87 protein-coding genes, 3 tRNA genes, 1 other RNA gene and 2 pseudogenes are annotated in these 107,490 nt (G+C 58.6%); 63 read left to right on the forward strand and 30 right to left on the reverse strand.

Translation table 11 applies throughout. The annotated features are described in order from the left end of the window. Positions 1–106, reverse strand: a pseudogene (locus D8U60_RS02180) (cupin); the annotation flags it as partial. A 41-nt stretch (positions 107–147) separates the two neighbouring features. Then, complete coding sequence (locus D8U60_RS02185) at positions 148–1,083, reverse strand: LysR family transcriptional regulator (protein ID WP_130899381.1); 936 nt, start codon at positions 1,081–1,083, stop codon at positions 148–150. Positions 1,084–1,299: 216 nt separating this feature from the next. Here D8U60_RS02185 and D8U60_RS02190 point away from each other — a divergent pair, with 216 nt between their 5' ends. Beyond that, the gene (locus tag D8U60_RS02190; protein WP_130899382.1) at positions 1,300–2,064 is read left to right on the forward strand and encodes a sulfite exporter TauE/SafE family protein; all 765 of its coding nucleotides are present in this window, start codon (positions 1,300–1,302) and stop codon (positions 2,062–2,064) included. Here the strand turns inward: D8U60_RS02190 and D8U60_RS02195 are convergent. Further along, positions 2,054–2,368 carry a putative quinol monooxygenase gene (locus tag D8U60_RS02195; protein WP_130899383.1) on the reverse strand — a complete coding sequence of 105 codons (315 nt, stop codon included), beginning with the start codon at positions 2,366–2,368 and terminating at the stop codon, positions 2,054–2,056. The two genes, D8U60_RS02190 and D8U60_RS02195, sit on opposite strands and share 11 nt — an antisense overlap. A 182-nt stretch (positions 2,369–2,550) precedes the next feature. On the opposite strand from D8U60_RS02195, the gene D8U60_RS02200 reads away from it, so the two are divergent. The 7 genes from D8U60_RS02200 to D8U60_RS02235 all read left to right on the forward strand — a co-directional run bounded on the left by D8U60_RS02200 (position 2,551) and on the right by D8U60_RS02235 (position 9,713). After that, on the forward strand, positions 2,551–3,141 hold the full coding sequence (locus tag D8U60_RS02200; protein ID WP_042608814.1) for an NAD(P)H-dependent oxidoreductase: 591 nt from the start codon (positions 2,551–2,553) through the stop codon (positions 3,139–3,141). 125 nt (positions 3,142–3,266) lie between these two features. Further along, positions 3,267–4,178, forward strand: coding sequence for a LysR family transcriptional regulator (locus D8U60_RS02205; protein WP_122610788.1), 912 nt, complete (start codon positions 3,267–3,269; stop codon positions 4,176–4,178). 103 nt (positions 4,179–4,281) lie between these two features. Further along, positions 4,282–5,175: an NAD-dependent epimerase/dehydratase family protein gene (locus tag D8U60_RS02210; RefSeq protein WP_130899384.1), complete on the forward strand. Its 894-nt coding sequence runs from the start codon at positions 4,282–4,284 to the stop codon at positions 5,173–5,175. A 365-nt stretch (positions 5,176–5,540) separates the two neighbouring features. Next, on the forward strand, positions 5,541–6,890 hold the full coding sequence (locus tag D8U60_RS02220) for a GntP family permease (protein ID WP_038860056.1): 1,350 nt from the start codon (positions 5,541–5,543) through the stop codon (positions 6,888–6,890). A gap of 16 nt (positions 6,891–6,906) precedes the next feature. Continuing rightward, a complete protein-coding gene (locus D8U60_RS02225) occupies positions 6,907–7,767 on the forward strand; it encodes a MurR/RpiR family transcriptional regulator (RefSeq protein ID WP_122508182.1) in 861 nt (286 codons plus the stop codon). A gap of 1 nt (position 7,768) precedes the next feature. Further along, the gene (locus D8U60_RS02230; RefSeq protein ID WP_130899385.1) at positions 7,769–9,226 is read left to right on the forward strand and encodes a D-aminoacylase; all 1,458 of its coding nucleotides are present in this window, start codon (positions 7,769–7,771) and stop codon (positions 9,224–9,226) included. 118 nt (positions 9,227–9,344) lie between these two features. Next, a complete protein-coding gene (locus tag D8U60_RS02235; RefSeq protein WP_016771789.1) occupies positions 9,345–9,713 on the forward strand; it encodes a glyoxalase superfamily protein in 369 nt (122 codons plus the stop codon). A gap of 250 nt (positions 9,714–9,963) precedes the next feature. Here D8U60_RS02235 and D8U60_RS02240 read toward each other — a convergent pair whose 3' ends face one another. Next, positions 9,964–10,329, reverse strand: a complete 366-nt coding sequence (locus D8U60_RS02240; protein ID WP_095180333.1) for a DUF6124 family protein — start codon at positions 10,327–10,329, stop codon at positions 9,964–9,966. A 479-nt stretch (positions 10,330–10,808) separates the two neighbouring features. Next, the gene (locus tag D8U60_RS02245) at positions 10,809–11,825 is read right to left on the reverse strand and encodes an AraC family transcriptional regulator (RefSeq protein ID WP_130899386.1); all 1,017 of its coding nucleotides are present in this window, start codon (positions 11,823–11,825) and stop codon (positions 10,809–10,811) included. A 188-nt stretch (positions 11,826–12,013) separates the two neighbouring features. Here D8U60_RS02245 and D8U60_RS02250 point away from each other — a divergent pair, with 188 nt between their 5' ends. From D8U60_RS02250 to D8U60_RS02260, 3 genes are read left to right on the forward strand one after another with little or no spacing between them, the layout of a single operon-like run. Next, the gene (locus D8U60_RS02250) at positions 12,014–13,618 is read left to right on the forward strand and encodes an FAD-binding oxidoreductase (protein ID WP_130899387.1); all 1,605 of its coding nucleotides are present in this window, start codon (positions 12,014–12,016) and stop codon (positions 13,616–13,618) included. Further along, positions 13,615–15,210 carry a glycerol-3-phosphate dehydrogenase/oxidase gene (locus tag D8U60_RS02255; RefSeq protein WP_130899388.1) on the forward strand — a complete coding sequence of 532 codons (1,596 nt, stop codon included), beginning with the start codon at positions 13,615–13,617 and terminating at the stop codon, positions 15,208–15,210. Before D8U60_RS02250 ends, D8U60_RS02255 begins: the two co-directional genes overlap by 4 nt. Further along, the gene (locus tag D8U60_RS02260) at positions 15,207–16,757 is read left to right on the forward strand and encodes an FGGY-family carbohydrate kinase (protein ID WP_130899389.1); all 1,551 of its coding nucleotides are present in this window, start codon (positions 15,207–15,209) and stop codon (positions 16,755–16,757) included. Before D8U60_RS02255 ends, D8U60_RS02260 begins: the two co-directional genes overlap by 4 nt. 614 nt (positions 16,758–17,371) lie before the next feature. Here the strand turns inward: D8U60_RS02260 and D8U60_RS02265 are convergent. The 4 genes from D8U60_RS02265 to D8U60_RS02280 all read right to left on the reverse strand — a co-directional run bounded on the left by D8U60_RS02265 (position 17,372) and on the right by D8U60_RS02280 (position 22,032). Beyond that, complete coding sequence (locus D8U60_RS02265; RefSeq protein ID WP_122880523.1) at positions 17,372–19,291, reverse strand: methyl-accepting chemotaxis protein; 1,920 nt, start codon at positions 19,289–19,291, stop codon at positions 17,372–17,374. Between the two features lie 146 nt (positions 19,292–19,437). Next, entirely contained in the window at positions 19,438–20,025 is a 588-nt protein-coding gene (locus D8U60_RS02270; protein ID WP_041477898.1) for a GNAT family N-acetyltransferase, read from the reverse strand. A gap of 238 nt (positions 20,026–20,263) precedes the next feature. Further along, entirely contained in the window at positions 20,264–21,112 is an 849-nt protein-coding gene (locus D8U60_RS02275; protein ID WP_130899390.1) for a hypothetical protein, read from the reverse strand. A 470-nt stretch (positions 21,113–21,582) separates the two neighbouring features. Continuing rightward, positions 21,583–22,032 carry a hypothetical protein gene (locus D8U60_RS02280; protein ID WP_130899391.1) on the reverse strand — a complete coding sequence of 150 codons (450 nt, stop codon included), beginning with the start codon at positions 22,030–22,032 and terminating at the stop codon, positions 21,583–21,585. A gap of 574 nt (positions 22,033–22,606) precedes the next feature. On the opposite strand from D8U60_RS02280, the gene D8U60_RS02285 reads away from it, so the two are divergent. From D8U60_RS02285 to brxL, 10 genes are all read left to right on the forward strand, one after another. Continuing rightward, positions 22,607–22,834, forward strand: a complete 228-nt coding sequence (locus D8U60_RS02285; protein WP_130899392.1) for an AlpA family transcriptional regulator — start codon at positions 22,607–22,609, stop codon at positions 22,832–22,834. Positions 22,835–23,264: 430 nt separating this feature from the next. Continuing rightward, on the forward strand, positions 23,265–23,933 hold the full coding sequence (locus tag D8U60_RS02290) for an inovirus Gp2 family protein (RefSeq protein ID WP_130899393.1): 669 nt from the start codon (positions 23,265–23,267) through the stop codon (positions 23,931–23,933). Between the two features lie 130 nt (positions 23,934–24,063). Beyond that, a complete protein-coding gene (locus tag D8U60_RS02295; RefSeq protein WP_122521116.1) occupies positions 24,064–24,957 on the forward strand; it encodes a WYL domain-containing protein in 894 nt (297 codons plus the stop codon). Next, a complete protein-coding gene (locus tag D8U60_RS02300) occupies positions 24,957–25,736 on the forward strand; it encodes a hypothetical protein (RefSeq protein ID WP_130899394.1) in 780 nt (259 codons plus the stop codon). Before D8U60_RS02295 ends, D8U60_RS02300 begins: the two co-directional genes overlap by 1 nt. Next, positions 25,729–26,274 carry a BREX protein BrxB domain-containing protein gene (locus D8U60_RS02305; protein WP_095018751.1) on the forward strand — a complete coding sequence of 182 codons (546 nt, stop codon included), beginning with the start codon at positions 25,729–25,731 and terminating at the stop codon, positions 26,272–26,274. The genes D8U60_RS02300 and D8U60_RS02305 overlap by 8 nt, the downstream gene beginning before the upstream one ends. 65 nt (positions 26,275–26,339) lie before the next feature. Beyond that, the gene (gene brxC / locus D8U60_RS02310; RefSeq protein WP_130899395.1) at positions 26,340–29,804 is read left to right on the forward strand and encodes a BREX system P-loop protein BrxC; all 3,465 of its coding nucleotides are present in this window, start codon (positions 26,340–26,342) and stop codon (positions 29,802–29,804) included. Further along, the gene (locus tag D8U60_RS02315; RefSeq protein ID WP_130899396.1) at positions 29,804–33,286 is read left to right on the forward strand and encodes a DNA methyltransferase; all 3,483 of its coding nucleotides are present in this window, start codon (positions 29,804–29,806) and stop codon (positions 33,284–33,286) included. Before brxC ends, D8U60_RS02315 begins: the two co-directional genes overlap by 1 nt. Positions 33,287–33,289: 3 nt before the next feature. Further along, complete coding sequence (locus tag D8U60_RS02320; RefSeq protein ID WP_130899397.1) at positions 33,290–35,083, forward strand: DUF262 domain-containing protein; 1,794 nt, start codon at positions 33,290–33,292, stop codon at positions 35,081–35,083. Positions 35,084–35,114: 31 nt separating this feature from the next. Continuing rightward, positions 35,115–37,433 carry a BREX-1 system phosphatase PglZ type B gene (gene pglZ, locus D8U60_RS02325; protein WP_163000446.1) on the forward strand — a complete coding sequence of 773 codons (2,319 nt, stop codon included), beginning with the start codon at positions 35,115–35,117 and terminating at the stop codon, positions 37,431–37,433. Between the two features lie 6 nt (positions 37,434–37,439). After that, a complete protein-coding gene (gene brxL, locus D8U60_RS02330; protein WP_205870385.1) occupies positions 37,440–39,482 on the forward strand; it encodes a BREX system Lon protease-like protein BrxL in 2,043 nt (680 codons plus the stop codon). Between the two features lie 358 nt (positions 39,483–39,840). Here brxL and radC read toward each other — a convergent pair whose 3' ends face one another. Both radC and D8U60_RS02345 read right to left on the reverse strand, forming a co-directional pair. Further along, on the reverse strand, positions 39,841–40,338 hold the full coding sequence (radC, locus tag D8U60_RS02340; RefSeq protein ID WP_130899399.1) for a DNA repair protein RadC: 498 nt from the start codon (positions 40,336–40,338) through the stop codon (positions 39,841–39,843). A 79-nt stretch (positions 40,339–40,417) separates the two neighbouring features. Then, the gene (locus D8U60_RS02345; protein ID WP_177435433.1) at positions 40,418–40,690 is read right to left on the reverse strand and encodes a hypothetical protein; all 273 of its coding nucleotides are present in this window, start codon (positions 40,688–40,690) and stop codon (positions 40,418–40,420) included. Between the two features lie 626 nt (positions 40,691–41,316). Between D8U60_RS02345 and D8U60_RS02350 the strand changes: the two genes are divergently transcribed. The 3 genes from D8U60_RS02350 (at position 41,317) to D8U60_RS02360 (ending at position 44,124) form a co-directional block, all read left to right on the forward strand. Continuing rightward, positions 41,317–42,765, forward strand: a complete 1,449-nt coding sequence (locus tag D8U60_RS02350; RefSeq protein WP_130899400.1) for a DUF2235 domain-containing protein — start codon at positions 41,317–41,319, stop codon at positions 42,763–42,765. Positions 42,766–43,009: 244 nt separating this feature from the next. Beyond that, the gene (locus tag D8U60_RS02355) at positions 43,010–43,558 is read left to right on the forward strand and encodes a hypothetical protein (protein ID WP_130899401.1); all 549 of its coding nucleotides are present in this window, start codon (positions 43,010–43,012) and stop codon (positions 43,556–43,558) included. A gap of 50 nt (positions 43,559–43,608) precedes the next feature. Next, positions 43,609–44,124: a hypothetical protein gene (locus D8U60_RS02360; protein ID WP_130899402.1), complete on the forward strand. Its 516-nt coding sequence runs from the start codon at positions 43,609–43,611 to the stop codon at positions 44,122–44,124. A 332-nt stretch (positions 44,125–44,456) separates the two neighbouring features. Here D8U60_RS02360 and D8U60_RS02365 read toward each other — a convergent pair whose 3' ends face one another. The 9 genes from D8U60_RS02365 to D8U60_RS02405 form a co-directional block, all read right to left on the reverse strand. Further along, entirely contained in the window at positions 44,457–45,713 is a 1,257-nt protein-coding gene (locus D8U60_RS02365; RefSeq protein WP_130899403.1) for an integrase domain-containing protein, read from the reverse strand. A gap of 184 nt (positions 45,714–45,897) precedes the next feature. Next, positions 45,898–46,286: a transfer-messenger RNA gene (ssrA, locus tag D8U60_RS02370) on the reverse strand. A 95-nt stretch (positions 46,287–46,381) separates the two neighbouring features. Continuing rightward, a complete protein-coding gene (locus D8U60_RS02375; protein ID WP_016771781.1) occupies positions 46,382–46,657 on the reverse strand; it encodes a hypothetical protein in 276 nt (91 codons plus the stop codon). Positions 46,658–46,863: 206 nt separating this feature from the next. Beyond that, the gene (locus tag D8U60_RS02380) at positions 46,864–47,145 is read right to left on the reverse strand and encodes a hypothetical protein (protein ID WP_016771780.1); all 282 of its coding nucleotides are present in this window, start codon (positions 47,143–47,145) and stop codon (positions 46,864–46,866) included. 112 nt (positions 47,146–47,257) lie between these two features. Then, the gene (locus D8U60_RS02385; protein WP_130899404.1) at positions 47,258–50,068 is read right to left on the reverse strand and encodes an FAD-binding and (Fe-S)-binding domain-containing protein; all 2,811 of its coding nucleotides are present in this window, start codon (positions 50,066–50,068) and stop codon (positions 47,258–47,260) included. Then, positions 50,065–50,736 (reverse strand): lactate utilization protein, encoded by a 672-nt coding sequence (locus D8U60_RS02390; protein ID WP_130899405.1) that lies wholly within the window; start codon positions 50,734–50,736, stop codon positions 50,065–50,067. The genes D8U60_RS02385 and D8U60_RS02390 overlap by 4 nt, the downstream gene beginning before the upstream one ends. Next, positions 50,733–52,190, reverse strand: coding sequence for a LutB/LldF family L-lactate oxidation iron-sulfur protein (locus D8U60_RS02395; protein WP_041477924.1), 1,458 nt, complete (start codon positions 52,188–52,190; stop codon positions 50,733–50,735). Before D8U60_RS02395 ends, D8U60_RS02390 begins: the two co-directional genes overlap by 4 nt. After that, entirely contained in the window at positions 52,187–53,011 is an 825-nt protein-coding gene (locus D8U60_RS02400; RefSeq protein WP_130899406.1) for a (Fe-S)-binding protein, read from the reverse strand. Before D8U60_RS02400 ends, D8U60_RS02395 begins: the two co-directional genes overlap by 4 nt. A 149-nt stretch (positions 53,012–53,160) precedes the next feature. Beyond that, positions 53,161–54,855: a lactate permease LctP family transporter gene (locus D8U60_RS02405; protein ID WP_122601818.1), complete on the reverse strand. Its 1,695-nt coding sequence runs from the start codon at positions 54,853–54,855 to the stop codon at positions 53,161–53,163. 263 nt (positions 54,856–55,118) lie between these two features. On the opposite strand from D8U60_RS02405, the gene D8U60_RS02410 reads away from it, so the two are divergent. After that, positions 55,119–55,886 (forward strand): FCD domain-containing protein, encoded by a 768-nt coding sequence (locus D8U60_RS02410; RefSeq protein WP_016771775.1) that lies wholly within the window; start codon positions 55,119–55,121, stop codon positions 55,884–55,886. Positions 55,887–56,021: 135 nt separating this feature from the next. Here D8U60_RS02410 and smpB read toward each other — a convergent pair whose 3' ends face one another. Then, entirely contained in the window at positions 56,022–56,504 is a 483-nt protein-coding gene (smpB, locus tag D8U60_RS02415; RefSeq protein ID WP_007953781.1) for an SsrA-binding protein SmpB, read from the reverse strand. 119 nt (positions 56,505–56,623) lie between these two features. Between smpB and D8U60_RS02420 the strand changes: the two genes are divergently transcribed. The 3 genes from D8U60_RS02420 to D8U60_RS02430 are packed head-to-tail and all read left to right on the forward strand — an operon-like array spanning position 56,624 to position 58,776. Then, the gene (locus D8U60_RS02420; protein WP_016771774.1) at positions 56,624–58,027 is read left to right on the forward strand and encodes a sodium-dependent transporter; all 1,404 of its coding nucleotides are present in this window, start codon (positions 56,624–56,626) and stop codon (positions 58,025–58,027) included. 7 nt (positions 58,028–58,034) lie between these two features. After that, positions 58,035–58,469, forward strand: coding sequence for a type II toxin-antitoxin system RatA family toxin (locus tag D8U60_RS02425; RefSeq protein ID WP_056782859.1), 435 nt, complete (start codon positions 58,035–58,037; stop codon positions 58,467–58,469). Beyond that, complete coding sequence (locus D8U60_RS02430; RefSeq protein WP_016771772.1) at positions 58,462–58,776, forward strand: RnfH family protein; 315 nt, start codon at positions 58,462–58,464, stop codon at positions 58,774–58,776. The genes D8U60_RS02425 and D8U60_RS02430 overlap by 8 nt, the downstream gene beginning before the upstream one ends. Positions 58,777–58,837: 61 nt before the next feature. Here the strand turns inward: D8U60_RS02430 and D8U60_RS02435 are convergent, their stop codons facing one another. Next, positions 58,838–59,365 (reverse strand): outer membrane protein assembly factor BamE, encoded by a 528-nt coding sequence (locus D8U60_RS02435; RefSeq protein WP_016771771.1) that lies wholly within the window; start codon positions 59,363–59,365, stop codon positions 58,838–58,840. A gap of 97 nt (positions 59,366–59,462) precedes the next feature. On the opposite strand from D8U60_RS02435, the gene fur reads away from it, so the two are divergent. After that, positions 59,463–59,867, forward strand: coding sequence for a ferric iron uptake transcriptional regulator (gene fur, locus D8U60_RS02440; RefSeq protein WP_016771770.1), 405 nt, complete (start codon positions 59,463–59,465; stop codon positions 59,865–59,867). Between the two features lie 76 nt (positions 59,868–59,943). On the opposite strand, the gene recN is transcribed toward fur, so the two are convergent. Next, a complete protein-coding gene (gene recN, locus D8U60_RS02445; protein WP_016771769.1) occupies positions 59,944–61,617 on the reverse strand; it encodes a DNA repair protein RecN in 1,674 nt (557 codons plus the stop codon). Between the two features lie 240 nt (positions 61,618–61,857). Here recN and grpE point away from each other — a divergent pair, with 240 nt between their 5' ends. From grpE to D8U60_RS02485, 8 genes are all read left to right on the forward strand, one after another. Continuing rightward, positions 61,858–62,424 carry a nucleotide exchange factor GrpE gene (gene grpE, locus D8U60_RS02450; RefSeq protein WP_016771768.1) on the forward strand — a complete coding sequence of 189 codons (567 nt, stop codon included), beginning with the start codon at positions 61,858–61,860 and terminating at the stop codon, positions 62,422–62,424. Positions 62,425–62,526: 102 nt separating this feature from the next. Further along, a complete protein-coding gene (gene dnaK / locus D8U60_RS02455; protein WP_024011565.1) occupies positions 62,527–64,443 on the forward strand; it encodes a molecular chaperone DnaK in 1,917 nt (638 codons plus the stop codon). A gap of 297 nt (positions 64,444–64,740) precedes the next feature. Continuing rightward, on the forward strand, positions 64,741–65,865 hold the full coding sequence (dnaJ, locus tag D8U60_RS02460) for a molecular chaperone DnaJ (protein ID WP_016771767.1): 1,125 nt from the start codon (positions 64,741–64,743) through the stop codon (positions 65,863–65,865). Between the two features lie 9 nt (positions 65,866–65,874). Then, complete coding sequence (gene dapB, locus D8U60_RS02465) at positions 65,875–66,678, forward strand: 4-hydroxy-tetrahydrodipicolinate reductase (RefSeq protein WP_016771766.1); 804 nt, start codon at positions 65,875–65,877, stop codon at positions 66,676–66,678. Positions 66,679–66,936: 258 nt separating this feature from the next. Further along, on the forward strand, positions 66,937–68,073 hold the full coding sequence (gene carA, locus D8U60_RS02470) for a glutamine-hydrolyzing carbamoyl-phosphate synthase small subunit (RefSeq protein WP_016771765.1): 1,137 nt from the start codon (positions 66,937–66,939) through the stop codon (positions 68,071–68,073). Between the two features lie 124 nt (positions 68,074–68,197). Further along, positions 68,198–71,419, forward strand: coding sequence for a carbamoyl-phosphate synthase large subunit (carB, locus tag D8U60_RS02475; RefSeq protein WP_016771764.1), 3,222 nt, complete (start codon positions 68,198–68,200; stop codon positions 71,417–71,419). A gap of 2 nt (positions 71,420–71,421) precedes the next feature. Then, positions 71,422–71,898, forward strand: a complete 477-nt coding sequence (gene greA, locus D8U60_RS02480; protein WP_038861135.1) for a transcription elongation factor GreA — start codon at positions 71,422–71,424, stop codon at positions 71,896–71,898. 28 nt (positions 71,899–71,926) lie between these two features. Further along, entirely contained in the window at positions 71,927–72,331 is a 405-nt protein-coding gene (locus D8U60_RS02485) for an MFS transporter (RefSeq protein WP_110603494.1), read from the forward strand. Between the two features lie 9 nt (positions 72,332–72,340). Here D8U60_RS02485 and D8U60_RS02490 read toward each other — a convergent pair whose 3' ends face one another. Beyond that, positions 72,341–72,649 (reverse strand): YhbY family RNA-binding protein, encoded by a 309-nt coding sequence (locus tag D8U60_RS02490; RefSeq protein ID WP_016771761.1) that lies wholly within the window; start codon positions 72,647–72,649, stop codon positions 72,341–72,343. Positions 72,650–72,750: 101 nt separating this feature from the next. Here D8U60_RS02490 and rlmE point away from each other — a divergent pair, with 101 nt between their 5' ends. The 16 genes from rlmE to D8U60_RS02575 all read left to right on the forward strand — a co-directional run bounded on the left by rlmE (position 72,751) and on the right by D8U60_RS02575 (position 88,311). Beyond that, positions 72,751–73,380: a 23S rRNA (uridine(2552)-2'-O)-methyltransferase RlmE gene (rlmE, locus tag D8U60_RS02495; RefSeq protein WP_016771760.1), complete on the forward strand. Its 630-nt coding sequence runs from the start codon at positions 72,751–72,753 to the stop codon at positions 73,378–73,380. A gap of 202 nt (positions 73,381–73,582) precedes the next feature. Continuing rightward, the gene (gene ftsH, locus D8U60_RS02500; protein WP_016771759.1) at positions 73,583–75,490 is read left to right on the forward strand and encodes an ATP-dependent zinc metalloprotease FtsH; all 1,908 of its coding nucleotides are present in this window, start codon (positions 73,583–73,585) and stop codon (positions 75,488–75,490) included. A gap of 8 nt (positions 75,491–75,498) precedes the next feature. After that, positions 75,499–76,350 carry a dihydropteroate synthase gene (folP, locus tag D8U60_RS02505; RefSeq protein ID WP_110603492.1) on the forward strand — a complete coding sequence of 284 codons (852 nt, stop codon included), beginning with the start codon at positions 75,499–75,501 and terminating at the stop codon, positions 76,348–76,350. Between the two features lie 16 nt (positions 76,351–76,366). Beyond that, entirely contained in the window at positions 76,367–77,704 is a 1,338-nt protein-coding gene (gene glmM, locus D8U60_RS02510; protein WP_073473855.1) for a phosphoglucosamine mutase, read from the forward strand. A 65-nt stretch (positions 77,705–77,769) separates the two neighbouring features. After that, positions 77,770–78,525, forward strand: coding sequence for a triose-phosphate isomerase (gene tpiA, locus D8U60_RS02515; protein WP_007915248.1), 756 nt, complete (start codon positions 77,770–77,772; stop codon positions 78,523–78,525). 4 nt (positions 78,526–78,529) lie between these two features. Beyond that, positions 78,530–78,913, forward strand: a complete 384-nt coding sequence (gene secG / locus D8U60_RS02520) for a preprotein translocase subunit SecG (protein WP_016771756.1) — start codon at positions 78,530–78,532, stop codon at positions 78,911–78,913. A 22-nt stretch (positions 78,914–78,935) separates the two neighbouring features. Continuing rightward, positions 78,936–79,021, forward strand: a tRNA-Leu gene (locus D8U60_RS02525). 97 nt (positions 79,022–79,118) lie between these two features. Next, positions 79,119–79,195 (forward strand) — tRNA-Met (locus tag D8U60_RS02530). A gap of 139 nt (positions 79,196–79,334) precedes the next feature. Next, a complete protein-coding gene (gene rimP / locus D8U60_RS02535; RefSeq protein WP_125927170.1) occupies positions 79,335–79,793 on the forward strand; it encodes a ribosome maturation factor RimP in 459 nt (152 codons plus the stop codon). Positions 79,794–79,840: 47 nt separating this feature from the next. Beyond that, positions 79,841–81,322 (forward strand): transcription termination factor NusA, encoded by a 1,482-nt coding sequence (gene nusA, locus D8U60_RS02540; protein ID WP_024011569.1) that lies wholly within the window; start codon positions 79,841–79,843, stop codon positions 81,320–81,322. Between the two features lie 27 nt (positions 81,323–81,349). Next, positions 81,350–83,875 carry a translation initiation factor IF-2 gene (infB, locus tag D8U60_RS02545; RefSeq protein ID WP_041477933.1) on the forward strand — a complete coding sequence of 842 codons (2,526 nt, stop codon included), beginning with the start codon at positions 81,350–81,352 and terminating at the stop codon, positions 83,873–83,875. 159 nt (positions 83,876–84,034) lie between these two features. After that, a complete protein-coding gene (gene rbfA / locus D8U60_RS02550) occupies positions 84,035–84,436 on the forward strand; it encodes a 30S ribosome-binding factor RbfA (RefSeq protein ID WP_016771753.1) in 402 nt (133 codons plus the stop codon). Between the two features lie 4 nt (positions 84,437–84,440). Next, positions 84,441–85,358, forward strand: a complete 918-nt coding sequence (gene truB, locus D8U60_RS02555) for a tRNA pseudouridine(55) synthase TruB (protein ID WP_024011571.1) — start codon at positions 84,441–84,443, stop codon at positions 85,356–85,358. Positions 85,359–85,501: 143 nt separating this feature from the next. Then, entirely contained in the window at positions 85,502–85,771 is a 270-nt protein-coding gene (gene rpsO / locus D8U60_RS02560) for a 30S ribosomal protein S15 (RefSeq protein ID WP_016771751.1), read from the forward strand. 204 nt (positions 85,772–85,975) lie between these two features. Next, positions 85,976–88,081 (forward strand): polyribonucleotide nucleotidyltransferase, encoded by a 2,106-nt coding sequence (pnp, locus tag D8U60_RS02570; RefSeq protein ID WP_024011572.1) that lies wholly within the window; start codon positions 85,976–85,978, stop codon positions 88,079–88,081. A 157-nt stretch (positions 88,082–88,238) separates the two neighbouring features. Continuing rightward, positions 88,239–88,311, forward strand: a tRNA-Thr gene (locus D8U60_RS02575). Positions 88,312–88,330: 19 nt separating this feature from the next. Here D8U60_RS02575 and D8U60_RS02580 read toward each other — a convergent pair. Together D8U60_RS02580 and D8U60_RS02585 are read right to left on the reverse strand one after the other, a co-directional pair. Further along, positions 88,331–88,672, reverse strand: coding sequence for a type II toxin-antitoxin system HicB family antitoxin (locus tag D8U60_RS02580; RefSeq protein WP_016771749.1), 342 nt, complete (start codon positions 88,670–88,672; stop codon positions 88,331–88,333). Next, a complete protein-coding gene (locus tag D8U60_RS02585) occupies positions 88,669–88,920 on the reverse strand; it encodes a type II toxin-antitoxin system HicA family toxin (protein ID WP_073473851.1) in 252 nt (83 codons plus the stop codon). Before D8U60_RS02585 ends, D8U60_RS02580 begins: the two co-directional genes overlap by 4 nt. A 355-nt stretch (positions 88,921–89,275) precedes the next feature. On the opposite strand from D8U60_RS02585, the gene D8U60_RS02590 reads away from it, so the two are divergent. Then, positions 89,276–89,575, forward strand: a complete 300-nt coding sequence (locus tag D8U60_RS02590) for a DUF6388 family protein (RefSeq protein ID WP_042608866.1) — start codon at positions 89,276–89,278, stop codon at positions 89,573–89,575. A gap of 87 nt (positions 89,576–89,662) precedes the next feature. On the opposite strand, the gene nadC is transcribed toward D8U60_RS02590, so the two are convergent. Next, positions 89,663–90,511 carry a carboxylating nicotinate-nucleotide diphosphorylase gene (gene nadC / locus D8U60_RS02595; protein ID WP_016771747.1) on the reverse strand — a complete coding sequence of 283 codons (849 nt, stop codon included), beginning with the start codon at positions 90,509–90,511 and terminating at the stop codon, positions 89,663–89,665. 267 nt (positions 90,512–90,778) lie between these two features. Between nadC and D8U60_RS02600 the strand changes: the two genes are divergently transcribed. From D8U60_RS02600 to D8U60_RS02615, 4 genes are all read left to right on the forward strand, one after another. Beyond that, positions 90,779–92,956: a DUF1631 domain-containing protein gene (locus tag D8U60_RS02600; protein WP_123443370.1), complete on the forward strand. Its 2,178-nt coding sequence runs from the start codon at positions 90,779–90,781 to the stop codon at positions 92,954–92,956. A 64-nt stretch (positions 92,957–93,020) separates the two neighbouring features. Further along, positions 93,021–93,581 (forward strand): 1,6-anhydro-N-acetylmuramyl-L-alanine amidase AmpD, encoded by a 561-nt coding sequence (gene ampD, locus D8U60_RS02605; RefSeq protein ID WP_122880542.1) that lies wholly within the window; start codon positions 93,021–93,023, stop codon positions 93,579–93,581. Further along, positions 93,578–94,417 (forward strand): regulatory signaling modulator protein AmpE, encoded by an 840-nt coding sequence (gene ampE / locus D8U60_RS02610; protein WP_016771744.1) that lies wholly within the window; start codon positions 93,578–93,580, stop codon positions 94,415–94,417. Before ampD ends, ampE begins: the two co-directional genes overlap by 4 nt. 256 nt (positions 94,418–94,673) lie before the next feature. Next, entirely contained in the window at positions 94,674–96,704 is a 2,031-nt protein-coding gene (locus D8U60_RS02615; RefSeq protein WP_130899407.1) for a methyl-accepting chemotaxis protein, read from the forward strand. 122 nt (positions 96,705–96,826) lie between these two features. Here D8U60_RS02615 and D8U60_RS02620 read toward each other — a convergent pair. Next, a pseudogene (locus D8U60_RS02620) lies at positions 96,827–97,012 on the reverse strand (TatD family hydrolase); the annotation flags it as partial. Positions 97,013–97,294: 282 nt separating this feature from the next. On the opposite strand from D8U60_RS02620, the gene D8U60_RS02625 reads away from it, so the two are divergent. Then, a complete protein-coding gene (locus D8U60_RS02625; RefSeq protein WP_122699438.1) occupies positions 97,295–97,768 on the forward strand; it encodes a hypothetical protein in 474 nt (157 codons plus the stop codon). A 273-nt stretch (positions 97,769–98,041) separates the two neighbouring features. Here D8U60_RS02625 and D8U60_RS02630 read toward each other — a convergent pair whose 3' ends face one another. Both D8U60_RS02630 and cra read right to left on the reverse strand, forming a co-directional pair. Then, the gene (locus tag D8U60_RS02630; RefSeq protein ID WP_130899408.1) at positions 98,042–98,818 is read right to left on the reverse strand and encodes a TatD family hydrolase; all 777 of its coding nucleotides are present in this window, start codon (positions 98,816–98,818) and stop codon (positions 98,042–98,044) included. 3 nt (positions 98,819–98,821) lie between these two features. Beyond that, positions 98,822–99,817 (reverse strand): catabolite repressor/activator, encoded by a 996-nt coding sequence (gene cra / locus D8U60_RS02635; RefSeq protein ID WP_122699955.1) that lies wholly within the window; start codon positions 99,815–99,817, stop codon positions 98,822–98,824. Positions 99,818–100,122: 305 nt separating this feature from the next. Between cra and ptsP the strand changes: the two genes are divergently transcribed. The 4 genes from ptsP (at position 100,123) to D8U60_RS02655 (ending at position 107,387) form a co-directional block, all read left to right on the forward strand. Next, entirely contained in the window at positions 100,123–102,984 is a 2,862-nt protein-coding gene (ptsP, locus tag D8U60_RS02640; RefSeq protein ID WP_130899409.1) for a phosphoenolpyruvate--protein phosphotransferase, read from the forward strand. Next, complete coding sequence (gene pfkB / locus D8U60_RS02645) at positions 102,984–103,925, forward strand: 1-phosphofructokinase (protein ID WP_130899410.1); 942 nt, start codon at positions 102,984–102,986, stop codon at positions 103,923–103,925. Before ptsP ends, pfkB begins: the two co-directional genes overlap by 1 nt. 11 nt (positions 103,926–103,936) lie before the next feature. Next, positions 103,937–105,670 carry a PTS fructose-like transporter subunit IIB gene (locus D8U60_RS02650; RefSeq protein WP_130899411.1) on the forward strand — a complete coding sequence of 578 codons (1,734 nt, stop codon included), beginning with the start codon at positions 103,937–103,939 and terminating at the stop codon, positions 105,668–105,670. 175 nt (positions 105,671–105,845) lie between these two features. Continuing rightward, positions 105,846–107,387: an alkaline phosphatase D family protein gene (locus D8U60_RS02655; RefSeq protein ID WP_130899412.1), complete on the forward strand. Its 1,542-nt coding sequence runs from the start codon at positions 105,846–105,848 to the stop codon at positions 107,385–107,387. Positions 107,388–107,490 lie beyond the last annotated feature (103 nt).

A 107,490-nucleotide genomic window follows, 5' to 3' on the forward strand; every position in this document is an offset into this window, starting at 1 on the left:
GGTTGACGGTGTGCGGGTCGCCTTCGAGTTTTTCCCATTTGCAGGCGTCGAGTACCGGCAGCGGGTGGGTGTCGCGCAGAACGGTGATAGGGGCGGTCGCGGTCATGGGGACTCCGGGCAGATGGACTTGAGAATTGAAGTCGCACCCTATAGCGGCCGGTCGTCGCTCAGTTGTCTGGGGTCGACATCGGAGTGCTCAGAAACGCGCGCAGCAATGAGTGCTTGTAACAGCGCTTGGGCATAACCCGGCAGCGCGGCGAAGTCTCTCGCGCAGAGCATCAACGTGCGACGCGCCCATGGCTCATTCAGAATCACGCAATTGAACTGCTCGAGCATCGCGCGTTGGGCAGCGGCCAACGGCACGATGGCCAGGCCGGCGCCATGGGCGACCATGCGCATCGCTCCATCAAAGCCATCGGCGCGAATGCGCACCTGCATTCGTGCGCCGCTGTGCAGCGCCTGTTCTTCCAGATAGATCGCCAATGCGCTGTCGGCGCTCAATCCGACAAAGTCGTGCTGCAACGCGTCGCTGAAACTGACCTCGGCGGCGTCAGACAACGGGTGATCGAGCGGCAGAATCAGCACCAGCGGATCATCACGAAACGCTTGAGTCTGTAGGCCGTTGGTGTCGACCGCGTCGGACACAATCCCCAGATCCGCCGCTCCTTCGCGCAAGGCATGGGTGATCCGCGCGCTGGGCAGTTCCTGTAGATCGATGTCGAGATTGGGATGGCTGCGCAGGAAATCCGCGAGCACTTCCGGCAGGTACTCGGTGATCGCCGTGGTGTTGCACAACAGCCGCACCTCGCCTTTGACGCCTTGCGCATAATCGGCCAGATCCTGCTGCATGCGTTCGGCCTGTTGCAAAAGAATGCGCGCATGGCGGGCGAGGGCTTTGCCGGCAGGCGTCGGGGTGACGCCACGCCGACCACGTTCGAGGAATTCAGCGCCCAGCGAGGCTTCCATCGCGCGGATTCGAGCACTGGCGGCGAGGGACAAGTGGCTGCGGGCAGCGCCGGCAGTGATGTTGCCGGTGTCGAGAATGTGCAAGTAGAGGCGCAGGTCGGTGAGGTCGAAGTGCATGGGGTTTGCCTGTGGTTTCGCGGTGGCTGGGCTGGCCCTTTCGCGAGCAGGCTCGCTCCCACAGGGACTCATGTAAAGCGCAGATCCCGTGTGGGAGCGAGCCTGCTCGCGAAGAGGCCAGATGCCTCAACGCCGATGTCAGCCTCTTGCACAGGAAGAGGCTGCCTCAGTATATGGCAGATTTTCCCCCAGTCCGGATCAGTGCACATTACCCCAATGCACACACTGACCGACTTCTACCAAACCCTCGGCCTGACCCTGTCCGTTCTGGTCATCGCCACCTTCCTCCTCGCCGGTACGGTCAAAGGCGTGATCGGCCTCGGCCTGCCCACCGTCGCGATGGGCCTGCTCGGTCTGGCTATGGTGCCGGCGCAGGCAGCCGCGCTGTTGATCATTCCGGCGACCCTGACCAACCTCTGGCAACTGGCCTTCGGTGGCCACCTGAAAAGCTTGATCAAACGTCTCTGGCCCATGCTGCTGCTGATCTTCCTCGGCACCGGCATCGGCACCCTGTGGATCGGCATGGCCGGCGGCCATTGGGTGGTGCGCGGACTTGGCGCGGCGCTGCTGCTGTATGCATTGAGCGGACTGTTTCTGCCGACTTTGCACGTCAAACCGCGTCATGAGCGCTGGCTCGGCCCGCTGTGTGGGCTGATCACCGGCGTCATCACCTCAGCCACCGGCGTCTTCGTGATTCCGGCGGTGCCGTACTTGCAAGCGTTGGGGCTGAGCCGCGATGAACTGGTGCAGGCGCTCGGCCTGTCCTTCACCGTCTCGACCCTGGCGCTGGCCGCTGGGCTGCTCTGGCACGGCGCACTCGGCGGTGGCGAATTGAGCGCCTCGCTGCTGGCGCTGATCCCGGCCATGTTTGGCATGTGGCTCGGTCAGTGGCTGCGTCAGCGCATCAGTGCGGTGCTGTTCAAGCGCGTGTTCTTTATCGGACTGGGCGCGCTCGGCGCCCATTTGCTGATCAGCGGCTAGCCGACGATTCGCTGAGCATGTCGATCGGGCGGATATCGAAATCGCGCTCCAGATAGTCCATGCGCCTAGCGAAAAACGCTTTCATGTGCGGCAATGCCGAGTGCTCATCCAGATGCGCCTGGCTGGCCCAGATCTCGTAGAAGATAAACAACGTCGGATCCTGCTGGTCGCGCAGCATGTGGTACTCGATGCAGCCCGGTTCGGCGCGGCTCGGCTCGACATAGGCGCGGAACAGCGCTTCGAACTCGCCGGCTTTTTCCGGGCGGGTCTTGGCGTGCAGGATGAAACCCTGGCGTTCACTCATCACAACTTCCTCGAATGCAGAAAGCGCTGAATGCTACGGCAACAATTGGCGATCGATTCGTGCGTTTTGATCAAATGTATTTTGCGTCGATGTGGCTGTTTCCGCGCGAGATCGATGGTTAATCTGCCGCCATTCCAATTCCTGTTTCAATCCAGCCTTGAAGGCTGCGCCGAGGTTTTCCGATGAAGAAAGTGCTGTTGCTCAATGGCGGTAAAAAATTCGCCCACTCCGATGGCCGCTACAACACCACCCTGCACGAGACCGCGCTGAGCGTGCTGGATCGCGGCGGTGTCGACGTCAAGACCACGTTTATCGACGAGGGCTATGACGTTGCCGAAGAAGTGGCGAAATTCCTCTGGGCCGACGTGATCATTTATCAGATGCCGGGCTGGTGGATGGGCGCGCCGTGGACGGTGAAAAAGTACATCGACGAAGTCTTCACCGAAGGCCATGGCAGCCTCTACGCCAGCGACGGCCGAACCCGTTCCGATGCTTCGCAGAAGTACGGCAGTGGCGGTTTGATTCAGGGCAAGCAATACATGCTGTCGCTGACCTGGAACGCGCCGCAGCAAGCCTTCGATGACCCGACGGATTTCTTCGAAGCCAAAGGTGTGGACGCCGTGTACTTCCCGTTCCACAAGGCCAACGAGTTTCTGGGCATGACCGCACTGCCGACCTTTCTCTGCGTCGACGTGATGAAGCGTCCGAATATCGAGAATGATGTGGTGCGCTATGAGCAGCATCTGACTGAGGTGTTTGGCCTCAAGGCTTGAGGGTTTCGGGCTACTATCCGGGTACAGCAAAAGATCGCAGCCTTCGGCAGCTCCTACAGGGGGAATGCATTCCAATGTAGGAGCTGCCGCAGGCTGCGATCTTGGCGATTTCAAAGAGGACACCCGTGAAAGCCAGATCCGATGAGTTGCAGATTTTCGTCTGCGTGATCGAGTGCGGTTCGATTTCCGCCGCCGCCGAGCAGGTCGGCCAGACGCCGTCGGCCGTCAGTCGCACGCTGTCGAAGCTCGAAGCCAAGCTCGACACCACGCTGATCAACCGCACCACGCGGCGCATGGACCTGACCGAGGAGGGCAAGTATTTCTTCGAACAGGCCAAGCTGATTCTCGATCAGATGGATCAACTCGAAGAGCGTCTGTCTTCGCGCCAGCAAACCCCGTCCGGACGCCTGCGCATCAATGCCGCCTCGCCGTTCATGCTCCACGCCATCGTCCCCTACATCGACGAATTCCGGCAGCTGTACCCGGACATCCAACTCGAACTCAACAGCAATGACTTGATCATTGACCTGCTGGAACAAAGCACCGACGTCGCCATCCGCATCGGCACCCTCGCCGATTCGACGCTGCATGCGCGTTCGCTCGGTTGCAGTCCGTTGATGATCGTCGCCAGCCCCGCCTATTTGAAAAAACACGGCGCGCCACGCCAAGTGGCGGATTTGAGCGAACACACGCTGCTCGGCTTCACCCAGAACGAAGGCCTCAATCAATGGCCGCTGCGCTATGTGCATGGCGACCGCTGGCCGATCAGCCCGGCGATCAGCGCTTCCAGTGGTGAGACCGTGCGCCATTTGGCGCTGGAGGGGCAGGGCATCGCCTGCCTGTCGCACTTCATGACCATCGACGACATCCGCGCCGGACGCCTGAAAGTCCTGCTCGGCGAATTCAACAGCGGCTACCGCCAGCCGATCAACGCCGTGTACTACCGCAACTCGCAACTGGCGTTGCGCATTCAGTGTTTCCTCGACTTTATCCAGGGCAAACTCGCCGCCTACGCCAGCGCCGAATTCAAGGGCTGATTCGTGATCCCTGCGCAAGAGTGAATTGGCCGAGGGCGGGTTTTTCGCCTGGGTTCATCGGTCGATACTCGCTGCATCACTTATTCACGCAGGGAGTTCCTCCATGAACGTATTCGTTACCGGCGCGGCCGGTTTTATCGGCGGTTCCATCGCCACCGGCCTGGTGCAGGCCGGGCACAACGTCACCGGCCTGGTGCGCAGCGCCGAGCAGGCTGATGAGCTGAAAGCATTGGGCATGAACGCGGTAATCGGCACCCTCGATGACAGCCAATTGCTGGCGCAACAGGCCCGTGCTGCCGATGCCGTCATCAACGCTGCCAGCAGCGACCATCGCGGTGCGGTGGAAGCGTTACTCGGCGCTTTGCGCGGCTCGAACAAGGTCTTTCTGCACACCAGCGGTTCGAGCATCGTCGGCGACGCTTCCGGCGGCAAATCCAGCGATGACATTTACTACGAGGACAACCTGCCGGAGCCGACTGTCGACAAAGCTGCGCGCGTGGCCATCGACAACCTGGTACTCGCGGCGGCGCAGGATGGCGTGAACTCGGCGGTGATCTGCAACACGCTGATCTACGGCCACAGCCTGGGCGTCAACCGCGACAGCGTGCAATTGCCGCGACTGCTCAAGCAGGCGCGCAAAAGCGGCGTCGTTCGCCACGTTGGAACAGGTCAGAACATCTGGTCCAACGTGCACATCGAAGACGTCGTCGCCCTGTATCAGCTGGCGCTGACCAAAAACGTGCCCGGCACTTTCTACTTCGTCGAGAGCGGTGAAGCCTCGTTCATCGACATGACCACCGCCATGGCCGAAGCCCTCAATCTGGGCGAACCGCAAGACTGGCCATTGCAAGACGCCGAAGCCGAATGGGGCTACGAAATGGCCAACTACGGCCTCGGTTCCAACAGCCGCGTACGCGGCAAACACGCCCGCGATCTGCTGGGCTGGACACCGAAGCGCACCTCGGTGGTGGAATGGATTCGTAACGAAATGGTGTGAGTTCAGCGCGCACCGAGTGAAGCCATTCGCGAGCAAGCTCGCTCCCACAGGTGACCGCGTTCTGCCTGGAAAAATGTAATTCCTGTGGGAGCTGGCTTGCCAGCGATAGCAGTGGATCAGTCGCCACCCATGTTGAACGTGGCGCCATCATCGCTGGCAAGCCAGCTCCCACAGGGACTTTGTGGTGGCCAGGCAGCCATGAAAATCTCACACTCCGATTTTCATTAATCACGACACGCCATACCTATCAGCGACACCTCTTGTCTCTCCACGAAAATTACTTTCATGCGGTTTGAAATCTCGATCTCGAAATGATTTATGAGTTTCACAACCCATTCGAACGTGACCCTTTCGAGGAGTACCGCATGACGCCTTCCCTCGGCTATTGGCTGCTGGTCTACGCCGCTGTGGCCATCATCGCGCTGATCGTGTTGATCGCCCGTTACCGGCTCAATCCTTTCATTGTCATCACCCTGATTTCCCTGGGCCTGGCGCTGGTGGCCGGGATGCCGCCGTCGGCGGTGGTCGGTGCGTATGAGGCGGGTGTCGGCAAGACGTTGGGGCATATTGCGCTGGTGGTGGCGTTGGGGACGATGCTCGGCAAGATGATGGCCGAGTCCGGTGGGGCCGAGCAGATGGCGCGCACGCTGATCGAGCGATTCGGCGAAAAGAACGCGCACTGGGCGATGGTCTGCATCGCATTTCTGGTCGGCTTGCCGCTGTTCTTTGAAGTCGGTTTCGTCTTGCTGGTGCCAATCGCTTTCACCGTGGCGCGCCGGGTTGGCGTGTCGATTCTGATGGTCGGGCTGCCGATGGTCGCCGGCCTCTCGGTGGTGCATGCGCTGGTGCCGCCGCACCCGGCGGCGATGCTCGCGGTGCAGGCCTATCAGGCGTCGGTCGGGCAGACCTTGTTGTACGCGATCGCGATCGGCATTCCGACCGCAATCATCGCCGGCCCGCTGTACGCGAAATTCATCGTGCCGCGCATTCAATTGCCGACGGACAATCCGCTGGAAAAGCAATTTCTCGACCGCGAACCGCGCGACAAACTGCCGGGTTTCGGCATTACCATGGCGACCATTCTGCTGCCGGTGGTGCTGATGTTGATCGGCGGCTGGGCCAACCTGATTTCCACCCCCGGCAGCGCGTTCAACCAGTTTCTGCTGTTCATCGGCAATTCGGTGATCGCGCTGTTGCTGGCGACTTTGCTGAGCTTCTGGACGCTAGGGATTGCCCAAGGTTTCAACCGCGAATCGATCCTCAAGTTCACCAACGAATGCCTCGCGCCCACCGCCAGCATCACCTTGCTGGTCGGTGCTGGTGGCGGCTTGAACCGGATTCTGGTGGATGCCGGCGTTACCGATCAGATCGTCGGCCTCGCTCACGAATTCCACCTGTCGCCGCTGATCATGGGCTGGCTGTTCGCCGCGCTGATGCGTGTCGCCACCGGTTCTGCAACCGTAGCCATGACCACTGCATCAGGCGTGGTCGCGCCGGTGGCCATCGGTCTGGGTTATCCACATCCTGAGCTTTTGGTGCTGGCGACCGGCGCGGGCTCGGTTATCTTTTCCCACGTCAACGACGGCGGCTTCTGGTTGATCAAGGAATACTTCAACATGACGGTCGCGCAGACGTTCAAGACCTGGACCGTGCTCGAGACGCTGATTTCGCTGGTCGCTTTCGCGCTGACCGTCGGCCTTTCCTACCTGCTGTAACCGGAGCCCGCCGCCCATGGACATCCTCTACCAGATCCGCGCCCGCCAGGATTCCTTCAGCGCCGGCGAGGGACGCATTGCGCGGTTGATGCTCGACGATGTCGGGTTTGCCGCCAGCGCCAGCCTCGAAGACCTCGCACAACGCGCCGAGGTCAGCACCGCCACGCTGTCGCGCTTTGCCCGCACGGTCGGCTGCCGTGACCTGCGTGATCTGCGCCTGCAACTGGCCCAGGCCAGCGGCGTTGGCAGCCGTTTTCTCGACCCGGCGGGCACGCCCGAGCAGTCGGCGTTTTACGGGCAGATCGTCGGCGACATCGAAACCACGCTGCGCCAGCATCTGGCCGGTTTCGACGAATCGCGCTTCGCCGACGCAGTGAAATTACTCGGTCAGGCGCGGATGATTCACGCGTTCGGCATGGGCGGTTGCTCAACCCTGTGCAGCGATGAATTGCAGGTGCGTCTGGTGCGCCTCGGTTATCCGATTGCGGTGTGTCATGACGCGGTGATGATGCGCGTGACCGCCGCCAGTTTGAACGCCGAGCAAGTGCTGATCGCCTGCTCGCTGACCGGCATCACCCCGGAGCTTTTGGAAACCGTGGAGCTGGCGCGCAACTACGGCGCGCGCATTCTCGCCATCACTCGCGGCGATTCACCACTGGCGGAACTGGCCGACGTCGTGCTGCCGCTGCAAGGCGCGGAAACCTCGTTCATCTACAAACCGACGGCGGCGCGCTACGGCATGCTGCTGGCCATCGACGTGCTCGCCACCGAGCTGGCGCTGGCCAGCCCTGAAGACAATCAAGAACGTCTGCGGCGAATCAAACTCGCCCTCGACGAATACCGTGGCGGCGACGATCACCTGCCGCTGGGAGACTGACATGCAGTACGACACCCTGATCCGCAACGCGCTGGTTATCGACGGCAGCAACACGCCCGGCTATAAGGCAGACGTGGCAATTCTCAATGGCCGCATCGAGCGCATCGGCGATCTGCCTGATGCCCGCGCCAGCGAAGAAATCGACGCCGCCGGCCGGGTGCTGGCGCCGGGTTTCATCGACGTGCACACCCACGACGACACCGTGGTCATCCGCCAACCCGAGATGTTGCCCAAGCTCAGCCAGGGCGTGACCACGGTGATTGTCGGCAATTGCGGCATCAGCGCATCGCCAGTGAGTTTGAAGGGCAATCCGCCGGACCCGATGAACCTGCTCGGCAGCGCAGCGGCGTTCGTCTATCCGCGCTTCAGCGACTACCGCGCCGCCGTCGAAGCGGCCAATACCAGGTTGAACGTCGCCGCACTGGTCGGCCACACCGCGCTGCGCAGCAATCACCTCGACGATTTGTTTCGCACCGCGACCCCCGACGAAATCACCGCCATGCGCGAGCAGTTGCGCGACAGCCTCGAGGCCGGCGCGTTGGGTTTATCCACAGGCCTGGCCTACGCCAGCGCCTTCAACGCCTCGACCGATGAAGTCATGCAACTGACCGAAGAACTGACGGCGTTCGGCGCCGTGTACACCACCCATCTGCGCAGCGAATTCGCCCCGGTGCTGGAGGCGATGGACGAAGCGTTTCAGATCGGCCGCCACGCGCAATCACCGGTGATCATTTCCCACCTCAAATGCGCCGGCGTCGGTAACTGGGGACGCAGTCCGCAATTGCTCGCAGCGCTGGAAGAGGCAGCGAAAACCCATCCGGTCGGCTGCGATTGCTACCCGTACGCGGCGAGTTCCTCGACCCTGGATTTGAAGCAAGTCACCGACGCCCACCGCATCACCATTACCTGGTCGACGCCGCATCCGGAAGTCAGCGGGCGCGACCTGATCGACATTGCTGGCGAATGGAACCTGTCGCTTGAAGAAACTGCGAAACGTCTACAGCCGGCCGGGGCGGTGTACTACGGCATGGACGAGGCCGATGTCAGAAGAATCCTCGCCCATCCGCTTTCGATGGTCGGTTCTGACGGACTGCCCGAAGACCCGTTCCCGCATCCGCGCCTGTGGGGCGCTTTCCCACGGGTGCTGGGCCATTTCAGTCGCGACGTCGGGTTGTTTCCGCTGCACACCGCCGTGCACAAGATGACCGGCCTGTCGGCGGCGCGTTTTGGCTTGCAGGAAAGGGGCGAGATTCGTGAAGGACATTGGGCGGATCTGGTGTTGTTTGATCCGGCGACCGTGCGTGACGTGGCCGATTTCAACGATCCGCAACGGGCGGCGCAGGGGATCGACGGGGTTTGGGTCAACGGCGTGTTGAGTTATCGCGATGGACAGGCGAATGGGGCGAGGGCAGGGCGGTTTCTTGCGCGACAGGGCGACCTGCGCGACCACTTTCGTTAAGGATTCGTGGTGTGCGTCACAGTGATGGCACATTGCAATTAAAGAAAGCCATCCACAAGCCGATTTGCTGACATCCTCCCCGTCTACATTGTGGGGCCATTCAGTCAGGGAGCACCCCATGAGCTTCGGCAAAACCACCCCGATCCTGCGGATCTTCGATGAGGCCAAGGCTGTCGAGTTCTACGTCGATTTTCTTGGTTTCAAGATCGACTGGCAGCATCGCTTCGAAGCGAATTTTCCGCTGTATCTGCAGGTGTCACGGGGCGAGTGTGTGCTGCATCTGTCCGAGCATCACGGCGATGCCTGCCCTGGTTCGGCGCTGCGTATCGAGACCGATGAGCTGGAGGCGTTTCAGCAGCAACTGATGGCCAAGGATTACAAGTTCTCGCACCCGCAGATTCAGGCGATGCCGTGGGGGAGTCAGGACATGACGATCGCCGATCCGTTTGGCAATCGGTTGGTGTTTACCAATGCGATCAGTCTTTGAGCTTGGCGCCCAAGATCAAAAGCCCCTCACCCTAACCCTCTCCCGGGGGGAGAGGGGACCGATTGCGGGATGCTCGGGAGTTACACCGACCTGAATGTGCTGTGCTGAATCCATAATCGACTCGGTCTTTCAGGTCGACGGACAGCGCAAGACAACCGGGTCGGCTCCCTCTCCCTTGGGAGAGGGCTGGGGTGAGGGCAACCCCTGACACCCCACAAAAACCAGCCGACACCAAATTCCTCAAAAACCCTCAATCAGTCGGCACCAACCGATCCAGCACCCGATTCACTGCCATCTCCGCGACCATCACAATCTGCGCAATGCCCTGCAACGTCTTGCGCTGCGAGCCGTTCACCAGCCCCGCCTGATCGTTGAGCATCACCGTCGCCGACCCTAGTGTTTCGCAGGCGTCGGCCAACAGCGATTCGTTGTCGGCCTCGGGATTGGCCATGTACAGGGTGTTGGACTTGTAGGGCGGGGCCATGAATTCGGCGCTGGATGGGCCGAGGTAATGGTCGAGGGCGCGGTCGGCGGCTTCGTGGAATTTCTTTGAGTCGGCGGATTCGTAGGGGGATGCCGAGTCGGTGGGTGGCGGGTTTGGGGTTACTTTGAACATGAATGCTTGCCTCTTATGAAGCTGCATCCGTTTCGCCGCTAAGCAAAGGGAGGCAGCTGTGCGCAAGTTAGCGGACCGGTAAGCATTCAACCCGGTGCATCCGAAGATGCCATGCGCACAGCCACCATCGAGTGCAGGCGTGAGCCTGACTGGATTGGACTTGTACAACCGGAATGCTGTCCGAGCCGCTAAGCTCGATCACTGAGAAATCAGTGACCGAATCAAGTTACCGGCAGGCCCCAAGGCGCACAAGCCGGCGGATTCTGGCGCAGGCGTAGGCAGCGGCGCAAGGAATTGTGGGTGGTTTCGCTGAATGCCGTGTCGCTTTAAACAGTTGTGCCAAGGCGTGTTTAATCGGTGTGGCGAATGACGCCTTCGCGAGCAGGCTCGCTCCCACAGGGGATCTGCGGTGAACTCGGAAATGCAGACAACCGAGAACTACTGTGGGAGCGAGCTTGCTCGCGAAGAGCCCATCAGCATCACCGCCGATTCCGCAACCGAAACTCCCCCGGCGGCATCCCGCGCCAGCTCTTGAACGTGCGATGAAACGAGCGCGGTTCGGTGAAGCCCAGATACTGCGCAATGTCCTGAATCGGCAACGTGCTGTTGAGCAAATAATGCTCGGCCAGTTCCTGACGCAGCTCATCGAGAATCTGCTGATACGACGTCCCCGCCTGCTGCAACTGCCGCTGCAACGTGCGCACCGAAACGCCGAGATGCTCCGCCACTTGCTCCTTGCGCGGCAGGCCCTCCTTGAGCAAACCGCGCAGGATGTTTTTCACCTGCTGCGCCAGCGACGCATCTTCCAGCGTCGCCAGCAAACCCATCGCATGTTCTTCCAGGGTTCGCAGCAATTGCGCATCGGCCTGGCGCAGCGGCAACTGCAAATACGCCAGCGGCACCACCAGCGCCGAATACGCCTGATCGAACCGCACCGGGCAACCGAAAAACGCCTCGTACTCGGCCTGCGTCACCGCATCCGGCCGCGCATGCTCCAGCCATACGCAGGCCGGCGACAGCTGCGTGTCGGCGATCCAGCGCGCATAGTGCAGCCACGAACCGAGCACGTTTTCCACCAGATGCCGCCGAATCCGTGGCCGCTGGTAACGGCAGGTCCAGATCAGATGCACGTGCTCGCCCTGCACCTCGGCGCGGCTGACGCCCATGTCGCCGACGAGTTTTTCGAACGGCATGATCCGGCTCATCGCATCGCCCAACGTCGCGCAATTCATGGTGATGTAACCGAGCACGCTCCAAGAATTGGGCAGGACGAAATTCGCCGCATGCAGCCCGAACAACCCATCGCCCGAGTGCTCGCAGAAATAATCCAGCAAGCGCTCGTGAACCTCACCCGGCAGGCGCAAGGTGTTGTCGCTCAACTGCTGCGCCTGCAACCCGGCCGCCGCCAACGCAGGCTCGATGGCCATGCCCAACTGTTCGGCGTGACGCAGGTATTTGAGCAGCGGCGGAACGGAAGTGAAGCCGAGCGATGGCATGGTCGCGGTCCTTTGATCGACGGCGCGTGAGCGAATGAATGCCGCAAGGTAAGTGGATTGCCCGGCGAAAGTAAATGCCCGGACGTTTGGCGCCATTCGCTACAGGTTATGGCCGGATGCGACCGTGACAGATCTCCAGCGCTGACTAGTATGCAAGCTTGATCCAACGGCAGAAAAAGGACACACGCATGCGACGCTGGAACGGCTGGGGAGAGGCAGGCACGGTGGTCGAACTGCCGGCCCAGGGCGCGACATTTCTCCACGAACGCCTGGGCGCTGGCCGGGCATTGCCCGATGCGACATTGGAAGCGGCGTTGGCGCAAGTGCCGACCTCGCGCCTGGTGCCGCACCGCTTGTACAGCGTCGATACTCACGATCGCCTGCTGCACGCGCGCGGCCAGAGCCTGCCGGATTGGTTGGCGTTGCGCGAAGGCGCACTGGGCACGTATCCCGATGCCGTGGCGTTTCCTGAAACGGCCGAACAGATCCGCCAATTGCTGGCGCTCGCCCATGATCAGGATCTGTGTCTGATTCCCTACGGCGGCGGCACGTCGGTGGCCGGACACATCAATCCGCCAAACTCCACGCGGCCGGTGCTGACGGTGTCGCTGGCGCGGATGAATCGCCTGACCGACCTCGACGAACACAGCCTGCTGGCGACATTCGGCCCCGGCGCCAGCGGGCCGCAAGTGGAAAGCCAGTTGCGTGCGCGCGGCTACACGCTGGGGCATTTTCCGCAGTCGTGGGAGCTGTCGACCCTGGGCGGTTGGGTCGCCAGCCGTTCCAGTGGCCAGCAGTCGTTGCGCTACGGGCGGATCGAGCAATTGTTCGCCGGCGGCACCCTGGAAACGTTCGCCGGGCCTCTGCAGATTCCAACCTTTCCCGCGTCGGCGGCAGGTCCCGATCTGCGTGAAATGGTGCTCGGTTGCGAGGGCCGTTTCGGGATCATTTCCGAGGTCAAAGTGCGAGTCAGCGCGTTGCCGGCGGACGAACGTTTCTACGGTGTGTTCCTGCCCGACTGGCCGCAGGCGTTGCGAGCGATCCGGCAACTGGCGCAGGCGCGCGTGCCGCTGTCGATGCTGCGCCTGTCCAACGCGGTGGAAACCGAAACGCAACTGGCGCTGGCCGGCCATCCGCAACAGATCGCCTGGCTGGAGAAGTACCTCAAGCTGCGCGGCGCCGGCGACGGCAAATGCCTGCTGACCTTCGGTGTCACCGGCAATCGCCAGCAAAACGCACTGTCGCTGAAACACGCGCGCCAGCATCTGAAAGCCTTCGGCGGCGTGTTCACCGGCACCCTGCTGGGCAAGAAGTGGGCGCAGAACCGCTTCCGCTTTCCCTACTTGCGCGAGAACCTGTGGAACGCCGGTTACGTGGTCGACACCCTCGAAACCGCCACCGACTGGAGCAACGTCGACCACTTGCTCAGCCTCATCGAAAACAGCCTGCGTGACGCCTTGGCCGCCGAGGGCGAGCGCGTGCATGTCTTCACTCATCTCTCGCACGTTTACGGCGAAGGCTCGAGCATTTACACCACTTACGTGTTTCGCCCGGCATCGGACTATGCGGCGACGCTGGCGCGCTGGCGGGTGCTCAAACACGCGGCCAGCCAGACCATCGTCGACAACCACGGCACCATCAGCCATCAGCACGGTGTCGGCAAGGATCACGCGCCGTACCTATTGCGGGAAAAAGGCCCGCTGGCGATGCAGACGTTGCAGGCGCTGAGCGAACATTTCGACCCGGAGGGGCGCCTCAACCCGGGCACGCTGTTGCCAGAGTCGCGGCCATGACGGCGAACTGGAACGCGCAGTGGCGCGAACAGATCCTGCCGACGCTGGCGGATCAAACCTGGGACCTGATCGTCATCGGCGGCGGCATCAGCGGCGCCGGAATCGTCCGCGAAGCCGCGCGCCGGGGCTGGCGCTGTCTGCTGCTGGAGCAGCGCGATTTTGCCTGGGGCACCTCCAGCCGATCATCGAAAATGGTCCACGGCGGTTTGCGGTACATCGCCAAGGGCCAGTGGCGCCTGACCCGCGATTCGGTGCGCGAGCGTCAGCGCCTGCTCGACGAGGCGCCGGGGCTGGTCGAGCCGATGAGTTTCATGATGCCGCACTATCGCGGCGGCTTTCCCGGGCCGCGCGTCATGGGCGGCTTGCTCTCGGTGTACGACGCGCTGGCGGGGCGGCGCAACCATGCTTTTCATGACGCCCAGCAACTGCGTTTTCTCGCCCCAGGGGTTAAGGAAAACGGCCTGCTCGGCGGCAGCTGTTTTGTCGATGCACTGACCGATGATGCGCGGCTGGTGATGCGCGTACTGCGCGAGGCCCGGGCTGACGGCGCGGTGTTGCTCAATGGTGTGCGGGTCACGCAACTGCTGCGTGAAGGCGGGCGGGTGTGCGGGGTTCAGATCGAAGATGGCGAGGGCGGCGCCACGCTGCAATTGCGCTCCGCTGTGCTGGCCGTGGCCACAGGCGCGTGGGCTGAGCGCCTGCGTCCCGCTGACGCTGCGAAGCAATTGCGACCGTTGCGCGGCAGTCATTTGTTGCTGCCGGGCTGGCGTTTGCCAGTGGCGCAGGCGTTCACTTTTCTGCATCAGCGCGACCGGCGCCCGGTGTTCGTGTTTCCGTGGGAAGGCGCGACGGTGGTCGGCACCACGGACCTCGATCACCGCGAAGACCTCGACCACAGCGCACGCATTTCCAGCGAAGAGCTCGACTATCTGCTCGCCGCGTGCCAGCAGCAATTTCCCGGCGCCGAAATTGGTGTCGACGACGTGCTGTCGACCTGGTCAGGCGTGCGTCCGGTGGTCGGCAGCGCGACGGGTGCGCAGCAGGGCAAACCGTCCAACGAGACCCGCGAACATGTGTTGTGGCAGGAGCCCGGTTGCGTGACGTTGGCCGGCGGCAAACTGACTACATTTCGCCCGCAAGCGATCGAAGTGCTCAAGGCGTGTGCGGGGATGCTCGGGCGTTCTTTTGTCGATGACGGCGCGCCCGTGTTCGCCGCTGTGCCGCCGCTGACAATTGCGGGACTGAGCGGCAATCAATGGCGACGCTTGGCCGGACGTCACGGTCGAGACCTGCCGAGGCTGGCGCAATTGCTCGGCGAACTCGGTTCGGAAACGGTTGGCGCCAGCGATACGTTGTGGGCAGAACTGGCGTTCGCCTGCGAGGCGGAAATGATTCTGCACCTGGATGATTTGCTGCTGCGTCGCACCCGTTTGGGCCTGTTGCTGCCGCGCGGTGGTGAAGATTATCTGCCTGCAATTCGCACGCTCTGCCAGTCGCGATTGGCCTGGGACGATGAGCGGTGGCATGCTGAAACTCAGCGTTATCGGTCGTTGTGGCTGCGCGACCACGGCTTGCCGGAGATCACGCCATGAAATACCTGTTAGCGATCGACAACGGCACCCAGAGCGTGCGCGCGTTGCTCTTCGATCTGCAGGGCAATCTGCTCGGCAAGGGCAAAGTCGACTTGCAGGCGTACTACTCGACGCAACCCGGTTGGGCCGAGCAGGATCCGGAATATTACTGGGCGAAACTCGGCGAGGCCTGCCAGCAACTCTGGCAGCAGACCGGCATCGACCGTACGCAGATTGCCGGCGTGTCCCTGACCACTCAGCGCGGCACCGTGATCAATGTCGACGCCGAGGGCAAACCGCTGCGCCCGGCGATTGTCTGGCTCGATCAACGTCAGGCCGAGGTCGAGGGCGGCATCAAAGGGCCGTGGGGCTGGCTGTTCAAACTGGTCGGCGCCCAAGCGACGGTGAATTATTTCCGCGCCCAGGCCGAAGCCAACTGGATCGCCCGGCATCAGCCCGAGGTGTGGGCGGCGACTGACAAGTTTTTGCTGCTCTCGGGTTTTCTCACTCATCGCCTGTGCGGGCGCTTCGTCGATTCGGTCGGCTGCTGCGTCGGCTATCTGCCCTTCGACTTCAAACGGCTGAAATGGGCGGCGCTGCACGACTGGAAATGGCAAGCACTGGCGGTGCGCCCGGAGCAGTTGCCGACCCTGCACAAACCCGGCGAAACCCTCGGCTACATCAGCGCCGAAGCCGCTCGGCACACCGGCATCCCCGAGGGCCTGCCGTTGATTGCCGCAGGCGCAGACAAGGCCTGCGAAGTGATCGGCTCCGGCGTGGTCGATGCGCGCACCGTGTGCCTGTCTTACGGCACCACCGCGACCATCACCAGCACCCGCTCGCGCTATTTGGAAATCGTCCCGCTGATCCCGCCGTACCCCTCGGCCGTGCCCGATCAGTACAACTGCGAAGTGATGATCTATCGCGGCTACTGGATGGTCAGCTGGTTCAAGAACGAATTCGGCCTGCGCGAGATGCAGCAGGCGAAAGAGCAGGGCATCGAACCGGAGCAACTGTTCGATGCACTGGTCAACGAAGTGCCCCCGGGTTCGATGGGTTTGATGCTGCAACCCTACTGGTCACCGGGCATCCGCGAACCGGGCGTGGAAGCCAAGGGCGCGATGATCGGCTTCGGCGACGTACACACCCGCGCGCACATCTACCGGGCGATTCTCGAAGGCCTGGCCTACGCGCTGCGCCAAGGCATGGAGAACATCGAGCGACGCTCAAAGGTCTCGATCCAGCGCCTGCGCGTCGCCGGCGGCGGCTCACAAAGCGACGCCGCCATGCAACTGACCGCCAACATCTTCGGCCTGCCGGCAGAACGCCCGCATGTGTATGAAGCGTCCGGGTTGGGGGCGGCGATTTGCTGTGCGGTGGGGTTGGGATTGCATCGGGATTTCCCATCGGCCATTGCGGCGATGACTCGCGTGGGAGCGGTCTTTAACCCACAACCCGAGGCGCAGGAGATTTACCAGCAACTGTACAAAGACGTCTATCTGCGCATGTATCGGCAGCTCAAACCGCTATACCAAAGCATCCGCAAAATCACCGGGTATCCCGAATAGTCCTGACACCCTAGCCCCCTGTGGGAGCGAGCCTGCTCGCGAAGGCGCAGCGTCAAGCAATGTTGATTTGATTGACCCACCGCCATCGCGGGCAAGCCCGCTCCCACAGGGGTATTGCGGTGTGCTCAAAATCCAGCGACCCACACAAATCCAATGTGGGAGCGAGCCTGCTCGCGAAGACGGAGTGTCAGGCACTGTTAATTTGGCTGAACCACCGCCTTCGCGAGCAAGCTCGCTCCCACAGGGGTATTGCGGTGTGCTCAAAATCCAGCGTGGCACACAAATCCAATGTGGGAGCGAGCCTGCTCGCGAAGGCGCAGTGTCAGGCAACTTTGATTTGATTGACCCACCGCCATCGCGGGCAAGCCCGCTCCCACAGGGGTATTGCGGTGTGCTCAAAATCCAGCGAGCCACACAAATCCAATGTGGGAGCGAGCCTGCTCGCGAAGGCGCAGTGTCAGGCGACGTTGGTTAGACTGACCTGACCCACCGCCATCGCGGGCAAGCCCGCTCCCACAGTTATCGAGGTGAACACATCAACAGTGCTCTACCACAAAAACCTGTGGGAGCGGGCTTGCCCGCGATTCGATTTCAGCCTCAGCGCAAACCCAACGTCAAACGCGGAAGTGGCTGACCATCTGCTGCAACTGACCACCCAACCGCGCCAGTTCAACACTCGACGCTGCCGTCTCATCACTCGCCGCTGCGGTCTGCTCGGACACGTCGCGCACGTTGATGATGCTGCGGCTGATCTCTTCGGCCACGGCGCTTTGCTGTTCGGCAGCGGCGGCGATCTGCTGGTTCATCGACTGGATGTTCGACACCGTGCGGGTGATGTTTTCCAGCGAGGCGCCGGCCTTGCGCGTAAGGGCGACGCTGCTGTCGGTCAGCGCGCGGCTGTTGTTCATCACCGCCGAAACCTGCTGGGTGCCGTTCTGCAGACCGGCGACCAGACCTTCGATTTCCTCAGTCGACTTCTGCGTACGCTGAGCCAGACCGCGCACCTCATCGGCGACCACGGCAAAACCACGCCCGGCTTCACCGGCACGCGCGGCTTCGATCGCGGCGTTGAGGGCGAGCAGGTTGGTCTGTTCGGCAACAGCCTTGATCACGTCCATGACGCTACCAATCTTGTCGCTTTCCTGTTGCAGCACGCTCATCGCTTCGGTCGAGCGCACCACTTCGCTGGCCAGACGCTCGATCTGCGCAATCGCTTCATTCACAACCTTGTCGCCTTCACGGGCTTCGCCGTCCGCAGCGGCAGCGGCTTGCGACGCTTCCTCGGCATTGCGCGCAACTTCCTGCACCGTGGCAGTCATTTCGTGCATGGCGGTGGCGACCTGATCGGTCTCGACTTTCTGGCTGTTCACACCGGCGCTGGTCTGCTCGGTTACGGCCGACAACTCTTCAGCGGCGCTGGCGATCTGCGTGACGCCGTCGCGGATGCCACTGATCAAATCACGCAGGGTCACGCCCATGCGCGCAATGCCTTGCTGCAACACGCCGAGTTCGTCGCGACGGGTGACGGTGACGTTCTGGGTCAGGTCGCCGCTGGCGATGCGCTCGACCACGGCCAGGGTTTCCTGCAACGGACGGGTGATCTGACGGGTGATGATCACCGCCGCAATCACGCCAACCAGCAGCGCCAGCAACGTACTGATCAACTGGAAGGTGCGCGCCTGGGCACTTTCGGCGTCACGGCGATCGAGCTGAATCTGGTACAGCTGCTCGCTCAGGGCGACGATGGTGGTGCCCTGATCGGTCATTTCCTTACGCGCCTGCACGGCTTCGGTGTTGGCGTTCTTGTACGCCATCAACGCGCCGCGATAGCTGGTCAGCGCGGTTTCCAATTGGCGCAAGGCATCCTGCTGAGTCGCGGCAAATTGCGCATTCAGTGGCTTGAGGCTGGCGATGGCCGCGTCGATCTGGCCGACGGCTTTCTGCTCGGTCTCGGCGTTGCTGGTCGCGGTGTAACCACGTACTTCATAGCGCGCGAGGATGAACGCTTCCTTCGCCGCAGTAACCGCCTGGAACTGCTCGAAACGCTGATCGCTCATCTCCATCTGCTGCACGCGCTGGCTGATCGAATCGATCAGATTGGACGCGGCCTGGGCATTTGCGCTCATGGTGTCGCGGGCAGAGTTGCCGGTGCGATAGGCGTTGCGCATTTTGTTCAGCGAGGTCTGGTATTCAGCGATGGTCGCGGCCTGCTGCTTGAGCAGTTTGACGTTCTCCGGACTCTTGAATTTGCTGATCAACGCCTGTTGCTGTGCGGCGAAGCTTTCCAGGGTGGTCTGCACATTCTGCGCGGCGGTTTCGTCGCCGTTGGTCAGCATGTATTGCAGGCGCACCACGCGCAATTTGGTCAGGCCAGCGTTGAGCTGGGTGATGTCGCTCATCCAGTTGCTGCGGTCGATCAGGCCGCCGAGACTGGTCCAGCCGGTCAGCGCCAGAACGCAGGTCAGGGCCAGCACCAGGCCGAAGCCTAGGCCGAGTTTCATGTTCACGCTGATGTTACCGAACCAGCTATTCATGCAAATCCTCCAGAAACGTTGGGTTTCTTGGTCGTCAGTTAAGCTGGAAGATTGTTGTTCTTTTGAGCCAGCAGGGGTGTTAGCAGGTCTGTATCGGCCGCAAACCCGAGAGCTGAAAGGATTTTTGTCTGACGGATTTCGTGCACTCAACCCAGGCGCCGCGACCAGCGCTGATCCGGCGCCTCGAACCCCGGATTCACCAGCGCCGTCAGCACATGATCCTGCCAACGCCCGGCGATATTCAGATACGCCTTCGCATACCCCTCGCGCTCAAAACCCAAGCGCTCAAGCAACCGCGCACTGCGCTCATTGCCCGGAATGTAATTGGCCATGATCCGATGCAGATTCTGCACATCGAACATATAACCAATCCCCGCTTCCAGCCCCTCCTGCATCAAACCCTGGCCCTGATGCGCCTCATCGATGTGATAACCCAGATAACACGCCTGAAACGCCCCACGAATAATCCCGCTGAAATTGCACGCCCCGATCATCTGCTGACCGTCCGGCGACAGCAGCGCGAAATGCATGGCTAACCCGGCTTCGAAAGCACTGGCCTGGATCTCCAAGCGACGACGGATGTTGGCGGTGGAGAAGTAGTCGGTGGTGCGGATGGGTGACCAGCGGGCGAGGTGACGCTGGTTGCGTAGGTAGAAAGCGCTTTCGAGCTCGGCCTGATCGGGGGAGAGGATCGCCAATGTCAGGCGCGGGCAGGGCAGGGATAACAGCGGCATCGAGCGCTCCTTGGCGAGGGATCTGCGGGCAGAGTCGCGCATATGGTGGGGAGCGGCAAGATATGGAGAAGCCGAGGCGAAAAAAAGCCCGCTAGGAGCGCGGGCGAACCGTAGTTTCTTGAATGAGCGAGTGGACTTTACAGGCTGTCCCGGTTGGGCGCAGTGAAGAAAAATTCATGTCGCTTCTGCCAACCGGGTTGGTGTCCCGCCAGTCGATCTTCAGTGCACGATGAAAATATCAGCGCCCATAAAGCACCGTATTCATCAACGCATTGACCTGATTTGGCATGGTGTGGATGAACCAGTCGAAAGCAAGACCCGAGGTAAGCAGGTACGCTAGAACCAGCAGGATGGGCATGAAGATGATGTTTTTGCGCAGATTGGCGTACTTGCGGGTTTTTCTGGAAAGCCATGGTTCGTGAGTACCGTTGTTATTGGCATGTGCGCCCGCAACGATGAAGTAGGTTGAAAAAAGCATCATCCGAAGGCTGGTATAGATAAACAGCAGTACGCCTATCAGGTGTAGCAAGAACCAGTACATGTCCAGCAAGACGAAATATTTTTTTATTCCCGTCAGGCCCTGCTCATTGATGATCTGCTGGCTGTACTGAAAGTTTTGCGGCGCCAGGGTGGGCATAAAAGCTTCATCAGTGAGGTAGGTGGCTGCCACGCAGAAGGCCATGGAAAAAATCAGCGAAATCACCCACTTGCTGCCCGCGAAGAAGCCCCGGTAAAGGCTATGCAAGGTTCCGCCGGCCCACAGCGAAATGGTGAACAGCGTGATCCAGGAAAGCAGGTTGAGTATCTCAGCCCGGAAAAACACATAAATCAGCCCGGCAATCACCATCATCATGCAGATGACTGGAGTCATATCCTGGCTTGTGCTGGCCGCGTTTACGCCCGGCGGTGGATTGACCACCGTATTGAAGGTCAGGTTTACCGAATGGCCCGGCTGATTGGCGGATTGTGGAGAATCGCCTTTGAGTACCCGATCCAGAATGGCTCCCAGAATCAGGCCGAGGATGGTGAAGAACGCCGATATGTAGATATCGACTTCCTTGGATTGGATCGTTTCGATGAAGCTCATGTTTTATTGCCTTCCTTGTGCAGGTTGAGTGTTTCCGCGTGCGAACCGGGTTTCTCTGCGAGGCGTCCAGCCAGCTGCGGAATGGTAAGGGGATGGGTGTGGTTTTGCTATCACGCAAGCGCACTCGTCTTACAGCCAAACTGGTTTCGTTAAATTGGAGATGAGCCAAAGCGGTGCCGCAGCCCCCAGCGTCCTCTTAGTACGCTTCGAACATTCACAGCCACCGGCAGGCTTGAGAATGTGAAGGAAATGGGCGGCCATTCGACTAACCCCAGATGCGACAAAGCCCGCACTGGGCGGGCTTTGTCGTTGAGAGTTGGTGGGCCGGGGTAATCTGAACTGGTTATGTATCTTTTTGAAAAATAAAGAAAAATATCAGTTAATAATATTCTTGGAATACTGTTTGGAATACCTAGAAGCTGAATCTCCACTCAGAAGGCCGAGCAGCCCGTGAGCATTGCTTCTATGTGCTACCAGTCGCGCACGGGATTTTCGAGTCGGTCCTTCGCATCAGCTTTTTCAGACTTCAGCCCAGCCTTTTTGATCAAGCCTTCCAAGGTTTCTGAAATGGTTTTCCCTTGTTTGCGAGCGAGGTGGTCGAGCTGCCGCTTCACCCGCACATCAAGTGTAAAGCTGTACGCCTTTCTCTCGGCTAAGCCATCTCTGTACTGCTTCTGCCGCCACGCTGCTTTCATATTTCTGATAAGCAACACCATGGAGGGGGTATTTGGTCGTCCTTGGCACCACTCGAGTATGACCCCCCGTGGGGAGGCGAGACGGAGCTGGTGATCGATATACCCCTTCGTCTTCAGGTAATCGAGTGCCCATGCAGCTTTTTTTTCATCTAGAAGACTAAGCCAGGACCGGAGAATTTCCTCCAGTTCGATTCTTCCATTATTACTGGCCCGATCATCGCGCATACAACATCCGTCTTTTTAAAGGTTAACGGTGCTAGGTTACTGTGTTGCGCTACATCGTTACAACACTTGTTGCATGATTTGGTGACGTTACGCCGTAACGATGCTGGTGATTCTTATTTTTAATGCTGTTATGTTACTGCGTAACGACACGCGTTGTTGTAACGCGTTTGTTGTTGAATTTTATTTTTTAATTTTTTGTTTATAAACGATTTTATTCTATTTGTGAGTGATTCATGGTGCAGCTTTATCGATTGGGGATTGTCAGCAATTCTTGTTTTTACTCAATTTATAAACAAGTCATGCTCTGGAGTTTTGGCATCATTTTATCAGCAGTAATGGATCGAAAATGGTGACATATCACCCAGTTCCATGCCTTATTAGCGTCACATTTCACTATCAAGCAGCTAAGGCTGACAGCTGGATTCGAAGACAGACCTGGGAATCGTCCCAATTGGGTCTGGGGTCAATTCAAGCGATTGGGTGGTTTCGTTACGTTCAGCAGGTTGTGACGTAAGCACATCGTTTTTTTTTTACCGTTTCCGCAGATCTTCTGAGCCAATACAGGAGACTGCTCATGAGGATCATCCGCCTGAAAGAGGTCATCGACTCGACCGGCTTGGCCCGGTCGACCATCTACAAATACATTGGGGAAAGCAGTTTTCCGAAACCAGTCTCACTGGGTGACCGGTGTGTTGGGTGGGTAGAAAGCGAAGTACATGATTGGATCCTGGCAAGGATTGAGGAGCGCGATTCGGCTGAAGACTCTCCAGTCCGACTTGGCCGCCTGGGCGTGGTCAGCTAGTAGCTAACGTTATAGGCCATGACCGGTTGTCGTCGGTCATGGTCTATATGCCGTTTGAGCCTCGCCGACCACGTGGCGCTGTCTTCAGTAAGTCCGGGTGATGTTGGTCCCCATCTCTCGGATTACGGAGATAAAGGGCCAGTGCCGGAGCTGCTGGAATAGCCGGACGATGATTTATTTCCGGAGTGAAGCATCTGGTGAAAATGATGGTGTGTCTGGTGTAGTCGGGTTCATTTTCCCGAGCTCATCGAGGAAGGTATTTTCGGTGTGGGTATTATGCTTTTACTGCTACTTAACACCTGTAAGGTTAATGGGCTGGATACCTCACCTGTGGGCTACTCAGTAGAGGTTTATCAACCCTGGAAAAGTAACAGTTAAAAATTACACAGTAGGCACTGGTTATGTAACTCACTAACTGAGAGTCATAACCATGCTTCGACATCCCCATAACACCAATCTCCGTCTGCACCGCGAAGACACCTTCGAAGGCTTGCCAGTCATGATTGAGAAAGGCCCCTTCGTTCGGCAATACCTGTCCCGTTTGAAACGCACTATAGATCTGGCCCTTACCCAATACTCCAGAGTACTGGCCTTTAGAGTGGATCTCCGTCTGCCGCTCAAAGTCGATCTACCTGAATATGCTTACACGAATGAGGTCATAAGTAGGTTCGTAGCTTCCTTCAGCGCGAAGATCGAGCATAACCGTGACAAGGCCCGTGAGCGGAGCCTGTACGCTCATGACTGCAAGGTCCGCTACGTCTGGGCCAGAGAAGTGGGGCAGGGCAACAGGCCTCATTACCACCTGGTAATAATGCTCAATCGAGATGCGTACCGAGCGGTAGGTAGGCTTGTATCCAAACGACCAAGGATCTTTAGTCGCATGGAGGAGGCATGGGCCAGTGCTTTGGGCCTGCCTGACGATCAAGTTGACGGGCTGGTCGAGATCCCTCGCAATGCAGAGTACCGATTAAACCGGTATCTGCGTGCTGGCGATGAGGACGTGCTGCCGGATCTGTTCCACCGCGCCAGCTACCTGTGCAAGTCAGCCACGAAGCTGTATGGGGACAACCATCATGCCTTTGGATGCAGCAGGAGCTAAACCACGCCTCGGGTCTTGACTCGAGCAGAGGTGCCAACGTTATCGAAATCCCTGGTTCGTCGCTCAGATGCCCTGTTATCATCATTTTTAGCATGACTAATGATGGCAGTGTGGACTAGGATCAATTTAAATGCCGAATCTGGCACCGGGTGGAGCCTCACCTAATCAACGCGAACGCCTTTGGCAGATCGATTTCCTAGCGCGTTTTCGTGGTCAGGTGTCCCGGCAGGATCTGGTTCGCCGCTTTGGCATTGCACTGTCAAACGCCACTCGGGACTTCACTCTCTACCGTCAGTTGGCACCTGATAACCTGGATTATGATCACAGTGACAAGGTGTATCGCCGGGCTAGATGCTTCCAGCCGCTGTTCATCTATGATTGTGAACATACCCTGCAAACCCTGACCTGGGGCCAAGGGGTGGGGTTGGAAGCCTGCGACCAGCCGATTCTTGTTGACTCTGCGCCGACACTAAATCAGCCCGATCTAGATATTCTGGCAGCGGTATCTCGTGCCATATATGCAGCCAAAGCGCTGACTATCCGGTACGTGTCTGTTAGTAGCGGTGAATCTACACGTGAAATTGTGCCGCACAGCTTGGTCAATACTGGCCAGCGCTGGCATGCGCGCGCCTATTGTAGAGCGCATTCCGAGTTCAGGGATTTTGTGCTGACCCGCATCACCGTCGCAGACGAAGTGGACGGTTTGATCGATGCAACGGTTGAGTCTTTGGCTCATGATCAGGAGTGGAATCGTGAAGTGGAGCTGGAACTGATCCCGCACCCCCGCGCAACCTATTCCCGTCCCATCGAGTTGGATTACGGTCTCGACCCCGGGCAATCCATCAAACTGTCAGTCCGGGCAGTAATGGCCGGCTATCTGCTGCGGCGTTGGGGTGTCGACTGCAGTCCCAAGGCATCATTGCGCCCTGATGAGTATCAACTGGCGTTGCGTGACCCCGAGTGGGTCGCAAACCAGGTCAACCTGTCCATTGCCCCTGGCTTTAATGATGAGAACGGCCACTGATGAGCACGACCGAATCCCAACAAAAATTTGGCTTCAAGTTCGGCCGCAACGGTGCCCACTCCGCCCGCACCATGATGCTGGCAGAGATTACCGAGCTGTTTCATGGTCGTGGAATTGAGGCGAGCCTCGCCCAATACCAGGAAGACATAGAACTATTCAACGTGTTGCATAAGCCAACTGAGAAGGCTAGAAAGCTGACTTGGCGTCACCTGATCGACCTTTATGGCATGGATATCACTCTCCCGCTGTTCCGGACCTTTCGCCGTTTATGGGAGAGCGACGACTCCGCAAGACCCATGCTTGCTTGCCAAATGGCGCTGGCTCGGGACCCGCTGCTGCAACTGTCCCAAGACAAGATCCTTTCGCTGGCGTTAGGTCAATGGCTGCCCCGTGAGGAAATGGAGCAGGCGCTGGACGAGCAATGCCCTGATCGCTACAGCAAAGCGATGCTTAAATCTCTGGCGCAGAACGTCAACGGCACCTGGACGCATGCAGGCTTTCTGAAAGGGCGAACTAAAAAGCACCGTGCTGAGCCAGTGGTGCGCCCGGTCAACGTGGTGTTTGCCTTGTTTCTCGCTTATTTGCAAGGCGCCACCGGCAACCGGTTGTTTACCAGTAAATGGACCCTTCTGCTTAGCAGCCGCCAGGAGCGATTGCTGGAGTTGGCCCGTCAGGCCAGCTACAGCGGGATGATTAATTTCAAACACTCCAGTGAGGTGGTGGAAGTAACCTTCCCCGACTACCTGAGCAAGGAAGAGGAGTCCTGGTTGCATGAGTAACCGACTGAACCGCCTTATCAAGAGCTACGCCAACCATATCAGCCTGCCTTGGATGAAGGGCTTGGCCAATGAACAGCGGGTGTTGTTTGCCGTTTACCATAAAGAGGACGAACTCAAACTGCGAGCCAGGGTTGAAGAGTTTCGACTTGCCACTGAAAGCGCCGGCCACCCGTGGCTGGAGCTGGATGTTACCCGTCTGTTCTCTGACTGGATGGCCAAGCAGAAGTACCGCGAAGACTACTTTGAAGATCCGGATACCCTGGCTCCAAAGTACAAGACCTTTGTCCGCCAGTCTGTCGAAGAACTAGCTGCGCGGATTAACAGCCAAGCCGATGAAAAGACCGTCGTCGCGCTCATGGGCTGCGGCACTCTGTTTGGTTTTGCCTCCGTCTCGGACTTTGTTAAGCAGCTTGCGGAGCATGTTCCTGGGCGCCTGTTGGTGCTCTTCCCTGGCGAGTACATCAATAACGGCTACCGCCTGCTCGATGCCCGCGACGGCTGGGGTTACCAGGCTACGGCGATCACCGCTGATAATTGAATTCAGTCGTATAAAGACACTAACGCATAGATTGGCGCAGTAGGCGCAAAGGGAGCATGCCCAGGATGTTGAACCGCGAGATTTACCAGCTCGACCCGCAGCAGAATCGTCTGGAAAACAATGGTGTCGCCGAAGTTAAGGACGACCAGTCAGCTCAGGCACTCAAGACTCTTCGCTACGAGCTGCAAACTTTCGTCTGCGACGGTGAATACCAAGCCGGCCTCGATAAGATTCTATCTGCGTACCTGCGCAATTTGGGCAGCCAGCACGAACAACCCGGCGTGTGGATCTCTGGCTTCTTCGGTTCCGGTAAATCGCACCTGGCCAAAATGTTACGCGCACTGTGGACTAACCAGCCGTTCAACGATGGAGTTTCTGCTCGCGATATTGCCGATTTGCCGCAGGAGGTCAAAGACCACTTTAAGGAGCTGAGCAACGCCGCAAAACGCCACGGCGGTCTGCATGCCGCCTCTGGTACTTTGGGCTCCGGTGCTAACAACAACGTGCGTCTGGCGCTGCTCAACATTGTGTTCAAGTCCGCCGGTCTTCCCGAGCAGTACCATCAGGCTCGCTTTGTGCTGTGGCTGAAAAAGCAGGGTATTTTTGATCAGATCAAAGACAAGGTCAAAACTGCGGGCGACAGCTGGGATGACGAGCTAGAAGACCTCTACGTCTCCCGAAGCATTGCCGGGGCACTGCTTGAGGTAGACCGCACCTTGGGCGATGACGTCAAAGGTGTGCGCCAGCTACTGCGCGAGCAGTACCCAAACGTTCAGGATGTCACCAACCAGCAGATGGTTGATGCTATTTACGACGCCCTATCCAAAGAAGGTCAGTTCCCGCTCACCCTAGTGGTGCTCGATGAGGTGCAACAGTACGTCGGCTCCGATACCGACAAAGCGCACCAAGTCCAAGAAGTAGTAGAAACCTGCTGCAAGCATTCCATTTTCCAGAACAAGCTCCTGTTCGTTGCTACCGGCCAGAGCGCCTTGTCGGGCATGCCTAATTTGCAGCGTCTGCTTGGTCGCTTCCAGATTCCAATTCAGCTATCCGATACCGATGTCGAATCGGTGATCCGTAAGGTCATCCTGCAGAAAAAAGCCTCGGCCAAGCCGCAGCTGGAGCAGATGCTGCAATTGCATCTGGGCGAGATATCGCGCCAGCTGCGTGGTACCAAAATCGAGCATCACCAGGATGACGAAAAAGTCATGCTGGCCGATTACCCGCTGCTGCCTGTGCGCCGCCGCTTCTGGGAGCGGGTGCTGCGTATTGTCGACACCACCGGTACTGTTTCGCAACTGCGTAACCAGCTCAAGGTCATCCACGAAGCCGCCCAGGCCACCGCCGATCTGCCGCTGGGCCATGTGGTGCCGGCGGACTTCATCTACAACCAGATCGCAGTCAACCTACTGCAGACCGGCGTAATCTCCAAAGAAATCGCCGAAACCATTGGTCGCCTGTCCGCCGGCGATGCTGACGACAAGCTCAAGTCGCGCATTCTCGGGCTGGTGCTGCTGATCGGTAAACTGCCTTCAGATCCCACCGCCGACTGCGGAGTGCGGGCCACCGCCGACATGCTGGCTGACCTGCTGATTGATGACCTCAATAGTGGCAAAGATTCTATTCGTACTAGCGTGCCTAAACTGCTGCAGGTATTGGCCGACGAAGGTCTGGTGATGTCTATGCAAACCAGCACCGGAACCGAGTTCCGTTTGCAAACTCAGGAGAGTGCGCAGTGGTACGACACTCTTCGCCAGGAAGAAGCCGACCTGCGCGGCAATATGCAGCGTATCGAAAATATCCGCGTAGACCTGTTGCACAAAGAACTACGCCGCCAGGTAGCCCAGGTGCGTCTCACCCAGGGCAAGTGCAACGAGCCACGCCAAGTTATCCCTTGCTTTGACCCCGAGTTGCCCAAAGACGCCAAAGAAAAAGTCTATGCCTGGATACAGGACGGCTGGAGTATCGATGAGAAGAGCTTCCTCGCCGATGCCCGCAGCCGCCAGCCGGGCGAACCAACTATTTTCGTCTTTGTACCCGCGCGCAACCGCTCCGAGCTGACCAGCGCCATCATTGCTGAGAACGCCGCTCACGCCACTCTGGAAAAGCGCGGCATCCCCAATACTGATGCCGGCAAAGATGCCCGCAGCGCGATGGAAACCCGCTACCGCGATGCGCAAAAGCAGGTACAAGCACTGCTGCGCGAAATTTTCGACGGTGTGCAAGTGCTTCAGGCCGGTGGCAACGAAGTCGACGGCAACACGATTGCCGACCGGATAGAAACGGCTGCTAAAGCCTCGCTGATTCGTCTCTATCGCGACTTTGATGCCGCTGACCATACCGGCTGGGGCAAGGTCTACGACCGTGCCAGCAAAGAGGGTGGGCAAAATGCCCTGGAAGCACTGAACTACAGCGGTGATGCCGAGCAGCATCCCGTGTGTGCTGCCATTAAGCGTTATATCGGTGTGTCGAAAAAAGGTAACGAGATTCGTGAGCACTTTCTGGCGGCCCCATACGGCTGGCCGCAGGACGCCATCGACGGAGGCCTCGCCATTCTGATGGCCACCGGCATTCTCATCGCTTACGACAACCGCAATAACCCGGTTACCGCCACAACGCTGGATCGCAAGCAGATCACTCAAACCAGCTTTAAGCCGGAAAGCATCACCATCCGCCCGGTAGACCTGATCAAAATACGCGGTGTACTCAGCAGCAGCGGCATTGATTGCCAGCCTGGTGAAGAGGCTAGCAAGCTGCCACTTCTAGCTGAAAAAGGCCGTGAGCTGGCCAGGCGCGCCGGGGGGGAAGCCCCTCTGCCGAAAATCCCCGACAGCCGTATCTTCGACGAGCTTGCCCGCCATTCTGGTAACGCACAGCTCAAGCATGTGCTGGATGAGCAAGACGCCATCAAGCAGGCGATCAAAGACTGGACCGACACTGCCCAACGTATCGAAGACCGGCGCGGTGACTGGGCACAGCTGAAAAACCTGCTCGACCTCAGTCGCGGTTTGACTTTCCATGGCGCTATCCAGACTGAGGTGGATGCCATAGTCAGCCACCGGTCTTTGCTGGATGATCCCAATCCGGTATCCGGCCTGGTCCAGCAACTCGTCAATAAGCTGCGCGATGCCATCCTGTTCCATGTGCAGGTCTATCAGGATCGGTATGCCGAGAGCCTGACCCAATTGCAAGCCGACAGCCACTGGCAGCAACTCAGCGAGCAGCAACAGAGCGACATCCTCGGCAAACGTAAACTGCTTAATTTGGCGCAACCGGCACTGAACGACGCCGAGGCCATTATCGACAGTCTTAATGACGTCAGCCTGGAGCAGTGGACCGACCGCACCGATTCGTTGGCCAGTAAGTTCGATAGCGCTCGCATGGAAGCCGTGCTGCTGCTGCAACCCAAACTGCAGCGCATCAGCCTGCCGCGTAAAACCTTTGAGACCGAGGCCGATGTCGACACATGGTTGGCAGAGGTGAAGCAACAGGTTCTCGACAAACTCAACGATGGACCGGTGACTTTCTGATGAATCGACAGCCCCTTGATAAAGCCCTGCGCCGTGCGCTGGAAGCGACCGTCATCAAAGCCCGCGACATCGCCGAGCAAGCAGCTACCCAGGCCGTCAAACGACTGGGAGTAGGCGATGTTAAGCCGGCCGACTACCTGAGTGATGAACAGCGCAAGCTGCGCACCCGTTTGCGTGCCCATGGCCGCCAGTTGGGTGACAGCAAAGACGGCAATGGCCAACAGTCAATCCACAAGCTGGTCACCGAAGTCGCCTACGAACAGTGGCACCGCATGTTGTTTGCGCGCTTTCTGGAGCAGAACAGTCTGCTCATGTATGACGATCATACCCAGCTGACTCTGGCTGAATGCAACGAGCTGGTGCAAGACCCGGATGTGGCCCGTGACGATCTTGAACGCCGCTGCCAAAGCGGTTGGGAGCTGGCCGGAGTACTGGCCTCGAAGATGCTGCCGCAGATCTTCCGCATCGACTCGCCGGTGTTCGAGCTGGAGCTTGCGCCAGAGCATCAGCGTAGCCTGGAGCAACTGGTGACTGGCTTGGCCTTGGAAACCTTTCAGGCCCAGGACAGCCTCGGCTGGGTTTATCAGTTCTGGCAGAGCAAGCGAAAAAAAGAAGTCAATGATTCTGAGGTTAAGATCGGTGCCGACGAACTTTCGCCAGTTACCCAGCTGTTTACTGAACCCTATATGGTCAGCTTTCTGCTCGATAACAGTCTGGGGGCTTGGTGGGCCGGCCAGCGTCTGAGCGACAGCGACTGGAAAAATGCGGGTAGCGAGCAGGAACTGCGCGAGAAAGCTGCCTTCCCAGGTGTGCCGTTGAGCTATTTGCGTTTTGTTAAAGATGAGACGACCCAGCAATGGCAACCCGCTTCCGGAACCTTCGATGCCTGGCCCAAACAGTTGAGCGAAATCAAAGCGCTCGACCCCTGCTGCGGCTCCGGCCATTTTCTGGTGGCCGCCTTCTTGATGCTGGTGCCAATGCGCATGCAGGCTGAAAATTTCACGGCGCAACAGGCCATTGACCGGGTGCTGAGTGAAAACTTGCATGGTCTGGAGTTGGATCAGCGTTGCGTGGAGTTGGCTGCCTTTGCCGTGGCGCTGGAAGCCTGGCGTTACCCGCAGGCTGATGGCTACCGCAGCCTGCCCGAGTTGCATCTGGCCTGCAGTGGCCTGTCCATCGCCGCCGCTCGCGACGAGTGGAAAGAACTTAGTCGTAAAGCCGGCAAGCAGAACCTGACCATCGCGTTGGACTGGATGTACCAGACCTTCCACGATGCGCCGGTACTCGGCAGTTTGATCAATCCGCGGCGTAGCAAGGCCGCGCAAATTGCCCAGTGGAGCGAATTGCAGCAATTGCTGGGCGAGGCGCTGTCACAAGAACAAAGCAAGCTGCAGGGTGAGGCCGGCGTTGAGGCATCTGCCCACACTAACCGCCTAGAAGCCGGCATCGTCGCTCAGGGGCTGGTCAAAGCCGCCGAGCTGTTATCTGGCCAGTACACCTGGGTCATCACCAATGTGCCTTACCTGTCACGGGGCAAGCAGAACGATACTCTCAAAGAGTATTGCGAATCCTATTACCCCGCAGGCAAGAACGATCTAGCTACGGTCTTTCTCGACCGCTGCCTTGAATTTTGTGTGCCGGGGGGCACTGCTAGTGTTGTTATTCTACAAAATTGGCTCTTCCTTGCCACTTATGAAGAGTACCGTGAGAAATTACTGCAACTCGAAACGTGGCATTTAATTGCCAGGCTTGGGTCTAAAGCATTTCAAACCCCTATGTGGGATTTTAATGTCCAGTTAATTACCTTGAGTCGAGGTAATACTAAATTTGATTCGGCGGATTTATTTAACGTAGGTGGGCACGGCAACCTTATTCGAGGAGTTGACGTTTCCGAGCCGCGCACTGTTATCGAGAAAGCTGCCGGGCTGTTGGCGGATGATCTAAGAACTGTGGACCAGAGTAAGCAACTGAATAATCCTGGGGCGGCTGTTGTCTTGGATGATTTGGCCGGAGCTGCATTACTGTCTACCGTGGCTGCATCTTTTCAAGGACTTAAATCGGGGGATGATGGAAGGTTTCGCAGAAGTTATTGGGAAATCATTAATATTTCGCCCCGCTGGCGTTTTTTGCAAAGCACAGTGAGCGAACATGCATTCTATGGTGGACTGGAGTGCGTTATCGACTGGGCAGAAGATGGGTACGCGTTAGCCCGTAGACAAGGCCTTGGTGCTTGGAGTACTAAAGGAGTTGCAATTTCCCAAATGAGTTCGTTGCCAAGTGCCTTGTATATTGGGGAGGCTTTTGATAGCAATACCTGTCCAATAATTACTAAGAACTCTAAAGATCTCCCGGCGTTGTGGTCTTTTGTTACGTCAGGTGTCTTTCAAACTGAAGTTAGAAAGATCGATCAGAAGGTTGCTGTTGCTAATGCCACTCTGGTTAAGGCCCCCTTTGATTCCGCTGGTTGGTCCAAAGTCGCCGAAGAACAATATCCCAACGGCCTACCACAGCCCTACACAAATGACCCCACCCAATGGATCTTCCATGGACATCCCTGTGGTTCGGTGATCTGGGACGAAGAGATCAAATGGACCGCCCACGGTGAACTGCGGGTTGAAGATAGCGTGCTGCAAGTGGCCGTCGCCCGCCTGCTGGGCTACCGTTGGCCAGCGGAGGTGGACCCGGAGATGGAGCTGGCCGCAGAGCAACGTGAATGGGTAAAGCGTTGTCAGCAGTTGAATACCTATGTGGATGACGACGGCATTGTCTGCCTGCCCGCGCTGCGCGGCGAAAAAGCCGCAGACCAGCGGTTAGAGGCGCTGCTGCAAGCCGCCTACGGCGAAGCTTGGACCACACCGCTGAAAAACCGCCTGTTGGACGCCGTCGGCAGCAAGTCCCTTAGCCTCTGGCTGCGCGACAAGTTCTTCGAGCAGCACTGCAAACTGTTCCAGCACCGGCCGTTTATTTGGCATATCTGGGATGGCCTCAACGACGGCTTCAGCGCCCTGGTCAACTACCACAAACTAGATAAAGCCGGGCTCGAACGTCTGATTTACACCTACCTGGGCGACTGGATCCGCACCCAGCAAGCCGGCATGGCCAACGGTGAAGACGGTGCCCAAGAGCGCCTGCTCGCCGCCGAAGCCCTCAAGCGCGAGCTCGAAGCCATCCTCGAGGGTGAAACACCCTACGATATCTTCGTCCGCTGGAAGCCCCTGGCCGAACAACCCATCGGCTGGACCCCTGACCTAAACGACGGCGTGCGCCTCAATATCCGCCCCTTCCTTTATGCCCGCGACGTCGGCAAAAAAGGTTCCGGCATCCTGCGTTGGACACCCAACATCAAATGGGCCAAAGATCGCGGCAAAGACGTCGAGTCAGCCCCCTGGTACACCCTCGGCCTGCAATACGACGAAGGCGAAGGTGCGCGGATCAACGATCACCATTTGACGTTGGCGGAGAAGCAGGCGGTAAGGAGCTAGCCCATGATCAAGTCCGTTTACAACTACCCGGTTTCCACTCTGCTCGATATTGAGAGCGGGGTGGTGTATGCCATTCCGCGCTACCAGCGTGAATACACCTGGAGCCGGGCGCAGTGGGATGCGCTGTTCGAAGATCTGTTGGACAACGAGCTGCACTATTTCCTCGGCTCGATCATCTGCATTAACCAGTCGCATGATGCCCTGACTGTACAAAGCCTGGAACTGGTAGACGGGCAGCAACGCATGACCACGCTGTCTTTGCTGCTGGCGGCTGTCTATCAGAGCTACCGCACCCTGCCGAATCTGGGCATGGAGCAACAGATTGAGCTGTACAACCTCAAGCACAAATTGGTGCTGAAGAAAAAGTCGGATCAGCCACGCCTGATCCCCCAGGTGCAGAACAACAACCAACAGGACTACTTCGCGGTGCTCGGCCAGACCGGCATTTTGGACGATGTGGAGACTGTGCCGAATGCCGGAAATCGGCGAGTGATGAAGGCCTTCCGGCATTTTATCAGCCGCATCGAACTGTACCTGGAGCACAGCGCTGACCCCATCACCAGCCTGCAAGCTCTGCTGGAGAAGGTAAACACCGCCACCCTGGTCAAGATTGAGGTCGCAGGGCATTCCGATGCCTACACCCTGTTCGAGTCGCTGAACAATCGCGGTGTGCCGCTGACGGCCATTGACCTGATTAAGAACAAGTTGCTGGCGGTGCTGGAGTCCAAAGATCCTGGCAGCATTGACAAGCAGTACAACCGATGGAAAAAGGTGATTGATGCCCTGGGTGATGACTACGCCGTGCAGGAGCGTTTCTTTCGCCAGTATTACAACGCGTTCAAACCCGATCTGAAGGATGTCGTTTCAGTACCGGTGGCCACCAAATCAAACCTGATGCAGGTGTATGAAAAGCTGATCGCCCATGATGCCGAGGGCTTTTTGCACGCCATGATTTGTCTGTCCAGCCGCTACGCTCAAATTGTCGGCTACCGTGCTGTGCCTGAGCAGCCCAAACTCTCCAGCTTGCTGCTCTCGCTGGACCGCATCCAGGGGGCTGCCGCTTATTTGCTTCTCATGGTGCTGATGGAGTGCCAAACCGAGCTGGAACTGAATCATGAGCACCTTGAACAGGTAGTGATCTTTCTTATTGCCTTCTTTGTTCGCCGCAACACGACCGACCTACCGCCTACCCGTGATTTGACCCGTATCTTCATGGATGTGGCCGAGACCATCCGTGGGCTACGTGCTGGTGATGTGGTCAATCATATTCAGCGCACGCTTCAAGCCGAAAGCGCTAGTGATGAGCAGTTCGAGAAAAGCCTCAGAGGTCCGATATACGAAGACAATAAAGCGGTTTGCCGCTTTGTGCTCTGCGCACTTGAGGAAGGCCGCATGACTCGCGAAACCAAGGTCGATCTCTGGGCGCTGAAAGGCAAACAGTATGTATGGACCATCGAGCATATCTTCCCCCAGGGTGAAAACATCCCTGACAGTTGGGTGCAAATGATTGCCGATGGAGATGTGAATCTGGCCGAGCAACACCGTCAGACCTACGCCCACTGCCTGGGTAACCTAACTATCTCTGGCTACAACAGCGCTCTGGGCAACAAGAGCTTTGCTGAGAAGCAAAGCCGCACCGACAGCCAGGGGCGGGAGGTTGGGTACAACAACGGTCTCTATCTGAACCATGCACTGGCCTCGGAGGACCGCTGGACCGTGGAAAAACTGGAGGCGAGAACGATGCAATTGGTGCAAGAGGTACAGGCGAAGTATCCATTGGTTATTACGGTCACATGATCAAGCCTGCTTAATGAATCCAAGGATTGATATGAAACTGATTGATTTGCTGGCCACCGAAATCCGGAACAGCGCTGCCTACAACTCCAATGTGCAAGTCGCTCCCAGCGTAATTCTGTGGACGGACACCCTGCGCCAATGGGAGTCAGCATTGCCATTGCTGCAAGCTGCAATGCCGGAGCTGATCGTGTTGGGTGACTACGCCCCCGACAAGAAAGTAGGTCCAGCCATTTGGATCAAATGTGTTGTGGATAATGCGCTGCCCAGCATTGAGCTCCCAGTCGATCGAACGCCGATCCTGTATTTACCGGGCGTGGAACGCCGCGACCTGCGTGCAATCGGTGCTTGCCCGGACGAACTCAAACCGCTGGCTGAGCTGCAGTACAGAGGGTGTTGGTGGATCTACAACAACTCTGGCCGTGATTGGACGGTGAACGCCTTTCTGATCTCCAGTAACGGCGGAGCAGGGCTGGATGTCGCCAAGGATGAGAAATCCCAACAAGCCATGCTGCGTGTTTTACCTGAGATTCTGGAAAGCGAGCGTGATGAGCTGTGCAACCGCCGGCTCGAGGCTGCAGATTTCAATAAGCTAGTTAGCAGCGACCCGGTGCGTGATTTACTCAGTTGGATGAATGACAGCAAAAGCTGCCGTGAGCGCTGGGATGGGTCACGCTGGCAAGCACTGGTCGGCATCTGCGAAACCGAATACCACTTCAATCCTGAACAGGATGGAGAGTTGACGGCCGCCGAATTGCTGTGCCAACGCCAGGGTATCTGGGACGGTGTTTGGCAACGCTATGCTGAGTCTTGCCGCCACTACCCGTTCTTGCCGCAGTTAATGCTCAAGGTCCAGCCTGATTTGGCTTCCAGCGGTGAAAGCTATCCGGCTATCAATTTGAGTGAAGAGGGATACCTGGAGCAGACGCTACAGCAGCTGCTTGAGCAAGGTGCTACTCAGGTTCGCCAAACCCTGCAGACCCTTGAGCAACGGCATGCACAACGGCGTACTTGGATTTGGTTTGAGCTTGATCTGGCTCCGTTGGCAGGCGTGCTTGGTCACCTGAGCCAAGTGGCTCAGAAGACCACAAAGGTCTTCTCCGGCGTTGATGCAGAGGAAATGGCGGCGCAGTATCGGGAGCACTATTGGCAGGCTGATGATCAGATGCTCAAGGCATTGGCTTCCCCCTTGTCCGCAAGCCAACAAGTTCTTGTGCAGCAGATCCTCACGCTGATCTACACGCCTTGGTTGGATGAGGTGACGCGCAATTTCCAAGGTGTGGTCAAATCTAAGGGCTATCCGGGTAGCAACCAGGTGAATGAAGCCACGGCTGAGTATGCCGCGAGTGGTGAAGTGGTATTTTTCGTAGACGGCCTGCGTTACGACATTGCCCAGCGTCTGAGTCGGGCTCTGCAAGGATTGGGAGCAATAACGCTTTCGGCAAACTGGGCAGCTTTGCCTTCAGTGACGTCTACCGCGAAAGCAGCCGTGACACCGGTGCATAACCGGTTGACTGGCAGAACTACCGACCGGGATTTTGAGCCCAGCTTGTTGGACGAAGATAAGGACTTTTCGGCTTATTACCTGAAGAAGTTTCTGCAGGAAAAAGGTTGGCAATATTTGGACGAGGGCGATTCAGGCGACCCAGCATCCAATGCCTGGGTTCAAAGCGGCGATATTGACAAAGAAGGTCACGTGAAGGGGCTCAAGCTGGCGGCGCGAATTGATACCTTACTGGCTGAAGTCGTTGAGCGGGTTGAAGAACTCCTGGCTGCAGGCTGGCGCAAAATTCGTATCGTTACTGACCACGGCTGGATGCTGACGCCCGCACCTATGGTTAAAGTCGAATTGGCCAAGCATTTGACTGAAACGCGTTGGGGGCGCTGCGCGGTCATCAAGGACTCTGTGGACAGCGGTTATCAGCAGGTAGGTTGGTACTGGAACGGAGCTGTCAGCATTGCCATGGCTCCAGGTGCCTGTAGTTTCAAGGCAGGACAGCACTATGATCACGGAGGCCTAAGCCTGCAGGAGTGTTTGACGCCGGTGCTAGAGGTACGCAGCACACAAGCCCCAGTCACGACCTCAGCGATCTCTGCAACACTTTCGGATCTGCGCTGGGTGGGATTGACCTGTAAAGTCCAGGCGCAAACCAGTGCTGAAGGAGTACTGGCGGTACTCAGAACGCACCCGGCTGACCCGGATTCAGAGATCACCAAGCGCAAGCCGCTAAAAGAAGGCAAGTGCACTCTTTTGGTAGATGACCAGTATGAGGGCACTACTGCTGTATTGGTGCTGCTGGATGACAAGGGCAACGTGCTGGCGAAAAAACCAACTCTGGTAGGAGACGAGTAAGTGGAAATGGATACGCTGGACCGTAAGTCCGCGGAGGTCTTTGAGGGGTACTTAGTTCGCAAAGACCTGGTGCGCACTTTCGCGCGTCAATTTCCGGTTCCGACCTATGTCGTCGAGTTTATGCTGGGCAGATATTGCGCCTCAACCGATCCCATCGAAATCGAAGAGGGTTTGGAAATCGTTCAGCGACAGCTGTCCGATCGTACCGTGCGTGCTGGCGAAGAAGAGCTGTTCAAGGCACGTGCCTATAAAACCGGCTCTGCCAAACTGATCGATATTGTCAGCGTGCGGTTTGTAGAAAAGGAAGGTGGCTACCTGGCGTCGTTGCCCAGCTTGAATCTCAATCGTGTGCGTATCCCAGACAAAATTGTTGATGACAACGAACGTCTGCTGACCGGTGGTTTTTATGCTGAGGTGACGCTGGAGTACGACAGCATCATTGCTGAGGAAAAGGGGCACGCCTTTGGCATTGCAGAGTTGCGCCCCATCCAAATGTCCAAGCGCAATGTGTTGGATATCATGGCAGAGGCGCGTACACGATTCAGCAGCGAAGAGTGGCGAGATTTCCTCACACGCTCCATCGGCCTGGAGCCAAGCGCGCTGTCACCGCGAGCTATAGACGCCATCATGCTCCGCATGGTGCCGTTCGTTGAGCGCAACTACAACATGGTCGAGCTGGGGCCGCGGGGCACAGGCAAGAGCCACCTATTTCAGCAAATATCGCCCTACGCGCATTTGATTTCAGGCGGCAAGGCGACCATCGCCAAAATGTTCGTCAACAACGCCAGCGGGCAGCGCGGCTTGGTTTGCCAGTACGATGTGGTTTGCTTTGATGAGGTCAGCGGGATCTCCTTCGATACCAAGGAAGGTATCAACATCATGAAGGGTTACATGGAGTCCGGCGAGTTCAGTCGTGGGAAGGAAAGCATTCGAGCCGATGGCTCCATGGTGTTTGTCGGTAACTTTGATGTCGATGTCGAACACCAGCAGCGAGTAGGTCATCTGTTTGGCCCACTCCCAGCAGAGATGCGCGATGACACTGCCTGGATGGACCGTATCCATTGCTATCTACCTGGCTGGGATGTGCCTAAAATGAACAAGGCTCTGACCACCGACCACTTTGGCCTGGTCAGTGACTTCTTCTCCGAATGTATGAGTCGCCTGCGTTTCCAGAGCCGCGTATCTGCCATGCAGAATCGCGTTCACCTGGGCGGAGCACTAAGTGGCCGCGATACCAATGCAGTCAACAAAACCGTCTCCGGCTTGCTCAAATTGATGTATCCAGGGCAGGACATGGTTGTGTCCGACGAAGATTTGGAATGGGCTACTCGTTTAGGGCTTGAGGTACGGCGCCGGGTTAAGGAACAGCAAAAGCGAGTCGGAGCCGCCGAGTTTCGTAACACCCATTTTAGTTACTTCATTGGTGATGATGGGGTCGAGAAGTTCGTGGCTACGCCGGAGCTTCGCGCCGACAACGAAATCGGTGATGACCCACTGGAGCCGGGCCAGATCTGGACCGTCAGCGAAGGTGGGGCGGACATCGATGATAACGCTGGCCTGTATCGCATCGAGGTGAATGAAGGACCTGGCTCTGGAGTACGCATTCTAAATAATCCGGCGCCCGCAGCCTTCAAGGAGTCGCTGCGCTATGCCGAGCAGAATTTGTATTCCAGAGCAACTCAACTCATCGGGGACCGCGACCCACGCGCCCATGAGTTCTCTGTTCAGCTCAGAGCCTACGACGCCGCCAAACGCGGTTCCAAACTGGGCATGGCGGCGCTGATTGCGATGTGTAGCAGCTTGCTGAAAAAATCGGTGAAGGGCGGAGTGATCGTCGTCGGCGAGATAAACCTTGGCGGCTCGATTGAGCCGATTAGCAGCGCAGTGAATATTGCCGAGCTAGCGGTAGAGAAGGGCGCCAGCGTGCTGCTCATGCCTGTCACAGCCAGGCGCCAGCTGTATGACCTATCTGATGACATGGCAACAAAGATCGACATCCAGTTCTACCAGGATGCACGAGATGCGTTGTTGAAAGCGATTGTGGAGTAGGAGGGATGCCATAGTTTCAGCGATCTTTGACGACGGTCCCAGAGCTGCCTTGTACATAGCGCAACCCTGCTGTCTGTAACTGCAACAGATTGGGTGAAAAAAAGAGAACTGTACATTAACCAACGTCCGTCGCCTGCCAGCGACGGACGTTGGTTAAGCTCACAATTATCCAGATGTGTTATTTGCAGTGCTCCGAAACCAACTGAAAATCAGGCAGGTCAGTACTACTGCAATTAGAAGCGGCGGAAACCGCACCATGAGAATCAACAAAAGTATTGCTGTCATGCAGCCGGCAAGAGTGCCGACGAATATGAACAGGGCTGCGAAGATTCGTACAAGTTGCTTCATGCCTACTTCCTCACAGGTAGCCCTGTTCTGCCAGCGATGTACAGCCGTCACTGCCAACGATGATGTGGTCCAGCGTTCTTACCCCAATCAGATTCAGCGCCTCTCTGAGCGTGATCGTCAGCGAGCGGTCAGCCTGACTGGGCTCGGGATCACCGGATGGGTGGTTGTGCACCAAGATCACGGCGGCGGCATTGTGCTCTAGAGCGATCTTGACCACTTCCCGCGGGTAAACGCTCGCACCGTCCAGCGTGCCTCTAAATAGCTCCCGAAAGCTGATTACCTTGTGTTTAGTATCGAGCAATAGCAAAGCGAAGACTTCATGCTCGTGGTACTGCAGTAGTGTTTGGAGATGGCTGAATACCTGCTTCGGATCAGTCAGTGCCCTGCCTTTAGACAGGCGACTCATCGCTAGTTGTTGAGCCATCTGCAGGATGTCGGCCTCTGTGACCGGCGAATCCATGACATAGGTGCCGGTGGTCTCACCGGCTTTGAGCTTGTGATATTTCATGCGAAGAATCCTTTAGAACACAGTGCGGCATAAGCGCTGCGCAACGCGCAGCACTGTCCGGGAAAAGGAGGGTTGTGGATCAGGCAGGCAAGTTGAAGCGATGACCGCAGATGAGGCAGAGATTGTTCGCCAGGACGTGACGATCCAGTTTTTCGCCAAGCTGAGCGCCAAGCGCGCACCCTCCCACACCACCAGCGAGTCCGCCGAGCACTGCTCCGGAGATCGCGCCCATGGTGATACCTAGCGGTCCGGCAATAGCACCGACAGCAGCGCCGAACCGGCTGCCTGCTAGTGCAGAGCTTGCGCCCTGCGCCGCGCCGCCAACGGTGCCAATGGCTGCGGCAATTTTCATAGCGTTTCTGAGTGAGGCAATTTTGGAGGAGTTACAGAGGGGACACTGCGATGACATAGGATGTCTCCATGGAGGGATTGTCATGGCAGTAATGTAGGGCTGTGATTTTTTTGAATCGTAGAAACTCTTTTAATAAGCGATCTGATTGTTACAGCAGGAACGACTCAGCACGACCTTGGCGAGCTGCCGAAGTCAGCAGGCGTGGGAATGGCAAAGCGGCATGCGACTTTAAGAGACCAAAGGTGAATGACGCGAAAGAAATGTACAGGTGTATTTTTTCTGAGATGTCGGCTATTAGCGACAGAAAACGCTCCTGAGACTGAGTCGGCGTTGATCAATGACTCAGGGGGGCAGTCAGCCTGCGCTCAATGGACACAGCATGCCTCCCGATGATCGTAGCGGGTGAATTGTTCGCGGTCATAAGCATCCTGCAACTGGGGCCTGTATCCCGTATCCCGGAACGACTCCCCCGATCGGGTCTTCGGTTGGGCGCCGGCGCGACATCGCTACATATCAGGGCGGTATCTCTAGGCTGGCAATCAATCAAGGAGCAACTGGTGCTGCCGATATAGAGCTATCAAGACTTCGGCGAAGATGATCGATGTCCGCTAGCGGGAAACGTTTGAGTGAGTAAGCTACCAAGAAATTACGCGGTTCTTCTGTTTTGTCTGGTGCTATCAGGTTGCTCCAGTTTATTTTCCGGCAGTCGTGAAGTGCCGATTTCCGAAGAGCAGAAAAGCAGGCTTCATGACTTGGGGAGAATGTCCTCTTTCATATTGCCGAGGGTCAACAATGGCGAGTCGGGTGTATATACGCTGGTCGTGGCGTTTGATGGCACCAACAACGACCTCTTCAATACTCCTGAGTCGGAAAACGCCACGGTGGTTGGCAGGCTTTATCAGGATGTTGTCGATGAAATTCGCAAGGGGAGTGAAAAGGCGTCTATCCCTGTGGATGCTTTGTCTGCGATTTACTATCGGGGTCCGGGTTGTCCTTCCTGGGTGGCATGCCCCTTTGATTCGGCGATTGGCTGGAGTACCTGGCTGTCGGCCCGTCGCGCCGTGGCCGATGTAGAGTCCAAAATTGCGAATCTGGATTCCGGGGTCAGCGAGATTCGTGTCGTTGTCATCGGCTTCAGTCGAGGTGCGGCGACGTCTCGATATTTCCTTAATCTGTTGGCCAGTAAGCCGCTGGTTAACGTGTGGGGTGAAGCGCTCACAGTGCGGTCCTACGCGTTGTTGTTTGATACGGTAGCGACCGGGATGGCGAACTATCTGGATCTGGCGTTACCAGCGAATCTGGAGTTCGCATACCACTTTGTGGCCCAGAACGAAACTCGCAAGTTTTTCGGTCTGGTGGTCGATGCCGATGAGGGGTACGAAAATAATCCTCTGGCGAAACTGTTTTACTTTCCGCAGCGGATTGTGACGATTGAAGTGCCGGGAGCGCACTCGGACTTGGGCGACTCGTACAAAAAAGGTGCCGGCATGGCGGTCACGCAGTACGCCCGAATGACGATGGCAAGGATGGGACTGAGACCAAACTTGAAAAACTACAATTGCGCCTTGCCTGAAAACAGTGAGCAGCCAGGCTGTCGCGTGCTGGATGAAGGGCTCCATGACTCACGGGGTACGATTGATCGCCTCCTGAGAGTGCCATCGCCTTATGGTTGTTTCAATTACCGTGAGAAAACCGTGAGGCCTAGTCAGATGAATCTTGACGATGCGATGAATCTGACGTTGCGGCGTTATGACGGCATTGGGAATTTCCCGTTGGATAATGGAAACCTCTTACGTTTTCAATGGCTGGAAAACTATCGCTTCATCAGTCTGGGTGGCTCACATCCAGTTCTATATCCACGAATCAGTGACATCGGCTTTAATGCTGTGGTCGTGCCGGTGGGTGAGCGATTGAAAGTGGTGCTCAGAGGCGCGAATAACGATCAGGTGTACACCGTGCCCGAGCGAGTTTTGCAGCGGGTGCGTGAAACATCGGGGCGTTCCGAAATTGAACTGAATCTGATCAAGGGGGAGCCGCGCTGGATCGTCAATGGCTGCATGCCGGACGAGGATTGAGTGGCTGGCCGACATCATGCGTCGCAGCATGGGCAGGGTGATGGTCATCACTAATGATCACCAGAAGGTCTTTGGTCGTGGTGGTTGTACCGATGCGGTCACTGTGAAGCCTGGTTTTACACAGTATCTTCGAGGCATCTATCAATAGCTGCATGACTCTGTCCAATTGCTAAACCGGGTGCCTCTACTTCTTTGAAGCGCATCGATCATTGTAAACTTATCAACCTAACCAGATCAGAAATTTATGACTAACGATTATCAGCAGTTCCCGATCAGCGACTATCTATCTTGCAACTTGCTAAAAGACGCTGACATTCAAAACCTAAAAAGTGATTCAAAAATACTTTCCATTGGCGTCGGTATCGGACTTTACGAAGAGTATCTAATAAACAAACTTAATGTGCCGCCGTCATCACTTTATTGTGCGGATCTCGATTTACATAAAAAATGGATAGGTCAACGTGGCTTCCAGTTCGACATCAGAGGTTTGTGGCCAAATCTAAATATAAAATTTGATTATATTTTATTTGGTCAAGTGATCGGAATTTCGGCAAATAACGGTCGACCGGTGCCGTTTGAAGTCATGACAAATCATGTTGTGCATATAGTCCATCAGGCAAAAATTAACTTGAAGGAAAATGGCAAGATACTTATTTATGACACTACTCTTCCAACAGCAATAAGCGATCAAGGTGCTGACGCGAGGCCAGTTTTCTTAGTTGTCGCCGAGGAGCTTGGCGGAAATATTGTTCGGGCTGATGGTTTCGGAAGCCAAGTCGAGATTTCTTTTTGATCTCTGTAATATCCAGAGCGATCCTCTAACAAAATATTAGGTGGCAAGGTATGTCGGGCAGTGATACAGACATCGAAGTAATAAAAGATGAAATTTTATGGCTTCTCATTGCGTGCTATGTAATCAAGAGCATGGATACTGATCCCGGGGTTAAATTCGAAACTCGATGGGGGATTGGTAATTGGCTCTTTTCCAGAACAACAGTTTTCGAAAGTATTATCATGCGAGCATGTCGTCTAGATGATGATAGTCCTAGTAACTGGTCATTCAGAACTGCGCAAAAAAGGCTAAATTCAGAAATCAAAGATCAAAAACGAATTAGCAATATTATTCGCCTAACAAAACAATATCGCCAAGAAATCAACCAAATTAAGGTGTATATTAGAAACAATGGACTTGCGCACATCCCCATCAATGAGAAACCCGAAATTACCGAGTTCAATCCTGTGCCATTCCTTAAAATCGCTTGCGAGATTTTGGACGACCTAATAGGTGAAAAGGTCAATTTTACCTACAGTTGCGGGTCGTACGAAAAAATTGACTTGCGCGAACATTATGGCATTTGAAAGCGCCCTAACAATGTGCTCAAGTTGTTCGCTTCGGCCATAGGGGCATTCCTGAACCGCCCCGACTTGGCAGACACCAAATACGCGCTTCTGGCCTGTTTTAGGCTTGTGGTGAGCGGCAGCTTTTAGCCGACCCTGCCCCAGTCGACCGGTAGCTATGAGTCGTTCTCTGCCGGTCATGTCCACGAATCGTGCTGGTCAAATCCGACACAAATGACAGGTCAGGTCGAACGCAAATAGGTGGGAAAGTCCGTGCAATTACCCAAATATCTAGCCCGAAAGGTCAGGGGTAGATTTAATTTTCCTTTTCGCTTTTTTGGGGAGCCCATCAATCAGCGTATCGAAACGACTTTTTTATCTCGATTTTCTCTGATAGCTGACATAGACAGGTTGCCGGTAGCAGCTTCCTGGATATGGTTGCTCCACCAGGCCATCATCGGGCGTCTGCGTTCAATGTAATCCGCTCGGTTATAAGCACTGCGTACCTCATCTTTATCGACGTGGGCAAGTGCTACCTCAATCAACTCAGGATCCCAGCCCTGCTCGTTGAGGATGGTACTCGCCATTGAGCGCATGCCATGACTTACTAAGCGCCCCTCGAAACCCATACGCTTCAGTGCCATGTTGGCGGTCTGGCTGTTGCAGTGCGTGCGAGGGGCTCGGTCTGCAGGGAAAACGTACTCCCGATGTCCACTGTAGGGCTTGATCGCTTCCAAGAGCGCCAAAGCTTGTTCAGTGAGCGGAATGATGTGTATCCGACGTTTCTTCATGCGCTCCGCCGGTATCGTCCAGATCTTCTTTTCGAAGTCGATATCAGCCCAGCGGGATGTGGCAGCCTCGGCTGGCCGGGTCATAGTGTGAAGTTGCCACTCAATTAGGCAGCGCGTAGTTCTTTTTATACTGGCATTGGCAATTGCCACCATGAGCTCTTTCAGCTCATCGGGCGCAAGGGCCGCCATATTTTTCTTTTTGGGTTTTTTGAAGACGGAGCGGATTCCACTGAGCGGATTCGCGTGAATCAATCCCGAATTGACGCCATAGGTCATGATTTCATTGAGGCGTTGGGTTAGACGTTTAACGGTTTCGAGGCTGCCCTTCGTCTCGAGGGGTCGAAGCAAATTTATGACTTTAGGGGCAGTGATAGCAGAGATTGGGGTGGTGGCCAGATCAGGGAAAACATGTAGCGTGAGAGAGCGCCAAATATCCTCGGCGTAAGCTGGGGTGACTGAATCCTTTTTGAGCTCGAACCACGCTGCCGAGATATTTTCGAAAGTGTGTTCCGTGGCTGCTTTTTTCGCGTGCCGCTCGGCGTCGCGTTTCTCTTTGGGGTCCAGCCCCTGCGCAACGAGCTCTCTTGCTTCGACGGTTCTCTTGCGGGCTTGCGCCAGGCTTACCTCAGGAAAGGTGCCCAACCCCATGTTGACCCGTTTTTTCGTCACGGGTTGGATGTAGTTGAAATTCCACAGCTTGGAGCCATTGATTCTCACTCGCATCTGTAGGCCGTTGCCATCCGTGAGGATATAGTCCTTTTCCTTGGCTTTTGCGGCTTTCACTTTTACGTCTGAAAGGCGCGTGGCTTGGGCCCCCATGGTGTATTCCAGTGCTATTTATGTATTCCAAAAAATAGCAGGAGAGAGCCTGGAATACCACTTGGAATACACGAAATCGTAGATGGTCTCGGACGTTGACGGATGCTCTAGGACCCTAAACCCTTGTATTTACTGGATTTCAGGCACAAAAAAAGACGTCCGTGGACGTCTTTAGATGATGAAGTGGTGGAGCCGGGGGGATTTGAACCCCCGTCCGCCAGTACTCCGCTGTCGGTACTACATGCGTAGCCGTGTCTATTAAGTTAACCCTCAGCGACCCGACGGGCAGGGTGCTTTGGGCGAGTTGTGTAAGTTTTAGCCGCTTCGTCCACAACGTACTGCACGGCGATTCTGTTCTATATGACAATCATTTCGGGTTTACAGACATCCCCTGATGATTGCTGGACCCGAAGGTACCAGGAGCATTGTCAGCTGCAATTAAGCAGCGAGAGCAACACCGTATTGGTCGTCATTGGCAACTATAAGTAGTTGCAACAGTGGATTTACGACTTCTGTTACCAAGTCGGCATGCACCTAGAGTTTCGCAACCGGCGTCGAATCCTAAACGGCCCCGAACTCATTGCCCGGTGAATCTGTTCGGGCAACAGGCGTGCACAGTGTACGTCAAAACGCTTGGCAGGCCAACCCGAAGGTTGGCCTGCGCGACATCAGTTACGCGTCGGGTTACGGATCTGCATCTTGCTGATGATGCCGTTGGTAACCTCGATGCATTCCTTGTCGTTGCCGGACGCCTGGGCCGCAGTGGCTTTTTCCTGTGCTTCCTTGATGTTATTCATGGAGCTTTCAGGAAGGGACGGCTGGCTGGTGACGAAGTCTTTGATGCTTTGAAGATTCCCGGCACAAAGGTCTTTGTCGGCCGCGAACACCGGCGAGGCCAGAAGTGCACCAGTGATAAACAATCCAGCAATTGCAGAATGCTTCATGGGTATCTCCTTGAACGATGGGGGCTCGGTGCTGCCGGACGGTCTGGCCGCGATGCCGAGGTCAAGACAAGCGAGGTCAGTATAGGACCTGTCTGGTTGACCGCTTCGCTGCGCAGGAATTCGGTTTTATTTGCAACGAATGTCAAAAGGCCAGATCGGTCGACCAGGTGCCGATGCAGCCGACCTGTAAAAGGTCGGCGCATGAATCATTTTTTGGTGTCACCGGTAGCGTTTTGAATGTCCAGCAGGGTTTGCTGTGTTTCAGCGAGGCAGTCGTCAATCTTGCCTTGTGCTTTCAGGGCGCGGGCTTTGCTGACACTGGCCGAGACGCGCGCATTCAGATCCGGTGACGTCTGGTATTGAGTCTTGGCGCTATCGATTCTCTGCAGATTGGCATCGCACAAATCGGCGGGTTTTTCAGCGGCGAACGAAGTGGACGCCATCATCGAGGCAGTGACAAACAGACCTAACATTACAGAGCGGTTCATGTGTATCTCCTTGAACTGAGGGTTCAGACTTCGCTGACCGTTGAACAGGCCCCGAATGGTCCGGGGCATGTGCAGTGGACTACCGCCTCGCTCAAGGGTTCTGATTTTTTCTTCAGCGGACTTTGGCCTGTGTCACCCGATCCACCAGATAAACCAGCCCGTGGTAGTCGATGCCACCGTGCTGGGTCAGGCCGATTTCGCAGGTGCGGCTGGTGGAAATGCCCTCGCTGCAGTGCTGCACGGCGTCCTTGAGCGTACGCAGCGAATGGCTGTTCAGCTCCGGTGTGGTGAAGCCTTTGTCGCCGGCAAATCCGCAGCAATGTATGCCTTCAGGAATCACCACGGTGTTGCTGCATTTGCGCGCCAGATCGATCAGCGCCTGGCTTTCGCCCAAGTGCTGAGTGCTGCAGGTCACGTGGACGGCAATCGGCGCTTCCTGGGGTGTGAAGTCCAGGCGATCCAGCAGATGCGTACGGATGAAGCGCACCGGATCGTACAGATCCAGTCGTGTTTCGCCGATGTCTTGGACCAGCCGCAACGTACATGGGCTGGTGTCGCAATAGATCGGGTCGAGGCCGCCGCGACTGGCGTGGAGCAGGGCGCTGATCAGCTCCTGGCGTTTGTGTTCGGCCTGCTCGGCGTAGCCTTTGGAGGCGAACGGCTGACCGCAGCAGAGGTTGTCCTGATTGTCGGGAAAGACTACCTGGTAGCCGGCCTTTTCCAGCAGGCCACGGGTTTTGTCGTACAGCGACATCTGTTCTTTGTCGCCCGCCGCCGGGCCCATGACCCGCGAGACGCAAGCCGCCAGATAGACCACGCGCGGGCGCTCGTCCGCCACGCTCGGGCTGAAGCGAATGGCTTTTTCCGGTTGGGGCATGGCGTTGGTCCACAACGGCACTTGGCCTTTGGACAAGCGCGTCAGCGTCGCCGACAACTTCGCCAGACGCGGTGCGCCGAGCATCATTCGCGCGCCGTTGGCGACGTGCAGCGTGAAGCGTGCGCCTTGCAGGGTTTTGGCGAAATTTCCTTCGATCCAGTCAGCGGTTTTCTGATGCGTGGCGTGTCGGCCACGGAGTTTTTTCACCAGTTCGCCGGTGTTGATGCCTACAGGGCAGCGTTGCGCGCACAGGCCGGTCGCGGCGCAGGTGTCGATGCCTTGGTACTCGTAGGCTTTTTCCAGTTCGGTGGTGTCGACGCCGGCACGTTTTTTCGCCTGGATATCGCGCCAGATCACGATGCGCTGGCGTGGGCTCAAGGTCAGGCCTTTCGATGGGCAGACCGGTTCGCAAAACCCGCACTCGATGCACTTATCCACAATCTCGTCAGCGGCCGGCAGCGGTTTCAGGTGCTTGAGGTGGATCTGCGGATCTTCGCTGAGCACCACGTCCGGATTGAGAATTCCGTTGGGGTCGAGCAGGCGTTTGAGCTGCCACATCAGTTGATAGGCGTCGCTGCCCCATTCCAGTTCCACGAACGGCGCCATGTTGCGGCCGGTGCCGTGTTCGGCCTTCAGCGAGCCGCCGAACTCCACGGCGACCAGTTGCGCGACGTCGTCCATGAACGCTTGGTAGCGTGCGATTTCTTCCGGGCTGTTGAAGCCTTGGGTGAAGACGAAGTGCAGATTGCCTTCCAGTGCGTGTCCGAAAAGGATCGCTTCGTCGTAGGCATGTTTGTCGAACAGCTCGATCAGGCGATTGACGCCGATGGCCAGTTGTTCGACCGGGAAGGTCACGTCTTCGATGATTACTGTGGTGCCGGTTTTGCGCACGGCGCCGACGGCGGGGAAGGTGTCTTTGCGGATGGCCCAGAGGCGGGCGTTTTCCACCGGGTCTTCAGTGAAGTCGACCTGCTTCTCGACGGGGAAATCGCGCAGGGACGCCATGATTTGCGCCAGTTGTTCCTGCAGCAATGTTGACGAAGCCGCGCGGGATTCGATGAGCAGCGCGCAGGCATTTTCCGACAGCAGCTGTACGAAAGCGGGCATGCCTTTTTTGTCCTGCACCGAGCGCAGACTGCGTCGGTCGAGCAACTCCACCGCTGACACTGGTTGGCTTTTCAGCACGGTGACCGCGTTGCAGCAGGTCTCGACATCGGGGAACACGATCAGCGCCGAGGCCTTGTTCGGGTGATCGATGACGGTGTCGTAAGTCACCGCGCTGATGAAGCCGAGCGTGCCTTCGGAGCCGACCAGCAGGTGGCTCAGGATATCCACAGGCTCGTCGAAATCCACCAGGGCGTTGAGCGACAAGCCGGTGGTATTTTTCAGACGGTATTTGTGGCGGATTCTTGCGGCCAATTCGGTGTTGGCGCGGGTCTCGCGGCCTAATGTCGCCAAGCGTTCGAGCAGGTCGCCGTGGCTTGAGCGAAATGCCGCGACGCTGGCAGGGTCTTCGCTGTCGAGGCGCGTGCCGTCGGCCAGCACCAAGCGAATCCCGGCCAAGGTGTGATAGGTATTCTGCGCGGTGCCGCAGCACATGCCGCTGGCGTTGTTGGCGACGATGCCGCCGATCTTGCAGGCATTGATCGATGCCGGGTCCGGGCCGATCTTGCGCCCGAACGGTGCCAGCCAGGCATTGGCCTGCGCGCCGATCACGCCCGGTTGCAGGCGGATTTGCGTGCCTTGGCCGCGAATCTCGCGGGCGTTCCAGTTATCCCCAAGCACGATCAGCACGGAATCGCTGATCGCCTGCCCGGACAGGCTGGTGCCGGCGGCGCGGAAGGTCACCGGCACCTTGTCGCGCTGGGCCAGTTGCAGCAGCGCCACGACTTCGTCTTCAGACTCGACGCGGATCACCAGTTTCGGAATCAGTCGATAGAAACTGGCGTCGGTGCCGAAGGCCAGGGTCGACAGCGGATCATCAAAGCGCCGCTCTGCTGGAATCAGTTGCTCGGCATCACGCAGGAAAGCAGCAGGAAGACTCATTGATCCTCCAGAATCAGCACGACCAGATCTTTCGGGCCATGCGCGCCATACGCCAGCACCTGTTCAATATCGGCGGTTTTCGACGGGCCGGAGACCAGCAGCGCGTTGGTCGGCATGCCTTGCGCCCATTCGAATTCCTCTTGCACCTGATAGAAGTTGTCGCGGATTTCGCTGGCCTTGAGCAGGGCGAAATGCACCGGCGGCACCAGGCTCATCAAGCGCGGTTCCTCACGGGTAGGCCAGATAATCAGGCTGCCGGTCGCGGCGATGGCACCGAGGGTGCCGGTGAGGCTGGCCGGGGTGTCGTTGAACAGCTCGGCTTTCCACTCTTCCATTGGCCGGTCGTAGGACTTCAGTTCTGGCAGGTCGGGATTATTCGCCCAGTGCTGTGTGATGCGTTGCCCGTGGGTTGTTGTCGGTGCGATCAGCAGGCTCGGCAATTGGCGGTCGCGCAGCAGTTGCGCCATTAATGCCGGCCACTCGGCGCCCGAGGTCAGGTGGATTTCGGTGTGCACCGCCTCCATCAGTTTGCGCAGTTGCGGGATGCGTTGCTCGGCGCTGTAGGTGTAGGGCTGGGTGACCAGATCGACATCGAAGTTGTCGGCAATTGGCGTGGTGCCGGTCAGACTTTTCCGCAGCTTGCCGAGGATATTTTGCTTGGCGCTCATCGACGCTCTCCCTGTTTGGCCAGATGCTCGCGGGCCATGTCATGCAACGAACGCGCGGCCGGTTTTGGTGCGCTGTGATTTTGCGTCCATGGGCCGACATTGCTCGGCGTAAGGGCGCGCAGGCGCGTGGCGAAAAAAGCGAACAAGCGGTACAGCGTCGGCGAGCTGTTGAGTCTGGCCCAGGCGTTCCAGATGAAGCGCTCCTTGCGCGAATATTTGCTGCCCTGGCCGCGCATCACCTGATTCGGTGCGTCCGGGGCTTTGACGTTTTCCTCGCGCAGACGGCGCAGGATCGCCGGGATCGGAATCTTCACCGGGCAGACTTCACCGCAGGCGCCGCACAGTGAGGACGCGCTCGGGTGGTCCGGAACCTTGGCCAGGCCGACCATATGCGGGGTGATGATTTTGCCGATCGGCCCTGGGTAGACCTCGCCATAGGTGTGGCCGCCCACTCGGGTGTATACCGGACAATGATTCATGCAGGCGCCGCAGCGGATGCAGTTCAGGGTCTGGCGCAATTCACTGTCGGCGAAAGCCTGGCTGCGACCGTTGTCGAGCAGGACCAGATGCACTTCCTGCGGGCCATCGAGTTCATGTTCCTTGCGCGGGCCGGAGATCATGTTGACGTAGGTGGTGATCGGAATGCCCAGCGCCGAGCGCGTCAGCAGTGACAGCAGCGGCACCACGTCGCGCAGGTTTTCCACGACTTTTTCGATGCCGGTCACGGCGATATGCACCGGCGGCACGGTGGTGGTCATGCGCCCGTTGCCTTCGTTTTCCACCAGCAGCAGGGTGCCGGTTTCGGCCACGGCGAAGTTGACGCCGGAGACGCCGATGTCGGCTTCGAAGAATTTTTGCCGCAGGACCCTGCGACCGATCTGAATGAGTTGGTCAACGTCCTTGGTGTATTCCACGCCAAGTTTGTCGTGGAACAAGGACGCGACCTGACCGGCATTCTTGTGGATCGCCGGCATAATGATGTGTGAAGGCTTCTCGTGGTCGAGCTGGACGATGTACTCCCCCATGTCGGACTCCAGACATTCAATGTCCCGAGCCTCGAGGAAATGGTTCATCTCCATCTCTTCGCTGACCATCGATTTGCCCTTGATCACTTGCCGCGCCTCGTGAGCGCGGATGATCGACAGGACGATGCCATTGGCCTCGTCCACCGTTTCCGCCCAGTGCACTGTCACACCGTTGCGGGTCAGGTTCTGTTCCAGTTGCTCGAGCAGGTCGGGCAACTTGGACAGCGCGCGGGCCTTGATCGAATTGCCCAGTGCGCGCAAGTGTTCTCTTTCGTGGGCATCGCTGAAAGCCGCTGCCCGCTTGGTCATCAGTGAATCCATGGCAGTGCGGAAGTTGTTCCGCAGCTGCTGATCACCCAAGGCGTTGTGTGCCCGGGTGCGGAAATCTTCTTCTACGGCGACCGTAGGAATAATCGTTGAGGTGCTCATTGCGCACCTCCGGTTCGCTGCCAGAGGAAGCTCGCCAGATGTTGCCCGCGTAACGCTTGCTGCTGTTTCTCCAGCGCGCCGTTGATGTTCATCAAACAGCCGCAGTCGGCACTCAGTACCTGGTGCGCGCCGGACTCCTTCAGCGCGCGGGTCTTGTCAGCCACCATCGCGCCGGAAATGTCTGGCATACGGACGCTGAATGTCCCACCGAAGCCACAGCATTCGCTTTCGTGGTCGTGATTGACCCGCTCCACATTGCTCAACTGCGCCAACAACTCGCGGCCGTGCAGGTGGGTGTTCATTTCGCGGCGTGCCGAACACGAGGTGTGCAGCGCGACTTTCACCGGTTCACCGCTGTCCTTGAGCTGCACCTTGCAGACAAACAGCAGAAACTCGGCCAGTTCATAGGTGCGCGCTGCGAGAGCCTGCACCTGTTTCAACGTCTCCGGCTCGTCCTTGAACAAGTCGGCGTAATGCTCGCGCAGCATGCCGGCGCAGGAACCCGACGGCACCACCACCGGATAATCGCCGGCAAACAACGCCAGTTGCGAGCGCGCTACCGTCCGCGCCTGCTCGGAGTAACCCGAGGTGTAGGCCGGTTGGCCGCAGCAGCTCTGCCCTTGCGGATACTCGACCCGGATCCCTTCGCGCTCCAGCAGATGGATCGCGTCCATCCCGGCTTCGGGGTAGAACAGGTCGACCACACACGTGCCGAACAGGTAGACCCGCGACGGTTTCTCGCTGGGGTATTGCCGAGGTTCGGGCAGTGGCGGTGCCACGCGGGTCGCGTTCGGCACAGCGTTGTAAAAAAGCTCGCTCATCAGGCGTGTCTCCGGGTAGGCCCGGTTATCCGTCTGCTGCGGCTGCCGAATATAAAGCGCATTGCTTTCAGCAGCCTTACAGACCCGGTGGTGAATTGCTGACGCCGGATCACGGGCCGGCGTCGGTTATTTCCGTCTTTCTTGTAGGTTTAGTGCACCAGCATGCCGGTGAACCAGTAGGCCTGAGCCAGGGTGATCAAACCGACAATCGTTGCAAAGAATAGGCTGTGCTTGAGGGTGAAGCGGAACAGATCCGATTCCTTGCCGACCAGACCGGTCGCGGCGCAGGCCACGGCGATCGATTGCGGCGAGATCATCTTGCCGGTCACGCCGCCGCTGGTATTGGCCGCCACCAGCAAGGTGTCGTTGACGCCGATCTGGTGGGCGGTGGTCGCTTGCAAGGAACTGAACAGCGCGTTCGACGACGTATCCGAACCGGTGAGGAACACGCCCAGCCAGCCGAGGAACGGCGAGAAGAACGGGAATGCGGCGCCAGTACCCGCCAGCACCAGGGCCATGGTCGAGGACATGCCGGAGTAGTTGGTGACGAAGGCGAACGCCAGCACCATGCCGATCGACAGGATTGGCCAGCGCAGTTCGTAGAAGGTCTCTTTCAAAGTGGTCAGACCAGTTTTGAAGTTGATCTTCAGCACCAGCATCGAAATCAGCGCGGAGAAGAAAATCGCCGTGCCGGTGGCGGAAATCGGGTCGAGTTTGAATACCGCTGGAATCGCGGTCGGGTTGGCCACGATTGGCGCAGTCTTGATCACCAGTTGATCAAGGTGCGGAATCGCGAAGTTGAACACCCAGCCGTACATCGAGCCGCCGGCAGCGAACATCGCTTTGAAAGGCTTCAGCGTCCAGATCGTCACCAGCACAGTGAGGATCAGGAACGGCGACCACGCCTTGAAAATTTCCCCGAGGCTGTAGGGCGACGCCACTGTGGTGCGCTTCTGGCCGAAACCGCCGACGCTGGCGCTGACCACCGAAGCCGACACGGCGCCGACGATGTGCTGGCCGGCGGCACGGCGCGGTTGCCAGACCTTGAGGAACAGGGTCAGGGAAATCAGGCTGGCCAGCGCCGAAGTGATGTCCGGCAGTTCCGGGCCGATGAAATTGGAGGTGAAGTATTGGGTGATGGCGAAACTCAGACCTGCCACCAGCGCGGCCGGCCAGGTTTCGCGCACACCGCGCAGGCCGTCCATCATGAACACCAGCCAGAACGGCACGAACAGCGACAGCAGTGGCAGCTGGCGACCGGTCATGGCGCCGATCTTGAAGGCGTCGATGCCAGTGACCTGGCCCGCCACGATGATCGGAATCCCTAGCGCGCCGAACGCCACCGGTGCGGTGTTTGCGATCAGGCACAGGCCGGCGGCGTACAGCGGGTTGAAGCCCAGTCCTACAAGGAGTGCGGCAGTAATCGCGACCGGCGCGCCGAAACCGGCGGCACCTTCCAGAAAGGCGCCGAAGCAGAAACCGATCAGCAACACCTGCAAGCGCTGGTCATCGGTGATCGACAGGACCGAGCTGCGGATGACCTCGAACTGGCCGCTTTTTACCGTCAGTTTGTAGAGGAACACCGCTGCGACAATGATCCAGGCAATCGGCCACAAACCATAAGCGAAGCCATAACCGGCGGCGGCAAACGCCATGTCCACGGGCATCTGGAAGGCGAAAATCGCCACGGCAATCGAAAGCGCGAGGGTGATGCTGCCGGCCACATGGCCTTTGAGGCGGAACACCGCCAGGGCGAGAAAGAAGAACACGATGGGAATGACGGCCGCGAGAGCGGAGACGCCAAGGCTGCCGAGCGGACTGTAGAGCTGTTGCCAGGTTTGCATGGTGGGGTGGCCCCTAATTGTTGTTGGTCAGGCACTGTGAGCGATCTTGGATAATTGGTAAGACCAATTTACAAGCGCTGTTGGCTAGGGTAAAAGCCTTGGTGGCGGTGTGTCAATTTGCCGCTCTGAAACTTTCGTCGAAGATGCGGTGCAGAGCGCAACTGATCCGCTTTGGCGAAGTGGTGTCTGGCAGGTGTCGGCGGCGCGCGGATAGGCCAGAATAGACACCCCGGCGAGCGGTCGGGATCGTGGAGAAATGAGTTATGGGCTTTGATCAGATACGTCAGCGCCGTTTGTCTGACGATATTGTCGAGCGCCTCGAGGGGATGATCCTTGAGGGCACGCTGAAGTCGGGCGAGCGGCTGCCGGCCGAGCGCACGCTGGCCGAACAATTTGGCGTATCACGCCCGTCATTGCGCGAGGCGATTCAGAAACTGGCGGCCAAAGGTTTGCTGGTCAGTCGCCAGGGCGGCGGCAATTATGTGGTGGAAGGCCTGGGCTCGACGTTCAGCGATCCGCTGTTGCAATTGCTTGAAAGCAATCCCGAAGCGCAACGTGATTTGCTCGAATTCCGGCACACCCTGGAGGCATCGTGCGCCTACTACGCCGCATTGCGCGCGACCGATGTTGATCGTGAACGCCTGACTGCTGCCTTCGAAGAGCTGCAGGATTGCTACTCGCGTCACGAAGAAGTCAGCCGGGCGGAAGAGGGCGCGGCGGATGCGAAGTTTCATCTGGCGATTGCCGAGGCCAGTCACAATGCGGTGTTGCTGCATACGATTCGCGGCTTGTTCGATCTGCTCAAGCGCAACGTCGTGACCAACATTGGCGGCATGTACAAACAGCGCACGGAAACCCGCGACATGCTGATCTCGCAGCATCGGGAATTGTATCTGGCGATTATCGAAGGGCGTGCCGAGCAGGCGCGAGAAGTGTCCAGCCGCCATATTCTGTATGTGCAGGAAGTGCTGGAAGAGGTGCGTCAGGAGGTGCAGCGCATGGCTCGGGCGGAGCGGCGCAAGGGGATGTAGTCAGTTAGTTCTGCAAACGATCGTTCCCACGCTCTGCGTGGGAATACAGCAATGGACGCTCTGCGTCCGCGTTGTGACGCGGAGCGTCACGGGATGCATTCCCACGCAGAGCGTGGGAACGATCAGGGTGGAAAACTAATCTTCCTTGCCCTTGTTGCGCACCGCACGCTGCAATTCACGACCGGCATCGCGCTCGCGCTCGGTGTCGCGCTTGTCGTATTCCTTCTTGCCCTTGCCCAGAGCGATCTCGCACTTGACCATGTGCTTACTCCAGTACCAGGACAGGCAGACGCAGGCGTAACCCTTTTGCTGCACGGCGGCGGCAAGCTTGTCCAGCTCGCGGCGGTTGAGCAGCAGTTTACGTGTGCGCACCGGGTCGGCGATGACGTGGGTGCTTGCAGTCATCAACGGCGTGATGTGGCTGCCGAGCAACCATGCTTCGCCGTCCTTGAGCAGCACATAGCTGTCGACCAGCTGCAACTTGCTCGCCCGCAGACTTTTTACTTCCCAGCCGGCCAGGACCAGACCAGCCTCGAACTTGTGCTCGATGAAGTAATCGTGTCGCGCCTTTTTGTTCTGCGCGATGGTCCCTGTTGGGTGTTTCTTCTGTTTAGCCATAGGGGCGGCATTATATGGAGTTGTTCGGCTGTCGGCTACGGTGTTGCTGCGTGCTTGAGCAGGTTGAGTGAATCCCGGACAATGCGGCCTCTTTTTCTAACGCTTGGGCGTGATAAACGATGTCGACAGACAAGGTTTCTGTCCACGGCAGTTGGGCTAGCCGCTGGGTATTCATACTCGCCGCGACCGGTTCGGCCGTGGGACTGGGTAGTATCTGGAAGTTCCCCTACATGGTCGGGGTCTACGGCGGCGGCGCCTTTGTGCTGATGTTCCTGGCGTGCATCGCGCTCATCGGCGTGCCGGTCATGCTCGCGGAAACCCTGATCGGCCGGCGCGCCCGGCAAAGTCCGGCGAATGCCCTGAAGGTATTGGCACTGGAAGCCGGGCACTCGGCGAAATGGTCGTGGGGCGCGTTTGCCGGGATGATCACGGCCCTGCTGATTCTGTCTTTCTACAGTGTGGTCGGCGGCTGGTCGCTGGATTACATCGTCGACATGGGCCGTGGCGATTTCCAGGGCGCGACGGCCGATCAGGTCGGCGCCTATTTCGGCAATGTCATCTCCAATCCATGGCGCCTGACACTTTGGCACACTATTTTCATGCTGCTGTCGGCCTTCGTGATCGCCAAAGGCGTGGTCGCCGGGCTTGAACGCAGCCTGCGAATCATGATGCCGCTGCTGTTCGTGATGATTCTGGTGCTGCTGGGCTACAGCATGACCACCGGGCATTTCATGGAAGGCGTGCATTTCATGTTCGACTTCCACCCGGAAAAAGTCCTCGACGGCCTGCTGCCAGCGATGGGGCACGCGTTCTTCTCGCTGAGCGTCGGCGTCGGTTCGATCATGATCTACGGCGCCTACATGCCGAAGAACACCTCGCTGTCGGGCACGGTGGTCGGCGTTGCGCTGTTGGATACTTTCGTGTCGCTGGTGGCCGGTCTGGCGCTGTTTCCAATTGTATTTGCTGCCGGCCTGAACCCAAGCGAAGGTCCGGGACTGATGTTCGTCAGCCTGCCATTTGCTTTTGGTAATGTATTTTTCGGCCAGTTGATGGGCGTGGTGTTCTTCGTGCTGGTCGCGGTGGCAGCGTGGAGTTCGGCGATTTCGCTGCTTGAGCCAATGGTGGCTTACCTGGTTGAACGCACTAAAATCAGCCGCATCTGGGTGACGTTCTGGCTTGCGTTCACCTGCTGGTTCGTTGGTCTGGGCACGGTGTTTTCTTTCAATATCTGGAAGGAAGCCAAGTTTTTCGTGAACGAAGGCGGGGCGTTCAGCCTCTATCAATGGGGTGCGCAGAGCGGTCTCGACTTCTTCGGCGTGATCGATTTCTTCACCTCGCGGATCATGTTGCCCCTTGGTGGCTTGTGTTTCGTGCTGTTCGCGGGATGGGTAATGGGGCGTGAAGCGGTGCGGGATGAATTGTCCATCCGTAACCCGGTTCTATTTGCCCTGTCCCTGTTCTTGATGCGCTACGTGGCGCCTATCGGCATTCTTGTAGTCTTTGCCGCTCAGCTCTGGAAGTAACGCTTACATGACGACACATATCCAACGATCCGCGCTCCTACCGTACCCGGCGCAGTTTCTCTACGACCTGGTCAACGACGTCGCGCGTTACCCGGAGTTTCTGCCGTGGTGCTCGGAGGCTGAAGTGCTGGAAAGCTCCCCGGAACACATGCGCGCCAGTGTCGGCGTGGCCAAAGGCGGCCTCAGTCAGCATTTCGTCACGCGCAATACGCTGGTGTCGGGGCAGTCGATCGAGATGAATCTTGAAGAAGGCCCGTTCACTCAGTTGCACGGCATCTGGGTATTCAAGGCGCTGAACGAAAAGGCCTGCAAGATCAGTCTGGATCTGTCGTTCGATTATGCCGGGCCGCTGGTGCGCGCTACGTTGGGCCCGCTGTTCAATCAGGCGGCTAACCAGCTGGTGGATGCTTTCTGCCAGCGCGCCAAGCAGATGCATGGTTAAGCCGGTGATCGAGATAGAAGTCGTGTACGCGGCGGTTGATCGCCAGGTTCTGCGTGCGATCAGCGTCGCTGAAGGAGTCAGCGTTCGGGCGGCGGTGCACGCATCGGGCATCGCGGCCGAGTTTCCTGAGCTGAATCTGGCGCAGTGCCCGCTGGGGATTTTTGGCAAGGTCGTGGCTGACGCGGATTCTCGCCCTGTTCAGGCGGGCGACCGGATCGAAATTTATCGACCGCTGCTGGCTGATCCCAAAGAAGTTCGACGCTTGCGCGCGGCCAAGGCTGCCGAGGCCAAAGCACGCAATTCTTGATCAGACCAAACGGCAGGCAATAAAAAACCCGGAATGTCCGGGTTTTTTATTGCCTCGCCTATTACTGCGGCGAGGTGTCCAGCGGCTCTGGTGTCGGAACCGGTACGGTTTCCACACCATCGACGTCCTTCTGGATCTGATCCAGCAAGGAGCCTGGTTTGGCTGGTTTTTCAGCTTCTGGCTTGTCGGCGTTTTCAGCAGGCGCGGTCACGGTAGTACCGCTGTCCTTGCCGAGAATGGCTTCATCACGGCTCACGCCGGGCATGAAGTCACCGGATAGGCTGACGAGCTGGTCGTTGGAGTTGAAGATAACGCTGATTCGTTCCTGCTGGCGTTCACCGCCACCCGGTTGCAGGCTGTACAGATAATCCCAGCGATCGGCATGGAACGTGTCGGCAAGCAGAGGGTTGCCCATGATAAACCGTACTTGCGGCCGGGTCATTCCCGGGCGTAACTGGTCTATCATGTCCTGCGTGACGACATTGCCCTGCTGGATGTCGATTTTGTAAACCCCGGGGAATGAACAACCGGCGAGTGCGAGCAGTCCCACAAAGGTGAAACTGGTTAGCAAGAGCTTGGTGTTTTGCATCGGTGGGCGACTTCCACTATCTTGGCTGGGACAACGTAAACGCCGATCATACCCGCATTAAGAGAAGCTGCGAAGCAGCATCGCGAGAAAGCTGACCATGGTTGAAAATAGCGAACTACGCAAAGCCGGCCTCAAAGTGACCCTGCCACGGGTCAAGATCCTGCAAATGCTCGACTCTACCGAGCAGCGTCACATGAGTGCCGAGGACGTCTACAAGGCGTTGATGGAAGCTGGTGAGGACGTCGGTCTGGCCACGGTTTACCGTGTTCTGACCCAGTTCGAAGCGGCCGGCCTCGTGGTCCGCCACAACTTCGACGGCGGCCACGCGGTCTTCGAGCTGGCTGACGGTGGCCACCACGACCATATGGTCAACGTGGAATCGGGTGAAGTGATCGAATTCTTCGACGAAGAAATCGAAAAGCTTCAGAAATCGATCGTCGAGAAGCATGGCTTCGAGATGGTTGATCACAACCTGGTGCTGTACGTGCGCAAGAAAAAGTAAGCATGTCGCGCGAATTTCACATTCGCGAAACGAGCGAAGGCGACCCAAGGGTCGCCTTCGTGCTTTCTACTAGTTGTTACGCCTTGGCGGTCACCACCATTTTTTTCGCGTGAGCCAGGGATTCCTTGGTCAGATCGATGCCGCCGAGCATGCGCGCGACTTCTTCGATGCGCTCGTTCTTTGTCAGCTTCGCGACAGCGGTGTGAGTCGCCTTCTCGTCGCGGACCTTGTGCACGAACAGATGCTGATGCCCTTGCGCCGCCACTTGCGGCAAGTGCGTCACGGTCAGGACCTGCCCGCGATCACCGAGACGGCGCAGTAACTGGCCGACGATCTCCGCAGTCGGGCCGCCAATACCTACGTCCACTTCGTCGAACACCAGGGTCGGCACGCGGGAGGTCTGGGCGGTAATGACCTGAATCGCCAGACTGATCCGCGACAGCTCACCACCGGAGGCAACTTTTGCCAGCGCCTTGAGCGGTTGACCGGGGTTGGCGCTGACCAGCAGTTCGACCTGCTCCAGCCCGTTTGGCAGCAACTCGTCGCTGCTGTTGGCCTTCAGTTCGATGGTAAAGCGGCCACCAGGCATGCCCAGGCGCTGGATTTCCTGCTCCACCGCACTGGCGAGGCTGCCGGCCGCCTGATGACGAAGGTCGCTCAGCTCGCGCGCTTTCTCTTGATAGTGGCGGGCGTAGGACGCCAGTTCTTCGCCCAGGCGTTCAATGGATTCATCGTTGGCGTTGAGGGTTTCGATTTCATCCAGCAGCTTCTGCTGCATCTCGCCGACTTCGGTCGGCTGAATCCGGTGTTTGCGCGCCAAGGTGTAGATCGCGTCGAGGCGCTCTTCCAGGTATTGCAGGCGAGCCGGGTCGGCATCGAAATTGTCGAGGAAGCGATTGAGCTCGCCGACCGCTTCTTCTACCTGAATCTGTGCACTGGTCAGCAAACTGCTGGCTTCACCCAGCGCACCCACCGAACTGTTCACGCTGGAAAGTCGATTGAGGCTGGCGGTCAGCGCATTCAGCACATTGCCGGAGTCGCTTTCACTGCATTGCTCGACCACTTGCCGGCAAATGCCCAGCAAGGTTTCGGCGTTGGTCAGGTTCTTGTGTTCCTGCTCCAGTTGCTCCAGTTCATTTTCGCCGAGGCCGAGGTTCTCCAATTCCTCAAGCTGATAGCTGAGCAACTGATGACGTGCGCGTTGTTCATCGCCGGAGTTGGACAGCCGCTCCAGTTCCTGGCGAGTCTGGCGCCAGCGCTGTGCGGCAAGTTGTACCTGACGCGCCAGATCGGTGGCGCCGGCGTACTCGTCGAGCAAGCGGCGATGAGTATCAGTTTTCAGCAGCGACTGATGTTCGTGCTGGCTGTGGATATCGATGAGCAGCTCGCCGAGGGCTTTAAGGTCGCCAAGCGGGCAGGGCGTGCCGTTGATATAGCCGCGCGAACGACCTTCCGAGGTGATGACCCGGCGCAGGATGCACGGCCCGTCGTTTTCCAGATCGCGCTCGGCAAGCCAGGCGCTGGCTTCGGGGATATCAGCAAGATCGAAGGTGGCAAGAATGTCGGCTTTATCAGCGCCCGGGCGAACCACGCCGCTGTCGGCGCGATCACCCAGGGTGAGGCCCAGGGCGTCGAGCATGATCGACTTGCCGGCGCCGGTTTCCCCTGTGATCACGCTCATCCCGCGATCAAGTTCGAGATCGAGATGTTCAACGATGGCGTAGTTATGTACGGACAGGTGCACCAGCATAAAGGCAGCTCCCAGGCTTGAGGTCTGGTTATTTATACAGTGTTTTGTTCAGGCCTGACAATGCCCGCCCTTAGCTCGATTTGCTTGATCAAAGAGTTTTCTTAGCGCATTCAAGAATGAGTATTCAGCACTTTTTTGTAGGGACAATTGTTTTCAGCCCTTGAAGCCTGATTTTGCGGCCCCATATATCGGGGCAGAAGCGCGAGTCAGGCTCGCGGACGAAATTGAAAGGAGAATTCTATGGCTGACGAACAGACAGTAGATACGCAAAACCCAGAAGCCAATCAGGCGCCCGAAGGTTCGGGTGACGACCTGGCGACCCGTGTGCAAGTGCTCGAAGAGCAATTGGCCGCCGCGCAGGATCAGTCTCTGCGTGTTGCTGCCGATCTGCAGAACGTTCGCCGCCGTGCCGAGCAGGACGTCGAGAAGGCGCACAAGTTTGCCCTTGAGAAATTTGCCAGCGACCTGCTGCCGATCGTCGACAGCCTGGAGCGCGGCCTCGAGCTGTCGAGCCCGGACGACGAAAGCATCCGTCCGATGCGCGAAGGCATCGAACTGACCCTGAAAATGTTCCACGACACCCTCAAGCGCTACCAGCTTGAAGCGATCGATCCGCATGGCGAACCGTTCAACGCCGTTCACCATCAGGCGATGGCCATGCAGGAAAGTGCCGACGTCGAGCCGAACAGCGTGTTGAAGGTTTTCCAGAAGGGCTACCAGCTCAATGGTCGCCTGCTGCGCCCGGCGATGGTCGTGGTCAGCAAGGCGCCGGCACCGGTTTCGCCTTCGATTGACGAGCAGGCTTGAAATTAGCCGCAAGGCCCCCATTTAGAAGTCAAGCGTTTAAGTGCTACCGCAGTCAGCCACCACTGCTGCGGCAACAAAATCCAAAGTTTCGGGAGAGTGAACATGGGCAAAATTATCGGTATCGACCTGGGGACTACCAACTCCTGCGTCTCCGTGCTGGAAAACGGCAAAGCCAAAGTTATTGAAAACGCTGAAGGCGCGCGTACCACGCCGTCGATCATCGCTTACGCCAACGATGGCGAAATTCTGGTAGGTCAGTCGGCCAAGCGTCAGGCTGTAACCAACCCGCACAACACCCTGTACGCGGTAAAGCGTCTGATCGGTCGTCGTTTCGACGAAGAAGTTGTGCAGAAAGACATCCAGATGGTCCCTTACAAGATCGTCAAGGCTGACAACAACGACGCCTGGGTAGAGGTGAACGGCCAGAAAATGGCACCGCCACAGATCTCGGCTGAAATTCTGAAGAAGATGAAGAAGACCGCCGAAGACTACCTCGGCGAGGCAGTGACCGAAGCGGTGATCACCGTTCCGGCCTACTTCAACGACAGCCAGCGTCAGGCCACCAAAGACGCCGGCCGCATCGCTGGTCTGGACGTAAAACGTATCATCAACGAGCCAACCGCAGCTGCTCTGGCTTACGGTATGGACAAGGCCAAGGGCGATCACACCGTGATCGTTTATGACTTGGGTGGCGGTACCTTCGACGTTTCCGTGATCGAGATCGCTGAAGTTGACGGTGAGCACCAGTTCGAAGTGTTGGCCACCAACGGTGACACTTTCCTTGGCGGTGAAGACTTCGACATTCGTCTGATCGACTACCTCGTTGACGAATTCAAGAAAGAAAGCGGCATGAACCTCAAAGGTGACCCGCTGGCGATGCAGCGTCTGAAAGAAGCCGCTGAGAAAGCCAAGATCGAGCTGTCGTCCGCTCAGTCGACCGACGTCAACCTGCCGTACATCACTGCAGACGCGACCGGTCCTAAGCACCTGAACGTGAAGATCTCGCGTGCCAAGCTCGAAGCACTGGTTGAAGACCTGGTTCAGCGCACCATCGAACCTTGCCGCATTGCCATGAAAGACGCCGGTATCGACGTCAGCGCGATCAACGACGTGATTCTGGTCGGTGGTCAGACTCGTATGCCGCTGGTACAGAAGCTGGTTACCGATTTCTTCGGTAAAGAAGCGCGTAAAGACGTCAACCCGGACGAAGCTGTTGCCATGGGTGCTGCGATTCAGGGCGCTGTTCTGGCCGGTGACGTGAAAGACGTGCTGCTGCTCGACGTCAGCCCGCTGACCCTGGGTATCGAAACCATGGGTGGCGTGATGACCGCGCTGATCGAGAAAAACACCACGATTCCTACCAAGAAATCGCAAGTGTTCTCGACTGCCGACGACAACCAGGGCGCTGTGACCATTCACGTTCTGCAAGGTGAGCGCAAGCAAGCCGCACAGAACAAATCGCTGGGCAAGTTCGACCTGGCCGACATTCCACCAGCTCCACGTGGCGTGCCGCAGATCGAAGTGACCTTCGACATCGACGCCAACGGCATCCTGCACGTCGGCGCGAAAGACAAGGCTACCGGCAAGACCCAGTCGATCGTGATCAAGGCCAACTCCGGTCTGTCCGACGAAGAAATCGAGCGCATGGTGCGTGACGCCGAGGCGAATGCCGAGGAAGACCGCAAGTTCGAAGAACTGGCCGCTGCCCGTAACCAGGGTGACGCACTGGTGCACTCGACTCGCAAGATGGTCGCTGACGCAGGCGACAAGGTCACCGCCGAAGAGAAGACTGCAATCGAAGCTGCAGTGGTTGCTCTGGAAGCCGCCGTAAAAGGCGACGACAAGGCTGCCATCGAAGCCAAGGTTGAAGAGCTGTCGAAAGTCTCCGCTCCGGTTGCTCAGAAGATGTACGCCGAACAGGCTCAGCCAGCTGATGGCGCGGCCCCGCAAGGCGAATCGGCTGAGAAGGCTGACGACGTTGTCGACGCCGAGTTCGAAGAAGTCAAAGACCACAAGTAAGTTGTTGGTCGCCCGGTTGACTGCCTTGCGGCGGTGACTGGTAGGATGTCGCCGCGCGGGAGCTTGCCTCCCGCGTTGGCGTATCTGGAATACGCGAATTTTTACAGCATGCGACACCGTTCGGATGCTGGCGGTATGGCCGGGAATGCTCCTGCTTTTCGCGCCGCAGATACCGCATCAATCAAGACCAGGATCGTTGAATTGACGTGAGTTGGGTCCGGGCCTTAATGGGGGCTCAACGAGTTTGGCGAGGCTCAGGAGGGGTTTGCCGAACGTCCTTAAGAGTGCAAAGAACTTATGGCAAAGCGTGACTATTACGAAGTATTGGGTGTCGAGCGGGGCACGAGCGAAGCGGACCTGAAGAAGGCCTATCGCCGCCTGGCCATGAAGCACCACCCCGACCGTAATCCCGGCGACAAGGCTTCGGAAGAAGCATTCAAAGAGGCCAACGAGGCCTATGAAGTGTTGTCCGACGCCAGCAAGCGCGCGGCATACGATCAATACGGTCATGCCGGCGTCGATCCGAGCATGGGCGGCGGCGGTGCCGGTTTCGGTGGCCAGAACTTCTCGGACATCTTCGGTGATGTCTTCAGTGATTTCTTCGGTGGCGGTCGCGGCGGTGCCCGTGGCGGCGCTCAGCGTGGCAGCGATCTGCGCTACACCCTGGAACTGAATCTGGAAGAAGCGGTGCGCGGCACCTCGGTGAATATCCGCGTTCCGACACTGGTCAACTGCAAGCCGTGCGATGGCTCCGGCGCCAAGAAGGGCTCGTCGCCGACGACGTGCCCGACCTGCGGCGGCATCGGTCAGGTGCGCATGCAGCAGGGCTTCTTCTCGGTGCAGCAGACCTGCCCGCGCTGCCATGGCCAGGGCAAGATCATTTCCGATCCGTGCGACTCCTGCCACGGCGACGGTCGTGTCGAAGAGTACAAAACCCTGTCGGTCAAAGTGCCTGCCGGTGTTGATACGGGCGACCGCATTCGTCTGTCCGGCGAAGGCGAGGCGGGTACCCAGGGCGGGCCGACTGGCGACCTGTACGTTGTGATCAACGTGCGTGAACACGACATCTTCCAGCGTGACGGCAAGCACCTGTTCTGCGAAGTGCCGATCAGCTTCGTCGACGCTGCACTGGGCGGCGAGCTGGAAATTCCGACCCTCGACGGTCGGGTCAAACTGAAAATCCCTGAAGGCACGCAGACCGGCAAGCAGTTCCGCGTACGCGGTAAAGGCGTGGCGCCAGTGCGTGGCGGCGGTGCCGGCGACCTGATGTGCCGTGTCGCTGTGGAAACGCCGGTCAACCTCAACCGTCGTCAGCGTGAACTGCTGGAAGAATTCCGCAGCTCCCTGGCCGACGACAACAGCCACTCGCCGAAAACCACCGGTTGGTTCGACGGTGTGAAGCGTTTCTTCGGCGATTTGTAAGGAGTCGGCATGCGACGTATTGCAGTGATGGGCGCCGCCGGGCGCATGGGCAAGACCCTGATTGAAGCGGTGCAGCAGACGCCGGGCGCCGGTCTGACGGCGGCGGTCGATCGTCCCGACAGCACGCTGGTCGGCGCGGATGCCGGTGAGCTGGCAGCGCTGGGCCGTATCGGCGTGCCGCTGTCCGGTGATCTGGATCGTGTGGTTGAAGAGTTCGATGTGTTGATCGACTTCACTCACCCGACCGTGACCCTGAAGAATCTCGCGTTCTGCCGCAAACACGGCAAAGCGATGATCATCGGCACCACCGGTTTCAGTGTTGAAGAGAAGCAATTGCTGGCCGAGGCGGGCAAGGACATTCCGATCGTCTTCGCCGCCAACTTCAGCGTCGGCGTCAACCTCTGCCTGAAGTTGCTCGACACCGCTGCGCGCGTGCTGGGCGACGATGTCGATATAGAGATCATGGAAGCCCATCACCGCCACAAGGTCGATGCTCCGTCCGGCACGGCGGTGCGCATGGGTGAAGTGATTGCCGATGCACTGGGGCGTGATCTGAAGAAGGTCGCGGTCTACGGTCGCGAAGGCCAGACCGGTGCGCGTGAGCGTGAAACCATTGGTTTCGCCACCGTGCGCGCTGGCGACATCGTTGGTGATCACACCGTGCTGTTCGCTGCCGATGGCGAGCGCGTCGAGATCACCCACAAGGCATCGAGCCGCATGACCTTCGCCAAGGGCGCGGTGCGTGCGGCGCTATGGCTGGACGGTCGCGAGCCGGGCCTGTACGACATGCAAGACGTGCTCGACCTGCGTTGAGTCGTTGCTGAACCCGGCGCAAACGTCCCGTTTTGCGCCGGTTTTTACCGCCTGGCGACGACCTGTCGCATTCTCCGGCCTTTAAGGCTCTTTAGCGGTGGACCAAAAACGCCCTTTTCTGTAAGCTACAGCTTTAGTGTGTCCACTAAAAGCGCGCAGAATAATTTCAGTGAAGAAGCGGGGTGACGTGTCCATACGTCACTCCGCTTTTTTACAACCTGCGATTGCCCTTTCATGCGTTATTTACGGGAGGTCTTCTTGACTAAGCCAGCCATACTCGCCCTTGCTGATGGCAGCATTTTTCGCGGCGAAGCCATTGGAGCCGACGGTCAGACCGTTGGTGAGGTGGTGTTCAACACCGCAATGACCGGCTATCAGGAAATCCTTACCGATCCTTCCTACGCCCAACAGATCGTTACCCTGACTTATCCGCACATCGGCAACACCGGCACCACGCCGGAAGACGCCGAGTCCGACCGCGTCTGGTCCGCTGGCCTGGTCATCCGTGACCTGCCGCTGGTAGCGAGCAACTGGCGTAACACGATGTCCCTGTCCGATTACCTGAAAGCCAACAACGTGGTGGCAATCGCCGGTATCGACACCCGTCGCCTGACCCGCATCCTGCGTGAAAAAGGCGCTCAGAACGGCTGCATCATGGCCGGCGACAACATCTCCGAAGAAGCGGCCATCGCCGCTGCGCAAGGCTTCCCGGGCCTGAAGGGCATGGACCTGGCGAAAGTCGTCAGCACCAAGACCCAATACGAATGGCGCTCGACTGTCTGGGATCTGAAAACCGACAGCCACGCGACCATCGAAGCTTCCGAGCTGCCATATCACGTGGTCGCCTACGACTACGGCGTCAAGGTCAACATCCTGCGCATGCTGGTCGAGCGCGGCTGCCGCGTCACCGTAGTGCCTGCACAGACTCCAGCCGCCGATGTGCTGGCGCTGAAGCCGGACGGCGTGTTCCTGTCCAACGGCCCTGGTGATCCGGAGCCATGCGACTACGCGATCCAGGCGATCAAGGAAGTCCTGGAAACCGAGACGCCGGTATTCGGCATCTGCCTCGGCCACCAGTTGCTGGCTCTGGCCTCCGGCGCCAAAACCCTGAAAATGGGCCACGGCCACCACGGTGCCAACCACCCGGTGCAGGATCTGGACACAGGCGTGGTGATGATCACCAGCCAGAACCACGGTTTTGCGGTAGACGAAGCCACCCTGCCAGCCAACGTGCGCGCGATCCACAAATCGCTGTTCGACGGCACCCTGCAAGGCATCGAGCGCACCGACAAGAGCGCGTTCAGCTTCCAGGGTCACCCTGAAGCGAGCCCGGGCCCGAACGATGTCGCGCCACTGTTCGACCGCTTCATCAACGAGATGGCCAAGCGACGCTAAGCGTTCGCCTTGAGACTGTAGAGAGAAGCCCTCGAGGGCGGCCCCGGTTCCGGCGGCCCCTTCGAGACTTCAGAAATCGATCAAGACGGCTTGCCGACTGACCTGCGGATTTGAGTGACAAACCATGCCAAAACGTACAGACATTAAAAGCATCCTGATTCTCGGCGCTGGCCCGATCGTGATCGGCCAGGCCTGCGAATTCGACTACTCCGGCGCCCAGGCCTGCAAAGCCCTGCGCGAAGAGGGTTACCGCGTCATCCTGGTGAACTCCAACCCGGCCACCATCATGACCGACCCGGACATGGCCGACGCCACCTATATCGAGCCGATCAAGTGGCAGACCGTGGCCAAGATCATCGAAAAAGAGCGTCCGGACGCCGTACTGCCAACCATGGGCGGCCAGACCGCTCTGAACTGCGCCCTGGACCTGGAGCGCGAAGGCGTTCTGGAGAAGTTCGGCGTAGAGATGATCGGTGCCAATGCCGACACCATCGACAAGGCTGAAGACCGTTCGCGTTTCGACAAGGCGATGAAATCCATCGGCCTGGCCTGCCCGCGTTCCGGCATTGCCCACAGCATGGAAGAGGCCAACGCGGTTCTCGAAACCCTCGGTTTCCCGTGCATCATCCGTCCGTCCTTCACCATGGGCGGCACCGGTGGCGGTATCGCTTACAACCGTGAAGAGTTCGAAGAAATCTGCGCCCGTGGTCTGGACCTGTCGCCGACCAAAGAGCTGCTGATCGACGAATCGCTGATCGGCTGGAAAGAATATGAAATGGAAGTTGTCCGCGACAAAAAGGACAACTGCATCATCGTCTGCTCGATCGAAAACTTCGACCCGATGGGCGTGCACACCGGTGACTCGATCACCGTAGCTCCTGCGCAAACCCTGACCGACAAGGAATACCAGATCCTGCGTAACGCCTCGCTGGCGGTACTGCGCGAGATCGGCGTCGAGACCGGCGGTTCGAACGTGCAGTTCGGTATCTGCCCGAACACTGGCCGCATGGTCGTGATTGAAATGAACCCGCGTGTTTCGCGCTCCTCGGCACTGGCTTCGAAAGCCACCGGTTTCCCGATTGCCAAGGTCGCGGCCAAACTGGCTGTGGGTTACACCCTCGACGAGCTGTCGAACGACATCACCGGCGGCAAGACCCCGGCGTCCTTCGAACCGTCGATCGACTACGTCGTCACCAAGCTGCCACGCTTCGCCTTCGAGAAATTCGCCAAGGCTGACGCACGCCTGACCACGCAAATGAAGTCGGTCGGTGAAGTCATGGCCATCGGCCGGACCTTCCAGGAATCCCTGCAGAAAGCCCTGCGCGGTCTGGAAGTCGGCGTTTGCGGTCTGGACGAGAAGCTCGATCTGAGCAACCCGGATAGCATGAGCGTGCTCAAGCGTGAACTGACCGTGCCGGGCGCCGAGCGTATCTGGTACGTGGCTGACGCCTTCCGCGCCGGTCTGTCGGTCGAAGACATCTTCGGCATGAACATGATCGACCCGTGGTTCCTGGTGCAGATCGAAGACCTGATCAAGGACGAAGAGAAGGTCAAGACCCTCGGTCTGTCCTCGATCGACCGCGACCTGATGTTCAAGCTCAAGCGCAAAGGCTTCTCCGATCAGCGTCTGGCCAAGCTGCTGGGCGTCACCGAGAAAAACCTGCGTACGCACCGTCAGAAGCTGGAAGTGTTCCCGGTCTACAAGCGCGTTGACACCTGCGCCGCCGAGTTCGCTACCGACACCGCTTACCTGTACTCGACCTACGAGGAAGAGTGCGAGGCAGCGCCGTCGGGTCGCGACAAGATCATGATCCTGGGTGGCGGTCCGAACCGTATTGGCCAGGGCATCGAGTTCGACTATTGCTGCGTTCACGCTGCGCTCGCCCTGCGCGAAGACGGCTACGAAACCATCATGGTCAACTGCAACCCGGAAACCGTTTCCACCGACTACGACACTTCCGACCGTCTGTATTTCGAGCCGGTAACCCTGGAAGACGTACTGGAAATCTGCCGCGTCGAGAAGCCGAAAGGCGTGATCGTCCAGTACGGCGGCCAGACTCCGCTGAAACTGGCTCGTGCTCTGGAAGCTGCTGGCGTGCCGATCATCGGCACCAGCCCTGACGCCATCGACCGCGCCGAAGACCGTGAGCGCTTCCAGCAAATGGTCGAGCGTCTGAACCTGCGTCAGCCGCCAAACGCCACTGTGCGTAGCGAAGATGAAGCTGTTCGCGCTGCGGCGAAGATCGGTTATCCGCTGGTGGTGCGCCCGTCCTACGTGTTGGGCGGCCGTGCGATGGAAATCGTATACAAAGAAGACGAACTCAAGCGCTATCTGCGTGACGCGGTGCAAGTGTCCAACGACAGCCCGGTGCTGCTCGACCACTTCCTCAACTGCGCCATCGAAATGGACGTGGATGCGGTCTGCGACGGCAAAGATGTAGTGATCGGCGCGATCATGCAGCACATCGAACAGGCGGGCGTTCACTCCGGTGACTCCGCATGCTCGCTGCCGCCGTACTCGCTGCCGGCACACATCCAGGACGAGATGCGCGAACAGGTCAAGAAAATGGCTCTGGAACTGGGCGTTGTCGGCCTGATGAACGTTCAGTTGGCCTTGCAGGGCGAAGACATCTACGTCATCGAAGTCAACCCGCGCGCCTCGCGTACCGTACCGTTCGTTTCCAAGTGCATCGGTGTTTCCCTGGCCATGATCGCTGCGCGCGTGATGGCCGGTAAGACCCTGAAGGAAATCGGCTTCACCAAAGAAATCATCCCGAACTTCTACAGCGTGAAAGAAGCGGTGTTCCCGTTCGCCAAGTTCCCTGGCGTTGACCCGATCCTCGGCCCAGAGATGAAGTCGACCGGTGAAGTAATGGGCGTCGGCGACACCTTCGGTGAAGCATTCGCCAAGGCGCAGATGGGCGCCAGCGAAGTGCTGCCGACCGGCGGTACCGCGTTCATCAGCGTGCGCGATGACGACAAGCCACTGGTTGCAGGCGTGGCCCGTGATCTGATCAACTTGGGCTTCGAAGTGGTCGCCACTGCCGGCACTGCCAAGCTGATCGAAGCCGCAGGTCTGAAAGTGCGCCGCGTGAACAAGGTGACCGAGGGTCGTCCGCACGTGGTCGACATGATCAAGAATGACGAAGTCACGCTGATCATCAACACCACCGAAGGTCGTCAATCGATCGCCGATTCGTACTCCATTCGTCGCAATGCCCTGCAGCACAAGATCTACTGCACCACCACTATCGCTGCGGGCGAAGCGATCTGCGAAGCGCTGAAGTTCGGTCCGGAAAAGACCGTGCGCCGCTTGCAGGATCTACACGCAGGATTGAAGGCATGAGCATAACCAAGTACCCAATGACTGTTCAGGGCGCTCGCGCCCTGGAAGAGGAGCATGCTCACCTGACCAAGGTCGTCCGTCCGAAGCTCAGCCAGGACATCGGTACGGCCCGCGAGTTGGGTGACTTGAAGGAAAACGCTGAATACCATGCTGCCCGCGAACAGCAAGGCATGGTCGAAGCGCGTATTCGTGACATCGAGGGCCGGATTCAGAATCAGGTCATCATCGATGTCACGACCATTCCTCATACCGGCAAAGTGATTTTCGGTACCACCGTCGAGATCGCCAACGTCGAGACTGATGAAAGCGTCACTTACCACATCGTGGGTGAGGATGAGGCTGACTTCAAACTCGGCAAGATCTCCGTCGGTTCGCCGCTGGCCCGCGCCTTGATTGGCAAGGAAGAGGGTGACGTGGTCGCCGTCAAAACGCCAAGCGGCGTGATCGAGTACGAGATTGTCGAAGTTCGTCACATCTGAAAGAAGGCGCCCGCTGCATGCGGGCGCCATGCTTTGGCAACTGACCCAGATGCTTTGGGTCGGTGGCCTATGGTTGATTCATATCGGTTTGCAGCCGGCGTTGGGCCGGATCGGCCTGGCGCCGCTGTTGATCGACGAAGTGGCCAGTGCATTCGAAGTGCTGGTAGTCGGATTCGCTGCTTTGTGCGTGATCTTTCAGGCTTTGGTGCTGGTACAGGCCGAGGGTCTTGGCAGTCTATGGCGGGATTTTCGCGGGCAGGTGCTGTTGATGGCGTTGTACGCGTGCGCGATGTATGTCGCTGTGCGTGTCGGCTGGCCGGATGCGCAGCGCTGGCAGGTATTCAGTTATCTGGTGCTGGGATTTTCCGGGTTGGTGCTGGTCATGCAGCCGGTGCCGGGATGGAGTGGCAGGGTGCGCGAAGCACACCCTTGACCCTGCGCATCACTTGAAGCGATGAACGTTCGACAGCTGCTTGTTGGCGCTGAAGTTCTTGCGGTAGACCAGAGCCATCTTGCCGATCACCTGAACCAGGTCCGCTTTGCCGACCTTGCACAGTTCGGCGATGTGCGCCAGGCGCGACTCGCGATCGAGGATATTGAGCTTGATCTTGATCAGCTCGTGATCGGCCAAGGCGCGTTCAAGTTCGGCTAAAACACCTTCAGTCAAACCGTTGTCCGCTACCGTCAACACTGGTTTGAGGTGGTGGCCGATGGATTTGTACTGTTTCTTCTGCTCTGGAGTGAGCGGCATAATCTGACCCTTTCGTCTGGATTCTGTAAAATGGCGGCCATTTTACCCGAGGGTTCGTGGATCCGCCCAACTAATCACGACCCTAATCATTGAGGTGCCCAATGGCGCGTTCCAAGACAAGCCTTGGTTGGCTGAAAAGACATGTCAACGATCCTTATGTGAAGCAGGCGCAGAAGGATGGCTACCGCTCGCGTGCAAGTTACAAACTTCTGGAGATCCAGGAAAAATACAAACTCATCCGTCCGGGCATGAGCGTGGTCGACCTCGGCGCCGCGCCGGGTGGCTGGTCCCAGGTGACCAGTCGGTTGATCGGCGGTCAGGGTCGTCTGATCGCTTCGGACATCCTGGAAATGGACAGCATTCCGGACGTGCATTTTATCCAGGGCGACTTCACGGAGGACTCGGTGCTCGCTGAAATCCTGGAGGCCGTGGGTAATTCGCAGGTGGACCTTGTGATTTCCGATATGGCCCCCAATATGAGTGGTACGCCCGAAGTGGACATGCCCAAGGCCATGTTCCTGTGTGAGCTGGCGCTGGACCTGGCGGAACGGATCCTCAAGCCGGGTGGCAATTTCGTCATCAAGATTTTTCAGGGCGAAGGGTTTGACGTTTATCTGAAGGATGCTCGGAAGAAATTCGACAAGATCCAGATGATCAAGCCAGACTCTTCCCGTGGCAGCTCCCGTGAGCAGTACATGCTGGCCTGGGGTTATCGCGGCGGTGATGCGTAAAACAAGGTTTTTCGGCGGGGCGATAGGTTTTTCATATTTCGCTCTGCAGGCATAAGCGAATATTGTGTAGAAAGTGTTTCACAAAGGGTTACAGACGGCGCCTGCCAGAGTTGTAGGTAATGTAGTAAGTTAGGCCGGTGAATATCATGCGAAGCGCGCGCCAGTAGCGGAGCTTGCTTCAGAGGGTAGTTAATTGAACGATATGGCAAAGAATCTGATCCTGTGGTTGATCATCGCGGCAGTCCTGGTGACGGTGATGAACAACTTCTCCAGCCCTAACGAGCCGCAGACCCTCAACTATTCCGACTTCATCCAGCAGGTCAAGGATGGCAAGGTCGAGCGCGTAGCCGTTGACGGCTATGTGATTACCGGCAAGCGCACCGATGGCGACAGCTTCAAGACCATTCGTCCGGCAATTCAGGACAATGGCCTGATCGGCGATCTGGTCGACAATCATGTTGTGGTTGAAGGCAAGCAGCCTGAACAGCAAAGCATCTGGACCCAGCTCCTGGTGGCCAGCTTCCCGATCCTGGTGATCATCGCGGTGTTCATGTTCTTCATGCGCCAGATGCAGGGCGGCGCCGGTGGCAAGGGCGGGCCGATGAGCTTCGGCAAGAGCAAGGCACGCCTGCTCTCCGAAGATCAGGTGAAAACCACTTTGGCTGACGTTGCCGGTTGCGACGAAGCCAAGGAAGAAGTCGGCGAGCTGGTCGAGTTCCTGCGTGATCCGGGCAAATTCCAGCGTCTGGGCGGTCGTATCCCGCGCGGCGTGCTGATGGTCGGCCCTCCGGGTACCGGTAAAACCTTGCTGGCCAAGGCGATTGCCGGCGAAGCGAAAGTGCCGTTCTTCACCATTTCCGGTTCCGACTTTGTGGAAATGTTCGTCGGTGTCGGCGCCAGCCGCGTCCGCGACATGTTCGAGCAGGCCAAGAAGCACGCCCCTTGCATCATCTTCATCGACGAAATCGATGCCGTGGGTCGCCATCGTGGCGCCGGCATGGGTGGCGGTCACGACGAGCGTGAGCAGACTCTCAACCAGTTGCTGGTGGAGATGGATGGCTTCGAAATGAATGACGGCATCATCGTGATTGCTGCGACCAACCGTCCGGACGTACTCGACCCTGCGCTGCTGCGTCCGGGCCGTTTCGACCGTCAGGTGGTCGTCGGCTTGCCGGATATTCGTGGTCGCGAGCAGATTCTGAAAGTGCACATGCGTAAAGTGCCAATGGGCGACGACGTTGCTCCGGCAGTGATCGCACGTGGTACTCCTGGCTTCTCCGGTGCTGACCTGGCCAACCTGGTCAACGAAGCGTCGTTGTTCGCTGCTCGTAGCGGCAAACGCATCGTCGAGATGAAAGAGTTCGAACTGGCGAAAGACAAGATCATGATGGGCGCCGAGCGCAAATCCATGGTCATGTCCGAGAAAGAAAAGCAGAACACTGCTTACCACGAAGCCGGCCACGCCATCGTTGGTCGCGTCGTGCCTGAGCATGATCCGGTCTACAAGGTGTCGATCATCCCGCGCGGTCGTGCGCTGGGTGTGACCATGTTCCTCCCGGAAGAAGATCGTTACAGCCTGTCCAAACGTGCGCTGATCAGCCAGATCTGCTCGTTGTACGGTGGCCGTATCGCAGAAGAAATGACCCTGGGCTTTGACGGTGTAACCACCGGTGCGTCCAACGACATCATGCGTGCAAGTCAGATTGCCCGGAACATGGTGACGAAATGGGGCCTGTCGGAAAAACTCGGTCCGCTGATGTATGCCGAAGAAGAGGGCGAAGTGTTCCTCGGTCGCGGCGGTGGCGGCCAGGCTGCCAGCTTCTCCGGTGAGACCGCCAAGCTGATCGATTCCGAAGTGCGCAGCATCATTGATCAGTGCTACGGCACCGCCAAGCAGATCCTCACGGATAACCGTGACAAACTGGATGCCATGGCTGATGCGCTGATGAAGTACGAAACCATCGATGCCGAGCAGATCGACGACATCATGGCTGGCCGCACACCTCGCGAACCTCGCGACTGGTCGGGTGGCACCGGTACGCCTCCGCCGCCTGTCGTGCAGGACGAGCGTCCGGAAAAACCGATTGGCGGTCCGGCTGCTGACGTTTAAGGCTTGAAATGACTTCTGTACAGTCCCTGACCCGGTTGCCTTGCGGCAACCGGGTTCTTGATTTGGCCCAGACGCATGTCATGGGCATTCTCAATGTCACTCCTGATTCTTTCTCCGATGGTGGTCGCTATAGCCAGCTCGATGCGGCGCTGCGCCATGCCGAAGCCATGGTGCTGGCTGGCGCGACGCTGATTGATGTCGGCGGCGAATCGACCCGGCCAGGCGCGCGAGCGGTTTCTCCTCTGGAGGAACTCGAGCGCGTCGCGCCGATTGTCGAGCTGATCAATCGCGAGTTGGATGTCATCATCTCGGTCGATACTTCCACCCCGGCAGTCATGCGCGAAACCGCCCGGCTCGGTGCCGGACTGATCAATGATGTGCGTTCGTTGCGTCGCGATGGCGCGCTGGATGCGGCGGCGGCGACCGGATTGCCGGTTTGTCTCATGCACATGCTCGGCGAGCCGGGCGATATGCAGGACAATCCGCAGTATCAGGATGTCACCCGCGAGGTCGGTGAGTTTCTCGTCGAACGCATGGATCAATGTGCCCAGGCGGGCATTCCCGCTGAGCGAATCATTCTTGATCCCGGCTTCGGCTTCGCCAAAACCCTGCAGCACAATCTAAGCTTGTTCAAACACATGGAGGCCCTGCATGCGCTGGGGCGGCCATTGCTGGTAGGTGTTTCGCGCAAGAGTATGATTGGCCACGCTTTGAACCGTCCCGTGGGCGAGCGTCTGCACGGCGGCCTGGCGCTTGCTGCGCTGGCTTCGGTCAAGGGTGCGCGGATCTTGCGGGTTCACGATGTGGCGGAAACTGTCGATGTAGTGCGAATGATCGCGGCCGTAGAGTCAGCCGAATAAGAATGATGGAGCACTTATGAGCAAGAAATATTTTGGTACCGACGGCATTCGCGGTCGCGTAGGTGAATACCCGATCACGCCTGACTTCATGCTCAAGCTCGGTTGGGCGGCTGGCATGGCTTTCCGCAAGATGGGTGCCTGCAAGGTGCTGGTCGGCAAGGACACGCGGATCTCTGGCTATATGTTCGAATCGGCACTCGAAGCGGGCCTGACCTCGGCGGGCGCCGATGTGATGCTGCTCGGCCCGATGCCGACGCCTGCCATCGCTTATCTGTCGCGTACGTTCCAGGCTGAAGCCGGTATCGTGATAAGTGCATCGCACAACCCGCATGATGACAACGGCATCAAGTTCTTCTCTGGTAAAGGCACCAAGCTGCCGGATGAGTTGGAGTTGATGATCGAAGAGTTGCTCGATACGCCAATGACCGTCGTCGAGTCGAGCAAGATCGGCAAAGTGTCGCGAATCAATGACGCATCGGGTCGCTACATCGAGTTCTGCAAAAGCAGCGTGCCTACCGGGACCAATTTCGCCGGCCTGAAGATCGTGATCGACTGCGCGCATGGTGCGACCTATAAGGTAGCGCCGAGCGTCTTCCGTGAATTGGGTGCCGAAGTCGTCGTGCTTTCCGCTCAGCCGAACGGGCTGAACATCAACGATAACTGCGGTTCCACGCATATGGGGCCGTTGCAGGCCGCCGTTCTGGCCGAGCATGCGGACCTGGGTATCGCCTTCGATGGTGATGGTGATCGGGTATTGATGGTCGATCACACCGGCACCATCGTCGATGGTGATGACCTGCTGTTTATCATTGCCCGCGATCTGCATGAGCGTGGCAAGTTGCAGGGTGGCGTCGTCGGTACTTTGATGAGCAATCTTGGTCTCGAACTGGCCCTGGCGGATCTGTCGATCCCGTTCGTTCGCGCCAATGTCGGTGACCGCTACGTGATTGCCGAGCTGCAAGAGCGCAACTGGCTCGTAGGCGGGGAAAACTCCGGGCATGTGGTCTGCTTCAATCACACCACTACGGGCGACGCGATCATTGCGGCCTTGCAGGTGTTGATGGCTCTGAAATCCCGCAATGAAGGTCTGGCACAAACGCGCCAGGCGTTGCGCAAGTGCCCTCAGGTGCTGATCAACGTTCGCTTTGGCGGCGGTGAAAGCCCACTGGAGCATCCTGCTGTCAAGGAAGCCAGTGCCCGTGTCACTCAGGCGATGGCGGGGCGCGGTCGCGTGCTTCTGCGCAAGTCCGGCACAGAGCCTCTGGTGCGCGTAATGGTCGAAGGCGAGGACGAAAACCAGGTTCGCGGCTATGCCGAAGAGCTGGCAAAACTGGTAACCGAAGTTTCTGCCTGATACGGCTTGCAAGCCATGATTGTGTTGGGTAACATCTGCGCCCACTTTGACCGACGAGGTACAGCATGCGTCGCCCTATGGTAGCTGGTAACTGGAAGATGCACGGTACCCGCGCCAGCGTCGCTGAGCTGATCAACGGCCTTCGTCATCTGGCCTTGCCAAGCGGTGTTGATGTCGCGGTGTTCCCGCCTTGCTTGTATATCAATCAAGTGATTGATGGCTTGAAAGGCAAGTCGATTTCGGTCGGCGCGCAGAATTCTGCGGTGGAAGCCATGCAAGGTGCGTTGACTGGTGAGATTGCTCCCAGCCAACTGGTGGATGCAGGTTGTTCCCTGGTGCTTGTCGGGCACTCCGAACGCCGTCAGATTATGGGCGAGCGAGACGGGATGCTGAATCGCAAGTTCGCAGCGGCACAGGCATGTGGCTTGATTCCGGTGTTGTGTGTAGGGGAAACCCTCGAGCAGCGCGAAGCCGGAAAAACTCTTGAGGTTGTCGGGCGTCAGCTGGGCAGCATCATCGAGGAGCTGGGTGTCGGTGCCTTTGCCAAGGCAGTGATTGCATACGAGCCGGTCTGGGCCATTGGTACCGGGCTGACTGCAACGCCGCAACAGGCTCAGGATGTGCATAAAGCCATTCGCGAGCAGTTGGCGGCAGAGAATTCTGAAGTCGCACGAGGTGTGCGGCTTCTATACGGCGGCAGCGTGAAGGCGGCCAATGCGGTCGAACTGTTCGGCATGCCGGATATCGATGGGGGGCTCATTGGTGGAGCTTCCCTGAATGCAGATGAGTTCGGTGCGATCTGTCGCGCCGCGGGAAACTGAAAAAATGCTGGAAACAGTCGTAGTCGTTTTTCATCTGCTGGGTGCATTGGGCGTAGTTGCTCTGGTTTTGCTGCAGCAGGGTAAGGGTGCGGACGCTGGCGCGTCTTTCGGAGCAGGTGCTTCAAATACTGTGTTCGGAAGCCAAGGTTCCTCTACCTTTCTTAGTAAGTTTACTGCTATACTTGCCGCCGGTTTCTTCATAACCAGCTTGGGGTTAGGTTACTTTGCTAAAGAGAAAGCTCATCAGCTGACTCAAGCAGGTCTTCCAGATCCAGCAGTGTTGGAAGTACCTAAGCAACAACCGGCTTCTGATGATGTCCCGGTGCTTCAAGAGCAAAAGTCGGCTACTCCAGCGACTGACGTGCCTCCAGCTCAAGAGCAGAAGTAAGAAGAGTTTCAAACGTAGTATTGCCGAGGTGGTGGAATTGGTAGACACGCAACCTTGAGGTGGTTGTGCCCATAGGGTGTAGGGGTTCGAGTCCCCTTCTCGGTACCAATTAGTCAGGAGAGCCCGCTGTTGCGGGCTTTCTTGCAGGTGGAAGGTTACATTGACCCTAAAAGGGATCGGTCGTATACTTCCGCCCCAGCTTTGTCGCGGGGTGGAGCAGTCTGGTAGCTCGTCGGGCTCATAACCCGAAGGTCGTCGGTTCAAATCCGGCCCCCGCAACCAGTTTAAGGAGCCCCTTTTAAGGGGCTTTTTGTTAGCTGGATACTTTCAACGCCGCTGTTCGACGGCGTTTCAAGGATGGGCGTTATGCCCATTTTTTTATTTTGCAAAGCATGCACATATCATGCACTAGGGGGTTCAGGTGTCGAGCAAGCTAGAAGAGTTGCAGGCCTTGCTGGCCCCGGTGGTCGTGGCCCTGGGCTATGAATGCTGGGGTATCGAGTTCTCGGCTCAGGGTCGTCACTCGATGTTGCGCGTTTATATCGATAAAGAGGGTGGCGTGCTGGTGGACGATTGCGCCATTGTCAGCCGTCAGATCAGCGGTGTTCTGGATGTTGAAGATCCTATCTCCGTTGAATACACCCTCGAAGTTTCCTCGCCTGGCATGGAGCGCCCGCTGTTCACTCTTGAGCAGTTTGCCCAATTTGCCGGTGAACAAGTGAAGATCAAGCTGCGCTCGCCTTTCGAAGGTCGACGCAATTTTCAGGGCCTTCTGCGCGGTGTAGAAGAGCAGGACGTCGTGGTGCAGGTAGAAGACCACGAGTTCCTGTTGCCGATCGATATGATCGACAAGGCCAACATTATTCCCAGTTTTGACTGAGACGCGGATCCCGCGGATCCAATGGCTTGCGAAAGGCGAGGCGTACGATGAGCAAAGAAGTACTGCTGGTTGTTGAGTCGGTATCCAATGAAAAGGGTGTACCGGCAAGCGTAATTTTTGAAGCGCTGGAGCTGGCTCTGGCCACTGCTACCAAAAAGCGTTTTGAAGACGAAGTGGACCTGCGTGTGGAAATCAACCGCCACACCGGTTCCTACGAAACCTTCCGTCGCTGGACGGTCGTCGAAGAGAATGATCTCGACGATCCGGCCATCGAGACCTGGCCAAGCAAGGTTGCCGAAACGCATCCTGGTGCCAAGGTTGGTGACGTCGTCGAAGAGAAAATCGAATCCATCGAATTCGGCCGCATCGCTGCACAGACTGCCAAGCAGGTCATCGTGCAGAAAGTTCGCGAAGCCGAGCGCGCTCAAGTGGTCGACGCCTATCGCGAGCGCCTGGGAGAAATCATCTCCGGCACCGTGAAAAAAGTCACCCGCGACAACGTGATCGTCGATCTGGGCAACAATGCTGAAGCGTTGCTGGCCCGTGAAGACATCATTTCTCGCGAAACCTTCCGTGTCGGCGTGCGTCTGCGTGCGCTGCTCAAGGAAATCCGCACCGAGAACCGCGGCCCGCAGCTGATCCTGTCGCGTACCGCACCGGAAATGCTGATCGAGCTGTTCCGTATCGAAGTGCCGGAAATCGCCGAAGGCCTCATCGAGGTCATGGCCGCCTCCCGTGATCCGGGTTCGCGTGCCAAGATCGCCGTCCGCTCCAAGGACAAGCGCATCGACCCACAAGGTGCCTGCATCGGTATGCGCGGTTCGCGCGTCCAGGCGGTATCGGGTGAGTTGGGCGGTGAGCGTGTTGATATCGTGCTGTGGGACGACAACCCGGCCCAGTTCGTGATCAACGCCATGTCCCCGGCCGAGGTTGCGGCAATTATCGTTGACGAAGATGCCCATGCCATGGACATCGCCGTTGGCGCAGACAATCTGGCTCAGGCCATCGGTCGCGGTGGTCAGAACGTGCGTCTGGCGAGCCAGTTGACTGGCTGGACCCTGAACGTGATGACCGAATCGGACATCCAGGCTAAGCAGCAAGCAGAAACCGGCGACATCCTGCGCAACTTCATCGACGAGCTGGAAGTCGACGAAGAACTGGCTCAGGTGCTGGTAGATGAAGGCTTCACCAGCCTGGAAGAGATTGCCTACGTACCGGTGGAGGAAATGCTCAACATCGACGGCTTTGACGAGGACATCGTCAACGAGCTTCGTGCTCGCGCCAAGGATCGCTTGTTGACCAAAGCCATCGCTACTGAGGAAAAGCTGGCAGACGCCCATCCGGCCGAAGACCTGCTCTCGCTTGAGGGTATGGACAAGGATTTGGCGATGGAACTGGCGGTGCGCGGCGTAATTACCCGCGAAGACCTGGCCGAGCAGTCTATTGACGACCTGCTCGACATCGACGGCATTGACGATGATCGTGCCGGCAAGTTGATCATGGCCGCCCGAGCCCACTGGTTCGAGTAATTAGGCGCGGCCTGAGGAGAGAAGTGCATGACGCAAGTCACGGTGAAACAACTGGCCGATGAGGTCAAAACACCGGTAGAGCGCCTGTTGCAGCAGATGCGTGAGGCAGGTCTGCCGCACACCGCCGCCGACGAAAATGTGACTGACAGTGAGAAGCAATCCCTGCTGACTCACTTGAAGAGCAGTCACAAGGCGAAAGTGGAAGAACCACGCAAGATCACGCTGCAGCGTAAAACCACCAGCACCCTGCGTGTGGCTGGTAGCAAGAGCATCAGCGTTGAAGTTCGCAAGAAGAAAGTTTTCGTACAGCGCAGCCCGGAAGAAATCGAAGCCGAGCGCAAGCGTGAACTGGATGAGCGTCGCGCAGTAGAAAATGCTGCCCGTCAGAAGGCTGAAGAAGAAGCCAAGCAACGCGCCGAAGAAGAAGCGCGTCGCCAGCCTGCTGCTGCGCAAACCGCTGCCAGCGACGCCGTTGCGGCACCGGCTGCTGCCGAACCTGTTCGCGAAAGCGCACCGGTGGCTGCTGCTCCTGCTCCATCGGCTGACGTTCGCAACAAGCAGAACGAACAGCGCCGTCCGGACAAGCCACGTGCCGACGATAACAATCGTCGCAGCGGTGGCGGTGATGGCGAGCGCAAAAACGCTCCGCATCGCGCATCGGTCAAAGAAAAAGCGCCGGCACCACGTGTGGCGCCACGCACTACTGACGAAGAAAGCGATGGCTTCCGTCGTGGTGGTCGCGGCAAGGCCAAGCTGAAGAAGCGCAACGCCCACGGTTTCCAGAGCCCGACCGGCCCTGTCGTGCGTGATGTGCAGATCGGCGAGACCATCACGGTTGGCGATCTGGCCAACCAGATGTCGGTCAAAGCGGCTGAAATCATCAAGTTCATGTTCAAACTGGGTACTCCAGCGACCATCAACCAGGTGCTTGATCAGGAAACTGCTCAACTGGTAGCCGAAGAACTGGGCCACAAAGTGACCCTGGTCAGCGACACCGCTCTGGAAGATTCCCTGGCCGAGTCCCTGAAGTTTGAAGGTGAGTCGTTCTCCCGTGCACCAGTCGTGACCGTAATGGGCCACGTTGACCACGGTAAGACTTCCCTGCTCGACTACATCCGTCGTGCCAAGGTAGCTGCTGGCGAAGCCGGCGGTATCACCCAGCACATCGGTGCATACCACGTTGAGACTGATCGCGGCATGGTCACTTTCCTCGACACCCCGGGTCACGCTGCGTTTACCGCAATGCGTGCCCGTGGTGCCAAGGCGACCGACATCGTGATCCTCGTGGTTGCAGCGGACGACGGTGTGATGCCGCAAACCATCGAAGCGGTTCAGCATGCTCAGGCAGCTGGCGTGCCGCTGGTGGTAGCAGTGAACAAGATCGACAAGCCGGGCGCCGATCTCGATCGCATCCGCAGCGAGCTGTCGGTTCACGGCGTGACTTCCGAAGACTGGGGTGGCGACACGCCATTCGTTCCGGTTTCGGCGAAGATGGGTACTGGCGTGGACGAGCTGCTTGAAGCCGTTCTGCTGCAGGCCGAAGTGCTCGAACTGAAAGCTACTCCGTCGGCTCCTGGCCGTGGTGTGGTGGTTGAATCGCGTCTCGACAAGGGTCGTGGCCCGGTGGCAACCGTGCTGGTTCAGGACGGTACGCTGCGTCAAGGCGACATGGTCCTGGTCGGTTCGAACTACGGCCGTGTACGTGCCATGCTCGACGAGAACGGCAAGCCAATCAAGGAAGCCGGTCCATCCATCCCTGTCGAGATCCTCGGCCTGGACGGTACCCCGGACGCTGGCGACGAGATGAGCGTAGTTGCCGACGAGAAGAAAGCCCGTGAAGTGGCTCTGTTCCGTCAAGGCAAGTTCCGCGAAGTCAAACTGGCTCGCGCTCACGCCGGCAAGCTGGAAAACATCTTCGAAAACATGGGTCAGGCCGAGAAGAAGACGCTCAACATCGTCCTCAAATCCGACGTCCGTGGTTCGCTGGAAGCGTTGAACGGTGCCTTGAATGGCCTGGGCAACGACGAAGTACAAGTGCGCGTCGTGGGTGGCGGTGTCGGTGGTATCACCGAATCCGACGCCAACCTGGCACTGGCTTCCAACGCTGTACTGTTCGGCTTCAACGTGCGTGCCGATGCCGGCGCTCGCAAGATCGTCGAGCAGGAAGGTCTGGATATGCGTTACTACAACGTGATCTACGACATCATCGAAGACGTCAAGAAAGCCCTGACCGGCATGCTCGGCAGCGATGTTCGCGAGAACATCCTGGGTGTGGCCGAAGTGCGTGACGTGTTCCGTTCGCCGAAGTTTGGCGCGATCGCCGGTTGCATGGTGATCGAAGGTGTCGTGCACCGTAACCGTCCGATCCGTGTACTGCGTGAAGACATCGTTATCTTCGAAGGCGAGCTGGAATCCCTGCGCCGCTTCAAGGATGACGCTTCCGAAGTACGTGCCGGCATGGAATGCGGTATCGGCGTGAAGAGCTACAACGACGTCAAAGTCGGCGACAAGATCGAAGTCTTCGAGAAGGTTCAGGTTGCTCGCAGCCTCTGACTCGCGCACTTCAAGGGCCACGATGGGCCGTAGCATGCAAATGCACGGCACAGCGTCCGGACTCTAAACGCAACGCCCGGTCTGGCTTTTGTCAGGCCGGGCGTTTGCCGCTTTCAGACCTTGCGGGTTTCACCGCTGGGCAGTAACAGGTAACAAATCATGGCAAAAGAATACAGCCGTACCCAACGTATTGGCGATCAGATGCAGCGCGAGCTGGCGCAACTGATCCGTCGCGAAGTCAAAGACCCGCGCGTCGGCCTGGTCACCATCACCGCTGTGGAAGTGTCCCGTGACGTCGGTCACGCGAAGATTTTCATCACCGTGATGGGTCAGGACAACGCTGAAGACATCGCGCAAAGCATCAAGGTGCTCAACGCCGCCGCAGGCTTCCTGCGCATGCAGTTGGCCCGCGAAATGAAGCTGCGCAGCGTGCCGCAATTGCACTTCCACTACGACGAATCCGTCGTGCGTGGCGCGCACCTGTCGGCATTGATCGAGCGCGCCGTGGCTGAAGACAATCAGCACGTTGCCGCTCCAGCACCTGAAGACACCAAGGAGTAATTCGGTGGCTCAGGTCAAACGTATCCGTCGTAACGTCAGCGGTATCATCCTGCTCGACAAGCCATTGGGGTTCACCTCCAACGCTGCCTTGCAGAAGGTGCGCTGGCTGCTCAATGCCGAGAAGGCCGGGCACACCGGCAGCCTCGATCCGTTGGCCACCGGCGTGTTGCCGCTGTGCTTCGGCGAGGCGACCAAGTTCTCGCAATACCTGCTCGATTCCGACAAGGGCTATGAGACTCTGGCGCAACTGGGCAAGACCACCACCACGGCCGATGCCGAAGGTGAGGTTTTGCAGGAGCGTCCGGTGACCGTTGGTCGCGCCGATGTCGAAGCGGTTCTGCCGAAATTTCGCGGGCAAATCAGTCAGATACCGCCGATGTACTCGGCACTCAAGCGTGATGGCCAGCCGCTGTACAAACTGGCACGTGCAGGCGAAGTAGTGGAGCGCGAACCGCGTTCTGTTACTATTGCGCGCTTGGAATTGCTGGCCTTCGAAGGCGATACTGCGCGGCTTGCGGTGGACTGCAGCAAGGGCACCTATATTCGGACCCTGGTGGAGGATATCGGTGAGCAACTCGGTTGTGGTGCGTACGTCGCAGAATTGCGTCGGACCCAGGCCGGGCCTTTCACCCTGGCGCAGACTGTTACTCTCGAAGAGCTGGAAGCGGTACATGCCGAAGGCGGCAACGAAGCGGTCGATCGCTTCCTGATGCCATCGGACAGCGGCCTGCAGGATTGGCCGTTGCTGCACTTTTCCGAAGCGAGCGCGTTCTACTGGCTCAACGGCCAGCCGGTACGTGCCCCGGATGCGCCGAAGTTCGGCATGGTGCGAGTACAGGATCACAATGGTCGCTTCATCGGTATCGGTGAAGTGAGCGAAGACGGGCGCATCGCGCCGCGTCGCTTGATTCGGTCAGAATGACCGGAACCGGTCTGCGTTAAGCGGGCCGGCGAGTGTGGCTGTTAACAGGCATGGTCACTACTCATTTATAGATACAGGGATTTGTCCCTGGCCTGTTGAAGCTGTTTCCCTGAAACAGTTTCCTGATAAGGAAGGATTGCCTCATGGCTCTCGACGTTCAAGAAAAAGCTCAAATCGTTGCTGACTACCAGCAAGCTGTTGGTGACACTGGTTCGCCAGAAGTGCAGGTTGCACTGCTGACCGCCAACATCAACAAACTGCAAGGTCACTTCAAGGCCAACGGTAAAGATCACCACTCCCGTCGTGGTCTGATCCGCATGGTTAACCAGCGTCGCAAGCTGCTGGACTACCTGAAAGGCAAGGACGTAAGCCGGTACGCCGCGCTGATCGCTCGCCTGGGTCTGCGTCGCTAATCAGCGATTGCGCTATGAGGTTGGTGGTCTGTCGGGCGTCAGCGGTTTTCCGCTGGCGCCTTGCAGGCTCCCAGCCTCAAGTTTTATCTGCAGCATGGCTTTACCTGTAGCACCCGGACAATTGCCATCGGGCCGATTCCCGAGATTGCCCAAGAATTCGCAAGAAACCGTTTCCCCCAAGAGCCACAAAGAAGGTAGGACACCGTGAACCCGGTAATCAAAAAATTCCAGTTCGGTCAATCGACCGTTACCCTCGAGACAGGCCGTATCGCCCGTCAGGCCTCCGGCGCAGTATTGGTCACCGTTGACGACGACGTCAGCGTGTTGGTGACTGTTGTCGGTGCAAAGCAAGCCGATCCGGGCAAGGGCTTCTTCCCTCTGTCCGTTCATTACCAGGAAAAGACTTACGCTGCCGGTAAGATCCCTGGCGGTTTCTTCAAGCGTGAAGGCCGTCCTTCCGAGAAAGAAACCCTGACTTCCCGACTGATCGACCGTCCGATCCGTCCGCTGTTCCCAGAAGGCTTCATGAACGAAGTGCAGGTTGTCTGCACCGTCGTTTCCACCAGCAAGAAGACCGATCCGGATATCGCTGCGATGATCGGTACCTCGGCTGCCCTGGCCATTTCCGGTATTCCGTTCGACGGCCCGATCGGCGCTGCTCGCGTGGCTTTCCACGAAAGCACCGGCTACCTGCTGAACCCGACTTACGAGCAGCAGGCCGCTTCGAGCCTGGACATGGTCGTTGCCGGTACTTCCGACGCCGTGCTGATGGTTGAATCGGAAGCCAAAGAGCTGACCGAAGACCAGATGCTGGGCGCGGTACTGTTCGCTCACGACGAATTCCAGGTTGTGATCAACGCTGTTAAAGAACTGGCTGCCGAAGCTGCCAAGCCAACCTGGAACTGGGCTCCTGCGCCAGAAGCCACCGAACTGCTGGGCGCTATCCGCGCCGAGTTCGGCGAAGCGATCTCCCAGGCTTACACCATCACCATCAAGGCCGACCGTTACGCTCGCCTGGGTGAGCTGAAGGACCAGGTGGTTGCCAAGCTGTCCGGTGAAGAAGGCCAGCCTAGCGCTGCTGAAGTCAAAGCAGCTTTCGGCGAAATCGAATACCGCACCGTTCGCGAAAACATCGTTAACGGCAAGCCACGTATCGACGGCCGCGACACCAAGACTGTACGTCCGCTGAACATCGAAGTCGGCGTTCTGCCAAAGACTCACGGTTCGGCACTGTTCACCCGTGGCGAAACCCAGGCGCTGGTTGTGGCAACACTGGGCACCGCCCGTGACGCACAACTGCTCGACACCCTGGAAGGCGAGAAAAAAGACCCGTTCATGCTGCACTACAACTTCCCGCCGTTCTCGGTAGGCGAGTGTGGTCGCATGGGTGGCGCCGGTCGTCGCGAAATCGGTCACGGCCGTCTGGCCCGTCGTTCGGTTTCGGCCATGCTGCCAGCCGCTGACGTGTTCCCGTACACCATCCGCGTGGTCTCGGAAATCACCGAATCCAACGGTTCGAGCTCGATGGCTTCCGTGTGCGGTGCTTCCCTGGCACTGATGGACGCTGGTGTACCGATGAAGGCACCGGTAGCCGGTATCGCCATGGGTCTGGTTAAAGAAGGCGAGAAGTTCGCCGTCCTGACCGACATCCTCGGCGACGAAGATCACCTGGGCGACATGGACTTCAAGGTAGCCGGTACCGCCAAAGGCGTTACTGCGCTGCAGATGGACATCAAGATCAAGGGCATCACCGAAGAGATCATGGAAATCGCTCTGGGCCAGGCCCTTGAAGCGCGCCTGAACATCCTCGGCCAGATGAACCAGATCATTGGCCAGTCGCGTACCGAGCTGTCGGCCAACGCGCCGACCATGATCGCGATGAAGATCGACACCGACAAAATCCGTGACGTTATCGGTAAAGGTGGCGCGACCATCCGTGCGATCTGCGAAGAAACCAAGGCTTCGATCGACATCGAAGACGACGGCTCGATCAAGATCTTCGGCGAAACCAAGGATGCTGCAGAAGCTGCTCGTCAGCGCGTTCTGAGCATCACTGCAGAAGCCGAGATCGGCAAGATCTACGTCGGCAAGGTTGAGCGCATCGTCGACTTCGGCGCATTCGTAAACATCCTGCCGGGCAAGGACGGTCTGGTGCACATCTCGATGCTGAGCGACGCTCGCGTAGAGAAAGTCACCGACATTCTGAAAGAAGGTCAGGAAGTGGAAGTGCTGGTACTGGACGTGGACAACCGCGGCCGTATCAAGCTGTCCATCAAAGACGTGGCAGCTGCCAAGGCTTCTGGCGTTTAATCACCCCAACGCTTTAGCGCAATGAAGATGCCCCCGCCGTGCAAACGGCGGGGGCATTTTTTTATCTGAAATAAAGAAATTGTAGTTCTCAAAAGAAAACCATCAGACAACCCACAAATTTGCCGCAGCTTGAGACCGGTGCTAGGTTTAGCCCACCGCCCGTGTAGCTCAGCCGGTAGAGCAGCGCACTCGTAACGCGAAGGTCGCAGGTTCGATTCCTGTCTCGGGCAAAAATTTTCGCCTTCTGTTTTATGCGTGGTGTTGGAGGTATTCGTTCAGTGCTTGACGTGTCAGATCATTCAACGACACATTTTGACGGGTTGCCGCCAGAGCCGCTGCTAAATGCAGATCGTGACCGATGCGAACATTGAACGATCCTTTGCATGGGATTTCAGGCTTCTGCCCGAGCTGCTCACAGGTTTGTAAATAGTCATCTACCGCCTCGCGAAAGGCTGCTTCCAGTTCAGCCACCGTTTGTCCTTCATAATTAACCAGCGCCCTGATGAAAAGGAGTTTTCCGAACAGGCACTTATCTTCCGTGCTCGCCTCGATAGAGCCAACATAGCCTTTGTAGTGCAGCTGGGAACTCATTGAATCAGGCCTCCTTTTTTCAGTTGCTCGATAATCTGGCGTCTTGCGTATGTTTTGATTTCATTTCCGGGATGGGGCTTGTGCAGGTTGATCAATGCGTTCGGATCCCCATTGTCGAATTTGATCCTGCTACCGGATCCTTCCAGTTGGGAGTAACCAAGACGACCTAACAGAGTGACAAGCTCGGACCAAGTGAATGCGCTGTGCCCGTTGATTAGCTTGGCGAGAAGTTTTTCAGTCTTTGACATGCTGGCCTATGATTGCAACTGAATATAGTTGCCTGTTTTTGGGCGGTCAATGTGAAGGTTTCGTTCGTCGCAACCTCAAAAGCGATGGGGGAGGATTTATACGCAGTGGATTTCGCGCATGGAAACAGGAAACTGTAACCAAGCGAGTACCACTCTTCATTTCATTCCCCCGGTTGCACTGGCTTGCGTCTCTGTTAGGATTCCTTTGTCCCAGACAAGCAAGCACCGTTGTTTTCAGATGATCCACGAATGGTCCTGAAGGCCAGGAAAAACCGAGCTTCCAATGGCTTCCTGCGTCAGAGAGATCCTTGATGATCCAGATCCATCCTCCATTCCTAAGATCAGCGAGAACCCCATGACTGAATTGACCCAAGAGCAACGCCACGAACAAGCGCTGGAAAAATACCTTCTGGATGTGCCGGACCTGAAGGAAGAGATCAAGGACCTGAGTCCCGATGATCAGAAAGACCAGATCCAGTGGGCCTTCGAAGACGAAGCCGAAGCGCAGGGCTTGCAGCCGTGGGAGCTGACTCTCAAGTACACGAGCACGCCGGAGGAGTTCGAGGCGCAGCGCCTCGTGCTGCACAAGGAAGCGGCGGAAGTCTTGGGTGTCGAGTGGGACGAGTACTGCGAGATGAATAATCTCGTCGTATAAGAGCAGCTGCGAGCTTCTAGCTACAAGCTACAAGCCGCAAGTCAAAGCACAGTCGCTTGGCTTGTAGCTTGTAGCTTGCCGCTGCGTTTAGAGGCTCAGTCGCATCGACAGATCCACCGCTTTGACATCCTTGGTCATCGCACCGATCGAAATGTAATCCACGCCCGTTTCGGCGATCGGCAGCAGCGTGCTTTCGTTGATGCCGCCGCTGGCTTCCAGTTTCGCTTTGCCGGCGGTCAGGCGAACCGCTTCGCGCATGTCGTCCAGGCTCAGTTCGTCGAGCATGATGATGTCGGCGCCGGCTTCCAGCGCCTGCTTCAGCTCTTCAAGACTTTCCACTTCGATCTCCACCGGTTTGCCCGGGGCGATCTTGTGTGCGGCGGCCACGGCTTCGGCGATGCCACCACTGGCGGCGATGTGGTTTTCCTTGATCAGGAAGGCGTCGTAGAGACCGATGCGATGGTTGTGGCAGCCGCCGCAGGTTACGGCGTATTTCTGTGCCAGACGCAGGCCGGGCAGGGTTTTGCGGGTGTCGAGCAACTTGACCTGCGTCTCGCCGACGAAGTCTGCCAGGTACTGCGCGCGCGTCGCCACGCCGGACAGCAACTGCAGGAAGTTCAATGCGCTGCGTTCACCGGTCAGCAATGAGCGCGCCGGGCCTTCCAGATGAAACAGCGGCTGATTGGCTTTGACCCGCTGGCCGTCGACCACTTGCCAATGCACCGCCACGCGCGGATCGAGCTGGCGAAACACCGCATCGACCCACGCGGTGCCGCAGATGACGGCGTCGTCACGGGTGATGATGGTGGCTTTGGCCAGGCGTTCGGCCGGGATCAGTTGCGCGGTGATGTCGCCGCTGCCGACGTCTTCGAGCAACGCACGGCGCACGTTGTTTTCGATTTCGGCGGTCAGATCGGCGAGACGTAGATTCGGCATAACGGACTCCACAAACAAAGTGGTTCGATTATAGGGGCAGGGCGTGAGCCAACCCAAGGCGAGAACGTGCGTGCCTGGCGCATCTGGTCGATTTTCCTGCGCTGACTGCGAGGTGTATGGCGTATAGGGGAAACCCTGAGGCCTATAGCATCGTCGGCCTCTTTTGCCAGATAATCCGCCTTGTATTTGACGTCATGGCTTTGACGAACGACTCCGCTGGGGCAGTGTCGAAAGCGACGAACCGAATCACCGTTCCAGGAGGCTTGGATGCGCAACGACGGGAAAGTGGTGCCTTTGCACCGGGCGACTGCCGATCTGGCGGACCACTCGCCGCTTGCCCGGTTGCCGGTGATTCTGCTGCAGGTCCGCGACAAGGCTGCGCAGCAGCTGCGCCACGATTTGCAGGAGCTGTTCGATAACGCCGACGACACGCTGTTCGAAATGGCCGACCGGGCGCGCAACGACGTCGATCAGAACATCTTTTTCGAAGCCATGCGCGACCTGCGCCTCAAGCGCAAGAATATCGAGCGCGGCTTTCTTGAACTGTTCTTTGAAGCCTTCGCCGGCCTTACCCAATACGATCCCGCCGCCAACACCCTGCCACGCACGCCGGTGGTCGAAGAGTCGGCGCCGCGCACCGATGCCATGGAGCGTACCGTGGCCGTGCAGACCATGGTCAGTCGCGTGCTCAAGCGCGACGGCTTCGCTCTCGATCAACTGACCGCACGCTTCAGCTCGATGCTCGGCAAGCGTCTGGACGATCAGCACAACCCGCTGAGTCCGGCGATGCTCTGCGAATATTTCCTGCAGGCCGGGCGTAACCTCGGCGTCGAGATCAAGGTCAAGCTGATCCTGCTCAAACTGTTCGAACGCTATGTGCTGGCTGACACCGAGCAGCTGTATGGCGAGGCCAATCAGCTGTTGCTCGCCACCGGCGTATTGCCACATCTGAAACCCGCCGTGGCTCGTCGCATGGTCGAGCCTGCGGACAGCGACACATTGATTGAAGATCTCGACGAGCCGCCAGCGGACGAAGGCATCGAGGAAGTGTTCGCCGCGATGCAGCAATTGCTCGCCCAGGTCCGCGGCCGCGTCACACCGACCCTGGAGCCCGGCGCCCCGGCGCATCCGATCAACACCCGCGACCTGCTGCGGTTGTTGTCGCACTTGCAGCAATACGTACCGGCGCTTGAGGCTCAGGAGGATTTCGATCTGCGCCATCAGCTCGAACAACTGCTGACCCGGGTCAGCGTCAGAAGTGGCCGCTCCCGCGTCGTCGCGACTGCTGACGAAGATGTGATCAACCTGATCGCCATGGTCTTCGACTGCATCCTCGACGATCGCAACGTGCCTGACGCGCTCAAGGCGCTGATCGGCCGATTGCAGATTCCGATGCTCAAGGTCGCCGTGCTGGACAAGAGTTTCTTCAGCCGCAGCACGCACCCGGCGCGGCGCCTGCTCAACGAAATCGCCGAGGCCGCAATGGGCTGGAGCGATTGCGACGGCGCTGAGCGCGACAGCCTCTACGTGCGCATCGAGCAAGTGGTGCAGCGTTTGCTGAGCGAGTTTGTCGACGACCCGGCGATCTTCTCCGAACTGCTCGCCGACTTCCTCGCCTTCACTCAGGAAGAACGCCGTCGCACTGAACTGCTGGAACAACGCTTGCGGGACGCCGAGGAAGGCCGGGCGAAGGCCGAGCTGGCTCAGCGGCGTGTCGCGCAGGCGTTGCAACAGGCGCTACTGGGCAAAGTGCTGCCGGCGACGGTGGTGAGTTTCGTCCAGCAGGCCTGGAGCAAAGTGCTGTTGCTGACCTGCCTCAAGCACGGCGATCAGTCCGCCGAATGGCACGCCGACGTGCAGACCATGGAACAGTTGGTCTGGAGCGTGCAGCGCCATGACGACGGCGAATCCAGCCTGCGCCTGCTGGCACTGGTCCCGGGTTTGCTCAAGTCACTGCGCGATGGCCTGAGCAGCACCGCGTTCGACCCGTTTGCCACCAGCGAATTTTTCAGTGAGCTGGAGGCTCTGCACGTACGCGTGCTGGAGCGTTCCGACGATGCCGATCACAGCGCCATGCCGCTGATCGAAGTCACGCCCGAGGTCTTGCAGCATAGCGCCGACCAGGCAGCAGCCACCCCGGCGCCGCGCCTGGCGCAAGACGCTGCCGGTCTGTCTCAGGTCGAGCAGTTGCGTGTGGGCCACTGGGTGGTGTTCGACGCAGACGACGAACAGAGCTTGCGTTGCAAACTCGCCGCGATCATCGAAGAGACCGGCAAATATGTCTTCGTCGACCGCACCGGGACGAAGGTGCTGGAGCACAGCCGCACCGACCTCGCCTTGGCTTTCAGCCGTGGCGCCGCGCGTGCGCTGGATGACACCTTGCTGTTCGACCGCGCACTGGAATCGGTGCTGGGCGACCTGCGGCGACTCAATCGCGGCAAGTGATCGCGCGGCGGGGGCGGATCGCGGCATACTGGGCGCCCACATGGTCGGCGTTGAAGGAATCGGTATGCAGTTGGATCCCGCGAGCGGGTGGTGTCATGGCGTGCAGATCTGCCCGTCGCCCAACTTCAATGAGCGCCCGGCGGGCGAAGTGTCCCTGTTGGTCATCCACAACATCAGCCTGCCGCCGGCGCAATTCGCCACGGGCAAGGTGCAGGAATTTTTCCAGAATCGTCTGGATGTCACCGAACACCCGTACTTTGCAGGCATCGCTGACCTGCGCGTCTCGGCGCATTTTCTGATCGAACGTGACGGCAAGGTCACCCAGTTTGTCTCTTGTCTGGAGCGCGCGTGGCACGCAGGCGTTTCTGTGTTCGAGGGCCGTGAAACCTGTAACGATTTTTCCGTGGGCATCGAGCTGGAAGGCACCGATGATCTGCCGTTCACCGACGAACAGTATTGTTCGTTGACTGCGCTGACCCGGCAGTTGCAGAAACGCTTTCCGGCGATCACCGATCAGCGTATCTGCGGCCACAGCGATATCGCTCCGGGGCGCAAGACCGATCCGGGACCGGCATTCGACTGGGCACGCTACCGCGCAGCCCTGGCAAAAGAGGAAGGACAATGAGTTTTCTGGTGTTACTGCTGGCGGTGTGGATCGAGAAGTTTTCGGCCCTGCGCCATCGGCTTCAACGCGACGGCGGATGGATCCGCGAACTGCACAAACTCGAAAACAGCAAACGGCTGGCCAGGCAACCGTGGCTGGTGCTGACGATTCTGGTGCTGTGCCCGGTGGCGTTGCTGGCGCTGTTGCTGCTGGTGCTGGAACCGGTGGCGTACGGTCTGCTGGCGCTGCCGGTGCATTTGCTGGTGGTGATTTACAGCCTCGGGCGTGGCGACCTGCTCGGCGGCCTCGGACCGTTCCGCGACGCCTGGCGCCGTGAGGATCTGCAAGCGGCGGCCCACGTGGCCAAGCGCGACCTGGACATCTGCGCCGACAGCGGCGAGCAATTGCTTGAACAAGTGCAGGGGCATCTGCTGTGGCAGGCCTATCAGAGTTTTTTTGCGGTGATCTTCTGGTACTTCCTCCTCGGCCCCGTGGCGGCATTGGCCTATCGCTTGCTGGCGCTGGCCGAAGAGCACGGCTGCAATCCGGCGCTGGTCGAGCGTGCTGCGCAATTGCGTCACGCTTTCGATTGGGTGCCGGTGCGTTTGCTGGCGGCAAGTCTTGCGTTGGTCGGCAACTTCGTAGCGGTCAGCCGGGTGATGCTGCATGAGCTGCTGAACTGGAACATCAGCGCTGCGCAGTTGATCAACAAGGTCGGCCTGGCCGCCGGGGAAGTTCCACCGCCAGTGGTCGGTCCGGACGGCATCAACACCCTCGATTGCCTGTGGGAACTGCTGCTGCGCGCGGCGGTGCTGTGGTATGCCGGGTTTGCCTTGTGGACGGTTCTGGTTCACTGATTACAGCGAGATCAAAAGATCGTCCGATCGCGGCCCGAGCCTTCGGCAGCTCCTACCTTGGAACGCATTTCCCTGTAGGAGCTGCCAAAGGCTGCGATCTTTTTTCTTTTGATTTGGCGATCACTGCATTGCCATTAACCTTAAGTTACAAAACCTCCCGCCGATTTACGCTATACAGAGATAGCGCCCGATAGTGGCTATCTGCTCTCGTCCCGCGCCTGCCAATAAAAACAAGAAAAACCAAGGGAGACTTCCAGTGAAGAGCTTGCTCTATCCCGCCGTCTCGCTGATGAACCGTCTGAGCTTCGGCATGAAGTTCAGCCTGATCAGCGTGCTGTTCCTGGTGCCGATGCTGGTGACCAATTTCTATCTGGTGCGCGACTCCTATCGCGAATTTCAGGGCACCCGCGTCGAACTGCAAAGTCTCGACCTGTTGGGCAGCAGCCTGACCCTGCGCCGGGATCTGGAAACCCTGAACAATCTGGTGCAGATCGACGTCACCCTCGGCCAGTCCGGCAAGGCCGGCAATGTCGAAGCGCAGATCCAGACGCTGGAGCAGGCTGTGCTCGCGCGCCTCGAAGGGCTGACGGCGATGACCGAAGACCCCGAGCAGATCAAGCAGTTCGAGGCCAAGCGCGATGAAATGATCGCCGCGTTCAAGGCCCAGCAAGCGGAGAGCTCGCTGCAAAGCAAAAGCGCGTTGATCGGCAAGTTGTTGGCCAGTGCGCAGATTTTCAGCCAGATCATCACCAGTCAGGCCGGGTTGAGCCGCGACAACCAGAGCGACATTCGTCAGCTCAGCGAACTGGTGACGCTGATTACCCCCAGCGTGACGCAAACCCTCGGCGAAGGCCGGGCGATGGGCTCGTATTCGTTGGGCCAGGGCTTTCTCAACAGTTCCTCCAGCACGCGTTTTGACGAGCTGCTGGTGCAGATTGAAAAACTCCAGGCCGAGTACGCTCTGAAACTGCAGGACGCCCTCGGTTCCAGCAGCGCTGCACGCGAATCCCTCAGCGCCCAGGCCGACAGCAGCAAGGCTTCGCTCAAACAGGCCAGCGAGCTGTTCGAAGAACAAGTGGTAATGGCCGACACCCTCGATGCGCCGTGGCAGGCATTCTACGATCAGGTCACCGGGCTGATGGAACACACCTACCAGCTCAATCAGGCCACGCTGAAATTCCTCGACAACCAGTTGCAGCAGCGACTGGCGCAGAACCGCACGCACATGATTCTGCAAGCCTCGGCGCTGTCGGTGGTGTTCGTGCTGATTTTCTATCTTTATGGCGGTTTCTACGCCTCGACCCGCACCACCCTGAAAAGCCTGGGCGCGATGATGGACAAGGTCGCGGCCGGTGACATGACCGTCAACTTCAAGGCCAGCAGCCGCGATGAACTGGGCGAGTTGGGCGAGGTGTTCAACGGCACGGTGAAGAAGATTCACGACTTGATCGAACGCGTGGGCCACACCGTTGGCGAAGTCGAGCGACAGGCCGGACAGGTCGAAAGCGTCTCGGCGCAGAGCAATCAGGCCGTGGCCGGGCAGCGCTCGCAGATCGAACAAGTGGCGACGGCGATGAACCAGATGTCGGCGACCTCAATGGAAGTCGCTCGCAGTGCCGCCGCTGCGGTGAGCAGCGCCCACAGCGTCAATGACGAAACCCTCAGCGGGCGCGGCCTGGTGGAATCGCAACAGGGCAGCATTGCCGCACTGGCCAGCGAAATCGACCAGTCGGTGCTGGTGATCAATCAACTGGCCAGCGACAGCCAGTCGATCAGCCGTGTGCTTGAGGTGATCAAGAGCATCGCCGAACAGACCAACCTGCTGGCGCTCAACGCCGCTATCGAAGCCGCGCGGGCCGGCGAGCAGGGGCGCGGTTTTGCCGTGGTCGCAGATGAAGTGCGCACGTTGGCCAAGCGTACCCAGCAATCGACCGAAGAAATCGAGCAGATGATCGCCAAACTGCATGGTGGCGTCGGCGCGGCGGTGAAGGCCATGGGCGTCAGCCATCAGATGGCCAATGGCACGGTGGGCCAGTCGGAAAAAGTCCAGCAGGCGCTGGAAAACATCCTTGGCGCGGTGGGCATGATCGTCGATCAGAACCAGCAGATCGCCGCTGCCGTCGAACAGCAGACCGCCGTGGCCCACGACATCGATCAGAACATCGTCGAGATCAACCGTGCCGGCGAACGCACAGCGCAAGGTGCGCACCAGACCGAAGATGCCAGCCGCGCGCTGTCGGCGCAGGTGGTTGAGCTCAAACAACTGATCAGCGCGTTTCGCGTCTGAGCCTGACACCGTCCCCCCGTAGGAGCTGACGAGTGCAACGAGGCTGCGATCTTTTGACTTTGCCTTTGAAGATCAAAAGATCGCAGCCTCGTTGCACTCGTCAGCTCCTACCCGGGTACGTGTTACCAGCCGAAGACTTCGCAGCAGTTGGCGGTGCTGGCGGCGGCCAGTTGTTCAGGCGTGATATTCATCAGCTCGGCCAGCGCCGCGCAAATCGCCGGCAGATGCGCCGGGCTGTTGCGCTGGCCGGGGAACATGGCGGGGGCCATGTCCGGTGAGTCGGTTTCCAGTACCACCGATTGCAGCGGCGGTTCCGGCAGGTCGTTGCACAGCCGAGACCCAGTTTGAGTCCCGCTTGATGTATTACCCTGCCTCCTCGCTCGCTATCTAGAAACCCATCGCAGTTTTCCGTTTTCGCGTTCAGCGCAAGCATCTTCGTAGATTCTTGATTTCGGCACGGCTGAGTGAAGCCGCTCGTCGGGACTGTCAGGTTTTACAGTAGGACGAGTTGGGTCAATCGGATTTACTAAATTGGCCTGAACGACCCGACCTATTTTCATCTTGTCTTTACTATGTTTTAAGGAGCGATCATGAAAGCAAGTAACAGATTTTCCGGTGGCAGACCTGCGCCTGGTGTAGAGAACGTTTCTAAAAAAAATACTATCACCAAAGAGAATTTTGAAAGGCTTAGCAAGAACGCGACTTTATATGACGGGGAGCTTCATGCGGTCAGGGGAGCTTACCGGGGGCAAATAAGATACAGATATTGGTGGAGTAGCGATGGAAGTATTTTTTACTGTTATTCCACAGAGTACACAATTAATGATCCAGATTATTTTGGAAGGCATAAGGCCAACATACATTTCAGTTTTGATGATGTTCAATGGTGGGGTATTGATTCTCCAGACAGTATGCGACAGGACGATAAGTGGAACGAGTGGGCTGTCGGAGGGTATGTAGGGGCAAATAAAAAAGCTCGAGTGTATGTCAGGTATGATTTTGACCTTCCTTTCTTTGATGAGAGCGGGGAGAATTCCGTCTACTATACTTTTCCTGGAAAGTGACTTGCTGTTTAAAAGTAGACAGGTTAAATCAAACTTTGGTCGTGGTATGTGCTGATCTGTACCTTCCGCTTTTTGGTCTTGGTCAAATTCCTTGAACTTATTGGATTATCGAAGATTTCGCAGTAGTGGGCTGAAAGCACTAAGTGATTACATCATTTAGCACAATCTAGAATGTAGGGGTGAGCCTGTTCGTAATAGCGGTCTGTCTGAAAAATAGCTGTAACTGACACACCGCTTTCGCGAGCAGGCTCGCTCCCACAGGGGATTGCGGTGCTACCAGCCGAAGACTTCGCAGCAGTTTGCCGTGCTGGCAGCGGCGAGTTGTTCAGCAGTGATATTCATCAGCTCGGCCAGCGCCGCACAAATCGCCGGCAGATGCGCCGGGCTGTTGCGCTGGCCGGGGAACATGGCGGGGGCCATGTCCGGTGAGTCGGTTTCCAGTACCACCGATTGCAGCGGCAGTTCCGGCAGCACCCGATGCATGCGCAGCGCCTGCGGCCAGGTCGGTGCGCCGCCGAGGCCCAGTTTGAAACCAAGCTTGATGTATTCCCGCGCTTCTTCGCGGCTGCCGGCGAAGGCGTGGATGATGCCGGCGCGTTCGAGCTTGAAGCGCTTGAGCGTGGCGATCACCGCTGCGTGGCTGCGGCGTACGTGGATCAGCGCCGGCAACCCGAAGTCTGCGGCCAGTTGCAGCTGCGCTTCGAACAACCCTTGTTGTCGCTCGCGATTGAGGTTTTCGATGAAGTAATCCAGGCCTATCTCGCCCACCGCACACAGCTGACGATGTCCGCGCAAGCGCGTCAGCCAGTCCCCCAGCGCATGCAAATCTTCGGGGCGATGCTGATCGAGAAACACCGGGTGCAATCCGAACGCCGCGTACAGGTCGGCATCGCTCTGCACCAGATCCCACACCCGTTGCCAGTTGCCCTGATGCACGCCCAGCACGACGATGCGCCGCACGCCGAGGGCACGGCTTTCTGCCAGCAGCGCCGCGCGATCGGCGTCGAAGTCGGGGAAGTCGAGGTGGGTGTGGCTGTCGATCAGCTCCACGATTCAGTCCCGATGAATACGCTGCTTGAAGGTCCGCGCAATGGCTTGCACGCCCGGTTGGTAGTCGTCCTGCTCCACGGCGGCCAGGGCCAGTTCCAGGGCCTTGTCGGCGATCAACTGGTGTTGCTGGGACATGGCGTTGACCGGCAGCGGCAGGAAATCCAGCAACTGCGTGTCGCCGAAGGTGCCGAGGCGCAGCGGCCGCGATTTCAGCGGGAAATCATGCAGGGCATCGAACACGCCTTGCAGCAGCACGTAGGAGGTGGTCACCAGTGCGTCAGGCAAATGCCCCAGACGCTGCAGGAGTTCTTCCATCAATTGCTTGCCGCACTCGCGGCTGAACGACTCGGCGTGCTCGATCAGCACCTCACCTTTGAAGTCTTTGAGCGCTGCGCGGAAACCGGCGGCACGCTCCTGGCTGATGCTCAGCTCCGGGCGTGCGCCGAGCAGCACGATCTGCTTTGGCTGCGGATCGAGCAGGCTCTGGGTCAGATGCAGGCTGGCCTCGCGGTCGTCGCTGATCACCGAGCAGAAATGCTCCGGCTCCATGACCCGGTCGATGGCGATGATCGGCAGACCCTTGGCCTGCAACTGGCGATAGCTGTCATCACCGGCCGGCAGGCAACTGGCGACGATCAGCGCATCGCAGCGACGCGCGCGGAACAGTTGCAGCAACTGGCGCTCGCTGTCCGGCGCGTCGTCGGAGCTGGCGATCAGCAATTGATAACCGCGCGCCCGCGCGCCTTGTTCGAGCAACTTGGCGATCCGCGCGTAACTGGGGTTTTCCAGATCCGGCAGGATAAAGCCCAGGGTGCGCGTGTGCCGACTGCGGAGGCCGGCCGCTTGCGGATTGGGCGTGAAGCCGTGCAGATCGACCACCGCGCGCACGCGCTCGACGGTCGCGTTGCTGATGCGTTGCTGTTCGGCCTTGCCGTTGATGACGTAGCTGGCGGTGGTGACGGAGACGCCGGCCAACCGCGCGATATCACTGAGTTTCAACCCGGTATTTCCTTGTTTTTTCGAGCATGCCGCGACATTTTCGCCAATCCTACCCGATAAGGGCAGCCGACTTGTTGCCTGGGCAGATCCGACCAGTTGGACTTCAAGGATGAGACATTATCGAGTAACGTGCCGATCAATCTAGATTAAACGTTTCAGCAAGCGTATTTTCTACGTTTTAGACGCCTTTGGCCGGTCCTGCCGTGAAACCGCCAAAACTGCCGCTGAAAAGCGCGGCAGAGCGCCTAAGCTGTGAACCATTCAAAACAATACCTGGCGTTGAACTGCGCCAAAAAGGAGATCGCATGCTCGAGCTCACTATAGAGCAGATATCCATGGGCCAGTCGGCCGTGGATAAACCCGCTGCCCTGCAATTGCTGGCCAGTCATCTGGTCGCCGATGGTCTGGTAGCTGACGGCTACCTCGCCGGCCTGCAGGCCCGGGAAGCCCAGGGCTCGACCTTTCTCGGTCAAGGCATCGCCATTCCCCACGGCACCCCGGAAACCCGCGATCAGGTATTCGCCACCGGCGTGCGCCTGATGCAGTTTCCTGATGGCGTCGACTGGGGCGATGGCCAGATCGTTTATCTGGCGATCGGCATCGCGGCGAAATCCGACGAACACCTGCGCCTGCTGCAACTGCTGACCCGCGCCCTCGGCGAGACCGATCTGGGCCAGGCCCTGCGTCGCGCCAGCTCCCCCGAAGCGCTGCTGAAACTGTTGCAAGGCGCGCCGCAGGAACTGGCGCTGGATGCGCAGATGATCGGCCTCGGCGTGTCGGCCGACGATTTCGAAGAACTGGTCTGGCGCGGCGCACGTCTGCTGCGTCAGGCCGATTGTGTGAGCAACGGCTTTGCCGGCGTGTTGCAGCAAGTCGAAGCGCTGCCACTGGGCGATGGCCTGTGGTGGCTGCACAGCGAGCAGACCGTGAAGCGTCCGGGACTGGCGTTCGTCACCCCGGACAAACCGATGCGCTACCTCGGCCAGCCGCTCAGCGGACTGTTCTGCCTCGCCAGTCTGGGCGAAGCGCATCAGGCGTTGCTCGAGCGTTTGTGCGCGTTGCTGATCGAAGGTCGCGGCCACGAACTGGGCCGCGCCACCAGCAGCCGCAAAGTCCTCGAAGTGCTGGGCGGTGAACTGCCTGCCGATTGGCCGAGTGCACGTATTGCCCTGGCCAATGCCCACGGTCTGCACGCACGGCCGGCGAAGATCCTCGCGCAACTGGCGAAGAGTTTTGATGGCGAAATCCGCGTGCGCATCGTCGACAGCCAGGACAGCGCCGTATCGGTGAAGAGCCTGAGCAAACTGCTCAGCCTCGGCGCCCGGCGCGGTCAGGTGCTGGAGCTGATCGCCGAACCGAGCATCGCCAGCGATGCCTTGCCGGCCTTGCTCGCGGCGATTGAAGAAGGCCTCGGTGAGGAAGTCGAGCCGCTGCCGGCCGTGAGTCAGCAGCGCGAAGTGATCGCCGACATCGCCGAAGTGCTGATCGCCCCGGCCTCCGGCAGCCTGTTGCAGGCGATTCCTGCCGCACCGGGCATCGCCATCGGCCCTGCGCACATTCAGGTGCTGCAAGCCATCGATTACCCGTTGCGCGGCGAGTCGGCGGCAATCGAGCGCGAGCGCCTCAAGCAAGCGCTGAGCGACGTGCGCCGCGACATCCAAGGCTTGATCGAACGCAGCAAGGCCAAGGCGATCCGCGAGATTTTCATCACTCACCAGGAAATGCTCGACGACCCGGATCTGACCGACGAAGTCGACACCCGCCTCAAGCAAGGCGAAAGCGCCGAAGCGGCGTGGATGGCAGTGATCGAAGCGGCCGCCAAACAGCAGGAGTCGCTGCAGGACGCTTTGCTCGCCGAGCGTGCCGCCGATCTGCGTGACATCGGTCGTCGCGTGCTGGCGCAATTGTGTGGCGTGCAGACCGCGAACGAACCTGAGCAACCGTACATTCTGGTGATGGACGAAGTCGGCCCGTCCGATGTCGCGCGCCTGGATCCTGCGCGAGTGGCGGGGATTCTCACCGCGCGCGGCGGTGCTACCGCGCACAGCGCCATCGTCGCCCGCGCGCTCGGTATTCCAGCACTGGTCGGCGCGGGTGCAGCGGTGCTGTTGCTCGAGCCGGGCACGCCGCTATTGCTCGACGGTCAGCGTGGCCGTCTGCATGTCGACGCCGATGCCGCGACCCTCAAGCGTGCCGCTGAAGAGCGCGACACCCGCGAGCAACGCCTGAAGATCGCCGCCGAACAACGCCATCAACCGGCACACACCACCGACGGCCACGCCGTCGAAGTGTTCGCCAACATCGGCGAAAGCGCAGGCGTGACCAGCGCGGTGGAGCAGGGCGCCGAAGGCATTGGTCTGCTGCGCACCGAACTGATTTTCATGGCCCACCCACAGGCGCCGGATGAGGCGACCCAGGAAGCCGAATACCGTCGCGTCCTCGATGGACTGGCCGGGCGGCCGCTGGTGGTGCGTACGCTCGATGTCGGCGGCGACAAACCGCTGCCGTATTGGCCGATTGCCAAGGAAGAAAACCCGTTCCTCGGCGTACGCGGCATCCGCCTGACCCTGCAGCGGCCGCAGATCATGGAAGCGCAACTGCGCGCCTTGCTGCGCTCGGCTGACAACCGTCCGCTGCGGATCATGTTCCCGATGGTCGGCAGCGTCGAAGAGTGGCGCCAGGCCCGTGACATGACCGAACGCCTGCGTCTGGAAATTCCAGTCGCCGACCTGCAACTGGGGATCATGATCGAGGTGCCGTCCGCCGCACTGCTCGCGCCGGTTCTGGCCAAGGAAGTCGACTTCTTCAGCGTCGGCACCAACGACTTGACCCAATACACCCTGGCCATCGACCGTGGTCACCCGACCCTGTCTGCGCAAGCGGATGGCTTGCACCCGGCGGTCCTGCAACTGATCGACATCACCGTGCGTGCCGCCCATGCCCATGGCAAATGGGTGGGCGTCTGCGGCGAACTGGCGGCAGATCCGCTGGCGGTGCCGGTGCTGGTCGGCCTCGGTGTCGACGAACTCAGCGTGTCCGGGCGCAGCATTGCCGAAGTCAAGGCGCGCATCCGTGAACTCAGCCTGCCCCAGGCGCAAACCCTCGCTCAACAGGCCCTGGCCGTGGGCAGCGCGAATGAAGTACGCGCATTAGTGGAGGCCCTGTAATGGCCAAGATTCTCACCCTGACCCTCAACCCTGCACTCGACCTCACCGTTGAGATGTCACGGCTCGATGCCGGTCAGGTCAATCGCAGCGAGGAGATGCACACCCACGCTGCGGGCAAAGGCGTCAACGTCGCCCAGGTGCTGGCGGATCTCGGCCATCAGGTCACCGTCAGCGGCTTTCTCGGCGAAGACAATCAGCAAGCGTTCGAAACCCTGTTCGCCAAGCGTGGTTTTGTCGACGCGTTCATCCGCGTGCCGGGCGAGACGCGCAGCAACATCAAAGTCGCCGAACAGGACGGGCGCATCACCGACATCAACGGGCCTGGCCCGGTGGTCGATGCAACGGCGCAGCAAGCCTTGCTTGATCGCTTGCAGCAGATCGCACCGGGGCACGATGCGGTGGTGGTCGCCGGCAGTCTGCCGCGTGGCGTCACCGCGCAATGGTTGCGCGAGCTGATTGAAAGGTTGAACGCGCTCGGCTTGAAAGTCGCCCTCGATTCCAGTGGTGAAGCCTTGCGCGCTGCGTTGCAGGCCAGCCCCTGGCTGATCAAACCGAACACCGAAGAATTGGCCCACGCCCTCGGCTGCGAAGTGGTCTCGCCGATCGCCGAAGCACAAGCCGCGGCACGTTTGCATGCGCAAGGCATCGAGCACGTGGTGATCTCCCACGGCGCCGACGGGGTCAACTGGTTCAGTGTCGGCTCAGCCCTGCACGCCACGCCGCCGAAGGTCAGCGTGGCCAGCACGGTCGGGGCCGGCGATTCCCTGCTGGCCGGCATGCTCCACGGTCTGCTCAGCGCCGACACCCCCGAGCAAACCCTGCGCACCGCCACCGCGATTGCGGCGATGGCGGTGACCCAGATCGGTTTTGGTATCAACGACGCAGCGCAACTGGCGCAGCTCGAACAGGGCGTGCGCGTGCGCCCCCTGACAGAACAATAAGAGGGTTTGTCATGAAGTTAGCCATTGTTACGGCTTGCCCGAACGGCATGGTCACCAGTGTGCTGTGCGCGCGTCTGCTCGATGCAGCGGCGCAGCGTCAGGGCTGGAGCACCAGCGTTGAAGTGGTCGATCCGGCGCACCCGGAACGCGAATTGTCGGCGGCGACCATCGAAGCCGCCGAGTGGGTCTTGCTGGTCACCACTGGCGCGGTGGACATGAGTCGCTTCGTCGGCAAGCGCGTGTTCCAGATCGCTCCGGCGCAGGCGCTGCAGGATGTCGAAGCGGTACTGCGTCGCGGTGCTGAAGAAGCCGAAGTCTACGTGGCCAGCGCAGTCGAAGCGGCGATTGACGCGCCACGTGCGCCACGCATCGTCGCCATCACGGCCTGCCCGACCGGCGTTGCCCACACCTTCATGGCCGCCGAAGCGTTGCAGCAGACCGCCAAGCGCCTGGGTTATGAATTGCAGGTCGAAACCCAAGGCTCGGTCGGCGCGAAAACCCCGCTCAGCGCAACGGCCATCGCCGAGGCAGACGTGGTGCTGCTGGCGGCGGATATCGACGTCGCCACCGAGCGTTTCGCCGGCAAGAAAATCTATCGCTGCGGCACGGGCGTTGCGCTGAAGCAGTCTGAAGCGACTTTGAAAAAAGCCCTGGCCGAAGGCGCTGTCGAAAGTGCGGCAAGCGACGGCAAGGCCCCGGCCAAGTCCGAGAAAACCGGCGTCTACAAGCACCTGCTCACGGGTGTGTCGTACATGCTGCCGATGGTGGTGGCGGGTGGTTTGCTGATCGCGTTGTCCTTCGTGTTCGGCATCACCGCGTACAAGGAAGAAGGCACGCTGGCGGCGGCGCTGATGCAGATCGGCGGCGAAACCGCGTTCAAACTGATGGTGCCGCTACTCGCCGGTTACATCGCCTACTCGATCGCCGACCGCCCGGGCCTTGCGCCGGGGATGATCGGCGGCTTGCTCGCAGGCACTCTGGGCGCCGGATTCATTGGCGGGATCATTGCTGGTTTCATTGCCGGTTACGCCGCCAAAGCCATCGCCCGCTATGTGAAATTGCCGCAGAGCCTGGAAGCGCTGAAGCCGATTCTGATCATCCCGTTGCTGGCCAGTCTGGTCACCGGTCTGGTGATGATTTACGTGGTCGGCAAACCCGTCGCCGGCATGCTCGCCGCGCTCACCCAGTTCCTCGACAGCATGGGCACCACCAACGCGATTCTGCTCGGCGTGTTGCTCGGCGGCATGATGTGCGTCGACCTCGGCGGGCCGATCAACAAGGCTGCCTATGCGTTTTCGGTGGGGCTGCTGGCCTCGCAGAGTTACGCACCGATGGCCGCGACCATGGCCGCCGGCATGGTGCCGCCGATTGGCCTGGGCATCGCCACCTTCATTGCCCGGCGCAAGTTCGCCCAGACTGAACGCGAGGCCGGCAAAGCGGCTTTCGTGCTGGGCCTGTGCTTTATCTCCGAAGGGGCGATTCCGTTTGCCGCCAAAGACCCGCTGCGGGTGATTCCGGCGAGCATCGCTGGCGGCGCGTTGACCGGTGCCTTGTCGATGTACTTCGGCTGCAAACTGATGGCGCCGCACGGTGGTTTGTTCGTGCTGGCGATCCCGAATGCGATCAACCATGCGCTGCTGTATCTGCTGGCGATTGTTGCGGGGAGCCTGGTCACGGCGGTGGTGTATGCGCTGCTCAAACGGCCTGAGGCTGTCGAGCTACCGCTGGAGCCCGCCAAGGCCTGACCGACAACACCAAATCCCTGTGGGAGCAAGCCTGCTCGCGAAAGCGGAGTGTCAGCTGAAGATGTGGTAGCTGGCAGGACGCTTTCGCGAGCAGGCTCGCTCCCCCAGGAGTCTGCATTGTCATAGCGGGTTCATACACCCATGCTTAAGTTTTCCCTTTTGCAGGGAGAACACCATGAGCGCTTTCAATCTCGGTCGGCGTCGCGTCATGCAAGCGGTCGGCGCCGGACTGTTGCTGCCGGGGCTGGCGCCGGCGGTGATTGCCTCGGTCAAGGATCGTCCGCAGCTCACCGACGGCGTGCAGTCCGGCGACCTGCTCGGCGACCGCGCGATGATCTGGAGCCGCAGCGATCGCCCGGCGCGCATGGTGGTCGAGTGGGACACCGGCAGCCTGTTCGGCAACCCGCGCAAATTCGTCTCGCCACTGGCCGATGCGCGCAGCGATTTCACCGCCCGCGTCGAACTCACCGGCCTGCCGGCCAACCAGGCAATCTTTTATCGCGTGCACTTCGAAGACGCCCAGAGCGGCGTCGCCAGCGAACCGTGGTTCGGCCATCTGCGCAGCGTGCCGACGGCCAGGCGCGACATCCGTTTTGTCTGGAGCGGTGACACCGTCGGCCAGGGCTTCGGAATCAACCCGGACATCGGCGGGATGCGCATCTACGAAGCCATGCGCCTGCGCCTGCCAGACTTCTTTATCCACAGCGGCGACACCATCTACGCCGACGGCCCGGTGCCCGCGCAACTGACCACCGAAAGCGGGCGCATCTGGCGCAATATCACCACCGAAGCCAAGAGCAAAGTCGCGCAGACCCTCGACGATTATCGCGGCAACTATCGCTACAACCTGATGGACGAAAACATCCGCCGCTTCAACGCCGAAGTGCCGCAGATCTGGCAGTGGGACGATCACGAAGTGGTCAACAACTGGTCGCCGGGCAAGCAGCTGGATGAGCGTTATCAGGAGAAAGATATCCACAAGCTGGTCGGCCGTGCGCGGCAGGCTTGGCTGGAATATGCGCCGATGCGTTTGCAAGCGGCGGACGGCGGCGGGCGCATTTATCGCAAGCTCAGTTACGGACCAATGCTCGACGTATTCGTGCTGGATATGCGCAGCTATCGCGAAGCCAACGACGACAACCTCGGCGCGGCAAAACCGTTTCTCGGCCGCGAGCAGCTGGACTGGCTCAAGCGTGAATTGCAGGCGTCGACGGCGCAGTGGAAAGTCATCGCCGCCGACATGCCCATCAGCCTTGGCGTCCCGGACGGCGAGGTCAGCCCGGGCGTTGCGCGTTGGGAAGCCGTGGCCAACGGCGACCCCGGCCCGGCGCAGGGGCGTGAACTGGAAATTGCCGAATTGCTCGGATTTTTACGTGCGCAGCAGGTGCGTAATTTCGTGTTTCTGACGGCGGACGTGCACTACTGCGCGGCGCATCACTATCATCCGGACCGCGCGGCGTTTCAGGATTTCGAACCGTTCTGGGAATTTGTCGCCGGGCCGCTGAATGCCGGCAGTTTCGGGCCGAATCCACTGGACAAGACGTTCGGGCCTGAGGTGGTGTTCGAGAAAGCACCGCCCGCACAGAACACCTCACCGTTTGCCGGGTTTCAGTTTTTTGGTGAGGTGAATATTGAAGCGCAGAGCGGGGAGATGAGCGTGGTGTTGCGGGATCTGGATGGGGTAGCAGTGTTTGAGCAGAAGTTGCAGCCTGTTTAATCACGCTGGATCAAAAGCCCCTCACCCCAGCCCTCTCCCGGAGGGAGAGGGAGCCGACCGAGGTGTCTTGCGTCATGCATCGACCTGGAAGACCGAGGTGATT

Source organism: Pseudomonas sp. Sample_11 (assembly GCF_004307505.1).
Taxonomy (GTDB): Bacteria; Pseudomonadota; Gammaproteobacteria; order Pseudomonadales; family Pseudomonadaceae; genus Aquipseudomonas; species Aquipseudomonas atacamensis.

Bases quoted from the DNA above. Each gene is read 5' to 3' on its own strand.
- D8U60_RS02185 (WP_130899381.1), bottom strand. From the start codon at position 1,083: ATGCACTTCGACCTCACCGACCTGCGCCTCTACTTGCACATTCTCGAC.
- D8U60_RS02190 (WP_130899382.1), top strand. From the start codon at position 1,300: ATGCACACACTGACCGACTTCTACCAAACCCTCGGCCTGACCCTGTCC.
- D8U60_RS02195 (WP_130899383.1), bottom strand. From the start codon at position 2,368: ATGAGTGAACGCCAGGGTTTCATCCTGCACGCCAAGACCCGCCCGGAA.
- D8U60_RS02200 (WP_042608814.1), top strand. From the start codon at position 2,551: ATGAAGAAAGTGCTGTTGCTCAATGGCGGTAAAAAATTCGCCCACTCC.
- D8U60_RS02210 (WP_130899384.1), top strand. From the start codon at position 4,282: ATGAACGTATTCGTTACCGGCGCGGCCGGTTTTATCGGCGGTTCCATC.
- D8U60_RS02220 (WP_038860056.1), top strand. From the start codon at position 5,541: ATGACGCCTTCCCTCGGCTATTGGCTGCTGGTCTACGCCGCTGTGGCC.
- D8U60_RS02225 (WP_122508182.1), top strand. From the start codon at position 6,907: ATGGACATCCTCTACCAGATCCGCGCCCGCCAGGATTCCTTCAGCGCC.
- D8U60_RS02230 (WP_130899385.1), top strand. From the start codon at position 7,769: ATGCAGTACGACACCCTGATCCGCAACGCGCTGGTTATCGACGGCAGC.
- D8U60_RS02235 (WP_016771789.1), top strand. From the start codon at position 9,345: ATGAGCTTCGGCAAAACCACCCCGATCCTGCGGATCTTCGATGAGGCC.
- D8U60_RS02240 (WP_095180333.1), bottom strand. From the start codon at position 10,329: ATGTTCAAAGTAACCCCAAACCCGCCACCCACCGACTCGGCATCCCCC.
- D8U60_RS02245 (WP_130899386.1), bottom strand. From the start codon at position 11,825: ATGCCATCGCTCGGCTTCACTTCCGTTCCGCCGCTGCTCAAATACCTG.
- D8U60_RS02250 (WP_130899387.1), top strand. From the start codon at position 12,014: ATGCGACGCTGGAACGGCTGGGGAGAGGCAGGCACGGTGGTCGAACTG.
- D8U60_RS02255 (WP_130899388.1), top strand. From the start codon at position 13,615: ATGACGGCGAACTGGAACGCGCAGTGGCGCGAACAGATCCTGCCGACG.
- D8U60_RS02260 (WP_130899389.1), top strand. From the start codon at position 15,207: ATGAAATACCTGTTAGCGATCGACAACGGCACCCAGAGCGTGCGCGCG.
- D8U60_RS02265 (WP_122880523.1), bottom strand. From the start codon at position 19,291: ATGAATAGCTGGTTCGGTAACATCAGCGTGAACATGAAACTCGGCCTA.
- D8U60_RS02270 (WP_041477898.1), bottom strand. From the start codon at position 20,025: ATGCCGCTGTTATCCCTGCCCTGCCCGCGCCTGACATTGGCGATCCTC.
- D8U60_RS02275 (WP_130899390.1), bottom strand. From the start codon at position 21,112: ATGAGCTTCATCGAAACGATCCAATCCAAGGAAGTCGATATCTACATA.
- D8U60_RS02280 (WP_130899391.1), bottom strand. From the start codon at position 22,032: ATGCGCGATGATCGGGCCAGTAATAATGGAAGAATCGAACTGGAGGAA.
- D8U60_RS02285 (WP_130899392.1), top strand. From the start codon at position 22,607: ATGAGGATCATCCGCCTGAAAGAGGTCATCGACTCGACCGGCTTGGCC.
- D8U60_RS02290 (WP_130899393.1), top strand. From the start codon at position 23,265: ATGCTTCGACATCCCCATAACACCAATCTCCGTCTGCACCGCGAAGAC.
- D8U60_RS02295 (WP_122521116.1), top strand. From the start codon at position 24,064: ATGCCGAATCTGGCACCGGGTGGAGCCTCACCTAATCAACGCGAACGC.
- D8U60_RS02300 (WP_130899394.1), top strand. From the start codon at position 24,957: ATGAGCACGACCGAATCCCAACAAAAATTTGGCTTCAAGTTCGGCCGC.
- D8U60_RS02305 (WP_095018751.1), top strand. From the start codon at position 25,729: ATGAGTAACCGACTGAACCGCCTTATCAAGAGCTACGCCAACCATATC.
- brxC (WP_130899395.1), top strand. From the start codon at position 26,340: ATGTTGAACCGCGAGATTTACCAGCTCGACCCGCAGCAGAATCGTCTG.
- D8U60_RS02315 (WP_130899396.1), top strand. From the start codon at position 29,804: ATGAATCGACAGCCCCTTGATAAAGCCCTGCGCCGTGCGCTGGAAGCG.
- D8U60_RS02320 (WP_130899397.1), top strand. From the start codon at position 33,290: ATGATCAAGTCCGTTTACAACTACCCGGTTTCCACTCTGCTCGATATT.
- pglZ (WP_163000446.1), top strand. From the start codon at position 35,115: ATGAAACTGATTGATTTGCTGGCCACCGAAATCCGGAACAGCGCTGCC.
- brxL (WP_205870385.1), top strand. From the start codon at position 37,440: ATGGATACGCTGGACCGTAAGTCCGCGGAGGTCTTTGAGGGGTACTTA.
- radC (WP_130899399.1), bottom strand. From the start codon at position 40,338: ATGAAATATCACAAGCTCAAAGCCGGTGAGACCACCGGCACCTATGTC.
- D8U60_RS02345 (WP_177435433.1), bottom strand. From the start codon at position 40,690: ATGAAAATTGCCGCAGCCATTGGCACCGTTGGCGGCGCGGCGCAGGGC.
- D8U60_RS02355 (WP_130899401.1), top strand. From the start codon at position 43,010: ATGACTAACGATTATCAGCAGTTCCCGATCAGCGACTATCTATCTTGC.
- D8U60_RS02360 (WP_130899402.1), top strand. From the start codon at position 43,609: ATGTCGGGCAGTGATACAGACATCGAAGTAATAAAAGATGAAATTTTA.
- D8U60_RS02365 (WP_130899403.1), bottom strand. From the start codon at position 45,713: ATGGGGGCCCAAGCCACGCGCCTTTCAGACGTAAAAGTGAAAGCCGCA.
- D8U60_RS02375 (WP_016771781.1), bottom strand. From the start codon at position 46,657: ATGAAGCATTCTGCAATTGCTGGATTGTTTATCACTGGTGCACTTCTG.
- D8U60_RS02380 (WP_016771780.1), bottom strand. From the start codon at position 47,145: ATGAACCGCTCTGTAATGTTAGGTCTGTTTGTCACTGCCTCGATGATG.
- D8U60_RS02385 (WP_130899404.1), bottom strand. From the start codon at position 50,068: ATGAGTCTTCCTGCTGCTTTCCTGCGTGATGCCGAGCAACTGATTCCA.
- D8U60_RS02390 (WP_130899405.1), bottom strand. From the start codon at position 50,736: ATGAGCGCCAAGCAAAATATCCTCGGCAAGCTGCGGAAAAGTCTGACC.
- D8U60_RS02395 (WP_041477924.1), bottom strand. From the start codon at position 52,190: ATGAGCACCTCAACGATTATTCCTACGGTCGCCGTAGAAGAAGATTTC.
- D8U60_RS02400 (WP_130899406.1), bottom strand. From the start codon at position 53,011: ATGAGCGAGCTTTTTTACAACGCTGTGCCGAACGCGACCCGCGTGGCA.
- D8U60_RS02405 (WP_122601818.1), bottom strand. From the start codon at position 54,855: ATGCAAACCTGGCAACAGCTCTACAGTCCGCTCGGCAGCCTTGGCGTC.
- D8U60_RS02410 (WP_016771775.1), top strand. From the start codon at position 55,119: ATGGGCTTTGATCAGATACGTCAGCGCCGTTTGTCTGACGATATTGTC.
- smpB (WP_007953781.1), bottom strand. From the start codon at position 56,504: ATGGCTAAACAGAAGAAACACCCAACAGGGACCATCGCGCAGAACAAA.
- D8U60_RS02420 (WP_016771774.1), top strand. From the start codon at position 56,624: ATGTCGACAGACAAGGTTTCTGTCCACGGCAGTTGGGCTAGCCGCTGG.
- D8U60_RS02425 (WP_056782859.1), top strand. From the start codon at position 58,035: ATGACGACACATATCCAACGATCCGCGCTCCTACCGTACCCGGCGCAG.
- D8U60_RS02430 (WP_016771772.1), top strand. From the start codon at position 58,462: ATGGTTAAGCCGGTGATCGAGATAGAAGTCGTGTACGCGGCGGTTGAT.
- D8U60_RS02435 (WP_016771771.1), bottom strand. From the start codon at position 59,365: ATGCAAAACACCAAGCTCTTGCTAACCAGTTTCACCTTTGTGGGACTG.
- fur (WP_016771770.1), top strand. From the start codon at position 59,463: ATGGTTGAAAATAGCGAACTACGCAAAGCCGGCCTCAAAGTGACCCTG.
- recN (WP_016771769.1), bottom strand. From the start codon at position 61,617: ATGCTGGTGCACCTGTCCGTACATAACTACGCCATCGTTGAACATCTC.
- grpE (WP_016771768.1), top strand. From the start codon at position 61,858: ATGGCTGACGAACAGACAGTAGATACGCAAAACCCAGAAGCCAATCAG.
- dnaK (WP_024011565.1), top strand. From the start codon at position 62,527: ATGGGCAAAATTATCGGTATCGACCTGGGGACTACCAACTCCTGCGTC.
- dnaJ (WP_016771767.1), top strand. From the start codon at position 64,741: ATGGCAAAGCGTGACTATTACGAAGTATTGGGTGTCGAGCGGGGCACG.
- dapB (WP_016771766.1), top strand. From the start codon at position 65,875: ATGCGACGTATTGCAGTGATGGGCGCCGCCGGGCGCATGGGCAAGACC.
- carB (WP_016771764.1), top strand. From the start codon at position 68,198: ATGCCAAAACGTACAGACATTAAAAGCATCCTGATTCTCGGCGCTGGC.
- D8U60_RS02485 (WP_110603494.1), top strand. From the start codon at position 71,927: ATGCTTTGGCAACTGACCCAGATGCTTTGGGTCGGTGGCCTATGGTTG.
- D8U60_RS02490 (WP_016771761.1), bottom strand. From the start codon at position 72,649: ATGCCGCTCACTCCAGAGCAGAAGAAACAGTACAAATCCATCGGCCAC.
- rlmE (WP_016771760.1), top strand. From the start codon at position 72,751: ATGGCGCGTTCCAAGACAAGCCTTGGTTGGCTGAAAAGACATGTCAAC.
- ftsH (WP_016771759.1), top strand. From the start codon at position 73,583: ATGGCAAAGAATCTGATCCTGTGGTTGATCATCGCGGCAGTCCTGGTG.
- folP (WP_110603492.1), top strand. From the start codon at position 75,499: ATGACTTCTGTACAGTCCCTGACCCGGTTGCCTTGCGGCAACCGGGTT.
- glmM (WP_073473855.1), top strand. From the start codon at position 76,367: ATGAGCAAGAAATATTTTGGTACCGACGGCATTCGCGGTCGCGTAGGT.
- tpiA (WP_007915248.1), top strand. From the start codon at position 77,770: ATGCGTCGCCCTATGGTAGCTGGTAACTGGAAGATGCACGGTACCCGC.
- secG (WP_016771756.1), top strand. From the start codon at position 78,530: ATGCTGGAAACAGTCGTAGTCGTTTTTCATCTGCTGGGTGCATTGGGC.
- nusA (WP_024011569.1), top strand. From the start codon at position 79,841: ATGAGCAAAGAAGTACTGCTGGTTGTTGAGTCGGTATCCAATGAAAAG.
- infB (WP_041477933.1), top strand. From the start codon at position 81,350: ATGACGCAAGTCACGGTGAAACAACTGGCCGATGAGGTCAAAACACCG.
- rbfA (WP_016771753.1), top strand. From the start codon at position 84,035: ATGGCAAAAGAATACAGCCGTACCCAACGTATTGGCGATCAGATGCAG.
- rpsO (WP_016771751.1), top strand. From the start codon at position 85,502: ATGGCTCTCGACGTTCAAGAAAAAGCTCAAATCGTTGCTGACTACCAG.
- D8U60_RS02580 (WP_016771749.1), bottom strand. From the start codon at position 88,672: ATGAGTTCCCAGCTGCACTACAAAGGCTATGTTGGCTCTATCGAGGCG.
- D8U60_RS02585 (WP_073473851.1), bottom strand. From the start codon at position 88,920: ATGTCAAAGACTGAAAAACTTCTCGCCAAGCTAATCAACGGGCACAGC.
- D8U60_RS02590 (WP_042608866.1), top strand. From the start codon at position 89,276: ATGACTGAATTGACCCAAGAGCAACGCCACGAACAAGCGCTGGAAAAA.
- nadC (WP_016771747.1), bottom strand. From the start codon at position 90,511: ATGCCGAATCTACGTCTCGCCGATCTGACCGCCGAAATCGAAAACAAC.
- D8U60_RS02600 (WP_123443370.1), top strand. From the start codon at position 90,779: ATGCGCAACGACGGGAAAGTGGTGCCTTTGCACCGGGCGACTGCCGAT.
- ampD (WP_122880542.1), top strand. From the start codon at position 93,021: ATGCAGTTGGATCCCGCGAGCGGGTGGTGTCATGGCGTGCAGATCTGC.
- ampE (WP_016771744.1), top strand. From the start codon at position 93,578: ATGAGTTTTCTGGTGTTACTGCTGGCGGTGTGGATCGAGAAGTTTTCG.
- D8U60_RS02625 (WP_122699438.1), top strand. From the start codon at position 97,295: ATGAAAGCAAGTAACAGATTTTCCGGTGGCAGACCTGCGCCTGGTGTA.
- ptsP (WP_130899409.1), top strand. From the start codon at position 100,123: ATGCTCGAGCTCACTATAGAGCAGATATCCATGGGCCAGTCGGCCGTG.
- pfkB (WP_130899410.1), top strand. From the start codon at position 102,984: ATGGCCAAGATTCTCACCCTGACCCTCAACCCTGCACTCGACCTCACC.
- D8U60_RS02650 (WP_130899411.1), top strand. From the start codon at position 103,937: ATGAAGTTAGCCATTGTTACGGCTTGCCCGAACGGCATGGTCACCAGT.
- D8U60_RS02655 (WP_130899412.1), top strand. From the start codon at position 105,846: ATGAGCGCTTTCAATCTCGGTCGGCGTCGCGTCATGCAAGCGGTCGGC.